Source organism: Leifsonia sp. 10L418 (assembly GCF_056395445.1).
The window spans coordinates 285,948-399,917 of the sequence record NZ_JBFTJN010000003.1 but is presented as its reverse complement, the minus strand read 5'-3'; the positions used below and the strand labels follow the sequence as shown (position 1 = coordinate 399,917).

The 113,970-nt window shown below is 64.6% G+C and carries 113 protein-coding genes (2 of these 113 running past the window's edge); 89 read left to right on the top strand and 24 right to left on the bottom strand.

The window, feature by feature from the left end; all coding sequences use genetic code 11:
- From AC1DCF_RS09830 to AC1DCF_RS09810, 5 genes are all read left to right on the top strand, one after another.
- Window positions 1–326 carry the 3' portion of an NAD(P)H-dependent oxidoreductase gene (locus AC1DCF_RS09830; RefSeq protein WP_477210833.1) on the top strand. It extends 295 nt beyond the left edge of the window, so the window shows 326 of its 621 coding nt (coding positions 296–621); its start codon lies off the left edge, out of view; the stop codon is at window positions 324–326.
- A gap of 31 nt (window positions 327–357) precedes the next feature.
- Entirely contained in the window at window positions 358–990 is a 633-nt protein-coding gene (locus tag AC1DCF_RS09825) for a hypothetical protein (RefSeq protein WP_477210832.1), read from the top strand.
- 115 nt (window positions 991–1,105) lie between these two features.
- A complete protein-coding gene (locus tag AC1DCF_RS09820; protein ID WP_477210831.1) occupies window positions 1,106–2,194 on the top strand; it encodes a LolA family protein in 1,089 nt (362 codons plus the stop codon).
- Window positions 2,195–2,238: 44 nt separating this feature from the next.
- Window positions 2,239–3,285 carry an ABC transporter ATP-binding protein gene (locus AC1DCF_RS09815; protein ID WP_477210924.1) on the top strand — a complete coding sequence of 349 codons (1,047 nt, stop codon included), beginning with the start codon at window positions 2,239–2,241 and terminating at the stop codon, window positions 3,283–3,285.
- Between the two features lie 25 nt (window positions 3,286–3,310).
- Complete coding sequence (locus tag AC1DCF_RS09810) at window positions 3,311–4,177, top strand: ABC transporter permease (RefSeq protein ID WP_441789325.1); 867 nt, start codon at window positions 3,311–3,313, stop codon at window positions 4,175–4,177.
- A 4-nt stretch (window positions 4,178–4,181) separates the two neighbouring features.
- Here the strand turns inward: AC1DCF_RS09810 and AC1DCF_RS09805 are convergent, their stop codons facing one another.
- A complete protein-coding gene (locus AC1DCF_RS09805) occupies window positions 4,182–5,621 on the bottom strand; it encodes an MDR family MFS transporter (RefSeq protein WP_477210830.1) in 1,440 nt (479 codons plus the stop codon).
- Window positions 5,622–5,815: 194 nt separating this feature from the next.
- Here AC1DCF_RS09805 and AC1DCF_RS09800 point away from each other — a divergent pair, with 194 nt between their 5' ends.
- Window positions 5,816–6,289 (top strand): VOC family protein, encoded by a 474-nt coding sequence (locus AC1DCF_RS09800; RefSeq protein ID WP_477210829.1) that lies wholly within the window; start codon window positions 5,816–5,818, stop codon window positions 6,287–6,289.
- A 13-nt stretch (window positions 6,290–6,302) separates the two neighbouring features.
- On the opposite strand, the gene AC1DCF_RS09795 is transcribed toward AC1DCF_RS09800, so the two are convergent.
- Complete coding sequence (locus AC1DCF_RS09795) at window positions 6,303–6,914, bottom strand: TetR/AcrR family transcriptional regulator (RefSeq protein ID WP_477210828.1); 612 nt, start codon at window positions 6,912–6,914, stop codon at window positions 6,303–6,305.
- A gap of 181 nt (window positions 6,915–7,095) precedes the next feature.
- Here AC1DCF_RS09795 and AC1DCF_RS09790 point away from each other — a divergent pair, with 181 nt between their 5' ends.
- Window positions 7,096–8,121 (top strand): NADP-dependent oxidoreductase, encoded by a 1,026-nt coding sequence (locus tag AC1DCF_RS09790; protein ID WP_477210827.1) that lies wholly within the window; start codon window positions 7,096–7,098, stop codon window positions 8,119–8,121.
- A gap of 58 nt (window positions 8,122–8,179) precedes the next feature.
- Here the strand turns inward: AC1DCF_RS09790 and AC1DCF_RS09785 are convergent, their stop codons facing one another.
- Together AC1DCF_RS09785 and AC1DCF_RS09780 are read right to left on the bottom strand one after the other, a co-directional pair.
- The gene (locus AC1DCF_RS09785; RefSeq protein ID WP_477210826.1) at window positions 8,180–8,926 is read right to left on the bottom strand and encodes a DNA alkylation repair protein; all 747 of its coding nucleotides are present in this window, start codon (window positions 8,924–8,926) and stop codon (window positions 8,180–8,182) included.
- Between the two features lie 23 nt (window positions 8,927–8,949).
- Window positions 8,950–10,437 (bottom strand): MDR family MFS transporter, encoded by a 1,488-nt coding sequence (locus tag AC1DCF_RS09780; RefSeq protein ID WP_441789053.1) that lies wholly within the window; start codon window positions 10,435–10,437, stop codon window positions 8,950–8,952.
- A gap of 242 nt (window positions 10,438–10,679) precedes the next feature.
- Between AC1DCF_RS09780 and AC1DCF_RS09775 the strand changes: the two genes are divergently transcribed.
- The 29 genes from AC1DCF_RS09775 (at window position 10,680) to AC1DCF_RS09635 (ending at window position 36,606) form a co-directional block, all read left to right on the top strand.
- A complete protein-coding gene (locus tag AC1DCF_RS09775; protein ID WP_477210825.1) occupies window positions 10,680–12,881 on the top strand; it encodes a transglycosylase domain-containing protein in 2,202 nt (733 codons plus the stop codon).
- 156 nt (window positions 12,882–13,037) lie between these two features.
- Window positions 13,038–13,871 carry a flagellin N-terminal helical domain-containing protein gene (locus AC1DCF_RS09770; protein ID WP_477210824.1) on the top strand — a complete coding sequence of 278 codons (834 nt, stop codon included), beginning with the start codon at window positions 13,038–13,040 and terminating at the stop codon, window positions 13,869–13,871.
- 182 nt (window positions 13,872–14,053) lie between these two features.
- On the top strand, window positions 14,054–15,385 hold the full coding sequence (gene fliD / locus AC1DCF_RS09765) for a flagellar filament capping protein FliD (protein ID WP_477210823.1): 1,332 nt from the start codon (window positions 14,054–14,056) through the stop codon (window positions 15,383–15,385).
- 8 nt (window positions 15,386–15,393) lie between these two features.
- On the top strand, window positions 15,394–15,840 hold the full coding sequence (gene fliS, locus AC1DCF_RS09760; protein ID WP_477210822.1) for a flagellar export chaperone FliS: 447 nt from the start codon (window positions 15,394–15,396) through the stop codon (window positions 15,838–15,840).
- Window positions 15,833–16,156, top strand: coding sequence for a hypothetical protein (locus tag AC1DCF_RS09755; protein WP_477210821.1), 324 nt, complete (start codon window positions 15,833–15,835; stop codon window positions 16,154–16,156). Before fliS ends, AC1DCF_RS09755 begins: the two co-directional genes overlap by 8 nt.
- A 129-nt stretch (window positions 16,157–16,285) precedes the next feature.
- On the top strand, window positions 16,286–16,627 hold the full coding sequence (locus AC1DCF_RS09750; protein ID WP_477210820.1) for a flagellar basal body rod protein FlgB: 342 nt from the start codon (window positions 16,286–16,288) through the stop codon (window positions 16,625–16,627).
- Window positions 16,627–17,019, top strand: a complete 393-nt coding sequence (locus AC1DCF_RS09745) for a flagellar basal body rod protein FlgC (RefSeq protein ID WP_477210819.1) — start codon at window positions 16,627–16,629, stop codon at window positions 17,017–17,019. The genes AC1DCF_RS09750 and AC1DCF_RS09745 overlap by 1 nt, the downstream gene beginning before the upstream one ends.
- On the top strand, window positions 17,019–17,324 hold the full coding sequence (gene fliE / locus AC1DCF_RS09740; protein ID WP_477210818.1) for a flagellar hook-basal body complex protein FliE: 306 nt from the start codon (window positions 17,019–17,021) through the stop codon (window positions 17,322–17,324). The genes AC1DCF_RS09745 and fliE overlap by 1 nt, the downstream gene beginning before the upstream one ends.
- Window positions 17,324–18,907, top strand: a complete 1,584-nt coding sequence (fliF, locus tag AC1DCF_RS09735; RefSeq protein ID WP_477210817.1) for a flagellar basal-body MS-ring/collar protein FliF — start codon at window positions 17,324–17,326, stop codon at window positions 18,905–18,907. The genes fliE and fliF overlap by 1 nt, the downstream gene beginning before the upstream one ends.
- Window positions 18,904–19,920, top strand: coding sequence for a flagellar motor switch protein FliG (gene fliG, locus AC1DCF_RS09730; protein WP_477210816.1), 1,017 nt, complete (start codon window positions 18,904–18,906; stop codon window positions 19,918–19,920). The genes fliF and fliG overlap by 4 nt, the downstream gene beginning before the upstream one ends.
- A complete protein-coding gene (locus tag AC1DCF_RS09725) occupies window positions 19,913–20,527 on the top strand; it encodes a FliH/SctL family protein (RefSeq protein WP_477210815.1) in 615 nt (204 codons plus the stop codon). Before fliG ends, AC1DCF_RS09725 begins: the two co-directional genes overlap by 8 nt.
- Complete coding sequence (locus AC1DCF_RS09720) at window positions 20,527–21,855, top strand: FliI/YscN family ATPase (RefSeq protein WP_477210814.1); 1,329 nt, start codon at window positions 20,527–20,529, stop codon at window positions 21,853–21,855. Before AC1DCF_RS09725 ends, AC1DCF_RS09720 begins: the two co-directional genes overlap by 1 nt.
- A complete protein-coding gene (locus AC1DCF_RS09715; protein ID WP_477210813.1) occupies window positions 21,855–22,280 on the top strand; it encodes a flagellar export protein FliJ in 426 nt (141 codons plus the stop codon). Before AC1DCF_RS09720 ends, AC1DCF_RS09715 begins: the two co-directional genes overlap by 1 nt.
- A gap of 5 nt (window positions 22,281–22,285) precedes the next feature.
- Window positions 22,286–23,026 carry a C40 family peptidase gene (locus tag AC1DCF_RS09710; RefSeq protein ID WP_477210923.1) on the top strand — a complete coding sequence of 247 codons (741 nt, stop codon included), beginning with the start codon at window positions 22,286–22,288 and terminating at the stop codon, window positions 23,024–23,026.
- Window positions 23,023–24,393, top strand: a complete 1,371-nt coding sequence (locus AC1DCF_RS09705) for a flagellar hook-length control protein FliK (RefSeq protein ID WP_477210812.1) — start codon at window positions 23,023–23,025, stop codon at window positions 24,391–24,393. Before AC1DCF_RS09710 ends, AC1DCF_RS09705 begins: the two co-directional genes overlap by 4 nt.
- Window positions 24,394–24,438: 45 nt before the next feature.
- Window positions 24,439–24,906, top strand: a complete 468-nt coding sequence (locus AC1DCF_RS09700) for a flagellar hook capping FlgD N-terminal domain-containing protein (RefSeq protein WP_441789038.1) — start codon at window positions 24,439–24,441, stop codon at window positions 24,904–24,906.
- 2 nt (window positions 24,907–24,908) lie between these two features.
- Window positions 24,909–26,087, top strand: a complete 1,179-nt coding sequence (flgF, locus tag AC1DCF_RS09695) for a flagellar basal-body rod protein FlgF (RefSeq protein WP_477210811.1) — start codon at window positions 24,909–24,911, stop codon at window positions 26,085–26,087.
- 283 nt (window positions 26,088–26,370) lie between these two features.
- Complete coding sequence (locus AC1DCF_RS09690; RefSeq protein WP_441789032.1) at window positions 26,371–26,643, top strand: flagellar FlbD family protein; 273 nt, start codon at window positions 26,371–26,373, stop codon at window positions 26,641–26,643.
- A complete protein-coding gene (locus AC1DCF_RS09685; protein WP_477210810.1) occupies window positions 26,643–27,446 on the top strand; it encodes a motility protein A in 804 nt (267 codons plus the stop codon). The genes AC1DCF_RS09690 and AC1DCF_RS09685 overlap by 1 nt, the downstream gene beginning before the upstream one ends.
- Complete coding sequence (locus AC1DCF_RS09680) at window positions 27,443–28,306, top strand: OmpA/MotB family protein (RefSeq protein ID WP_477210809.1); 864 nt, start codon at window positions 27,443–27,445, stop codon at window positions 28,304–28,306. Before AC1DCF_RS09685 ends, AC1DCF_RS09680 begins: the two co-directional genes overlap by 4 nt.
- Window positions 28,307–28,421: 115 nt before the next feature.
- Complete coding sequence (locus AC1DCF_RS09675; RefSeq protein WP_441789029.1) at window positions 28,422–29,294, top strand: flagellar motor switch protein FliM; 873 nt, start codon at window positions 28,422–28,424, stop codon at window positions 29,292–29,294.
- A gap of 2 nt (window positions 29,295–29,296) precedes the next feature.
- Window positions 29,297–29,995: a flagellar motor switch protein FliN gene (gene fliN, locus AC1DCF_RS09670; RefSeq protein ID WP_441789028.1), complete on the top strand. Its 699-nt coding sequence runs from the start codon at window positions 29,297–29,299 to the stop codon at window positions 29,993–29,995.
- A complete protein-coding gene (gene fliO, locus AC1DCF_RS09665; protein ID WP_477210808.1) occupies window positions 29,995–30,540 on the top strand; it encodes a flagellar biosynthetic protein FliO in 546 nt (181 codons plus the stop codon). The genes fliN and fliO overlap by 1 nt, the downstream gene beginning before the upstream one ends.
- 56 nt (window positions 30,541–30,596) lie before the next feature.
- Window positions 30,597–31,430 carry a flagellar type III secretion system pore protein FliP gene (gene fliP / locus AC1DCF_RS09660; protein WP_477210922.1) on the top strand — a complete coding sequence of 278 codons (834 nt, stop codon included), beginning with the start codon at window positions 30,597–30,599 and terminating at the stop codon, window positions 31,428–31,430.
- Window positions 31,430–31,702 (top strand): flagellar biosynthesis protein FliQ, encoded by a 273-nt coding sequence (gene fliQ, locus AC1DCF_RS09655; protein WP_441789026.1) that lies wholly within the window; start codon window positions 31,430–31,432, stop codon window positions 31,700–31,702. The genes fliP and fliQ overlap by 1 nt, the downstream gene beginning before the upstream one ends.
- 3 nt (window positions 31,703–31,705) lie before the next feature.
- A complete protein-coding gene (gene fliR / locus AC1DCF_RS09650) occupies window positions 31,706–32,464 on the top strand; it encodes a flagellar biosynthetic protein FliR (RefSeq protein WP_477210807.1) in 759 nt (252 codons plus the stop codon).
- A 44-nt stretch (window positions 32,465–32,508) separates the two neighbouring features.
- Window positions 32,509–33,561 carry an EscU/YscU/HrcU family type III secretion system export apparatus switch protein gene (locus AC1DCF_RS09645; protein WP_477210806.1) on the top strand — a complete coding sequence of 351 codons (1,053 nt, stop codon included), beginning with the start codon at window positions 32,509–32,511 and terminating at the stop codon, window positions 33,559–33,561.
- A 56-nt stretch (window positions 33,562–33,617) separates the two neighbouring features.
- Window positions 33,618–35,612: a flagellar biosynthesis protein FlhA gene (locus tag AC1DCF_RS09640; RefSeq protein WP_477210921.1), complete on the top strand. Its 1,995-nt coding sequence runs from the start codon at window positions 33,618–33,620 to the stop codon at window positions 35,610–35,612.
- Window positions 35,590–36,606 (top strand): hypothetical protein, encoded by a 1,017-nt coding sequence (locus AC1DCF_RS09635; protein ID WP_477210805.1) that lies wholly within the window; start codon window positions 35,590–35,592, stop codon window positions 36,604–36,606. Before AC1DCF_RS09640 ends, AC1DCF_RS09635 begins: the two co-directional genes overlap by 23 nt.
- A gap of 168 nt (window positions 36,607–36,774) precedes the next feature.
- On the opposite strand, the gene AC1DCF_RS09630 is transcribed toward AC1DCF_RS09635, so the two are convergent.
- From AC1DCF_RS09630 to AC1DCF_RS09615, 4 genes are read right to left on the bottom strand one after another with little or no spacing between them, the layout of a single operon-like run.
- Entirely contained in the window at window positions 36,775–37,197 is a 423-nt protein-coding gene (locus AC1DCF_RS09630) for a flagellar assembly protein FliW (protein ID WP_477210804.1), read from the bottom strand.
- Window positions 37,194–38,087, bottom strand: coding sequence for a flagellar hook-associated protein FlgL (gene flgL / locus AC1DCF_RS09625; protein ID WP_477210803.1), 894 nt, complete (start codon window positions 38,085–38,087; stop codon window positions 37,194–37,196). Before flgL ends, AC1DCF_RS09630 begins: the two co-directional genes overlap by 4 nt.
- A gap of 3 nt (window positions 38,088–38,090) precedes the next feature.
- Window positions 38,091–39,509, bottom strand: a complete 1,419-nt coding sequence (flgK, locus tag AC1DCF_RS09620) for a flagellar hook-associated protein FlgK (protein ID WP_477210802.1) — start codon at window positions 39,507–39,509, stop codon at window positions 38,091–38,093.
- The gene (locus tag AC1DCF_RS09615) at window positions 39,509–40,000 is read right to left on the bottom strand and encodes a flagellar protein FlgN (protein ID WP_477210801.1); all 492 of its coding nucleotides are present in this window, start codon (window positions 39,998–40,000) and stop codon (window positions 39,509–39,511) included. Before AC1DCF_RS09615 ends, flgK begins: the two co-directional genes overlap by 1 nt.
- A gap of 302 nt (window positions 40,001–40,302) precedes the next feature.
- On the opposite strand from AC1DCF_RS09615, the gene AC1DCF_RS09610 reads away from it, so the two are divergent.
- Together AC1DCF_RS09610 and csrA are read left to right on the top strand one after the other, a co-directional pair.
- Window positions 40,303–41,130 (top strand): sigma-70 family RNA polymerase sigma factor, encoded by an 828-nt coding sequence (locus AC1DCF_RS09610; protein WP_441789018.1) that lies wholly within the window; start codon window positions 40,303–40,305, stop codon window positions 41,128–41,130.
- Between the two features lie 46 nt (window positions 41,131–41,176).
- Window positions 41,177–41,566 (top strand): carbon storage regulator CsrA, encoded by a 390-nt coding sequence (gene csrA, locus AC1DCF_RS09605; protein WP_477210800.1) that lies wholly within the window; start codon window positions 41,177–41,179, stop codon window positions 41,564–41,566.
- A gap of 26 nt (window positions 41,567–41,592) precedes the next feature.
- Here csrA and AC1DCF_RS09600 read toward each other — a convergent pair whose 3' ends face one another.
- Together AC1DCF_RS09600 and clpS are read right to left on the bottom strand one after the other, a co-directional pair.
- The gene (locus tag AC1DCF_RS09600) at window positions 41,593–42,138 is read right to left on the bottom strand and encodes a DUF2017 family protein (protein WP_477210799.1); all 546 of its coding nucleotides are present in this window, start codon (window positions 42,136–42,138) and stop codon (window positions 41,593–41,595) included.
- 31 nt (window positions 42,139–42,169) lie between these two features.
- Window positions 42,170–42,478: an ATP-dependent Clp protease adapter ClpS gene (gene clpS / locus AC1DCF_RS09595; RefSeq protein ID WP_477210798.1), complete on the bottom strand. Its 309-nt coding sequence runs from the start codon at window positions 42,476–42,478 to the stop codon at window positions 42,170–42,172.
- Between the two features lie 271 nt (window positions 42,479–42,749).
- On the opposite strand from clpS, the gene AC1DCF_RS09590 reads away from it, so the two are divergent.
- Both AC1DCF_RS09590 and AC1DCF_RS09585 read left to right on the top strand, forming a co-directional pair.
- Window positions 42,750–44,210, top strand: a complete 1,461-nt coding sequence (locus tag AC1DCF_RS09590; protein ID WP_441789014.1) for a flotillin family protein — start codon at window positions 42,750–42,752, stop codon at window positions 44,208–44,210.
- A 255-nt stretch (window positions 44,211–44,465) separates the two neighbouring features.
- The gene (locus AC1DCF_RS09585) at window positions 44,466–45,923 is read left to right on the top strand and encodes a lipase maturation factor family protein (protein ID WP_477210797.1); all 1,458 of its coding nucleotides are present in this window, start codon (window positions 44,466–44,468) and stop codon (window positions 45,921–45,923) included.
- A 15-nt stretch (window positions 45,924–45,938) separates the two neighbouring features.
- On the opposite strand, the gene AC1DCF_RS09580 is transcribed toward AC1DCF_RS09585, so the two are convergent.
- Window positions 45,939–46,310 carry an RNA-binding S4 domain-containing protein gene (locus AC1DCF_RS09580; RefSeq protein ID WP_477210796.1) on the bottom strand — a complete coding sequence of 124 codons (372 nt, stop codon included), beginning with the start codon at window positions 46,308–46,310 and terminating at the stop codon, window positions 45,939–45,941.
- A gap of 48 nt (window positions 46,311–46,358) precedes the next feature.
- On the opposite strand from AC1DCF_RS09580, the gene AC1DCF_RS09575 reads away from it, so the two are divergent.
- From AC1DCF_RS09575 to AC1DCF_RS09550, 6 genes are all read left to right on the top strand, one after another.
- The gene (locus AC1DCF_RS09575; RefSeq protein ID WP_477210795.1) at window positions 46,359–46,922 is read left to right on the top strand and encodes an adenine phosphoribosyltransferase; all 564 of its coding nucleotides are present in this window, start codon (window positions 46,359–46,361) and stop codon (window positions 46,920–46,922) included.
- Window positions 46,923–46,958: 36 nt separating this feature from the next.
- A complete protein-coding gene (locus tag AC1DCF_RS09570) occupies window positions 46,959–47,408 on the top strand; it encodes an NUDIX domain-containing protein (protein ID WP_477210794.1) in 450 nt (149 codons plus the stop codon).
- A gap of 115 nt (window positions 47,409–47,523) precedes the next feature.
- Window positions 47,524–48,141, top strand: coding sequence for a CDP-alcohol phosphatidyltransferase family protein (locus tag AC1DCF_RS09565; RefSeq protein WP_441789009.1), 618 nt, complete (start codon window positions 47,524–47,526; stop codon window positions 48,139–48,141).
- 49 nt (window positions 48,142–48,190) lie between these two features.
- A complete protein-coding gene (locus AC1DCF_RS09560) occupies window positions 48,191–48,643 on the top strand; it encodes an FHA domain-containing protein (RefSeq protein ID WP_441789321.1) in 453 nt (150 codons plus the stop codon).
- A complete protein-coding gene (gene ftsR, locus AC1DCF_RS09555; protein ID WP_477210793.1) occupies window positions 48,643–49,341 on the top strand; it encodes a transcriptional regulator FtsR in 699 nt (232 codons plus the stop codon). The genes AC1DCF_RS09560 and ftsR overlap by 1 nt, the downstream gene beginning before the upstream one ends.
- A 160-nt stretch (window positions 49,342–49,501) precedes the next feature.
- Window positions 49,502–50,053 carry a MerR family transcriptional regulator gene (locus AC1DCF_RS09550; RefSeq protein WP_441789007.1) on the top strand — a complete coding sequence of 184 codons (552 nt, stop codon included), beginning with the start codon at window positions 49,502–49,504 and terminating at the stop codon, window positions 50,051–50,053.
- Between the two features lie 243 nt (window positions 50,054–50,296).
- On the opposite strand, the gene AC1DCF_RS09545 is transcribed toward AC1DCF_RS09550, so the two are convergent.
- A complete protein-coding gene (locus AC1DCF_RS09545; RefSeq protein WP_345061911.1) occupies window positions 50,297–51,112 on the bottom strand; it encodes a ParA family protein in 816 nt (271 codons plus the stop codon).
- 77 nt (window positions 51,113–51,189) lie between these two features.
- Between AC1DCF_RS09545 and AC1DCF_RS09540 the strand changes: the two genes are divergently transcribed.
- The 3 genes from AC1DCF_RS09540 (at window position 51,190) to def (ending at window position 56,591) form a co-directional block, all read left to right on the top strand.
- Window positions 51,190–54,594, top strand: coding sequence for a pyruvate carboxylase (locus tag AC1DCF_RS09540; protein ID WP_477210792.1), 3,405 nt, complete (start codon window positions 51,190–51,192; stop codon window positions 54,592–54,594).
- Window positions 54,595–54,629: 35 nt separating this feature from the next.
- Window positions 54,630–56,027, top strand: a complete 1,398-nt coding sequence (locus AC1DCF_RS09535) for a MinD/ParA family ATP-binding protein (protein ID WP_477210791.1) — start codon at window positions 54,630–54,632, stop codon at window positions 56,025–56,027.
- A 72-nt stretch (window positions 56,028–56,099) separates the two neighbouring features.
- The gene (def, locus tag AC1DCF_RS09530; RefSeq protein ID WP_477210790.1) at window positions 56,100–56,591 is read left to right on the top strand and encodes a peptide deformylase; all 492 of its coding nucleotides are present in this window, start codon (window positions 56,100–56,102) and stop codon (window positions 56,589–56,591) included.
- 72 nt (window positions 56,592–56,663) lie between these two features.
- Here def and AC1DCF_RS09525 read toward each other — a convergent pair whose 3' ends face one another.
- Entirely contained in the window at window positions 56,664–58,484 is a 1,821-nt protein-coding gene (locus tag AC1DCF_RS09525; protein ID WP_477210920.1) for an AMP-dependent synthetase/ligase, read from the bottom strand.
- Window positions 58,485–58,739: 255 nt separating this feature from the next.
- On the opposite strand from AC1DCF_RS09525, the gene AC1DCF_RS09520 reads away from it, so the two are divergent.
- From AC1DCF_RS09520 to AC1DCF_RS09510, 3 genes are all read left to right on the top strand, one after another.
- A complete protein-coding gene (locus tag AC1DCF_RS09520) occupies window positions 58,740–59,687 on the top strand; it encodes an ROK family glucokinase (protein WP_477210789.1) in 948 nt (315 codons plus the stop codon).
- Window positions 59,688–59,715: 28 nt separating this feature from the next.
- Entirely contained in the window at window positions 59,716–60,405 is a 690-nt protein-coding gene (locus AC1DCF_RS09515; RefSeq protein ID WP_441789002.1) for a lysophospholipid acyltransferase family protein, read from the top strand.
- Between the two features lie 94 nt (window positions 60,406–60,499).
- Window positions 60,500–61,870, top strand: coding sequence for a class II 3-deoxy-7-phosphoheptulonate synthase (locus AC1DCF_RS09510; protein WP_441789001.1), 1,371 nt, complete (start codon window positions 60,500–60,502; stop codon window positions 61,868–61,870).
- A 231-nt stretch (window positions 61,871–62,101) separates the two neighbouring features.
- On the opposite strand, the gene pknB is transcribed toward AC1DCF_RS09510, so the two are convergent.
- The gene (gene pknB, locus AC1DCF_RS09505; protein ID WP_477210919.1) at window positions 62,102–64,075 is read right to left on the bottom strand and encodes a Stk1 family PASTA domain-containing Ser/Thr kinase; all 1,974 of its coding nucleotides are present in this window, start codon (window positions 64,073–64,075) and stop codon (window positions 62,102–62,104) included.
- A 117-nt stretch (window positions 64,076–64,192) separates the two neighbouring features.
- Complete coding sequence (locus AC1DCF_RS09500) at window positions 64,193–65,383, bottom strand: LysM peptidoglycan-binding domain-containing protein (RefSeq protein ID WP_477210788.1); 1,191 nt, start codon at window positions 65,381–65,383, stop codon at window positions 64,193–64,195.
- A gap of 301 nt (window positions 65,384–65,684) precedes the next feature.
- Here AC1DCF_RS09500 and AC1DCF_RS09495 point away from each other — a divergent pair, with 301 nt between their 5' ends.
- Entirely contained in the window at window positions 65,685–66,026 is a 342-nt protein-coding gene (locus AC1DCF_RS09495; RefSeq protein WP_441788999.1) for an Rv2175c family DNA-binding protein, read from the top strand.
- A 242-nt stretch (window positions 66,027–66,268) separates the two neighbouring features.
- Here the strand turns inward: AC1DCF_RS09495 and AC1DCF_RS09490 are convergent, their stop codons facing one another.
- Window positions 66,269–67,354: a polyprenyl synthetase family protein gene (locus AC1DCF_RS09490; RefSeq protein ID WP_477210787.1), complete on the bottom strand. Its 1,086-nt coding sequence runs from the start codon at window positions 67,352–67,354 to the stop codon at window positions 66,269–66,271.
- Between the two features lie 76 nt (window positions 67,355–67,430).
- Here AC1DCF_RS09490 and AC1DCF_RS09485 point away from each other — a divergent pair, with 76 nt between their 5' ends.
- The 21 genes from AC1DCF_RS09485 to dnaE all read left to right on the top strand — a co-directional run bounded on the left by AC1DCF_RS09485 (window position 67,431) and on the right by dnaE (window position 91,516).
- Complete coding sequence (locus AC1DCF_RS09485) at window positions 67,431–67,820, top strand: DUF3040 domain-containing protein (RefSeq protein ID WP_477210786.1); 390 nt, start codon at window positions 67,431–67,433, stop codon at window positions 67,818–67,820.
- A gap of 333 nt (window positions 67,821–68,153) precedes the next feature.
- Window positions 68,154–68,585 carry a division/cell wall cluster transcriptional repressor MraZ gene (gene mraZ, locus AC1DCF_RS09480; RefSeq protein WP_441788996.1) on the top strand — a complete coding sequence of 144 codons (432 nt, stop codon included), beginning with the start codon at window positions 68,154–68,156 and terminating at the stop codon, window positions 68,583–68,585.
- 101 nt (window positions 68,586–68,686) lie between these two features.
- A complete protein-coding gene (gene rsmH, locus AC1DCF_RS09475) occupies window positions 68,687–69,640 on the top strand; it encodes a 16S rRNA (cytosine(1402)-N(4))-methyltransferase RsmH (protein WP_441789318.1) in 954 nt (317 codons plus the stop codon).
- The gene (ftsL, locus tag AC1DCF_RS09470; protein ID WP_441788995.1) at window positions 69,637–70,209 is read left to right on the top strand and encodes a cell division protein FtsL; all 573 of its coding nucleotides are present in this window, start codon (window positions 69,637–69,639) and stop codon (window positions 70,207–70,209) included. Before rsmH ends, ftsL begins: the two co-directional genes overlap by 4 nt.
- Window positions 70,210–70,253: 44 nt before the next feature.
- Window positions 70,254–72,062 carry a peptidoglycan D,D-transpeptidase FtsI family protein gene (locus AC1DCF_RS09465; RefSeq protein ID WP_477210785.1) on the top strand — a complete coding sequence of 603 codons (1,809 nt, stop codon included), beginning with the start codon at window positions 70,254–70,256 and terminating at the stop codon, window positions 72,060–72,062.
- A 12-nt stretch (window positions 72,063–72,074) separates the two neighbouring features.
- Entirely contained in the window at window positions 72,075–73,619 is a 1,545-nt protein-coding gene (locus AC1DCF_RS09460; protein ID WP_477210784.1) for a Mur ligase family protein, read from the top strand.
- Window positions 73,620–75,062, top strand: coding sequence for a UDP-N-acetylmuramoyl-tripeptide--D-alanyl-D-alanine ligase (locus tag AC1DCF_RS09455; protein WP_477210783.1), 1,443 nt, complete (start codon window positions 73,620–73,622; stop codon window positions 75,060–75,062). It abuts the gene before it with no gap.
- Window positions 75,059–76,156, top strand: coding sequence for a phospho-N-acetylmuramoyl-pentapeptide-transferase (gene mraY, locus AC1DCF_RS09450; protein WP_477210782.1), 1,098 nt, complete (start codon window positions 75,059–75,061; stop codon window positions 76,154–76,156). Before AC1DCF_RS09455 ends, mraY begins: the two co-directional genes overlap by 4 nt.
- Entirely contained in the window at window positions 76,153–77,664 is a 1,512-nt protein-coding gene (murD, locus tag AC1DCF_RS09445) for a UDP-N-acetylmuramoyl-L-alanine--D-glutamate ligase (RefSeq protein ID WP_477210781.1), read from the top strand. Before mraY ends, murD begins: the two co-directional genes overlap by 4 nt.
- A complete protein-coding gene (gene ftsW, locus AC1DCF_RS09440; RefSeq protein WP_441788989.1) occupies window positions 77,633–78,886 on the top strand; it encodes a putative lipid II flippase FtsW in 1,254 nt (417 codons plus the stop codon). Before murD ends, ftsW begins: the two co-directional genes overlap by 32 nt.
- The gene (locus tag AC1DCF_RS09435) at window positions 78,883–79,950 is read left to right on the top strand and encodes a UDP-N-acetylglucosamine--N-acetylmuramyl-(pentapeptide) pyrophosphoryl-undecaprenol N-acetylglucosamine transferase (RefSeq protein ID WP_477210780.1); all 1,068 of its coding nucleotides are present in this window, start codon (window positions 78,883–78,885) and stop codon (window positions 79,948–79,950) included. The genes ftsW and AC1DCF_RS09435 overlap by 4 nt, the downstream gene beginning before the upstream one ends.
- Before the next feature lie 123 nt (window positions 79,951–80,073).
- The gene (gene murC / locus AC1DCF_RS09430; protein ID WP_477210779.1) at window positions 80,074–81,471 is read left to right on the top strand and encodes a UDP-N-acetylmuramate--L-alanine ligase; all 1,398 of its coding nucleotides are present in this window, start codon (window positions 80,074–80,076) and stop codon (window positions 81,469–81,471) included.
- 13 nt (window positions 81,472–81,484) lie between these two features.
- Complete coding sequence (locus AC1DCF_RS09425) at window positions 81,485–82,666, top strand: cell division protein FtsQ/DivIB (RefSeq protein WP_477210778.1); 1,182 nt, start codon at window positions 81,485–81,487, stop codon at window positions 82,664–82,666.
- 142 nt (window positions 82,667–82,808) lie between these two features.
- Window positions 82,809–84,002: a cell division protein FtsZ gene (ftsZ, locus tag AC1DCF_RS09420; RefSeq protein WP_477210777.1), complete on the top strand. Its 1,194-nt coding sequence runs from the start codon at window positions 82,809–82,811 to the stop codon at window positions 84,000–84,002.
- A gap of 37 nt (window positions 84,003–84,039) precedes the next feature.
- The gene (locus tag AC1DCF_RS09415) at window positions 84,040–84,750 is read left to right on the top strand and encodes a YggS family pyridoxal phosphate-dependent enzyme (protein ID WP_477210776.1); all 711 of its coding nucleotides are present in this window, start codon (window positions 84,040–84,042) and stop codon (window positions 84,748–84,750) included.
- Between the two features lie 36 nt (window positions 84,751–84,786).
- Entirely contained in the window at window positions 84,787–85,290 is a 504-nt protein-coding gene (locus AC1DCF_RS09410; RefSeq protein WP_441788983.1) for a cell division protein SepF, read from the top strand.
- A 9-nt stretch (window positions 85,291–85,299) separates the two neighbouring features.
- A complete protein-coding gene (locus tag AC1DCF_RS09405; protein WP_441788982.1) occupies window positions 85,300–85,605 on the top strand; it encodes a YggT family protein in 306 nt (101 codons plus the stop codon).
- Between the two features lie 133 nt (window positions 85,606–85,738).
- Window positions 85,739–86,380 (top strand): DivIVA domain-containing protein, encoded by a 642-nt coding sequence (locus AC1DCF_RS09400; RefSeq protein ID WP_441788981.1) that lies wholly within the window; start codon window positions 85,739–85,741, stop codon window positions 86,378–86,380.
- The gene (gene lspA / locus AC1DCF_RS09395; protein ID WP_477210775.1) at window positions 86,370–87,020 is read left to right on the top strand and encodes a signal peptidase II; all 651 of its coding nucleotides are present in this window, start codon (window positions 86,370–86,372) and stop codon (window positions 87,018–87,020) included. The genes AC1DCF_RS09400 and lspA overlap by 11 nt, the downstream gene beginning before the upstream one ends.
- An 8-nt stretch (window positions 87,021–87,028) precedes the next feature.
- Window positions 87,029–87,952, top strand: a complete 924-nt coding sequence (locus AC1DCF_RS09390) for an RluA family pseudouridine synthase (protein WP_441788979.1) — start codon at window positions 87,029–87,031, stop codon at window positions 87,950–87,952.
- A 39-nt stretch (window positions 87,953–87,991) separates the two neighbouring features.
- A complete protein-coding gene (gene dnaE, locus AC1DCF_RS09385) occupies window positions 87,992–91,516 on the top strand; it encodes a DNA polymerase III subunit alpha (protein ID WP_477210774.1) in 3,525 nt (1,174 codons plus the stop codon).
- Between the two features lie 249 nt (window positions 91,517–91,765).
- On the opposite strand, the gene AC1DCF_RS09380 is transcribed toward dnaE, so the two are convergent.
- Both AC1DCF_RS09380 and AC1DCF_RS09375 read right to left on the bottom strand, forming a co-directional pair.
- On the bottom strand, window positions 91,766–93,442 hold the full coding sequence (locus AC1DCF_RS09380) for an HNH endonuclease signature motif containing protein (protein ID WP_477210773.1): 1,677 nt from the start codon (window positions 93,440–93,442) through the stop codon (window positions 91,766–91,768).
- A gap of 123 nt (window positions 93,443–93,565) precedes the next feature.
- Entirely contained in the window at window positions 93,566–94,060 is a 495-nt protein-coding gene (locus tag AC1DCF_RS09375; RefSeq protein ID WP_477210772.1) for a hypothetical protein, read from the bottom strand.
- A 117-nt stretch (window positions 94,061–94,177) separates the two neighbouring features.
- On the opposite strand from AC1DCF_RS09375, the gene AC1DCF_RS09370 reads away from it, so the two are divergent.
- Complete coding sequence (locus AC1DCF_RS09370) at window positions 94,178–94,960, top strand: lysophospholipid acyltransferase family protein (RefSeq protein ID WP_477210771.1); 783 nt, start codon at window positions 94,178–94,180, stop codon at window positions 94,958–94,960.
- Between the two features lie 122 nt (window positions 94,961–95,082).
- Here AC1DCF_RS09370 and AC1DCF_RS09365 read toward each other — a convergent pair whose 3' ends face one another.
- Window positions 95,083–95,646, bottom strand: a complete 564-nt coding sequence (locus tag AC1DCF_RS09365) for a flavin reductase family protein (protein WP_477210770.1) — start codon at window positions 95,644–95,646, stop codon at window positions 95,083–95,085.
- A gap of 71 nt (window positions 95,647–95,717) precedes the next feature.
- Here AC1DCF_RS09365 and hisD point away from each other — a divergent pair, with 71 nt between their 5' ends.
- The 4 genes from hisD to AC1DCF_RS09345 all read left to right on the top strand — a co-directional run bounded on the left by hisD (window position 95,718) and on the right by AC1DCF_RS09345 (window position 99,587).
- Window positions 95,718–97,028: a histidinol dehydrogenase gene (gene hisD, locus AC1DCF_RS09360; RefSeq protein WP_477210769.1), complete on the top strand. Its 1,311-nt coding sequence runs from the start codon at window positions 95,718–95,720 to the stop codon at window positions 97,026–97,028.
- Between the two features lie 103 nt (window positions 97,029–97,131).
- Complete coding sequence (nrdR, locus tag AC1DCF_RS09355) at window positions 97,132–97,617, top strand: transcriptional regulator NrdR (protein ID WP_477210768.1); 486 nt, start codon at window positions 97,132–97,134, stop codon at window positions 97,615–97,617.
- A gap of 55 nt (window positions 97,618–97,672) precedes the next feature.
- Window positions 97,673–98,701, top strand: coding sequence for a quinone-dependent dihydroorotate dehydrogenase (locus tag AC1DCF_RS09350; RefSeq protein WP_477210767.1), 1,029 nt, complete (start codon window positions 97,673–97,675; stop codon window positions 98,699–98,701).
- A 73-nt stretch (window positions 98,702–98,774) separates the two neighbouring features.
- Window positions 98,775–99,587, top strand: coding sequence for an alpha/beta fold hydrolase (locus AC1DCF_RS09345; RefSeq protein WP_477210766.1), 813 nt, complete (start codon window positions 98,775–98,777; stop codon window positions 99,585–99,587).
- On the opposite strand, the gene AC1DCF_RS09340 is transcribed toward AC1DCF_RS09345, so the two are convergent.
- Entirely contained in the window at window positions 99,584–100,060 is a 477-nt protein-coding gene (locus AC1DCF_RS09340; protein WP_477210765.1) for an SRPBCC family protein, read from the bottom strand. The genes AC1DCF_RS09345 and AC1DCF_RS09340 overlap by 4 nt on opposite strands.
- Window positions 100,061–100,097: 37 nt before the next feature.
- Window positions 100,098–100,970 carry an SDR family oxidoreductase gene (locus AC1DCF_RS09335; protein ID WP_477210764.1) on the bottom strand — a complete coding sequence of 291 codons (873 nt, stop codon included), beginning with the start codon at window positions 100,968–100,970 and terminating at the stop codon, window positions 100,098–100,100.
- Window positions 100,971–101,086: 116 nt separating this feature from the next.
- Here AC1DCF_RS09335 and AC1DCF_RS09330 point away from each other — a divergent pair, with 116 nt between their 5' ends.
- Window positions 101,087–101,785 (top strand): pyridoxine/pyridoxamine 5'-phosphate oxidase, encoded by a 699-nt coding sequence (locus AC1DCF_RS09330; RefSeq protein WP_477210763.1) that lies wholly within the window; start codon window positions 101,087–101,089, stop codon window positions 101,783–101,785.
- A 191-nt stretch (window positions 101,786–101,976) separates the two neighbouring features.
- On the opposite strand, the gene AC1DCF_RS09325 is transcribed toward AC1DCF_RS09330, so the two are convergent.
- The gene (locus AC1DCF_RS09325) at window positions 101,977–103,014 is read right to left on the bottom strand and encodes an App1 family protein (RefSeq protein ID WP_441791733.1); all 1,038 of its coding nucleotides are present in this window, start codon (window positions 103,012–103,014) and stop codon (window positions 101,977–101,979) included.
- A gap of 227 nt (window positions 103,015–103,241) precedes the next feature.
- Between AC1DCF_RS09325 and AC1DCF_RS09320 the strand changes: the two genes are divergently transcribed.
- The 5 genes from AC1DCF_RS09320 (at window position 103,242) to AC1DCF_RS09300 (ending at window position 107,281) form a co-directional block, all read left to right on the top strand.
- Window positions 103,242–103,892, top strand: coding sequence for a TetR/AcrR family transcriptional regulator (locus AC1DCF_RS09320; protein ID WP_477210762.1), 651 nt, complete (start codon window positions 103,242–103,244; stop codon window positions 103,890–103,892).
- 101 nt (window positions 103,893–103,993) lie between these two features.
- Entirely contained in the window at window positions 103,994–104,872 is an 879-nt protein-coding gene (locus AC1DCF_RS09315) for an ABC transporter ATP-binding protein (RefSeq protein ID WP_477210918.1), read from the top strand.
- Window positions 104,869–105,618: an ABC transporter permease gene (locus tag AC1DCF_RS09310; protein WP_441791721.1), complete on the top strand. Its 750-nt coding sequence runs from the start codon at window positions 104,869–104,871 to the stop codon at window positions 105,616–105,618. The genes AC1DCF_RS09315 and AC1DCF_RS09310 overlap by 4 nt, the downstream gene beginning before the upstream one ends.
- The gene (locus AC1DCF_RS09305; protein ID WP_441791720.1) at window positions 105,615–106,355 is read left to right on the top strand and encodes an ABC transporter permease; all 741 of its coding nucleotides are present in this window, start codon (window positions 105,615–105,617) and stop codon (window positions 106,353–106,355) included. The genes AC1DCF_RS09310 and AC1DCF_RS09305 overlap by 4 nt, the downstream gene beginning before the upstream one ends.
- Complete coding sequence (locus AC1DCF_RS09300) at window positions 106,355–107,281, top strand: ABC transporter substrate-binding protein (protein ID WP_477210761.1); 927 nt, start codon at window positions 106,355–106,357, stop codon at window positions 107,279–107,281. Before AC1DCF_RS09305 ends, AC1DCF_RS09300 begins: the two co-directional genes overlap by 1 nt.
- Window positions 107,282–107,456: 175 nt before the next feature.
- Here AC1DCF_RS09300 and AC1DCF_RS09295 read toward each other — a convergent pair whose 3' ends face one another.
- Entirely contained in the window at window positions 107,457–108,422 is a 966-nt protein-coding gene (locus AC1DCF_RS09295; RefSeq protein WP_477210760.1) for a M56 family metallopeptidase, read from the bottom strand.
- Between the two features lie 62 nt (window positions 108,423–108,484).
- The gene (locus tag AC1DCF_RS09290; protein WP_477210759.1) at window positions 108,485–108,880 is read right to left on the bottom strand and encodes a BlaI/MecI/CopY family transcriptional regulator; all 396 of its coding nucleotides are present in this window, start codon (window positions 108,878–108,880) and stop codon (window positions 108,485–108,487) included.
- 108 nt (window positions 108,881–108,988) lie between these two features.
- Here AC1DCF_RS09290 and AC1DCF_RS09285 point away from each other — a divergent pair, with 108 nt between their 5' ends.
- The 4 genes in view from AC1DCF_RS09285 to cydC are tightly spaced (at most 9 nt apart) and all read left to right on the top strand, a layout consistent with a single transcriptional unit that may run on beyond the window.
- Window positions 108,989–110,401, top strand: a complete 1,413-nt coding sequence (locus AC1DCF_RS09285; protein ID WP_477210758.1) for a cytochrome ubiquinol oxidase subunit I — start codon at window positions 108,989–108,991, stop codon at window positions 110,399–110,401.
- 9 nt (window positions 110,402–110,410) lie between these two features.
- Window positions 110,411–111,415 (top strand): cytochrome d ubiquinol oxidase subunit II, encoded by a 1,005-nt coding sequence (gene cydB / locus AC1DCF_RS09280; protein WP_477210757.1) that lies wholly within the window; start codon window positions 110,411–110,413, stop codon window positions 111,413–111,415.
- A 3-nt stretch (window positions 111,416–111,418) separates the two neighbouring features.
- Window positions 111,419–113,077 carry a thiol reductant ABC exporter subunit CydD gene (cydD, locus tag AC1DCF_RS09275; protein ID WP_477210756.1) on the top strand — a complete coding sequence of 553 codons (1,659 nt, stop codon included), beginning with the start codon at window positions 111,419–111,421 and terminating at the stop codon, window positions 113,075–113,077.
- On the top strand, window positions 113,070–113,970 hold the 5' portion of the coding sequence (cydC, locus tag AC1DCF_RS09270; protein ID WP_477210755.1) for a thiol reductant ABC exporter subunit CydC. Its footprint extends 863 nt past the window's final position; 901 of the gene's 1,764 nt are visible here — the first part of the coding sequence; the start codon lies at window positions 113,070–113,072; the stop codon falls past the right edge of the window. Before cydD ends, cydC begins: the two co-directional genes overlap by 8 nt.

The following is a 113,970-nucleotide window of genomic DNA, read 5'->3' as shown; positions in this document are numbered from 1 at the left end:
CCATGCCGGCGGCGACGAAAGGGTTTCTCGACCGCGTGCTCACGCGCGGATTCGCTTTCGAAGAACCACGACCGGGCGGAGCCCTCGTACGCACCTTGCACCGTCTGCGCGGAGTGACGGTGATGACGGCGATGACGACTCCCGGCACCCTGTACGGCGTCTGGTTTGGACGACCGGCGCAGCGCATCCTGGCGCAGGGCACATTCCGTCTGATCGGGATCCGCCGGATACGATGGATCGCGATCGACCGTTCCACACAGCGCGGGCCCGCGCGTCGTGAACGGGCGCTGGCCCGCATCACCCGGCAATTCGCCGCACTGCGCTGAGCCGGACCAACACTGGTAACCAAGGAGAAGCGTGACTGAACTTACTGAGCTGACGGTGCCGCGCAAGCGCAACGTCAAAGACCTCACCGTCAGCATTGCTGCCCTCGAATCGGGCGATCAGATCAGCGCGACGTTTTTCACCGAGCGATTCGGCGCTTTCAACCTGAACGGCGAGGCGCGCTTGTCACCCGCGATCGGCACCTTCACCATTGCCGGCCGGGCCATCGAGCAGAGCTTGAAACCAGACAAGGCACTGCAGACTCTGGCGATCGTCCAGTCGGCATCGGGAGCGGACGATGTCGGCGACGTCGATTCAGACGTCGATTCAGACGTCGATGATTCAGACGTCGATGAATCAGACGTCGATGATGCAGGCGCCGTCGATCCGGAACTGCCGGTCGGCGATCTAAGCGCGGTCGGCGAACTCGGCCACGGTGACCTCGTCCGTGCGGTATTCCACGACCCCGCCTACGGAAACTTCACCGTGACCGGGGTGGCCGTGTTCTCCCGGGTGGGAACCATGTACCTCGTCGGGGAGTGGATTCTCGGCATCAACCAGGCGCCCGCGTCCCGCCTGCGCCAGATCGAGATCGTGGCACCGGCCGGAAGCCACCCGCACCCGGTACCCACCACCATCACGAAGCTGGCCGACGACGTCGAGTAGCCTCGCCCGCGTACCGTCACTGCCGTCGAATTGATGGATGCCGATCCGGGCCGACAAGCGTAATGTCGAAAGCGGAAACGTGCTCCGACACGCACGTGCTTCGGAGGTAAGTGTCATGACCCGGAAGTGGCTGCGCTGGTTACCGGCACTCGTGGTGCCGGCGGTGATCGGCGCCGGGATCGTTGTCGTGCCGCTGATGGCCAATGCGGCTGTCTCGCTTCCGGACAAGACCCCGGCCGAGGTGCTGGAGATGGTCGGCGAGAGTTCGGTGACCGCGCTCTCCGGAACGGTGGAGCAGAGCTCACAGCTGGGGCTTCCCGAACTGCCGAAAGGGATGGCATCCGGGATCTCAGGGGACGCAGGCGATGCGAGCGCGGCATCCCTGATCGAACTGCTGACCGGCTCACACACCGCCCGCGTGTACCTGGACGGCCCGACGAAGGCCCGAGTTCAGGTTCTCGACGAGCTCGCCGAACGCGATGCGATCCGCAACGGCAGTGACGTCTGGATCTACGATTCGGCCCAGCAGACCGCGACACATCTGGCACTTCCGGCCGCGTCAGCAACCGAACAGGAGTCCAGCGCCGCTCCGGCACCGGGTGACACTCTGACTCCGGCCCAGGTCGCCCAGAAGCTGCTCAACGCCGTCGAGCCCAGCACGACGGTCACGGTCGGCGCACCGGTCTCGGTCGCCGGTCGCTCTGCCTATTCTCTGGTGCTCACCCCGCACAGCTCGGCGACCCTGGTCGATTCGGTCTCTGTTGCCGTCGATTCGGCCACCGGGTTACCGCTGAAAGTGGATGTCCAGGCGCGCGGGCAGGCTCAGCCGGCCTTCGAGATCGCCTTCACCGAGTTGACGTTGGCGACGCCACCGGCCGAGTTGTTCACCTTCACCCCGCCACCTGGAGTGACCGTGAAGAACGTGACACTTCCCACCCGCCCCACGAATTCCTCGTCAGAGGGGGAGGCCGGTCCCGCACACACCGTCATCGGCAGCGGCTGGGAGTCAATTCTTGAGATGCCCGTTGGCGCACTGCCGGCGTCGGTGACCTCGTCGCCGCTCTTTGGTCTGATGACTCAATCGGTATCCGGCGGACGCAGCGTATCGACCTCATTGGTCACCGCCCTGCTGACCGACGACGGCCGGCTGTTCGTCGGCGCAGTTCCGCTGAGCCAGCTGCAAGCCGCAGCCGCCGCTCAGTGAGCGGGCCTCTGTCGTCGACCGGTGCTCTACCGTCGATCGGGCCTCTGCAGTCGATCGGGCCTCTGGCATCGACCGACCTGGCAATCGAGACTCACTCCCTCACCAAACGGTTCGGCTCTCACGCCGCAGTCGACCAGATCGATCTCGCCGTCCCCCGGGGGGCGGTGTTCGGTTTTCTCGGACCCAACGGGTCGGGCAAGACGACGACCATCCGCATGATGCTTGGATTGGCAGCCGCGACGAGCGGGGAGATCTCCGTACTCGGGCAGACCATGCCGGACTCGGTGCATGCGGTTCTTCCACGGGTGGGCGCCCTCGTCGAGGGACCGGCTTTCTATCCGTTTCTCTCCGGGGCGGCGAACCTACGCCGTCTCGATTCAGCCGACCGGCACGCCCGCCCGCGCAGCAGAACCGCGCGCGTTGAGCACGCACTGGAGCGGGTAGGACTGACCCACGCCGCCGGTAAGAAGGTGCGGGCCTACTCGCTCGGGATGAAGCAACGCCTCGGTATCGCCAATGCGTTGCTCGGCCCGCGCGACCTGCTCGTGCTCGATGAGCCGACAAACGGGCTCGACCCGCAGGGAACGCGCGAGGTGCGGAGCCTCATTCGTTCCCTTGCCGCCGACGGAACAACAGTCTTCGTTTCGAGTCATCTCCTGGCCGAGATCGAGCAGATCTGCACCCACGCCGCCGTGATGAGCGCCGGTCGTCTTGTTGCACAAGGCACGCTCTCGCAACTGCGTCAGGGCGGGCAGAGCCGGGTGCGGGTGAACACTCCGGATGTCGCCGCGGCGCTGGGGGTGTTGGCCGGACTAGGGCTCACCACCGACCCGGTCGCTCCAGCAGCCAGTTCTGCGGGCAGTGTTGCGATGAAGTCTGCAGCGCCGGCCCCCGATTCGGCCGCAGCCGGCGCATCGACCGGTGCGATGGTCAGCGCAATCCTGGATGACGGCAACCCGCTGCTTCCCGAGGCCATCGTCGCCGCCCTCGTGATCGGCGGGGTGCGGGTGCGCGGTTTCAGCATCGACGGCGCCAGCCTCGAAGACCGTTTCGTTGAACTCACGGGGGAAGGATTCGACATTGTCAACTGACGAATCTCTCCGTCCCCCGTCGACTCTGCCCGGCTCACCCGTCGACAGGGACCGCGACAGGCGCAGCCGCCCGACCTGGGGAGGCGCCCTGCTCGCCTCGGAGCTCAGCGTCTTGTTTCGTCGTTGGCGCACCTGGGCGATGCTCGCCGCACTCGCGGCGATCCCCATTCTCATCGCTGTCGCCGTGCGGGCGACCTCCGACTCCCGACCGAGCGGTCGCGGTCCCGCTTTTCTCGACCAGATCACCCAGAACGGACTTTTCGTCGGGGTGACGGCGCTCATCGTGTCGATTCCGCTCTTTCTGCCGTTGACGATCGGTGTCGTCGCGGGCGACACCATCGCCGGAGAGGCCAGCCTCGGAACCCTGCGCTACCTGCTGATCAGCCCGGCCGGGCGCATCCGGCTGCTCGTCGTGAAGTATCTCGGCGCCGCAGCCTTTTGCCTCGTCGCAACTCTGACCGTTGTCGTGGTGGGCACGCTGATCGGAACCGTGCTGTTTCCGGTCGGGCCGGTGACGCTGCTCTCCGGCACGACGGTCGGGGTGGGGGAGTCGCTGCTCCGGCTCGCGCTGATTGCCGGTTTCGTCACGGTGTCGTTGCTCGGACTCTCCGCCATCGGCTTGTTCATTTCGACGCTGACCGACGTTCCGGTGGGCGCGATGGCTGCGACGATCGTGCTTTCGGTCACGTCCCAAGTGCTTGACGCATTGCCCCAACTCGACTGGTTGCACCCCTGGCTGTTCAGTCACTACTGGCTCGGGTTCGCCGATCTGCTCCGCGACCCGATCAGCTGGGTTTCATTCGGCGACAACGCATTGCTGCAGCTCGGCTACCTGGCGGTCTTTGGCACGGCGGCGATCGCTCGGTTCGTGACGAAGGACATCCTCTCGTAGCGTGCTACTCGACGCTTGGCGCGTGAGCTTTCAACTCGATGTCTTCGACCCGGGCGCGCGGCATCGCGAGCGCGGCGAAGAGCGTGAAGAGAGTGCAGATCAGCACCGCGAGAAAGACTGCGGTGCCGGCCTGGGTGACGACATCGGGATCGTGATGCCCGTCGGGTACCGCGGAGAAGATGGAGTTGGCGATCGCACCGAAAATGGCGACACCCAATGCGCTGCCGATCGACCTGGCGAACATGTTGGTGCCGGTGACCACGCCACGCTCGTTCCACCTCACGCTCGATTGAGCGGCGATCAAGGCGGGAGTGGCGACGAGGCCGAGACCCAGCCCGACCACGAAACAGCTCACGGCGACGATGTAAAGCGATGGATGCCGGCCGAACACGGCGAGCGTGAGGGCGCCGACGATCGTGATGCTCATTCCGAGGAGCGCGGTGGTGCGAAAACCGATGCGGAGGTAGAAGCGGCCGGACAGCGTGGCCGAGATCGGCCAGCCGATCGTCAGAGCGGCGAGGGCCAGCCCGGAGACCAGGGGAGTCACTCCGAGAGCGCCTTCCAGATAGGTCGGCACGTAGGAGGTGAGACCGATCAGCACGGCGCCGACGCCGAGACCGACGAGCGTCGTGGTCAACAGGAGTCGGCGGGAGAAGACCCAGAGCGGCAGGATCGGCTCTGCGGCATGACGCTCGACGACAATGAAAGCGGTGAGCAGAACTGCTCCCAGTGAGAAGGCGACGATGCTTTGAATCGAGTCCCACTCCCACGCCTGCCCGCCTTCGAGCACGGCCAGGATGAGCGCGGTGAGGCCGAGAGTGAGGAGCGCTGCCCCGGCGTAGTCGACGCGGTGCGTCCGCCGCTCGATGGTCTCGTGGAAGAAGCGGGTGAGCATCCACCCGGCGAGCAGGCAGAGCGGAACATTGACGAAGAAGATCCACCGCCAGGAGAGAAACTCGGAGAACACGCCACCGAGCGTCGGCCCGACCACGGACGACACCGCCCAGACGCTGGCGAGGTAGCCCTGGACCTTCGCGCGCTCGGCGACGGTGTAGATGTCTCCGGCAATGGTGATCGCCATCGGCTGCACCGCGCCGGCGCCGAGGCCCTGGAGGGCACGAAAGGCGATGAGCGCCGGCATGCTCCAGGCGAATCCACAGAGGATTGAGCCCAGAAGGAAGAGTCCGACACCGATCAGAATGATCGGTTTGCGGCCGACGACGTCGGACAACTTTGCGTAGACCGGCACCGTGACGGCCTGGGCAAGAAGATAGACGGAGAAGAGCCACGGGAATGCGGCGAATCCGCCCAGATCGGCCACGATCGACGGCACGGCCGTGGCCAGAATCGTGGAATCGATCGCGACGAGGCCGGTCGTGACCATGAGCGAGATCAGAATGGGTCCGCGCGCTGACCGAAACCCGACTCCCGTCGCGACAGACATCGATCCCCGTTTCTGACACGCGCTCCATCCGGTGCGCACCGACTCTGAGTTCAACTCTGGCGCATCAGAATCATTCCCGATGACAGGTCCGAACGAGAAATCTCCCTGCGGCCAGGTCTGTTCTGTCTGGTCATGCGCGGTTACTCTGGGCTGGACATCCGCCTGGTGCGCGACGCAACTCAAAGGAGAACCTGATGCAAACGATCACCCCCTATCTTTGGTTCGACACGCAGGCTGAAGAAGCGGCGAACTTCTATGTGTCGGTCTTCAAGAACTCGAAGATCGTCAACGTGTCGCGCTATGGCGAGGGTGCGCCGGTTCCGGCCGGAACCGCGATGGGTGTGAGTTTCGTGCTGGACGGCCTGGAACTCAACGCCTTCAACGGCGGGCCGATGTTCACGTTCAACGAAGCGATTTCGCTTTACGTCAACGCCGAGACGCAGCCGGAGATCGACGAGCTGTGGGAGAAGCTCACCGCCGACGGCGGTGAGCCGAGCCAGTGCGGTTGGTTGAAAGACAGGTACGGTTTGTCGTGGCAGATTGTGCCGCCGGTGTTGCCGCAGCTGCTGAGCGACCCGAATCCCGAGATCGCCGGCCGGGTGATGCAGGCGATGCTGGGCATGGGAAAACTCGACATTGCCGGGTTGCAGGCTGCAGCCGCCGGCTAGCCCGCCTGAACCGCTACGCCGACCGAGCCGCGAGTTCGACGGTGCCCAGCGACTTGATCTGTTCGATCGCCGAGTCGAGAATTGCGACGGCCTCGGCGGGGTTGATGCGCGCCAGGAGTAATGCACTGGTTGACAGCGACGTGAGCAGGCGAGCCTGGATGTCGACCGCCGGGAGTGTGAGCGCAATGGATGGGCGACTGAGCGCGCGCGCGAGCGCCGCGCTGAGTTCCAACCGGTACTGCTCGACGACGATACGGAGCGCGTCATCGCGGCCGGCGAGCCCTGCCGCACTGTTCACCAGGAGGCATCCGCGTTGTGTTGCGCCGTCCTTCAGCGCCACCACGGCGGCACCGAGGCCCGAGAAATATGTGATGAGGGCGGTGCGGCCGTCCGGTTCTGCATCGAGAACCTGCAAGCGCGGGCGGATGACCGTCTCCAGGTAGTCCTGCACCGCCGCATCGAAGAGCCCGCGTTTGCTTTCGAAGGCGTTGTACATGCTCGACCGGTTGAGTCCGGTGGCGCGTTCGAGATCACTGAGTGAGACGCTGTCGTAGCCTTTGTCCCAAAACAGGTCGCGCGCGGCCTGAACGACTGTCGTTGTGTCGAATGCCTGGCTGCGACCCATGGTGTTCCTTCGTTTTGTGTACTGATCGTTTCACTATTATAGTGGAACGATCGGTTCAGAATACTCCATCGGCGTCGCCTGGCACGGCTACTCGAATGAAGCACCGATCCAGCGCCATCATTCACCGTCGAGTGAGGCAGTCACCATGTGATCTCACCCCACTCGAAAGGTTCATCCCGTCATGTCGATTCCCTCCCTTAGCACTCAGATTCAGCTCGTCAATCGCCCGGTCGGATGGCCGGAACACACCGACTTCCGCACCGTGAGCATCGATCTGCCACCGCTGGAAGACGGTCAGGTGCGGGTTGCCAATGAGTTCCTGTCCGTCGATCCCTACATGCGTGGCCGGATGAACGACGTCAAGTCGTACACGCCGCCGTATGCACTCGGCGACACGATGAAGGGCGGTGCTGTCGGCCGCGTCGTCGCGAGTGCCTCCGAGTCAGTGAAGGTCGGCGATGTGGTCGTTCACGATCACGGGTGGCGCGACCTGGTACAGGAGGACGCCGCCGGTTTCCGCGTCGTTCCTGAAATCCCCGGAGTTCCCCTTTCGGCCTCGCTCGGCGTGCTCGGATTGACCGGGTTCACCGCGTACGTCGGTCTGCATGACGTGGCGCAGATCAAGGCGGGCGACACCGTGTTCGTTTCCGGCGCGGCCGGCGCAGTCGGAACCATGGTCGGCCAGATCGCCCGTCTCGCCGGTGCGAAGCGCGTCATCGGTTCAGCCGGCTCGGCCGAGAAGGTCGCGCTGCTCACCTCGAAGTATGGCTATGACGCGGCGTTCAACTACAACGACGGTCCCGTTCTGGAGCAACTCCAGGCCGCGGCACCCGACGGCATTGATGTCTACTTCGACAACGTCGGGGGAGAGCACCTGGAAGCCGCCCTCGCGACATTCAACAATGGCGGACGGGCCGCTCTGTGCGGCGCCATCTCCCAGTACAACAGCACCGAACCGGCGGTCGGGCCCCGCAACATGGTGAACATGATCGCGCGCGGTCTCACCCTGACCGGCTTCACCGTCGGCGGATACGTCCACCGCTTCCCGGCATTCGCAGCCGACATGGCCGGCTGGCTCGGAGCAGGCGAGATCGTCTACGACGAGACGGTCGTCGACGGGATCGAGAACTCAGTAGACGCTTTCCTGGCGCTCATGCGCGGGGCGAACACCGGCAAGATGGTCGTCAAGATGGCGCCGCTTTCCTAATACAGCCTTCCAGAACAGTGAGACAGCCCCGATACGCAGATCGCGTATCGGGGCTGTGTCAGTTGGTCTCGGCCGTCAGGGCGAGGTAGTGTCTGCGGGTCGGCTCGTCGAGGTGCTCGATCGCGAAGCGAAGCGAGACACGGGCCATGGCCGGGGCCTCGTGGTCGAGAAATGCGAGCAGTCGGTCACGATCCTTGTCGCCCGCCGAACGCAGCACCGCACCGATGGGCTTCCGCACCAAGTCTTCTGGGTCGTCGAGGAGCCGTTCGGCGATTGCGTAGGCGTCGTCGAGTTCGCCGCGACGCACGAAGGCTAGCGTCGCGAGCATTGCCGTTCGACGCTGCCAGATCGACTCCGACTCGGCCAGACGGTAGAGCACTGTGCGGGGGTGATCGCGCAGCCAGCTGCCGACAACGTCCCACGCTCCGAGGTCGACGAGATCCCAATTGTTGATGCGCTCGTGTCGCCGCAGGTAGAGCTCATAGAGCTTCCGCCGCGTCTCTTCGTCGGCCTTCCTGGCCCGGTTCGCCATGATGCGGAGCGCGCCGGCCCGTGCCTCGTGGATGTCCTCCTCGAGCAGTGCCTCAATCTCATCGATGGGCAGCGCGGCAAAATCACCGGCGAGGGCGAAAACTCTGCCCATCCGCACGCCGATGAAACGGTCGCCCTCCGCGTCCTCTCCGACGCCGAGCGTGAAGTACCTGCTGTACTTCACGAGTTCGGCGTCGGACTGCTCGCGCCAGAGCGCCGCGACGAAGGCCGAAGCGGTGAGATGCGGCCCGGGTTCGACGCGTTCGTCACCCATGTGCTGCATTCTGCCGCTGAATGCTAGTGCCCGGAAGGAACCATCTCGTGTGCCGGGTCGACGACCGGCTTGGTGATGAAGAACGATGCGACGACGGCAAAGAGCGAGATGATCGCCCCGCACAGGAATGCCGACTGAATGCCGCCGGCCGTCGCGCTCGTCACCGAGAGACCTTCGCCCTGCAACGCCAGCATCTGAGTGGACATGACCGCCACGAACAGTGCGGTTCCGACGGCGCCGGCAAGCTGCTGCACTGTGCCGACGATCGCGCTGCCGTGCGAATACAGTGACGGACGCACCGAGCCGAGGCCCGCAGTGAACAACGGGGTGAACATCAAAGCGAGACCAATGCTCAGAGTGATGTGCGCGACCAGAACCAGAGCGAAAGGAGTGTGCTCAGTCATCAGGGTCATCGACCAAATCACTCCGCTGACGATGATGGAACCCGGAATCAACAGCATCCGCGGCCCCACCCGGTCATACAGGCGGCCAACGATCGGGCCGAGCAGACCCATGACCAGGCCGCCCGGCAGCATGAGCAAACCGGTCACAACGGGCTCGAGGCCCAACACGGTCTGCAGGTAGATCGGCAGCATGATCAGGATGCCGAAGAGCGCCATCATGCTCACGAACATCATCACGATCGACACGGTGAACGTGGTCGACGTGAACGTGCGCAGGTCGAGCAGGGCACGGTCGGTTTTCTGCAGAGAAAGCTGACGGAGTACGAAGGCGATCAATCCAAGGATGCCGACAACGAGAGGGATCCAGCCGGGTACGGCGCCGTCTCCTGCCGGGGCACCCAGGGTGCTCAGGCCGTAGATCAGCCCACCGAAGGCAAACACGGAGAGAATCACGGAGAATACGTCGACGGGTACCTTACGCGGGGTCGTCACGTTCTCAATGCGGGCGGCGCCGAGAATGAGGGCGCCGATCGCGATCGGAAGAACGAGCCAGAACATCCAGCGCCAGTCCAACACGCTGAGGATCAATCCGGAGATGGTCGGACCGATTGCCGGCGCGACCGACATGACGATGGCGATGTTTCCCATGGTGCGACCGCGGGAGGCGGCCGGCACCAGTGTCATCACCGTCGTCATCAGCAGCGGCATCATGATCGCGGTTCCGCCGGCCTGCACGATGCGTCCAAGCAGAAGAACTTCGAAGCCAGGGGCCATCGCCGAGATCAGAGTGCCGAGGCTGAACAGCGTCATAGCTGCGATGAAGATGGGACGGGTGTTGAAACGCTGCAGGAGGTAACCGGTGATCGGAATCACGACCGCCATCGTCAGCATGAATGCAGTGGTGAGCCACTGCGCCGCGGTGGCAGGGATCTGCAGATCGGTCATCAACTTGGGCAACGCGACGCCCATGATCGTCTCATTGAGAATGACCACGAATGCTGAGACGAGAAGCAGCGAAATCACGCGGCTGTTGCGACGGGCCGTCTGCGGGTCTTCGGGGAGATCCGCGATGGGGCGGGGAGGGGCGGGCAGGGTGGCTTCGGTCACGCAAGAGTCCTGTCAAAAACGGTCAAACTGAAAGTAGTGGCCGCGGTGGCGACATTCCAAGCTAACGGTCAGGAAGAGTCCACTATTCCACGACGCCGAAAGCGGCGCTGGTTTTGTGAGAATTCGCCGGGTTGTCGTCAATCCGCTGGACATCTCGTTCGACCTGATGTTGCATTGAAACCACGCGGTCGGAGCCCGCAAACCTGACTCCGCCGGCCGCGCCGCTCAACCTGAACCTGGGGGTGATCGCCATCGTCGACAGCCCCTCGCGCGCATCGGCGGTCACCCCGCGCCGCAGCTTTTTCGGGGTCATCGGCGCGCTGCTGGGCGGGCTTGCGCTCAGCGCGGTCATCGCGCTTCTCGTTGCTGTCGCTGTGGCACCACCGCTCGCGCTGACCGGGGTGGCGGCGGCAAACACCATCAATGACTTCGAGAACCTCCCCGACTATCTGGCGATCGGCCAGCTCTCACAAAAGAGCAACATCTACGCCACTCAGAACAACGGCACTCCGGTTCTCCTTGCCTCGTTCTACGACCAGAACAGGGTTGAAGTGACGACGGCTCAGATCAGTCAGTACGCGAAGGATGCGGCAATTGCCGGAGAAGATCCCCGATTCTACGAACATGGCGGAATCGATATGCAGGGAACGCTTCGGGCGATCGCGAGCACCGTGTCCGGCGGCGAAACCCAAGGCGGGTCGTCAATCACTCAGCAGTATGTCAAGAATGTGCTCGTGCAGAAATGCGAGACACTGTCCGACGAGAAGCAGCGAGACAACTGCTACAACGCGGCCACAGAGACGAGCGCCGATCGCAAGCTCAAAGAGATGCGCCTGGCGATCGGGGTGGAGAAGAAGTTCAGCAAAGACGAAATCTTGCAGGGCTATCTGAACATCACGGGCTTCGGCGGCACTGTCTACGGCATTGAGGCAGCGGCCAACTACTACTTCGGTGTGAGCGCCGCAGCCCTGACGTTGCCGCAAGCGGCAAGCCTGGTCGCGATCGTGAACAACCCGGTCAAGTTCCAACTCGACGAACCCGACAGCGCCAGCAATGGCGCAGCCAACGGCTATGCCGCCAATGCCGCCCGACGCAACTACATTCTCGGCCAGATGCTCAAGTACACGAAGATCACCCCCGCCGAGTACGCCGCGGCGGTCGCCGCCCCGGTCGAACCGTCAATTCACGAGCCGAGCACCGGATGCCAGACGGCCGGGGACCAGGCGTATTTCTGCGACTACGTGGCACATGTTCTGCAGAACGATCCGACATTCGGCGAGGACGCCGACACCCGCATGATGAATTTCCGGCGGGGCGGCTACAACGTCTACACGACTCTCGACCTCGACCTGCAGGGCGCGGCCGTCGCCGCGCTGCGGGCCAACGTTCCGATGACCTATCCGGGTTGGGACGTCGGCGGCGTCGTGACCAGCGTTCAAGTGGGAACCGGGCGTGTGCTCGACATGGCGCAGAACAAGATCTACAGCCAAGACCCTGCGGTGCTCTCGACCGGGGCTGACTACACCAGCATCAACTACAACACCGACTTCGACTACGGCGGATCCAGTGGATTCCAGCCGGGGTCGACCTACAAAATCTTCACCCTGGGGGAGTGGCTGAAAGAGGGCCACTCGCTGAATGAACGCGTCGACTCCCGCGTGAAGGCCAACTGGGGCACGTTCCAGGACAGTTGCCTGGGGCCGCAAAACTATGACAGCGAACACTGGTCTCCGAAGAACGACGACTCATCGGAGACCGGCTCCAACTACACGGCGCTGCAGTCAACGATCAAGTCAATTAACACTGGGTACATCGGGATGGCGAAGAAGCTCGACCTCTGCGGCATCCGCAAGACGGCGGAGTCGTTCGATGTGCACCGGGCTGACGGGGCAGCACTCGACCAGAACGCCTCGGCGGTGATCGGCACCAACGAGATCGCGCCACTCAGCATCGCCGTCGCGTTCGCAGGCATCGCGAACAACGGCATCACCTGCTCGCCGATCGCGATCGACAAGATCGTCGGACCCACCGGCGAAGATGTACCGGTGCCGAAATCGACCTGCACCCAGTCGGTGTCACCGACGGTCGTCGCCGACATGGACTACGCACTGCAGGCGGTCATGTCGAGCGGTACTGCCCAGCAGTCCTGGCAGAACACCACTCCGCGCGTTCCGCTGATCGGCAAGACCGGAACGACCGACGGCAACAAAGACACCTGGATGAGCGGCGCAAGCACGAAGGTCGCCACGGTCGCGGCCGTTGTCAGTGTGTCAGGGGATGCGAACCAAAGGCGGACCTATTTCGACAGCGGGCAAGCTGCGACAGCCCGGCACCGTATGTGGCCGATGGTGATGTCTGTCGCAAACGCAAAATATGGCGGCGAGAGTTTTCCGGTTAGCTCGCAGAGCGCCCCCGACACGTCCGAGAAAAAGGACGGCGGGTAGATTCGCCTCCGTGAGTGATCGAGATCGGGGGGAAGTCGCCCACCGAAAGAATTCTTCTCTCACCACTAACGAATGTCGCCGGGGTGCCGATCGTTGCATGTGAAGGCCCATGGATGGGCCGGTTTTCACATTGACCCACTCACGGAGGAATTTACAATGGGCATGCAGATCAACACCAACATTGCGGCGAACAACTCATACCGCAACCTGTCAAACACGCAGAACGACCTGGGCAAGTCGCTGGAGAAGCTGTCCAGCGGTCTCCGCATCAACCGCGCAGCGGATGACGCAGCAGGCCTGGCAATCTCCGAAGGCCTGCGTTCGCAGGTCGGTGGCCTGACGGTCGCCGCTCGCAACGCCCAGGACGGCATCTCGGTCATCCAGACCGCTGAAGGCGCCCTGACCGAGGTTCACTCGATCCTGCAGCGCGTTCGTGACCTCGCAGTTCAGGCCGGCAACGACTCGAACAACGTTGACTCGCGCACCGCAATCTCGACTGAGGTCGCTGCCCTGGGCAAGGAACTCACCCGCATCAGCGAGTCGACGAACTTCAACGGCATCAAGCTGCTCGACGCAGCGAAGACGCTGACGTTCCAGGTTGGCGCCGGCGGCGTCGCATCCGCCGACCAGATCGCCGTCACCACGGCGGATGTCGCTGCAATCGGCACCGCGGTCTCCGGCCTCACGGCCGCCGGGTTTGGTAGCGCCGCCGCTGTTGGCGCAACGATCATCGCGGTCGACGCTCAGATCACGGCCGTCTCGACCGCTCGCTCGGAGCTTGGTGCAAACCAGAACCGTTTCGAGTCGACGATCAAGAGCCTCAGCGTCTCCAAGGAGAACCTGTCGGCTGCTGAGTCACGCATCCGCGACACGGACATGGCCGAAGAAATGGTCAAGTACACCCGTGCCAACGTTCTGTCACAGGCCGGTACCGCCATGCTCGCGCAGGCGAACCAGTCCAACCAGGGCGTTCTGCAGCTCCTCCGCTAAATCTGAGGCAGCACGCATGACCGTGTGAGAGCGCGGAAAACAACGGCTGGTGGTGGCCGCGGATGAATTCGATTTCAGCTGCGACCGCCATCAGCCATTCGCATCGACGCGGAATGCTTCGAGCGGCATTGATTTCACAGAACAAAACAGATCTCACGGAACGAAACTGAGGAGAATCCCGGATGGCTTCGTCACTTGCGGTAGATGGACTGATCAGCGGCCTGAAGACCACGGATCTGATCAATTCGCTGATGGCGGTCGAGCAGATTCCACAGACTCTCCTCAAGAGCAAGGTCGCGAACTCGCAGGCCTACATCACGGCGTTGCAGTCGTTGAATGCCAAGATCGCGTCGCTCACCGACCTTGCGGGGAAGATGGCGAAGCCCGACTCGCTCTCGCTCAATTTGGCGACAAGCAGTTCGACCAAGGTTGCTGTGACTGCGGCGCCCGGTGTTGCCGCCGGTCAACTCGACCTCACCGTCAATGCACTCGCCCAGGCTCAGAAGTCGGTCACCGGCATCATGCAGCAATGGCCGGAGACGCCGCCCGTCCTGACGATCACCGGCAAAGACGGTGTTCCGCACACGATCACTGCCGATTCAGCGTCGCTCGATGACGTCGTCTCGGCGGTCAATAAGTCTGATGCCGGAGTCACCGCGACGAAGGTCTCGGTGGGTGGCGGAAACTTCCGCATCCAGTTCACGTCGAAGACCGTCGGCGAGGACGGCGCGTTCAGCCTGTCGACCGCCAGCGTGGCGCCCGAGCTGGCACTGACCGACATCCAGAAGGCGAGCGACGCGTCGATCACCATCTGGGCCGGAACTCCTGCCGCCCAGATCATCACGTCAAAGACGAACACGTTCACCGATGTGCTGCCCGGCGTCTCGGTGACCGTGTCTGGGGTCAGCGTCGATCCCGTCACAATCAACATCGCCCGGGACGATGAGGCGAACAGTAAAGCCGCAGGTGCGCTGGTTGCGGCCCTGGCCGAAATCTTCGCTGAAATTGCCGCCAAGGCAGCGATCTCGAAGAAGACCGATGCGTCGGGAAGCACAACGACCACCGATGGCCCGTTCACGGGTGACAGCACGGTGCGTGACGTGAAACAGAAGATCATTTCGGCGGCCACAGCGCCCGTCAACGGCAAGTCGCCCTCGGAATTCGGCATCGTGATCACGAAGAAGGGCACCGTCGAATTCGACGCCGACAAGTTCAAAGCGGCGATGCTGAAGGACCCCGTGGCAACTCAAGCCGCGGCGCAGGAAATTGCGGCGCGCGTTGCCGCAGCGGGAAAGGTCGTCTCTGATAAGTACGACGGCACGCTGAGCACCAAGATCACCGGCCAGGAATCAGAGGTCAAGAGCCTGGGCAATCAGGTCGACAGCTGGGATCGCCGGCTGACCTCGCGGCGGTCAACCCTGGAACGAATCTATTCTTCGCTGGAGGTGCAGCTGAGCAGGCTGAACTCACAGCAGAACTACATCACGTCGCAGCTTGCAAGCCTGAACAACTAATGCTGCGGATGAATAACACGGTCAACGCGCAGCGTTCCCAGTACAACCGCGACGTGATTCTCACGGCCTCACCGGCGCGGTTGCTCACCATGCTCTATGACCGGCTGCTGCTTGACCTCGGTCGTGCCGAGGCCGCGCAACTCACATCGAACTGGGCCGCCTCCACCGAGAACCTGCTTCACGCTCAGGACATCGTCGCCGAACTCAGTTCGTCGCTGGATGTCGACGCCTGGGATGGCGCTGACGGGCTGCTGGCCGTTTACAACTACGTCTCGAACGCACTGATCAGCGCCAACGTCGACCGCGATGTCGAGCGGACGCGCGAGAGTATCGCCCTGCTCGAGCCACTGCGGACCGCCTGGCATGAAGCAGCGATGCAGCTGCCGGCACCGGCGACTGCATCCGCCGTCGCAGCCCACCCAGAGGTCGCCACCGGAAACCTCGGCGTTGGCTGAAATCGCCCCGAATCCGCAGTCGGACCACGGTGCCTGGGTGGCCCTGCTCGACGAACTGGAAGCCAGTTTGGGAGAAGCGGCAGTCGGCGCGTCAGGCGCGGCGGCTGACCCTGTTTCGTCGGCGTGGACGCCGCCGCAGGAACTCGGTCCGATTCCGGGAGACCTCGTCGACCGCGCCAGGGAGATTCTGGGCGGCCAGCGTGAACTCATCTCTGAACTTCTCGGCGAACGCCGAGCAGTCGGAGAGCAGCTCGCCGCGCTGCGCCAGGTTCCCGCACCCCAGTCACAGGCCATCTACCTCGACATCACCGGGTAACTCGCTGGATCTTTTCGGAAGTCTTCCTAACGCATCCTCGAAATCAACCGATAGCAAACTGTGAGCACGGATCGCTCACTTCTTGGCCACGGATCGGCCGCGTTACTTCTTACCTGAGACGGGTATACATTGTTCGATTCCGTGACCGCAGTTGCTTTGGGCAGCGCTCTTGACGGTTTGTCGGCGCGTCAGCGCGCGATTGCCAACAACATCGCGAACGTCAATACGCCGAACTACCACGCTCAGCGGGTGCAGTTCGAGGATGCGCTCGCGCAGTCGGTGAGCCGGGGAGACGGCCGCGTCACCGCCACGACCGCGCGGTCGCTGGAACCGACGCAGCTGAACGGCAACAACGTCAACCTCGACACCGAGACGCTCTCCAACGTCGACACGGTGCTGCGGTTTCAGTTCGCCTCACAGGCGATCAACGGGCAATTCACGTCAATGCGTACGGCGATGCGGAGCAACTGATGACTTTTGATGCGATTGGGATCGCTGGAAGCGCCTTGAGCGTGCACCGCAAATGGCTCGACGCGGTTTCCGACAACCTGGCCAACATCAACACTGCAACCTCAACCGATGGCGCCGCCTTCCAGGCCCGCTACATCGCGGTGCAGGCCGGCGAAGGAACAAGCGGCGTCTACGTGAAGGGCGCCGCCTACGGCGACCCGGAGGGCCGTCTGGCGTATGAGCCGACGAACCCCCTCGCCGACGCCAAGGGGTACGTGCGCTATCCCGACATCGACATGGGGTCGCAGATGAGCCAACTCATTCTTGCCCAGCGCGGTTACCAAGCCAATGCAGCAGTGGTCGACCGGGCCAAAGCCAGCTACGAAGCAGCACTTCAGATCGGACGTTCCTGATGACCATCGATGCCATCTCCGCCGTGACCGGCGTGAGCGGAACCGGATCGCTCTCCTTCGTGAACGAACCGCGTGCCACCGACGGCTCCGGCTTCGCCAACTCACTTGCCGGCGCGATCGACGGCGCACAGGCGCTGCAGGCCGAGTCGAAGACGTTGGCCATTCAGGCCGTCACCGGAAACCTCGATGACATTCACAACGCCACCCTCGCCTCGTCGCGGGCCCAGGTGACGCTTGAGCTGGTCGCCGCCGTGCGCAACAAGGGCGTTGACGCCTTCAACGAGATCATGAGGATGCAGGCCTAGTGCAACAGAAACTCTCCGCGGCTTTCTCGCGCGCACAGGGGGTCGTCGGCGGGTTCACTGCAGCGCAGCGCACCGTGACAATCATCGGAATCGCTGTCTTGGTCTTGGGCGCGATCGCGCTCGGAACCTGGGCGACGAAGCCGCAACTCACACCACTCTTTTCAGGGCTGAGCGCCGCTGACGCCAACACCATCGTCGAGCAGTTGCGCAGCGAAAAGGTGCAGTTCGAACTCACCAACGGGGGTTCGACGATTCTGGTTCCCGAAGCGGATGTCTACACGCAACGGTTGACCGCGGCGGCGGCCGGAATGCCCTCATCGTCGACCGGCGGCTACGCGCTCCTCGATGAGATGGGCGTCACCACCAGCGAATTCCAGCAGTCGGTCACCTACAAGCGCGCGCTCGAAGGAGAGCTTGCCGCGACGATCGGGGCGATGAAGGGCGTGAAGCTCGCCTCGGTCAAACTGGCGATCCCCGAAGAAACCGTTTTTGTTTCGACCAAGCAAGACCCGACGGCATCCGTTTTCGTCGAGACGCAGAACGGGGTGACGCTCTCGACCGATCAGGTCACTGCGATCGTGCACCTGACGAGCGCGTCGATCGAGGGCATGAAAGCGACCGATGTCGCGGTCATCGACGCGAATGGCACGGTGCTTTCTGCCGTCGGTACCGGAGCAACCGGGTCGTCAGACAAGCAGACCGCGGCGTATGAGGGTCGCGTGCAATCGGCCGTGCAGACCATGCTCGATCGCATCGTCGGGGCCGGGAATTCAACCGTTGCCGTGTCGGCGACGATCAGTTCTGAAACCGCTGAGGTGTTGACCGAGACGTTCACGCAGACCCCGGATGTCGCCCCGCTCAGTGAGAAGCGCGACACCGAGACGTACACCGGCGGTGCGGGCCCCACTGCCGGCGTGCTCGGGCCAGACAACATTGCTGTTCCTGGGGGTGCCGGCGGCGATGGGACCTACAACTCTGAGAAGACTGTGCGGGACAACGCGGTGAACAAGGTGTCGGAGACGCGCACGGTTCCGGCCGGCGCCGTCGCCCGCCAGACCGTGTCCGTGGCGCTCAACGAAGCCGCGGCGAAGGGCGTCAACAACGCCGACGTGATTGCCCTCGTCACTGCTGCGGCCGGAATCGACCCGGCTCGGGGGGATGCCGTCACAGTGCAGACCGTCGGCTTCAACACGGAAGCAGCGACCGGAGCCAAGGAGGCCCTCGTCGCGGCGGAAGAGTCGGCCGCGGCCGATCGCACCGCCGAGCTGATCCGCACCGGAATCATTGCCCTGGCCATCGCCATCCCGGTCATCATCGCGCTCATTCTCTTCATGCGCCGATCAAAGCAGCAGCGCAAGCCGATCGAGCTGGCCGAGTTCGACGGTCTCGGCACGGCGACCGAAGTTCTTCCAGAGATTCCCCACCGCGCCATCGAGACCACGCCGCCGCCCGTCCTGTTGCCGGAGCCAGAGCCGAACAGCATGGACTTGAACCGGCGCTCAATTTCGCAGATGGCCAGCCAGAACCCCGAGAAGACCGCTGCGCTCCTGCGCGGTCTGATGGATGAGAGGCACGGCGCATGAGCGAGTCCACGGTGCTGACCGGCACGCAGAAGGTCGCCGTCGTCCTGATGAACCTCGAAGGCAGCGTCGCCGCCTCTGTGATGGCCCAGTTCACCGAGGCCGAGGCAACCGACATCACGGCCGAGATCGTTCGCCTGCGTCGGGTCGACCCCGACGTCGCCGAGAGCACCCTCGCCGAGTTCAACGACATTGTGTCCCATGGGCGCCTTGCCGCACGTGGTGGCACCGATTTCGCCACCGGTCTACTCGAGCTTTCATTCGGGGCGGAGCGTGCCGCCGGCGTCATGAGTCGGGTGGCGTCGAACAWGGCCGGCAAGGCTTTCGAGTTTCTCGACAGCGCGGAGCCCGGCCAGATCGGGAGTCTGCTCGATGGCGAAATGGCGCAGACCATTGCGCTCGTGGTCGCCCACCTGCGCCCGGCGCAGGCGTCTGCGGTGCTGGCTGGTTTGCCCGATGAGTTGCGCACCGATGTCGCGCAATGCATCGCCACCATGACCAGCGCAACGCCAGAGGCCGTGGCGATCGTTGCTACGAGCCTGAAGTCGCGAGCAGCAGCAGTCGTTGCGCCGCAGAACTCGCTGGAGGTCGTCGGCGGAGTCCAACCGCTCGTCGACATCATCAACCGCGCCGACGTGGCCACCGAACGCGCCCTCCTCGAGGGCCTCGACGCGCGCGATCCCGCGCTGGCCGAGGAGATTCGCTCCCGCCTGCTCACCTTCGCCGACATCGTCAAGCTTGAGGCCCGCGACGTTCAGAACGTCTTGCGCGGCTTCGACATGGCCGTGCTCGCCATCGCGATGAAGGGATCGGCCGAAGCGGTGCAGCAGAAGATCAGGGAGAACCTGTCTGAGCGCAACCGCGAGCTGTTGGCCGATGAACTCGAGGCCATGGGCCCGGCACGTCGTTCCCAGATCGAGGAGGCCAGGGCCGATGTCGTGCGCTCCATCCGCGAGCTGGAGCAGAGCGGCACGATTACGATTCACCGCAGTGATGAAGATGCCTTCGTTGAGTAGTTCCGGCTTCACCGCCGTGCGCTTTCCGACCATCCACAATGCGGATGCGGAGCGAGAACAAGCGGCGGCCCGCCACCGGGGGCACGCCGCCGGGTACGCGGAGGGCTTGCGCGCCGCGGAACGCGCGTTCGCCGTGACTGTCGCGGAGCACGAGGCCAGAGTCGCAGACGAACGCGAGCAGCAGGCCGAGCGTCTGCAGAAGGCGTTGGGCGTGCTGGCGGCGGCGACCCAGGCACTGAACAATCGACTTGCACCGGTCATCACCTCGGTTGAGGATTCACTCGCCGCGGCTGGACTGGACTTGGCCGAGGCTATCCTCGGCGCCGAACTGCAGTCGGGGGAGGCCTCGGCGCGAGCCGCGCTTCGTCGCGCTCTCGAACACCCGGACGTCGCCGAAGCCACCGTCATTCGCCTTCACCCGACCGACCACGAGCTCCTCGATGATGCCGGCCTCCTCCACGATGCCGGGCTCCTGGCCGGCGACGTTCAATTCCGCGCCGACCCGAGCCTCACTCAGGGCGATGCGATCGTCGATCTCCCCGTCGGCTTTCTCGATGCGCGCATCTCGACTGCTCTTGCCCGGGTCCGCCAGGAACTGGGCGCCTGATGACAACGACTGCATTCCGCCCGCATCCCGTCCGGTTCGGTGACGCAGTGCGTGCCGCCGCACCGGAGCGGGTGGGAATCGTCACCGCCGTGCTCGGATTGAGTGTGGACGTTGCGGGTCTTCGCTCGGCGGTCGGCGATCTGGTCACAATCGGTGACGAGATGCGCGTCGACGCCGAGGTCGTTGCCACCACGGCCGACGGTGTGCGTTGCATGCCGCTCGGACGTCTCGATGGGATCTACGCCGGTTGCGCGGTGCGATCGACCGGAAAACCGGTCCTCGTGCCCACCGGAGCCGGGCTCTTCGGCCGGGTGCTCGACGGACTCGGGCGTCCGATCGATGGACTCGGCCCCCTCGAAGTCGCCGGCTTCGTCTCGCTCGGCAACGAGTCTCCGTCGGTTATGCTGCGGCGTCGAATCGACACCCCGGTGCAGTTGGGCGTGCGTGTGCTCGACACGCTCACGACGGTCGGGCGCGGCCAGCGGATGGGGCTTTTCGCCGGCTCGGGGGTCGGAAAGTCCTCGCTGCTCTCGATGATTGCCCGTGGCACCGACGCCGAAGTGTCAGTGATCGCTTTGGTGGGGGAGCGCGGGCGCGAGGTACGGGAGTTCCTCGAAGACGACCTCGGCCCGGAGGGTCTTGCCCGGTCGGTCGTGGTTGTCGCGACCTCCGACGAGCCCGCGTTGATGCGCCTCCGAGCGGCCTTCGTGGCAACCCGCATCGCCGAATCCTTTCGCGACGACGGCGCCGACGTCATGTTGATGATGGACTCGGTCACTCGCGTGGCCATGGCACAACGAGAAATCGGACTCTCGGTCGGCGAGCCCCCCGCGACGCGCGGCTATCCGCCGTCGACGTTTTCGGTACTCGCCCAGCTTCTCGAACGCGCCGGCACCTCGGAAAACGGCTCGATCACCGGCATCTACACGGTGCTGGTCGAGGGTGACGATCACAATGAGCCGATCGCGGATGCCGCACGCTCGATCCTCGACGGGCACGTCATTCTCGACCGAGCGCTGGCCGTGATCGGACACTACCCGGCGGTCGACGCGCTGGGCTCGGTGTCGCGCGTCGCATCCAAGGTCATCTCACCGGAACAGGCCAGTCTCGCCAACGCGCTGCGCACGGTGATGGCTGCCCGAAAGAACGCTCAGGACCTGATCGATATCGGAGCGTACCGACCGGGCACCAACCCACTGGTCGATGCGGCGCTGACTCACCAAGACGCCATTGAGGCATTTCTTCGGCAAACCATGAACGACTTCACACCCGCCGACGAAGCCTGGCGTCGTCTGGCCGGACTTGTGTCGAACTGGGGAGGTTCCTGATGGCGTTTTCACTGGCCGGGCTTCTGCGTCTGCGCCACCTTGAAGAGGATGAGGCAGGTCAGACCCTTGCCCGGGCCAATTCGCGTCTGGAAGAGAACTCAGCGCGTGAGGCTCAGATTCGCCGCAAGCTCGGTGGTGGCGATGACGAAGCCGCAAGCGTCGAGGTCTTGCGCGCTGTTGCCGCAGCGCGGGCGTCGTCCCGGTCGATGCTGGCCGAGCTTGAAGCGGTCGCCCGGGTGCAGCGTCAGGAAGCCGACGAAGCGCGCGCGGCTTTTTCTGCCGCCCGCACCAGATCGAAGGGCTTGGAACGTCTCGAAGAGAAGCACAACCTGGCCGTTGCCGTGGGCGAATTGCGCACCGAACAGAACGCGCTCGATGAAATCGCCTCCGGCGCGAGGGCACGAAGCAGAGAAGGAGCGTCCTAGTGGCGATGATTGAGGCTGTATCTCGAATCGCGGAGATCGAGAATCGTGTGCTCGAGCTGACCGGACGATCGATATCGGCTGACCGGGCCGTCAACGCCGCATCCTTCGATGCCGCGCTGGGCGCCGCGGGCGGAACGAAGCGAACGACCGGTGCCGGGACGAACCCCACCGCGACGGGCACCGGGACGGGTGTCAGCGGCGATGCGATCGTCGAGGCGGCCAAGAAGTACCTCGGTGTTCCGTATGTCTTCGGAGGCGAGGACGCCTCGGGCATGGATTGCTCCGGCCTCGTGCAGCGCGTGCTCGCCGACCTCGGCATCGATGCCCCCCGTGTCGTGAGCACCCAGCAGTCGATGGGCACGGAGGTCGGCTCGCTCGCCGACGCGCAGCCCGGTGACCTGATCGTCACTCACAACGCCGACCACATCGTGATCTACGCCGGCAATGGAATGATTATTCACGCCCCCTACGAGGGCCGCACGGTGTCACTGCAGAAGAACTACCTGACCGACGCTGACATTCAGACGATTCGACGAGTGGCCGCTCCCGCCGCCCCCGCGGCTGCGCCGAGCACAGCCTCGGCCGGAACCCGGTCGATCGCAGGGAGCGACACCCGATCTGCTCTCTCACCGGAGACGATGAACAGCCTGATCACCTCGATGGGCGGCACGGCCAGCGCCTCGCCCTCCATCGCCGACCTCATCGCAGCCGCACAGATGTCGATGTTCGCGGGGAGCAAGGCATGACAATGACGCTTCCAACGACGCTTGCCCCTGCGCCTTCTCCGGCTGGTCGCACCAGCTCGTCGACGTCGTCGGGGTCAGCCGCCGGTGCCGACGGCTTCGCTGCAGCGCTTCGCGACACCGCGATCAACGATTCACTCGGTGGTGCGTCAGAGCCCACGCAGGCGCAGGATGCCACAGCCCGCGACGGAGACGACAGCGCGCAGGGCGGCGGCACGGCAGACGACACCGTGGCCGGCACAACGCAGTGTGGCGACCTGTCGCTTCAGGGAGCGTCGGCCGTCTCCGGCTCGGTGGTTTCCGCGCTGCTCGAGGGCATTCTCGGGGGCGGGTCGTTGACGGGTGATCCCGCTCCGGCCACCACCGCAGTTTCGGGTTCCGCCGCGCCCGCGAGTTCTGCCGCACAGGCACTCGCCGATGTGGCTGCCGGCGGACCAACCGGTGTGGGGGCGGGTACCGCGGCCCTGGCGACAACACCAGCGGGCGCAGTTGAGGCCGGCCTGGCCCAGGTGGTCAGCGCGGATGCCGGTGCCGCCGGCGTTCGGACGGCACCGAAAGCGCAGGCCGCAGCTTCTGCTTCCGCCTCTGCCGCGAGCTCACTGTTGACCATCGGATCCTCGGACGGTACGGGCGAAGCACCGGCCGATTTGACCGGGTCAACCACCATCACGTCGCCCGCCCCCGTCGGCAGTGCAGTCGGCACTCCGTCTGCGACTGCCCCGGCCGGTCAGGCTCCTGCGGGCAGCTCAGACACGACGATGGCGCCGGGGACGAACCCCGACTCTTCCGGTGCAGGCGCCGGTGCGGGAACCCCTGACGGGGCGGTCGCCGCGCTCCGGGTCGAATCGACACCACCGACATCCGTAGATTCGACGGTGCAGCCCATCGCGGCGCCGACGGGAAGCGCTCCCACCACCTCAGCGCCCGCAGTCTCTGCGGTGCCTGTCGCGGCTCACGCCGCTCCGGTTCCGCTGACCGAGCAGGTGGCCAAACCGTTGCTCGCCCTGGTCGGTGCCGCCGACGGCGAGCACACGCTCACGATCACCGTGACGCCCGACAATCTGGGGCCGGTCACGGTGCGGGCGCATGTTGCCGGCGAACACATCCGAATCGAGCTGTTCGCGCCGAGCGCCGAAAGTCGCGACGCGCTGAAACAGATCCTCACGGATCTGAGACGCGACCTGGCATCGAACGGGTTCGGCGCGCAGCTCGACCTGTCGGGTAAGAACCAGCCGGACTCCGGCAGTGATGGGGGGACGGGGCGCCAGCTGCCTAACGAATCAGCGTCGCGCGGCCGACAGTTTGAGGTGGAGCAACACGCGCGCCGACCGGTCGGCGGCCCCACATCGATGCTCGATGTCCTTGCCTAACCGATACCCGCCGCGCACGAGCTTGCACAACGCAGAGGAAACCAGATGCCAGTAGAAGCAATCGACAACACCCAACGCTCGAGCATGTACGCCGGAAACATGCCGGCCGCGCCGAAGCAGACCCTCGACGGCGACGTCTTCATGCAGCTGCTCGTCACCCAGCTGCGCAACCAGGACCCGAGCTCGCCGATGGACACCAACGCCATGATCGCCCAGACCACCCAGCTGGCGATGATGGAGCAGATGACGTTGATGACCAAGACCACCGATGAGAATTTCGGGTTGCAGATGCGCACTGCCGCCGCGAATCTGATCGGCAAAGAGGTCAGCTACACGGATGCCGACGGCAAGACGATCACCGGCACGGCCACCGCGGTCTCCTACCTCGGCAGCGTTCCGAAGGTCACAGTCGGTGGAGTCGACGTGGCGCTCGACAAGATTTCCGGCATCACCACTCCGACCCCCACGCCTCCTCCGACCCCTCAACCGACGCAAGTCGAAACCGAAAGGTAATCATGCTTCGTTCGCTCTACTCCGGCATTTCCGGACTTCGCTCGCACCAGACCATGCTCGACGTCACCGGCAACAACATCGCCAACGTCAACACTGTCGGCTTCAAGTCATCGGCCGTGCAGTTTCAGGACACCCTCTCGCAAGTCGTGAAGAACGGCACCGGTGCGCAGGTTGAGGCCGGCGGCACCAACCCCGCCCAGGTCGGACTCGGTGTGCAGGTCGCCGCGATCTCGACGAACTTCGCGCAGGGCTCCGCACAGGCGACCGGCAAGGGCACCGACCTGATGATCTCGGGCGACGGCTTCTTCCTGGTTCAGTCGGGCACCGAAACGCTGTACACCCGCAACGGCGCCTTCAATTTCGACAAGCTGGGCCGTCTCGTCACCGCCGATGGGTCATTCGTGCAGGGTCGCACGGCGGATGCCAACGGCAAGATCCCGGTCGGTGGTGCCGTCGGGAACATCAGCCTTCCGTTGCAGACCACGATCCCCGGCAAGGCGACGACCACGGCAGAACTGGGTGGAAACCTTCCGGCCGAGGTTGCCGCCGGAACCGTCTTGAGCCGTGAGATCACGGTGTACGACGCCGTCGGAAACGAAACGAAGCTGGATGTGACGTTCACCAAGACCGCCGCTGGCTGGAATGTCGGCGATGGCACGGCCGCCGGCGCACAGACACCGATCACGTTCGACGCCGCCGGCAACCTCAGTGCGCCGGTCGGCGGTCTCATCACCCTCGGCGGAGTCCAATTGGACCTCACGAAGGTCACCGGTTTTGCGAAGCTGACCACGATTGCGGTCAACAGCCAAGACGGCAAAAAGCCGGGCACGCTGACCGCCTACACGATCTCCGGCGACGGAACCGTGCTCGGTACGTTCAGCAACGGCGAAACCCGTTCCATCGCACAGATCGCGATGGCCACCTTCGCGAACCCCGGCGGACTGGAGAAAGCCGGCGGCTCGACCTACCGCACCAGCGCGAACTCGGGCGATGCGGTGCTCGGCGCCGCCGGCGGCCCCGGCTTCGGCAAGCTGGCCAGCGGCTACCTCGAGATGTCGAACGTCGACCTCTCGCAGGAGTTCACGAACCTGATCGTCGCCCAGCGTGGGTTCCAGGCCAATGCCCGCATCATCACCACGTCCGACGAGGTGCTGCAGGAGCTGACGAACCTCAAGCGCTAAGCGGGGGAGTCCTTCCGAACAGCTGTGGCCCCGGCGATTCGCCGGGGTCACAGCTGTTCCTGACGTTTCGAGGCTGAGCGCCAGCGCCTGGATTTCGCTCGGAAGAACGCTCTCGTTGGGCGCATGGATGAGCGCGAGGGGTTCCTCCACCCCGAGACGATGGGGCTACAGGAGAGGCGACTCAGCGGATCTCAGCATTCTCGCCACTCACACCTGACGAATCGGGCCGAGCAGCCGACAGTGAATCCGAAGTCATCACATCGCTAGCTAACTCGAGGACAGAATGATCGTAGTCACCCGGCTGAACAACAGTCACTTCGCGGTCAATCCTGACCTCATCGAGCGGATTCACGAGAATCCCGATACGACGCTCGTGCTCGTCGACGGGTCGACCTACATCGTGACTGAATCTATGTCGGAGGTCATCGACAAGATTGCCCGCTACCGGGCCAGAGTGATCGCCCTCGCCAGCCAGGCCCCCGAACCGTCGAACACGGGCATCCGTCATCTCGAGGCGGTTCCCGCCGACGAGCCCAGGGAACCGAGGAGAAGCTAATGGATCCCGCAACAATTATCGGCCTCCTTGTGGCCTTCGGCTCTCTCTACGCCATGATCACCATTGAGGGAGCGCACGTCTCGTCGCTGCTTCTTCCGGCACCGATGGTGCTTGTCTTCGGCGCCACAATCGCCGTCGGTCTGGCCGGCTCAACCTTTGCCGACACCATGGCCGCGTTGAAGGCGCTGCCGCACGCCTTTCGAGGCAAAGTGGAGAAGCCCAAGCAGGTCATCGACCAGATGGTCGGCCTTGCCGACACTGCGCGTAAAAACGGTCTGCTCGCCCTGGAACAGGAGGCGGCAGGTGTCAAGGATCCGTTCCTCCGGAATGCCCTGCAAAACATCGCGGACGGAACCGACGGCGAAGAGCTGCGGCTCCTGCTCGAAGACGAAGTGATCACCACCTCTAAGTCGAATCGCCAGTCGGCGAAGTTCTTCAAGGCTCTCGGCGGCTATGCTCCCACCGTCGGCATCATCGGTACCGTTGTGTCGCTGACTCACGTTCTGGAAAACCTCGACAAGCCGGCCACCCTCGGCCCGTCGATCGCAGCGGCATTCGTCGCGACGTTGTGGGGTCTGCTCTCGGCCAACTTCATCTGGCTCCCGATCGGGGACCGGCTCGGCCGGCTCGCCGAGCTCGAGACCGAACGCATGACATTGATCATGGAAGGCGTGCTCGCAATTCAATCGGGCAGCCAGCCACGACTGCTCGGCGAACGTCTGGCCGCGATGGTGCCGAAGCCGGCCTCCAAATCGAAGCAGAAGGCCTCGAAAGTTGACATGCCCCGTAGCGAGGCAGCGTGAGTTCCTCCCGCCGCCGTCGCCGCGATACCGGGCACGAAGAGGTTCACAATGATGAGCGCTGGATGGCGTCTTACATGGACATGGTGACCGTGCTGTTGTGCATGTTCATCGTCTTGTATGCGATCTCCACCGTGGATTCGGAGAAGTTCGACAAGCTTCAGGCCTCGCTGGCAACAGGATTCGGCACGGAGGCCGGCGAGACCGTCGACACCGCTTCCGGAGTTGTCGTGAAACCCGAGGACATCGGGAAACAGGGCGACCTGTACAAAGCGGCGATTCAAAACAACAATGTCGACCTGGCCAAGAAAGAGATCACCGATCTCAAAGCGATTCGCGACAGCATGTACAACGGCTTGCAGGCCCAGGGTCTGGCCGATGCCGTGCAATTCCAGATCACGGAGCGCGGATTGACGGTCGGACTCATCGGCGCTGAGACTTTCTTCTCGGGTAACAGCGTGGAGATGACCGACAAGGCCCTCGCGATTCTCGGCACCATCGCCCCGGTTCTGGCGGGAATCCCGAACGAAGTCTCGGTTGAAGGCCACGCCGACCCGGTCGGCAGCTCGGGCGTGTACCCCACCGACTGGGAACTCTCCAGCGGACGTGCCACCCAGGTGGTGCGCTACTTCGTCGAGCGGGGCGGGGTCGCCCAGGGGCGGGCAGCAGCCGTCGGGTTCGGCTCGGCTCGCCCGAGCGCCGAGGGAGAAAGCTCACACAATCGCCGCGTCGATGTGGTCGTACTGTCCAAACAACCTGACGCCGTGCGCGCACTGATTCCTGGTCTGCTCGCTGCGGAAGACTCTGCGGCGATCGGAGCGGCGCCGGGCGCCGGAGTCGCTGCCGCTGCGCCCACGAAATAGCGTCGGCGAAGCGGGCCAAAAACGATTGGGCAATCGGTCACCGATTTTCTAACCGAATTCCGATCCGTGCCGATTGTGAACGCTGATGACCACCCGGAGCGAAGTGAAGACACCAATGCCGTCGACGGCTAAGGCCGCGGAGGTCTATGACTTCCGGCGTCCGACCACGCTCGCCAGAGAGCACTCCCGGGTTCTCGAACTCGCGCTGGAGACTTTTGCCCGTCAGTGGGGAACCCAGCTCACCGCCAAGGTGCGCGTGCGATCGCAGGTCACGTTCGAGTACGTGCTCATGCACACCTATGACGAGTACGCCGCGTCGCTTCCGGCGACCACCGCGATGGTGCTGCTGGCCGTTGACGGCCACGAGTCGAAGGCAGTGCTTCAGCTTCCCACCACGGCGGCGCTGTCTTGGTTCAGTCACATGTTGGGCGGCACCGGCGCGCATGACGAGTCAGAACGTAAGTTCACCCAGATCGAGCAGTCGCTGCTGCGGAAGCTCATGGCCGACGCCATCGACGATCTGCGCTACTCATTCGGCCCGCTGCTCGCCAATGACATCGTCGTTGACAGCATCCACCACAACTCCCAGTTCGCTCAGGCCGCGGCGACATCCGAGCTGATGATCGTTGCCAGCTTTACCGTGCAGGTGGGGGAACGCGCGGCGAAGACGACGCTCGCCATTCCCGCCGATATTCTGCTGGGGCAGCTGGGCGCGGCGAACCCGGTCGTTGCCCTCGTCGATGCGTCGGAACTGCTGCTGGCCCAGGTCTCACACGTTCCCGTCGAGGTATCGCTGCAGTTTCCGGAAAAGAGTATTCGCCCGGCAGACATCCTGGCCCTCGCGGTCGGCGATCTGATCAGCCTCGGTCATGCCAGCCACAAGCCGCTCGACATCGCCGTCGACGGACACTCACTCGCGCGGGCCGCTGTCGGAGCCACGGGCACTCGACTCGCATGCGTCATCACTGATATCCAGGAGAAGAACTAATTATGCCGAGCACCACCCTGCATGCCGACGCCGCCGCCGCGCTGGCCGCACTCATCCCGAACGGCGCCGAGTTGCGTGCAGCGCCGCGGAAGACCAACATTCGCTTCGGTTCCGAGGTCTCCGGGGCCGTGCAGGCGACCGTTGTCGGCTCGCTGTCGGCAGACCTGGCCGTGGCATTGGTCGACATTGAGCCGCTTGGCCTGGCGACAAGCGAGGGGGCGACAAGTGTCGCTATCAGCGACATTCTGCGCCCGTCACTCGAGGCGGCTGCAGCGACACTCGGGCACGGCGTGCTCGGTGCCGCCCGCGTCGACGACGCCGCAGACCTGTTCAATGACACCGACACGACCGTCTTCACCCTGCAGGACGGCGACGAAACCGTTGGTTGGTTTGCAATCCGAGTGCGCGAGAACCTGACGGCCAGCCGGGTCGTGTCGACCGAGCCCATCTCGGGAAAGCTCGGACGCATCAACAACGTTGAGATGACCTTGACGGTCGAAATCGGGCGCACCCGGATGTCGGTACGCGACGTGCTCGCTCTCGAGCCCGGTGCCGTCGTCGAACTCGACCGGTCTGCGGGAGCACCGGCAGACATCCTGCTGAACGGCCGACTGATCGCCCACGGCGAGGTTGTCGTCGTCGACCAGGACTACGCCGTGCGCGTGACGAAGATCATGGACGTACCGGACAGCCTCAGTTAGTGGACACCGTCTTCCTGGCGCTGCGGGTCATCGTCTCGCTCGCCGCTGTTCTCGGCGTCATCTGGTACGCGCACAAACGGTTGACGAAATCGTCGCGCGCCGCACAGGTGGCCAACCCGATCAGAGTCGTCTCCCGGCAAGGTCTGTCGCCGAAAAGCTCAGTCGTGATCATCGAGGCTGAGGGCAAGCGGTTCGTGCTCGGCGTCACCGAGCAAAACGTCAACGTGCTCTACGAACGTGACAGCGACCCGATGGTCACCCTGCAGCCTGCCGAGAACTTCGCGCTGGCTCTGTCTTCGGCCACCGACAAGCAACCACTGGGCGATGAGCCACTGGGCACTGAGCCACTGGGCACTGAGCCAGTGGGCACTGAGACACCTGGCGCTCAACCACTCGGCGCTGACCTGCTCGGTGCTGACGGGCAGCCCGGCCGTCGCCGCGACCTTATTCGTACACCCGCAACGCAAGGAATGCTCCGCGGGTCAATTCTTTCGGCAGAGACATGGAAGCTCTCCTTCGCCGCTCTGAGGCAAGGACTGAAATAGTGCCATTCACCAGGGCGCTGGCGCCCAGGTCGAACACTGTGCTTCGGACAGACACCATGCTGCCTGCCGGCCGTGCGCTGCGGACTGACCGCGCGCTGCGCTGGGCAATGTATGCGGCGATTGTGCTGATTGCCGTCTCAGCGATTGTCATGCTGAATGCGGGGCCGAGCTTCGCCGCCCCTGGCGATCCGGGCGAGCCGATCGGTCCGACCACGCCCGGCGGTGCCGGAGGCGTCTCGCTCGAGATCAACGGGCCGGACGGCACTCCCTCGTCGGCGATCGTGACCTTGATCGGGATCACGCTGCTGTCCGTCGCGCCGGCGTTGCTGTTGATGATGACATCCTTCACCAAGATCTTCGTGGTCTTGGCGATGGCACGAAACGCCCTGGCCCTGCCGTCGATCCCCCCGAACCAGGTTCTCGCCGGACTGGCGATGTTTCTCACATTGTTCATCATGTGGCCGGTCCTGACCGAGGTGAACACCCTGGGGGTTCAGCCGTATCTCGCCGGCACCTTGGATTTCGCCGACGCCATCGCCGCCGGTTCAGCACCACTCCGCGAGTGGATGCTGCACTTCACCCGTGAGGAAGACCTGGCGCTGATGTTGCGCGCAGCCGGTGCGGAGAACCCGGACAGCGTCGCGAATGTCGACCTGATCACCTTGGTGCCCGCCTTCATGATCTCGGAGCTCCGCGCCGCGTTCATCATCGGGTTCGTGATCTTCATCCCGTTCCTCGTCATCGACCTCGTCGTCTCCGCAGCGCTGATGTCGATGGGCATGATGATGCTCCCGCCCGTGATGATCTCATTGCCGTTCAAGATCTTGCTGTTCATCCTGGTCGACGGCTGGGCGCTCATCCTCACGTCGTTGATTGAGAGCTATCAATAATGGACAGCAGCGCCGTTCTCGACATCGGCTTGCAGGCACTCATCGTTGCCGGCAAGCTGGCCGCCCCGATGCTCATCACCGCACTCGTGGTTGGCTTCGCAATCTCGCTCTTTCAGTCGATCACCCAGATTCAGGAGGTGACGCTCTCATTCGTGCCGAAGGCGATCGCCGTTTCCATCGCCCTGGTCATCACCGGGCACTGGATGATCGCCGAAATCGTGTCGTTCACCCACGCCATGTTCGACAAGATCCCCGCCTTGCTTGGTGGCTGATGCATGAACATCCCCCTCGACCTGTCGTGGATCGAAGCCGTCATGCTCGCTAGTGTGCGCATGACCGCATTCATCGTGATTGCGCCACCGTTCTCATACCGGGCGATCCCCGCGCGCATCAAAGCGATGCTCGGCCTCGGCCTCGGTGTTGCCGTCGCGCCGCGAGTTGTCCCCGGCTACCAGTCGCTCGACACCGCCGGATTCTTCGGCGCGCTTGTGGTCGAACTTCTGGTCGGGGCGACGCTCGGTTTCTTGGTCTTTCTCGTCTTCAGCGCCGTGCAGTCCGCCGGAAACCTGATCGACATGTTCGGCGGCTTTCAGATGGCGCAGGGTTTCGATCCGGGCAGCCAGATCAACGGCGCTCAATTCAGCCGTCTCTTTCACATGATCGCCCTCGCCCTGTTGTTCACCTCCGGCGGCTACCAGCTCATCATCGGTGGACTCGTGCGCAGCTACGACGCGCTTCCGCTCGGTGGGGGCATGAATCTCGCCGACCCAGCTCAATTGATGGTGACCGGCCTCTCTCAAATGTTCCTCTCAGCGGTGCAGATTGCCGGCCCGCTCATTGTTGTTCTGTTTCTCGCCGACGCGGGTCTCGGATTGCTGACCCGGGTTGCTCCGGCCCTGAACGCCTTCGCCATGGGCTTCCCGCTCAAGGTGCTGTTGACCCTTTCCCTGGGTGGACTCGTCATTGCCGCCCTCCCCGACGTCGTCGGTTCACTCACCGACGATGCCCTCCGCATGATGTCGGGGGTGAAATAGTGTCTGACGCTTCGGAAAGAACGGAGGACGCCACTGAGAAGCGGATGAAGGAAGTCCGCGAGAAGGGCAAACTTCAGAAGTCTCAGGACGTCACGGCATGGCTCGGCGTCGGTGCCGCGGTGATCATGCTGCCCGCCACCATTGCCGCGGGAGCGACAGCAGCCACCCACCAAATGTTCACCGTCGGCGCCGTGGCCAAGGAGCCGGAGATCGCCGGTGTGCTCACCGCACTGAACGACGGGCTGTCGTCGATCATGCCCACCATTGCCCTGATGCTCGCCGCGGTCGTGGTGGCGGTTCTCGTGGGTTCCGTCGCCCAGGGCGGCGTGCACGTGAAGAAGTTCACGGGCAAGTATGAGCAGTTCGATGTGGTGAAGGGCATCGCCCGGGTTTTTGGCACCCAGGCACTGTGGCAGGGACTGAAAACCCTGCTGAAGACCGCCGTGGTCGGTCTCGTTCTGTACGCCGTCATCCAGGGGTTGATGCCGGTCTTGATGACGTCGGGTGGGTTGAGCGTTCAAGCGATCGTCGCCGCAGCGTCCGAGGGCGCCTCCTCCCTGATGATCTCAGCTGTCGTCGCCGGGCTCCTGCTTGCCGCAGCCGACGTCTTCGTCGTGATGAAGCGCAACCGCAAGCAGACCCGGATGACGAAGAAGGAGGTCAAAGACGAGAACAAGAACTCCGACGGTGACCCCTTGGTGAAGTCGCAGCGGCGTTCGCGTCAGCTCGAGATGAGCCGCAACCGGATGATTGCATCCGTTGCCACCGCCGATGTGGTGATCGTGAACCCCACCCACGTTGCCGTGGCACTCAAATACGAGCCAGGCAAGTCGGCGCCGCGCCTGGTGGCCAAAGGGTCAGGGCACAATGCCACCCGCATCCGTGAAGAAGCGGCGGCCGAGAACGTGCCCATGGTTTCCGACATCCCGCTCGCCCGGGCGCTCCACGCGGCCTGCGAGGTCGGGCACGAGATCCCCGTCGAGTTCTACAACGCTGTCGCTCGAGTTCTCACTTTCGTCGCAGCACTGAAACGTCGTGGCGCCGCTTCCGGCGTGCACAGCATGACTGTCCCCACCCTCAGTTCCGGAGGAAAATAGTGAACAACCGCAACCTGTCAAAGATCGCCGTTCCGATCGGTGTGGTCGGCATTTTGATGCTGCTCATTGTTCCGACACCGGCGCCGATTCTCGACGTGCTGATCATCGTGAACATCGTGTTGGCGCTGGTGATCCTGCTGACGACGATGTTCGTGAAGAAGCCGCTCGACTTCTCGGTGTTTCCCTCGCTGCTGCTGGTCGCGACACTCTTCCGGCTGGGCCTGAATGTCGCCTCGACCCGGCTCGTGCTCGGTGACGGCTATGCCGGTCAGGTGATTCAAGCGTTCGGCCATGTCGCCGTCGGCGGGTCGATTATCATCGGGTCTGTCGTCTTCCTGATCCTCGTTGTGATCCAGTTCGTCGTCGTCACCAAGGGTGCCGAGCGAGTCGCCGAGGTCGGCGCGCGCTTCACCCTCGACGCGATGCCCGGCAAGCAGATGGCGATCGACGCCGACCTCAACGCCGGTCTGATCACCGACGTCGAGGCGCGCAAGCGTCGCGCCGACGTCTCGGCCGAGGCCGACTTCTACGGTGCCATGGACGGCGCCTCGAAGTTCGTCAAGGGTGACGCGATTGCCGGAATCATCATCATCATCATCAACGTGATCGGCGGTATCGCCATCGGCATGCTGCAGCGCGGCATGGAGATCGGCGATGCGGTGAACACCTACACATTGCTGACCATCGGTGACGGCCTGGTCACCCAGATCCCCGCATTGCTGATGGCCGTCTCGACCGGCATGATCGTCACCCGGTCGAACGCCGAAGAAGACATGGGCTCGACGGCGTCGAAACAGCTCGGCCAGTCGCGCACCGCGCTTCTGATCGCGGGTGGCGCGGCGATCGTGATGGGCTTCATCCCTGGCATGCCGATCATCCCGTTCATCCTGGTCGGCACCTTTCTGATCATCATGGCTCAACGAATCAGGTCTGCGGAAGCCAAGGCCGGTCGGGATGCCGACGCCACCGCCCGGTTGGAGAGCGCGCCACGGCCTGAGACGACCGAGGACATCATCGACGGGATGCGGGTGCACGCGCTCGAAATTCTTCTCGCGCCCGACCTGGTCGATCTTGTGTCGGGGGCGAGTGACGACCTGCTGGCCCGGGTAAAGGCGCTGCGCAAGAAGATCGCGATGGATATGGGATTCGTGGTGCCCCCGGTGCGCACCCGCGACAACCTGGAGCTTCCGCTCTCGACCTACTCTTTGCGCATCGCGGGGGTGGAGGTCGGTCGCGGAATCGCCCCGCCCGGTAAAGTTCTCGCCCTCGGCGACTTTCTCGACGGTCTTCCGGGTGAGGTGACCGTTGAGCCGGTCTTCGGGCTGGCCGGCAAATGGGTGCCGAGTGAGATGCGTCACGCTGCCGAAATGACCGGAGCGATCGTCATCGACCGGGTGTCGGTCGTCGTCACCCACCTGTCTGCGGTCATCACTGACAACGCGGCGCGGTTGCTCTCCCGTGAGGATGTGCGGGTGCTCACCGACAGCGTCAAGGCGGTGAACCCGTCGGCCGTCGACGAACTGACACCGTCGCCTCTCAGCCTGTCCGAACTGCAGCGGGTGCTGCAGGGCTTGCTCACCGAAAAGGTGCCGATCAACGACCTGGCACGCATCTACGAAGCGCTGTCGTTGCGGGCCAAGGTGTCGGTGGACCCGGAGGGGCTGATCGAAGCCGCACGTCAGGCGCTCGGCCCGGCACTGTCGGCGCAGTACCTCGACGACGGTGTGCTGCGTGTCATCATGATCGACCCGGTGCTGGAACAGTCGCTCGTCGAAGGGCTTCGGCCCACTGAGTTCGGCAGCCAGATTCTGATCGACGCGGACCGGATCGAGACGGTCGTCGGCTCACTCAAGGCGGCACTGGCCGCAATCGAGCCGCAAGGATTCTCGGCTGTTCTGGTCTGCGCCCCGACGCTGCGCCCGGCCTTGCGCCGGCTCGTCTCCGCCCAGGTGAACGGGATCCCGGTCCTCTCCTATCAGGAGGCAACAGTGTCCAATATTCAGATCGAAACTGTGGGGGTGGTGCGCCGTGACGACGCACTTACTGCTTAAGGGCGAGAGCCTGGACGCCTTGAGGGCCCAGGTCGTCGCCGAGCACGGACCTTCTGCGCGCATCATCAAGGCCGAAAGTGTGGTCCAAGGCGGAATCGGTGGGTTTCTGGCCAAGCGCTACTTCGAAGTGACCGTCGAAGTTCCGACGCCACAGGTCATCCGGGTACCGGGGGAGTCGGCCCAACCCGCTCCGGGTGCGGCGACGCCCAACACTGTTCACGGAATGGTGCTGCCGAGTCGGTCGGGGATCGCCGCTCTCCTGGCGGACGCCGATGCGGCGGAAGACCGGCTGGCGGAGCCGATGACGCTCTCGACGAGTTCCGCACGATTCGACCAACTCTTCGACGAGCTGTCGGCGAGGGTCGCCCCCGGCGATGAGCCGGACCTGCGGGGACAACAGCTCAGTTTGACCGCGCTCCCGTCGCCCGCTCTGCATCCCGAGACTTCGTCGTCGCTGGCGTCGATTCAGTTTCCGCCGCCGGCCCTTCAATTCACACCGATTCCGGCACCGGATCAGGCCCAGACCCCTCCGCTCCCGTCGCGGGCGGCAGGCGATCTCGTGCTGCTCGTCGGCCTGCGCACCGACGCGCTGCGCGTCGCCCACTCACTCTCAGGCCGTTTCGGTCTCTCCGCCGTCTGCGTCGGTGGAACGATCACCCTCAAGAGTGCTTTGACGGTCTCTGACCTCAGGTCGGCGGCGCATGCGCGTGCCGACGGGGTGCAGAACGGCTGCAGCGTCTTCGTCGCCTATGGGGTCGAACCGGGCACAGACGTGGCAGCCGCAGTTCGCAGTATTGGGGCCGACCAGATCTGGGTGGTTGTCGATGCAGGGCGAAAGCATGAGGACACCCGTCTGTGGGTGCAGAACCTCGCGTCGATGGTGCACATCCATGCCGTCGCGGCCTTCGGACTGGCAACCACTCTGACGCCGGAGTCGGTAAAGGACTTGGGAGTCCCGGTGGGATGGGCAGACGGACTTCTGCTCGGCGGTTAGTCGACCGAGTCCCGGGCCGCGAGGTCGGTCGGTGGACGAAGCTGGCGTGGGGAATCCCGCCTGGCGTGGGACTTTGCGCACGCCGAGCGGGATTGCGCACGCCCAGTTGCTTTCGTGCGGGCTCGACAGAGACGACCGCCGAGACGGCGGCGTTCACGCGACAGTGCGCTAGCGGGTGACGAGCGACGCCAGAGGAGCCTTGAGCGGCCAGGTCGGATCGTCAAGAATCAGCTGCGCGGCGACACCGGTGTTCTGGTTCACCACGATCGGCGCCATCAGATTCACCGTTGACTCTTCGTCGCTCGGGTTCACCACCACAAAGACAGCCACGTCTTCGACGGCGGTGAGGTCGATTGACGCGCATTGCTCATCAGACAGCAGGGGCTGGTAGTCAGTGAGATGAACCGCTGCATCGAGCAGAAAGAGTCGTGTGTCCGGAAAGCCGTCAGGACGCAGTGAGTAGAGTCCGATGCTGCCCTCGACAGCATCCAGGGTGAAATCGCGAAGCGGTTCAAGCCCGAACGGCGGAGCGACGAACTTCAGAACGGTGGTCGCACCGGCATCGGCTGCGCTCAGTTCAGCCGCGCTCATCGGAGGAAGTCCATCAAGGTCGGCTGCAGGGTCCGGGCGGTCACGGCCAAGGCTGACTGGTAACTGACTTCCTGCATTTTCAGCTCCAGGATGATCTTGTTGATGTCGACATCCTCGAGGCCGGCGCGTGTCGCTTCGAGGTCGACTTTGCTGTCCAGGTTCGAAGACTTCGCATCGAGAATCGTTGCCTGGCGGGATCCGACAGTGGACGTAGCGGTCAAAACCGTGTCGAGACGAGTGTCGAGTGTCGCGATGCGGGCGCCGACGTTGACACCGCTCCGCAGATCGCTGACGATCGCATCAATTTCGCCGAACATCGAAGCCGCTCCGGCTCCGGGTCCGAAGACCTGGGCTCCGTCGACATCGACCCGAACGGTCGATCCGTCGGAAATTCGTCGCTCGACGGTGCCTTGTCCGCCGGTGTAGGCATAGCCGGGGCCGGCCCCGAAAGCCTGGGCGGCATCCGACGTCCCGGCGAAAACACTCCGACCGAGGTAGGTGGAGTTCGCCTTGTCGAGCAGCTCGTCTCTGATCGATTCGAGCTGAACAGCGATTGCTTCTTTGGCGAGCGGCGAGAGGGCGCCGTCGTTGGCTCCTTGCAGGGTCAAGTCTTTCGCCTTCTTCATCAGTTCGGTGACCGACGCGAGCGCAGAGTCCCCCGTGGTCAGCCATCCGTTGCCGTCGTTGATGTTGCGCTCATACTGCTTGTTCGAATTGATTGCCGCGCGCACGGCCAGTGCGTTGGCGGTTGCCGACGGATCGTCAGACGGGCGCGTGATCGCTTTGCGGCTGCCGGCCTGATCTTGCAGACGAGCAAGTTCCGATGACGAAGTTTGCAGGTTGCGCAGCGACGAATTCATCATCGTCTGCGTCGTGACTCGAGTGATCATCGGTTAGCGTCCTACCAGTCCAGTGCGGTTGATCAAGGTATCGAGCATTTCATCGACGGCTGTGAAGACTCGGGCCGAAGCCTGGTACGCGGTCTGGTTGATCACCAGATTGACGTTCTCTTCGTCAATATCCACCGATGCGTTCGAGAGCTGCGCAGACGACGCGGCGCTTGCTGCCAGGTCTGCCAGCTTCGATTGCTGCAAGGAGTTCTTTGTTGCGACGGCGACGGTGGTGACGAATGTCGACCAGGTGGCGTCGGGAGAGCCGGAACCCAGTCGGAGCTGAGCGATCTTGTCGGCGTTTGACCCGTCGGCTGACGGTCCGTTGACACCCGACAGCGCAATCTCATCGCCTTGTGTGGGAACAACCTTCAGGCCGAGCGCAGCCGATGTACCCGGCGTGAAGGCGAAGAAGTCCAGCCCCGTCACGCCGGCAGCGTTGTACCCGGTGCTGTGAACGCTGTTGACCTGTGTAGCCAGTTTCGTCGCCAGGTTGTTGTACTCCGCAGCCGCCTCGGCCAGCGGTCCACCCTTTCCACCGGCAACGGCGGGCGCGAGAACCGAGAGCGAACCGGCGAGTTCACCGCTGCTGAGCGCGACCGGGCGCCCGGGGTGATCCGCCCACTCAAGTGTCACTCCGGCGCCCTCGATTGATGTCGAGCCACCGAACACGACGGCGTTGGCGGTGTCACCTGACACGAGCACGTTGCCACCGACCACGACGTCGACAGTGCCGTCCGGGCGTTCGTTGACCGTGCCGCCCGCCAGGGAAGCGATCGCGGTGGTGTACTGGCTGCGCTGATCGAGAAGTTCATTCACGGAACCACCACGGCTGAGCGTGTCGCGAATGATCACGTTCAGTTCTGCGACCTGGTTTGCGGCGAAGTTGAGCTCTTTGGTCTGGGCATCCGCACTGCCGCGGACCGCGTTCCACTCGGCGGACACCGCGTTGTAGCCGGCGGCGATCTGCGAGACGAGCACGTTGGCCTCTTCGATCACGACGGCGCCGGCCGCTGCTTTGCCCGCATTGTTTGCGAGGTCCTGCCAGGACGACCAGAAGTCGCCGAGCTGCGCGGAAATGCCGTTCGTGCCCGGTTCATTGAGCGACTTCTCGAGGTTGCTCAGCGAGTTGGCCCGAACGTTCGCGAAGCCGGACGAGCCAAACGTGGTGCGCACGCGCGCATCGAGGAAGACATCCCCGATTCGATCGATACCCGTGACGGTGACACCCTGGCCGGCCGCGGCCAGTCGGGTGGAGATGCGGCCGGTCGCCGCGAGGGGATTCATCGCATCCTGGGTGACGCGCTGGCGGGTGTAGCCGGCTGTCTTCGCGTTGGCGATGTTCTGTCCGGTGACTTCGATTCCGGTCCGGGATGCGACGAGGCCGGAATAGGCCGTGTTGAGGCCGCTGAAAGTGCTCACTAGATGTCCTTATCCACGAGGCGGGAAGATTCGGGGCGAGAAGATGCGTTCCCCTGGGCGTCGTACGTGTTGGCCGAGATGACGGTGCCGGCGAGTGTCTCCTGTGTGGAGCGTGACGCCGCGCGCAGAAGCTGTTCGTTGGCGTCGCGCACATCACGGATCTGGTTGGTGAGATCGAGCAGGCCGTCAAGGTGTGACTCGAGAATCTCGGACCAGACACCGTCGGGGGCAACGGCAATCAGTTCACGCAGGGTGGCATCTTCAGCGGTGCCCCACTCCACAGCAACGGAGGCGACCTCGACCGAACGGGCAAGACCCAGGGTACGAAGGCGGCCGGTGACCTGTTCGATTTCGTCAGATGCACGTTGAATCCAGCGGGTCTTTCCGCTGGTGAGCAGAAGTCGTTCGACCTCAAGCTTGAAGACCAGGAGCTCCAACAGCTCGCGTTCTTTCCACAGCACTGCGGAGAGTTCGTGAATGCTCAAGGGCACCTCCTCGGGGGTTGATCGGGGCCTCGGTGGTGGGGCAGTACCACGTCACTTGCTTCCCGTAACAGGCACTATCGGCCGGTGAATGGTCGATGTAAGTGGCAAGTTCAGGATAATCGTGTCCCCCTAAGATAGGACGCTGTCTGCCCCGTAATGGGGGTCAAAATCTCAAGTTTTAAAACCCCTGGCTTGTAGGTTTGAGGAAGGCAGTACACAGCTTTTTTTCAGGTGCACGATGAGGGAGAAACCGAGCGTATCGGCTCGGTTCATACGGTCGTGCCCGCGAGCAAACAGGGGTCAAGGAATTGAATCAGGAACGTCGCAACAAGATGGTCGTGGACAACCTTCCGCTCGTCGGTTACCTCGTTTCTGAGGTCTGGGCAAAAGCCCGTCACCTCTCGAGGGATGACCTCGCCTCGGCAGGCGCGCTCGCTCTGATTACTTCGGCCGATGCATTCAACCCCGAACTCGGCATTCCGTTCGGCGCATTCGCCCGGCGCCGAATCATTGGGGCGTTCGCCGACGAGATGCGCTCGGCAGACTGGGCAACGCGATCGGCACGGCGCCGCATCAAAGAGACCCTTGCCGTTCAGGAAACACTCGCTGCCCACCTCGGACGCACCCCGAACGTCGACGAGATCGCTTCGGCACTCGGTGTAGACCGCAGCGTCGCGGCCGTCGGCCTGGCCGATGCCTCACGCACGCTGTCGGCTCTTGACGATGTCACCGCTGAGTTTCTCGTCGCTGATTCCGCGATGCCCGAAGACACCCTTCTTGCTGCCGAGCGCCTCGCCTACCTCCGTGCCGCGGTCGATTCCCTTCCCGAAAAGATGCGTTTCATTGTCGAGCAGGTCTACTTCGGTGACCGCTCGGTCAAGGATGTCGCCGCCGAGTTGGGCACGACGCACTCGGCGGTGTCCCAGCAACGCGCCGAGGCCATCCGACTGCTTCGTGACGGCCTCGCCACTCACTACGCAGATTCTGAGGCTGAAGAGAACAGCTACGTGCTGCAGTCACGGATCGCTCCGGCCAATCGCAGCGCGTACCTCGCTCGCTTGGCCGACCACGCGCTGTACGGAATCAACCGCATCGCCCAGGCGAGCCTCAGCGCTCCCGGTCAGGCCGTGTCTTGAGGTGCCCGCTCCAATTGAGCTCGAAACGGAGCGTTAGGCTGAACTCATGCTGGTTTTGACACGCAAACTGGGGGAGAAAATCCTCATCGGTGACGACATCGTCGTCACCGTGCTCGACGTGCGCGGCGACAGCATCCGGCTGGGGGTCGACGCTCCGCGTGGAGTGCGAATTCAGCGCGATGAGGTTGTGCGCGCCGTCGCCGAGGCGAACGTTGCCGCGAGCCACACCGACGACTCCGCCGAAGAACGCATCAAGGCAAGCCTGGGTGGCATTCTGGGCACGGCAACGCCGGCCGGTTCCGCGCCGGCGAGCGCAACCGAAGCGACTGCGGATGCCGCGACCGTCGAGGCCGCTGTTCCGGTCGCGGTTCGTCCGCGACCTCGTCCGTCGGCATCCGTGCCGTCGTTGGCCGTGGCTCAGGCGCCGACCGCGTAAGTGCCGCCTGCTCAGTCGACGAACGCTCAGACGTCGATCGCGTAGATGAACGACTCCTGCACCATGCCGAGCCAGTCGTAGAGATCGTTCAAGAACTCGGCCTCCTCGCCATCGAGGTGAATCTCACCATCGGGTGACATCTTCAGCCGTTCGGCCAGGGTGAGACGCAGATCAGTCAACGCGCGCAGCCAGCTCAACACGGCCGTCCCCTCGATGACGACCAACTCGTGTGACTCGATGTTCTCGGTGCGGGTCGACTCGGTGTGGTCGGGCAGCAGATCGTCGACCCCCTGCACGTTCGCGAGCGTGTCACGCACCAGGGTGGCGTTCTCGATTTTCTGATCGAGCAACCCGCTTGCCGTGAAGCGGCGAAATTCCTCGGCCGCTTCCGGGTCGTCGCTGTACGCATCGGGCAGCATCCGCTGGATTGCCGGGTCGGAGTCCAGCGCACCGTCGTCGTCGGCCCCCGAAAGAAGCTCGACCAGCTGGCTTGTTGCCAGGCGCAGCAGCTCCACCTCGACCGGCGCGAACCAGGCGGTGAGGCCGCCGTCGGTGCTCCGCTCGACATTCATGATCGCTCCGCTCTGGCACTGCTCTGTGGCATTACTGTTCCGCCCTGGCCAGTGTTGCCCACAGCCCGAAGCCGTGCATGGCCTCGACATGGCGTTCCATTTCCTCACGGTTGCCCGTGGCGACGACGGCCCGGCCATCGTTGTGCACCTGCAGCATGAGACGTTCGGATTCCGCAGGAGTGAAGCCGAAGTAGCTGCGAAAGACATACGAAACGTACGACATCAGGTTGACCGGATCATTCCAGACGATCGTCACCCAGGGACTCTGCAAGCCGACCGCTTCACGCAGGTCGACGCCCAGATCTTCGCGCACATCAGGATGCGCACTCGTCACCGTCATCTTCTCAGCCTGACAGGTCGACGGCGGGGCGTCCAACCGTCTTCGCGCACATCAGGATGCGCACTCGTCACGGTCATCTTCTCAGCCTGACAGGTCGATGGCGGGGCGTCCAACCCTGACGCGGATGCCGCAGCATCCGTCACGACACGTGCCCGGCCCTGTAGTTTGGGGGAGCGGGGTGGGGGCAGGGGTGCTTTCATCGTGCGACGCGGTCGGAATCGACCCAGCGTGTCACCACAGTCCGTGTCTCTGCGGACCGAAAGGACCACACATGTTCGACTTTCTGTTTGGCCCAGTCGCCGGCATTATCGGGGCGTCCCTCTTTGTCTTTCTGATTGCGCTGATCTACGCGAAGAGCGTTTACAAGAACGCCGGACCTGACGAGGCGCTGGTCATTACCGGCAAGAAGTCCCGCAAGACCGTCGTCGACGGCACGACCACCGAGCACTCGGGTCAGCGCGTCGTGCACGGGCAGGGCGTGTTCATCACCCCGTTCTTCCAGAAGGCCTTCAAGATCAGCCTGCGCAGCCGGGCAATTGAGATCACTGCCGTTGCGCAGGACAAGAACGGAATCACTCTGACCGTTGAAGCCGTTGCGATCGTCAAGGTGGGCGACGATCCGTTGGCGATCCGGGCAGCGGCGCAGCGCTTCTTGGGGCAGGACAAGAACATCGACAACTTCGCCCAGGAAGTGTTGTCGGGGTCGCTCCGTTCATCGATCGGCGCCACCGACGTGATGACGATCATCCAGAAGCGTGACGAGTTGGGTTCCTCGGTTCTCGCGACCGCGCGCGAGTCGCTGGCCAACCAGGGCCTCGATGTCGACTCCTTCGAAATCAAGGGCATCACCGACGAGAATGACTACATCCGCGACATCGGTCGTGCGGAACAGGCCAAGGTGCGTCGTCAGGCAGAGGTCGCCGAGCACCAGGCGAACCGTGAAGCCCAGGAAGCAGCCATCAGCGCGGAGCAGGCCGTCGCCGAGGCGCAGAACACCCTGGCGCTTCGCAAGGCCGCCCTGCAGCTCGACACCGACAAGGCAGCAGCCGAGGCTGCGGCGGCCAAGCCGCTCGCCGAGGCGAAGGCTCAGCAGGCCATCGTGCAGGAGCAGGAACTGACCGCCCAGCGCCGGGCCAATCTGCGCAAAGCCGAGCTCGATTCCGAGGTCAACGCGGTCGCCGACGCCGATGCCTACCGGGTGAGGGTTGCCGCTGCCGCCGCGGCAGAGGCAGCCGTGACCGCGGCCAACGCCGACCGTGACAGCCGTGTCGCCACCGCGGAGGCCATCCGTGCCGAAGGTCAGGCAGAGGCAGACGCCATTCTGGCCAAGGGAACCGCTGAAGCCGAAGCCACTCGGTTGAGCGCCGAGGCACTGGCGCAGCAGTCAGAGGCGTTCTTGCAGTTGCGCATGGTCGAGATGCTTCCGCAGATCGCGCACGAACTTGCCGCGCCGATGGGCAACATCGATCAGCTGACCGTGATCTCCACGGATGGCGCCAGCCAGTTGACCAAGAACGTCGCGTCGGGCTTCACCGAGGTTGACTCGGTTCTCACCTCGACCATGGGCATGGGCATCAAGGATCTGCTCAGCGGGCTCGTCGGCGGATCGCTGTCCGGTCACGCGGCAGGTTCTGCAGCGGCCGCAGCGATGCAGGGCGAGATGCGCGCCGGTCAGGCGCTGCCCGGCCACGAACTGCCGGAGCATGCCGCAGAACCGGTGCTGACCGAGTAATACGCTCGGTGATCGAGCAGAACCGGTGATCGAGCAGAGCCGGTGATCGAGCAGAGCCGGTGATCGAGCAGAACCGGTGATCGAACAGAACCGGTGATCGAGCTTGTCGAGATCCCGTGAGTTGGCCCCTGGACGCTCGTCGCGCTTGAGGGTCGGCCGGCGGGGCCTCGACAGGCTCGACCACCGGTATTTCGGTGTCGAGAGGTTCGGAGCCGGTAGAGACCGCACCCCGCGGAGCCTAACCTGGGCAACACCATGGACTGGTGGAACACCCCCTGGTGGAATGCCGGGGACTACCTCATCGCGCGGGAGATTCTGCAGCGCGGCGTTGCAGCCTGCTTTCTGATCGCCTTCATCTCCGCCTTCAACCAGTTTCCGGCGTTGCTCGGCGATCACGGTCTGTTGCCCGTCGCCCGGTTTGTCAGCCGCATCAGATTTCGCGATTTCCCGAGTCTGTTCCACTGGCGCTATTCCGACCGGATGCTGCGAATACTGGCCGTTGCGGGAGCAGTGGGTGCGGCGACACTCATCGTCGGGCTTCCGCAGCTCGGGCCGCCGTGGCTGCCGCTGCTGATCTTCCTGCTGCTCTGGGCGATCGACCTGTCGATCGTCAACGTCGGCCAGACTTTCTACTCCTTCGGTTGGGAGAGTCTGCTGCTGGAGGCCGGCTTCGTTGTCGCCTTCCTCGGCTCGAACGAGGTGGCGCCGCCGCTGGTCGTGATCCTGTTCCTCAGATGGCTGGTCTTCCGGCTCGAGTTCGGCGCGGGCATGATCAAGATGCGCGGCGGGCCGGAATGGCGCGACCTGACCGCGCTGTACTTTCACCATGAGACGCAGCCGATGCCCAACCCGGTCAGCTGGTACGTGCATCATCTTCCAAAATGGATGCATCGCGGCGAGGTGCTCGGCAACCACTTTGCCCAGCTGATCGTGCCGTTCTTTCTGTTCGCGCCGCAACCGGTCGCCTCGGTCGCGGCCGGCATCATGATCCTCACCCAGCTCTGGCTCGTGTTCACGGGCAACTTCGCCTGGCTGAACTGGATCACCATCGTGCTCGCCTGCTCGGCCGTCGATGACCGCACGTTTCAGACGATCCTTCCCGGCCTGTCCACCGGGCCGGTGGCATCCGTCTCGCCGCTCTGGTTCGCGCTTCTCGTCTCCGCCGTGACGGCGTGGCTCGTCGTGCTCAGCTATCGCCCCCTGCGCAACCTGTTCGCGCACCGTCAGTTGATGAACGCAAGCTTCAACCGCTATCACCTGGTCAACGCCTACGGCGCGTTCGGCACGGTGACCCGGCACCGGTTCGAGGTCGTCGTGGAGGGAAATGCCGACGCCCGGCCGAGTCCCGACGGATGGCGGGAGTACGAGTTTCGGGGCAAGCCGGGTGACCCGAAACGGATGCCGAGGCAGTTCGCGCCCTATCACCTGCGTCTTGACTGGCTGATGTGGTTCTTAGCTCTCGGCACTCCCGACACTCGCTGGTTCGAGATGCTGCTGATGCAACTGCTAGCGGGGGACCGCACCCTGCTACGGATGCTGCGGGTCAACCCGTTCCCCAACGAACCGCCCCGCTGGATTCGGGCACGCGTGTTTCTCTACCGATTCTCGACCGGTGCCGAACGGCGGGCCGAGGGCGTCTGGTGGAGTCGGGTGGAGTTCGGGGAGCTTGTCGAGCCGGTCTCTCTGGAGAACATCGCACGCCGGGCCGGCTGACTTCGCGAGGCCGGCTCAGTGCCCGCGCAACTCCTCGAGTTCCCGCCGCTCACGCTTCGTCGGACGCCCGGTTCCGCGATCGCGAATGGGCAGCAGCGCGACTTCCTCGCGCGGGGGCGGCGGCGGGGTCAGATCGGTGTAGCACTCGACCGCCACCGCGGCACCGACCCGTTTGGCCACCACGCGCGTGACAACCACGATGGTGTCGAATCCCGCCGAGCGCACCCGCACTTCATCGCCGACCTTCACCGACTGTGCAGCCTTCGCCCGGTCGCCGTTGACGCGCACGTGTCCGGCCCGGCATGCGGCCGTGGCCAGTGAACGCGTCTTGAACAGCCGGACCGCCCAGGTCCAGCTGTCGACGCGCACGGTCGAGAGTGGGTCCATGCTTCGACTCTACGGGTCTTCTCATCTGTGAGCGCCTACAGTTAAGTGGTGAATTCACCCGAGACCTCCACTGTTCCCTCCTTCGTCGCCCGCACCGCCGCCGACGAAGTCAACGCGCACCTCGCCAGCTACCCCGACTTCCCCCAAGACGGCATCCTGTTCCAGGATCTCAACCCGGTCTTCGCCAACGCTGCGGCCTTCCGGTCGATCATCGATGCGCTCGTCTCGCGATTCCAGGGTCAGTTCGATGCTGTTGCCGGTATCGAAGCACGCGGCTTTCTGCTCGCAGCGGCGATCGGCTATGCGGCGGATGCCGCGGTTCTGGCCGTGCGCAAGGGCGGCAAGCTTCCGGGCACCGTGCTGACCGAGGAGTACGACCTCGAATACGGTTCGGCCCGTTTGGAGCTTGAGGTCGGTCAGCTTCCGGCCGGCTCTCGCGTGCTGATCGTCGACGACGTGCTCGCCACCGGTGGAACCATCGCGGCCACCGCCCGCCTGGTCGAGCGCGCCGGTTACACGTTGACCGGCGTCGGCGTCGTTCTCGAGCTGGCCGATCTCAACGGGCGCAGCCGACTCGGCGCCGCCGACGTTCACACCATCGTTTCGGTCTGAGTCATTCCCACGCAACGGATGCGGCATGCTTGATCTATGAGCGGCAGCGATGAGGCGTGGGTCTACGGACCGGACGGCCACAAGTACTGGGGTCGCTTCGGAGCGGCAGGATTGCTCGTGTATCACCCGGAGCTCGGTGTGCTGTTGCAGCACCGCGCGCTCTGGAGCCACCACGGTGACACCTGGGGGCTTCCGGGCGGAGCCCGTCATGAGCATGAGACAGCGGTCGAGGCCGCCCTCCGTGAAGCCAACGAGGAAGCCGGCGTTCCCGCCGAACTCGTGCGGGTGAGTTTCACCTCCGTGTTCGACCTCGGCTATTGGTCGTACACGACGGTTGTGGCGGTGGCCACCGACCGCTTCGAACCGGTGATCAGTGATCCGGAGAGCATCGAGCTGCGCTGGGTTTTGCCGCGCGAGGTCGAGCTCCTCCCGCTGCATCCTGGGTTTGAGGCAAGTTGGTCGGCGCTCCGCACTCGGCTCGGCTGACCTCGGCTGAGCTCGATCGAAACCGGCCGCGTCGAGAGCGAATGGTCACCTTGTCTGCCGATTGGTGCCATGGCCTCCCGGGCAGTGTCGGCCTCTCTCACTAGAATCAGGTGGTGTGAGAGCTGTAGGGGACAAGGACGCCGGCTCACGAGTGTGGACACTTCCAAACATTCTGTCGTTCGTTCGGCTGGCCTTGGTTCCGGTCTTCCTCTGGCTGATCGTCGAAGGCGAGGACGTCGCCGCGCTGCTGGTGCTCATCGTGTCCAGTGCGACAGACTTTCTCGACGGCTACCTGGCCCGCCGGATGAACCAGATCACCCGACTCGGCCAGCTTCTCGACCCGGCCGCCGACCGGTTGTACATTTTCGCCGCACTGATCGGTCTGGCCTGGCGAGACCTCGTGCCGTGGTGGATCGTTCTCGTCGTCGTCGGGCGCGACGTTTTTCTGCTCGGTCTCGGTGTCGTCTTGGCCAACTATGGCTTTGGCCCACTGCCGGTACATCAATTGGGCAAAGTCGCCACGTTCTGCCTGTTTTATGCCCTGCCGATGATCATGCTCGGTGAGGCGTTCCCCTCTGTTGCGTGGTGGTCACAACCCGTCGGCTGGGCTTTCGGCCTCTGGGGTGCCTTCCTCTATTGGTGGGCCGGCATCATTTACGCCATTGAAACCGTACGGGTGATTCGCCTGCCGCGCGGCACGGCGCCCGTTCAATCCGATACGCTGGAACACTAGGAGGTCTACGGTGGGAAATTCCGACGAGAAGCACGACACAGAGCGCCAGGTGGCGCCCGACAGCTCGTCGGGGAGCACTGATACGACTCTGAACTTCAGCCAAGAGTTCGCTGCCGCGATGGCCGGCATCGATGCGGATGTCAGTGCCGAAGAGCAGGAAGCGATCGCTGCGCTCCCTTCGGGGTCTGCGCTGCTCGTTGTGCGGCGTGGCCCGAACACGGGTGCGCGTTTCCTCCTCGACGCCGATGTGACGACCGTTGGTCGTCATCCCGAGGCTGACATTTTTCTTGACGACGTCACGGTGTCTCGCCGTCACGCCGAGTTCCTGCGACACGGAACCAAGTTCGAGGTCAAGGACCTGGGTTCCTTGAACGGCACCTATTTCGACGGCGAACGCATCGAATCGGCCGTGCTCACTGACGGCGCAGAGGTGCAGGTCGGAAAGTTCCGACTCACCTTCTACGCATCGAGGCACGACCGCGCGCGTGCGAAGAGCGACTAGTGAGCCCTGTCTCCGCCGCGGCAAAGTCTTCACACGCCGCGCCATTGCTGAGTATTGGGCAGGTACTCGCTCGGTTGACCCCCGAGTTTCCTGACCTGACACCGTCGAAGCTGCGATTTCTCGAGGAGCAGCGGCTGGTCTTCCCTGCACGCACCGAATCGGGTTACCGCAAGTTCGGCGCGAGCGACGTCGAGCGCCTCCGGTTGATTCTGTCGACGCAGCGCGACCACTACCTTCCGCTCAAGGTCATTCGCACCTACCTCGAAGAGTTGGATGCGGGACTGTCGCCGACGCTTCCGGGCGGGGCAACTCTCGGACCGACAATGTTGACCACCACGCGGCGGTTCAGCCGCGAGGAATTGCTGCGCGAGGCCGCTGCGTCAACGACGCTGCTTCACGACGCGATCTCCGCATCGATCATCTTGCCGGCCGATCACTACGGCGATGAGGCCTTGAGCGTGCTCAAAGCCCTGGTCGAGTTGCAGCGGAGTGGCATCGAGCCACGGCATTTGCGCGGCTTCCGCGGAGCGGCAGAACGCGAGCTGGGATTGATCGAAAGCGCCCTTGTGCCGCTGTCCCGGCGCAAAGATGCGTCGAGTCGGGCGAAGGCCAGTGAGATGGCGGTGGAGATCGCCGGGCAGCTCGAAGTCGTGCGCGGCAGCCTGATTCGGTCTGCTCTCGGGCGACTTGTCACCTAAAGACGTACACTGGAAAAGCGCCACCGATCGGCTTGCCCACAAATAGTTGGCTCGACACGCCGAATCCGTCTAACGGATGTGAAGGCCGAACGTCCTTTGCCTCGATAGCGTGGTTACTGCGAGCCGTCAGCGTCGCAGACAAACCCCGAGAGGCAAGCGTATGAGTGAACTCAATTCCCAGAGCGAAGCTTCCCGCTACGGTTTGGACCTGCTGTTCACCGACGGACTTCCGGAGCTCGATGAGCACACCGGTTACCGGGGAGCCGTCGCAGCCCGCGCTGCGGGAATCAGCTACCGCCAGCTCGACTATTGGGCACGCACCGAACTCGTGCAGCCGACCGTTCGCGGCGCAGCCGGATCCGGCTCGCAGCGCCTCTACGGATTCCGCGACATCCTCGTTCTGAAGCTCGTTAAGCGCCTTCTCGACACCGGAATCTCGCTTCAGCAGATTCGCACCGCCGTCAATCAGCTGCGTGAGTCCGGCGTGAGCGATCTCGCCCAGACAACGCTGATGAGCGATGGCGCCAGCGTCTACCTCTGCACGTCGAACGACGAGGTCATCGACCTCGTCAGCCGCGGCCAAGGTGTCTTCGGCATCGCCGTCGGCAAGGTGCTGCGTGAGGTCGAATCAAGCCTCGTCGAGCTCGACGTGCAGGCTGTCGACCAGGCTGACGAACTTGCTCAGCGTCGGACGTCGCGCAAAATCTCTTAATCAACCTCTATCTCGTTGGTCGAGGAGCGCGCGAGCTTGCGAGCGCGCGTCTCTCGAGCGATGTACTGAGCTTGTCGAAGTGACCACGCGAGACGATCTCTGAACGTGGTTGCGTTTGAGCACTCGCTCAGGTGATCTCGACAGGCTCGATCACCGACGGTTGCGTTTGAACAGTGGCTCACGCGGTTTCGAGACGCGGCCGACTCCGTCGGGCGCTCCTCAACCACCGAGGTTGCTAGCCGACTACGCGTCGCGCGGCTTCTCCGCATAGTCGCCGATTCGCGCGGTGCGCAGAACCCGATCGAGCAGCTGGTCGAAGTAGCGCGCCATTTCCTGCGCGCTGTCGCCCGGCCAGATGTGCAACGGCTTTGCGGCACCCTGCGCCTGCTGCAGCGAGGTACGTTCGGGCAGCTGCGGGCTGAGCACGAGCGGGCCGAACATGTCCCGCAGTTCCTTGATGCGGAACTGGTGCTCCAGCGACGCCGTGCGGGCACGGTTGACGATGATGCCGAGCGGCTGCAGACGCGGGCTGAGTCCACGGCGAATCTCTTCGATGGCGCGCAACGCACGGTCGGCGGCGGCCACCGAGAACAGGCCGGGCTCGGTGACAACGGCCACGCGGTCGCTGGCGGCCCAGGCGGTGCGAGTGAGCGCATTGAGCGACGGCGCACAGTCAATGAGCACGAGATCGTACTCGTGCTCAACCGTCGACAATGCTTCTTCAAGTTTCCAAATGTCACGGATGCTGGGGTGCGGTCCGTCGAAATTGATGGCCGACGGGCTTCCGATCAGCACATCGATCGTTCCGGAACGCCCCTTGGTCCAGCCACTCGGGGCGATAGCGGCGCGCACTGTCTTCTCCTTGGGAGAAGCGAGCACATCGGCCACGTTCAGATGGCCGGCCACCTGAATGTCCATGCCGGTGGACACATCCGATTGGGGGTCGAGATCAACGACCAAGGTGCGCACACCGCGGGCGAAGGCAGCAGAAGCAAGACCAAGGGTCACCGTGGTCTTTCCTACGCCTCCTTTGAGGGAGCTGACGCTAAGTACGTGCACAAGTAGCTACGTTACCTTCAGTAGGCTTACAGAACCTAACCGTTAGCTGTGTGCCGCCCCACGCTCGAAAGGTCTGAATGTTTACCAAGATTCTTGTTGCCAACCGTGGTGAAATCGCGATTCGAGCGTTTCGAGCGGCCTATGAACTCGGCGCGAAGACCGTTGCGGTGTTCCCACACGAAGACCGAAACTCGCTGCACCGGCTGAAGGCCGATGAGGCGTATGAGATTGGTGAACCGGGCCACCCGGTGCGCGCCTACCTCACGGTGAGTGAAATCATCCGTGTCGCTCAGGAGTCCGGCGCCGACGCCATCTACCCCGGCTACGGCTTTCTCTCTGAGAACCCCGAACTGGCCGAGGCTGCCGCTGCAGCGGGCATCACCTTCATCGGCCCGGGCAAGAGTGTGCTCGAAATGGCCGGCAACAAGGTCACCGCGAAGGAACACGCGATTGCCGCCGGCGTTCCGGTGCTCAAGTCGACCCCGCCGTCTGAAGACGTCGACCTCCTGATCAGCCAGGCCGACGAGATCGGCTTCCCGATCTTCGCCAAGGCCGTCGCCGGCGGTGGTGGCCGTGGCATGCGCCGCGTGAACACGAAGGCCGAACTGCGTGGCTCGCTCGAAGAAGCGATGCGCGAGGCGAAGAGCGCATTCGGCGACTCGACGATGTTCCTTGAGCAGGCCGTGCTCCGCCCCCGTCACATCGAGGTTCAGATCCTCGCCGACGCCACAGGCGAGACGGTCCACCTGTTCGAGCGTGACTGCTCGGTTCAGCGCCGCCACCAGAAGGTCATCGAGATCGCTCCGGCCCCGAACCTTGACGAAGACGTGCGCCAGCGCATGTACAAAGACGCCATCGCGTTTGCCCGCTCGATCGGGTACGTCAACGCCGGTACCGTCGAGTTCCTGCTCGACACCGAGGGCGAGCGCGCCGGACAGCACGTGTTCATCGAGATGAACCCGCGCATCCAGGTTGAGCACACGGTGACCGAGGAAGTCACGGATGTCGACCTCGTCGTCTCGCAGATCCGCATCGCCGCAGGGGAGTCGCTCGCCGATCTCGGCCTGCTGCAGAAGGACATCAAGCTGCGCGGCGCCGCCCTGCAGTGCCGCATCACCACGGAAGACCCCACGGCCGGGTTCCGACCCGACACCGGCAAGATCACCACGTACCGTTCGCCCGGTGGCGCCGGCATCCGACTCGACGGTGGAACCATCAACCCGGGTGCTCAGATCAGCCCGTACTTCGACTCGATGCTGGCCAAGCTCACCTGCCGTGGGCGCGACTACGCAGCCGCGGTCACGCGCTCGAAGCGTGCGCTGGCCGAGTTCCGCATCCGTGGCGTCTCCACCAACATCCCGTTCCTGCAGGCTGTGCTCGACGACGCCGACTTCGCAGCCGGCAACCTGAGCACCTCCTTCATCGACGAGCGTCCCGAGTTGCTGAAGGGTCGCGCGTCGAAGGACCGCGGCACCAAGATCCTGAACTGGCTGGCCGACGTCACGGTCAACCACCCGCACGGCGTGCCGGCGACCACCCTCCACCCGGCCGAGAAGCTTCCGACCCTCGACCTCTCGGTTCCGGCCCCGGCCGGTTCGCGTCAGCGGCTGCAGGAGCTCGGCCCGCGCGGCTTCGCTCAGGCGCTGCGTGCGCAGACCGCACTGGCGGTGACGGACACGACGTTCCGTGACGCTCACCAGTCGCTGCTGGCCACCCGGGTGCGTACCCGCGACCTCGTCGCCGCCGCACCGTACGTGGCTCGCCTCACCCCGCAGCTGCTCTCTGTCGAGGCCTGGGGCGGTGCAACCTACGACGTGGCGCTGCGCTTCCTCGGCGAAGACCCGTGGGAGCGTCTCGCCGCGCTCCGCGAGGCGCTGCCGAACATCAACATCCAGATGCTGCTGCGCGGCCGCAACACCGTTGGTTACACCCCGTACCCGACCGAGGTGACCGATGCCTTCGTCAAGGAGGCCGCGGCCACCGGTGTCGACATCTTCCGCATCTTCGATGCGCTGAACGACGTCTCGCAGATGCGTCCGGCCATCGACGCCGTTCTGGCAACCGGCACCAGCGTGGCTGAGGTGGCCGTCTGCTACACCGGCGACCTGATGAACCCGGACGAAAAGCTCTACACGCTCGACTACTACTTGCGTCTGGCCGAGCAGATCGTCGACTCCGGCGCGCACATCCTCGCCATCAAGGACATGGCCGGGCTCCTCCGTCCCGCCGCGGCGGCCAAGCTCGTCACGGCCTTCCGTGAGCGTTTCGACCTGCCGGTGCACGTGCACACGCACGACACCCCGGGTGGGCAGCTGGCGACCCTGCTGGCCGCCAGCGCGGCCGGTGCCGACGCCGTCGACGTCGCATCCGCTTCCATGGCCGGCACCACCAGCCAGCCGTCGGCCTCCTCGCTCGTCGCAGCCCTGGCTCACACCGAGCGCGACACCGGCATCCCGCTGCAGAATGTGCTCGACCTGGAGCCGTACTGGGAAGCCGTGCGCATGGTCTACCGACCGTTCGAATCCGGCCTCGCCGGCCCGACCGGCCGTGTCTACAAGCACGAGATCCCGGGCGGTCAGCTGTCAAACCTGCGCACGCAGGCAGTCGCGCTGGGTCTGGCCGACCACTTCGAGCTGATCGAAGACATGTACGCGGCCGCGGATGCGATCCTCGGCCGGGTGCCCAAGGTCACCCCCTCGTCGAAGGTCGTCGGCGACCTCGCCCTCTACCTCGCAGCCGTCAAAGCCGACCCGGCCGACTTCGCCGAGAACCCCGGCAACTACGACGTGCCTGACTCGGTTGTCGGATTCATGGCCGGAGAGCTCGGCGACCTGCCGGGCGGCTGGCCGGAGCCCTTCCGCACGAAGGTGCTCGCCGGACGCAACATCAAGATCGGCGTCACGGAGATCACGGAGTCCGAGCGCAAGGCGTTGAACGCCGACAGCACGTCACGCCGTCAGATGCTCAACCAGTTGCTGTTCCCGGCACCGACGCGTCAGTTCGAGCAGATCCGTGAGCTGTTCGGCGATCTGTCGGCCGTCGACACCGTCGACTACCTCTACGGCCTCAACCAGGGTCGCGAAAGCATCATCGAGATCGAGAAGGGCGTGCGTCTCTACGCGGGCCTTGAAGCGATCGGTGAAGCCGACGACAAGGGCATGCGCACCGTCATGACGATCCTCAACGGCCAGATGCGCCCTGTCTTCGTGCGGGACCGCAGCATCACCGTCGAGACCAAGGTTGCGGAGAAGGCCGACGCCAACCAGCCGGGTCAGGTGGCTGCCCCGTTCTCGGGCGTCGTCACCCTGCAGATCGAAGATGGAGCCAGCGTGGAGGCCGGTCAGACCGTCGCATCCATCGAAGCAATGAAGATGGAAGCGGCGATCACCTCGCCGATCGCCGGCACCATCGAACGGGTGGCAATCCCGAAGACACAGCAGGTCGATGCGGGAGATCTGCTGGTCGTCGTTCGACCACGGTAGGCTTGGCCTCGGTCCACCGAGGGAAAGATTGACTTTTGTCTGAAAAACGCATCGACGATGAGGGTTCCGTTGAACTTGCTTCGACGGAACCCGACGTCGCCCTGATCGCTGAGCCTGGCGACGAGTATCACAGTGAGCTGCCCCCGCACACGATCAAGAACATGGCGGCGGCCCTGCCCGACAGCCTCAGTGTCGCGCTGCCCACCGAGCCGGTGTCTGCCAGGGCACGTGCGCTCGACGACTCGCGTTCGCGGTCCCGCGCGTTCGACAGCAGCCCGCGCTCGTCGGTGACCAGCCGCAGCACTGCCACGGCACCCGCGCAGCCGTCGACTCACACGATTGAGATCAGTACCCCGACGGTCGCCCGTGCCGACCGCTCGGACCGCTCGGCGTCGCTTAGCGCCGGATATTCCGACGGCCACAGCGGCGCCCACACCGAAACCGCGATTTCTCCGGCCCGCCGTTCGGGCACTGGCACGATTGATGCCCCGGAATCTGCGTCGATGCTCACCTCCGACCGTCTGCTCACGGTCAACCGTCGCACCCGTAAGGCTCCGCGCGGTGGCTGGAACCGATTCGTCTACAACGTGACGCTGCACCTGGTGAACCTGGGTGACTCGGCCAAGGTGCGCGCTGCCGATGAACTCGACGCCCGCATCCGCAAGCACTTCGAGGGTGGCGCACGCTTCGTGCCGATCCTCACCCGCAAGGGCGGTGTCGGTAAGACCACGGTCACCGCATTGCTCGGGATGGCCCTGGCCGACGCCCGCGAAGACCGCATCATTGCGATCGACGCCAACCCTGACCGGGGCACGCTGTCGGAGCGGGTCAGCAAGCAGACCCGGTCGACGGTGCGCGACGTCGTCACGAAGGCCGCCTCGATCGGCGGCTTCACCGACTTCTCGGCTCTGGTCTCCCGCGACGAGACCCGTCTCGACATCCTGGCGTCAGACACCGACCCGCTGCTCTCCGAGGCCTTCGACGAGAACGACTACAACGTCGTCGCCGACCTCGCTGCACGGTTCTACTCAATCGTGCTCACCGACTGCGGCACCGGCATCGTTCACTCGGTGATGCGAGCCACGCTGCAGCGTGCCGACTCCATCGTCATCGTCTCCGGCGGCAGCGTCGATGAGGCCCGGCTGGCATCTGAAACGTTGACCTGGCTGGAAGCCAACGGCTACGGCGAGTTGGTGCGCAACTCCATCGTTGCGCTCAATACGGCGACCCAGGGCACGAACCTGGTGAAGCTCGAGGAGATCGAGTCCCACTTCCGCTCGCGCGTGCGCGAGATCGTACGCATTCCCTATGACCCGCAGCTGGCTGCGGGAAGTGTGGTGTCCTACAAAGACCTGCAGCCGATCACGAAGCTCGCGTCACGCACGCTGGCCGCACTCGTGGTCGAGGGACTTCCGGCCACGCGCGCCGTTTAACTCAGCCCACTTCACTTTCGGCGCGGCTCGGACACCCGCGGTGCGCGCCCCATCACGACAGGGAGTCCACCCGTGGCCGAGCGCCCGATTCGTCTTTTCGGAGACCCGGTACTGAAGACCGTTTCCGACCCGATCACCGTCATCGATGAGCGCGTTCGCGGTCTCGTCGCCGATCTGATCGACAGTGTGCGCCTTCCCGGCCGGGCCGGCGTTGCCGCCGCACAGATCGGCGTGAACCTGCGGGCCTTCAGCTACAACGTCGATGGTGAGATTGGGTACATCCTGAACCCGGTCATCGTCGAGTTGACGGGGGAGCCGGAACTCGTCGACGAGGGCTGCCTGTCGGTTCCGGGACTCTGGTACCCGACGATGCGCTACCCGTTCGCGCGGGTCACCGGCATCGACCTCGATTCGAAGCCGATCGAACTCTCCGGAACCGGGCTGATGGCGCAGGCGCTGCAGCACGAGACCGATCACCTCGACGGGATGCTCTACCTCGACCGCCTCGATCGCCCGAGCCGCAAGGCCGCGATGAAGGAAGTGCGCGAGTCGAGCTGGTTCTAACTACCACCAAGGAACGAGAGAGGCGGGCCCGACCACCGAAATGGTCGAACCCGCCTCAGCGTCTGGTGCGAGCTACTCGCGAATGACCGGCTGACTCTCGGTCACGACTGAGTCCGCGTACAGGCTCTCGATCGTCTCGGCGAAGTCGCGCAGGATGATGTTGCGCTTGATGCTGAGTTTCGGTGTCAGGTAGCCGTCGGCTTCAGTCAATTCGCCGGGCAGAACCACGAACTTGCGAATCGACTCAGCCCGCGACACTCGGTCGTTGGCGTGGTCGACCGCGCGCTGCACTTCGGCCAGCACGATCGCGTTGGTGGAGGCCTCGGCGATGGTCATCCCAGCGTCTTCCCCGTTGTTGTTGAGCCAGACGGGGAGCATTTCCGGGTCGAGGGTGATCAACGCGCTGATGAAGGGCTTCTTGTCGCCGACGACAACGACCTGGCCGACCAGCAGGTTGGCGCGAATCGGGTCTTCGAGCGCGGCGGGGGCGACATTCTTGCCACCGGCCGTCACAATGATCTCCTTCTTGCGTCCGGTGATCGTGAGGAAACCGTCATCGTCGATCGCGCCGATGTCGCCGGTCTTGAACCATCCGTCGTTGAACACCTCGGCGGTCGCCTCTGGGTTGTTCCAGTACTCCTTGAAGATGTTGACGCCCTTGAGCGAGATTTCACCGTCGTCGTCGAGGCGCACCGACACTCCGGGCAGCGGGGGGCCGACCGTGCCGATCTTCGACTTTGTGGCGAGGTTCACCGTGGCCGGTGCGGTGCTCTCGGTCAGGCCGTAACCCTCGAGGATCACAATGCCGAGGCTGTGGAAGAAGTGGCCGAGGTGAGCCCCGAGCGGTGCCGATCCCGACACGGCGTACTTGACGTTGCCACCCATCGCCGCGCGCAACTTGCTGTAGACCAGCTTGTCGAACAGGGCGAACTTGATCTTGGTCATCATCGGGATGCTCTGGCCGGCTTCGAGCGCCTCGGAGTGCTCGACGGCAACCGCGGCCGCAGCGCGGAAGATCTTCCCCTTGCCGCCGGCTTCAGCCTTCTGCTCAGCCGAGTTGTAGACCTTCTCGAAGACCCGGGGGACAGCAAGGAGGAAGGTCGGCTTGAAGCTCCCGAGCGACGAAAGAAGCTGCTTGGTGTCCGCTTGGTGTCCGACCCGCACGCCGTTGTCGACGCAGAGCACCGCGATGAAGCGGGCGAAGACGTGGGCGGTGGTGATGAACAGCAGCGTCGATGCGCCGTTCTCGTCTGAGAGCACCTCGTGCAGGGCGACGCCCGCGTTGCGGCTGGTCTCGACAAAGTTCGCGTGGGTGAGCACGCAGCCCTTGGGCTTGCCGGTCGAGCCGGAGGTGTAGATGAGGGTGGCGATATCTGAGCTCACCGCGAGGTTGCGACGGCGCTCGATCTCGTCATCCGTCACGTTCACGCCGCCGGCGACGAGCTTGTCGAGGTCGCCGAGGTCGATCTGCCAGACCGAACCGATCAACGGCAGGTCGGCGTGTACCTCATCGAACTTGGAGAAGTGGTCGGGGGTCTCGATCAGGATCGAGGTGGCGCCCGAATCGCTCATGCTCCACTGGATTTGGCTGGGGGAGCTGGTCTCGTAGATCGGCACGAGCACGGCGCCGGCGAACCAGACGGCGAAGTCGATCAAGGTCCACTCGTAGCGGGTCTTGCAGATCAGACCGATCTTGTCGCCGGGCTCAATACCTGCGGCGACGAAGCCCTTGGCCAGGGCGATGACCTGGGCGTGGAACTCCCTGGTCGTCACCGGCAGCCAGCCATTGTTGCTCGGCAATGAGAACAACACGGAGTCTGGGGTGGCAGCCAACCGGCCGATCAGCAGATCAGTGCAGTTGGCATCGGGGTCGGCGGGGACCACTGCTGGCATGTCAATCTGTTTCACGGCAACTCCTTTGGTACCGGGCGGGCGGTGAATACCGGGTGGCCACACGGCGTCGATGTCTCTTTCGCCCTGCGGCTAGCTGGTTTACTACACTCTAGGGGGTGCTGCTCCCGGTGCTCTGACAGTTCGCTGGCGCGTTCTCCCGCCAGAACACCTGTCTCCCACCCGCACGACACCGCAGTTCACCCACTTGCTCTGTGAGCAGACTCCCCACGACTCCCACGAGGAAAGGTGCAATACGTGCACGCGATCGGCATTGATATCGGCGGAACCAAGATTGCCGGCGCCCTCGTCGACGAGGACGGCGCAATTCTCCGGGCCGAGCGGGTGCCGAGCCCGGCCGGCGACCCGCGCGAGATCGAAGACGCCGTCGTTGCCATGATCGAGAGCCTGTCGGCGGGGGAGAAGGTCATCGGCGCCGGTGTCGCCGCTGCCGGATTCATCGACGCCGCGCAGTCAACCGTGTACTACGCCCCCAACATCAATTGGCGCAACGAACCGTTCCGCGACAAGCTCGAAGCGCGACTCGACCTGCCGGTCATCATCGAGAACGACGCCAACGCCGCAGGATGGGCCGAGTTTCGCTACGGGGCCGGCCGGCTGTACAGCGACATGGTCACGCTCACCATCGGCACCGGCGTCGGCGGCGCCATCGTCGCCAACGATCGCTTGTTCCGCGGTGGCTTCGGAGCCGGCGCCGAGCTCGGCCACCTGCGCCTGATTCCCGACGGACTTCCCTGCGGCTGCGGCGCCCACGGCTGCATCGAACAGTACGGCTCGGGTCGGGCGCTGCTACGCATCGCCAACGAGTTTGCGGATGCCGGCGGCGTCGGCCTCGGTCTCGCCTCGGTGCGTGAGCAGAACGGCGGGCTCACCGGTGACGATGTGGGCCGGCTGATCATCGACGGCGATGGCGGCGCCCTGGCCGCCCTGCGCCAGCTCGGCGCTGCACTCGGGCAAGCCTGCGCGAGCCTCGGGGCCGTGCTTGACCCGCAGGTCTTCGTCTTCGGTGGGGGAGTCGCCGCAGCCGGCGAGTTGCTGCTCGAGCCGATCCGCACCTCCTACCTCGACCACCTGCCGGCCAGGGGCTACCACCCCGAACCCGAGTTCAAGACGGCAGAACTCGTCAACGACGCCGGCGTTGTCGGCGCGGCGGATCTCGCCCGCCTGCACGCCCTGTCGCAGTAGGCTGAAGAGCGGCGGAGGAGAGTCAACGATGTTCTACTGGATCATGAAGAACATTGTCGTCGGACCGATCCTTCTCGGTCTGTTTCGGCCGTGGGTGATCGGCCTGGAAAACATCCCGAAACAGGGTGGCGTCATCCTGGCCAGCAACCATCTCTCGTTCATCGACTCGGTGTTTCTGCCGCTGGTGGTGCCGCGTCGTGTCGCGTTTCTCGCCAAGAGCGAATACTTCACCGGGAAGGGTCTGAAGGGCTGGGCGACCCGCCTGTTCATGACCGCGTCCGGGCAGCTGCCGATCGACCGGTCGGGGGGCAAGGCCTCTGAGGATTCCCTCAACACCGGCCTCCGCGTGCTCGGCTCCGGCGACGTGCTCGGCATCTATCCCGAAGGCACCCGCAGCCCCGATGCGAAGCTGTACCGGGGGCGCACCGGGGTGGCCCGGATGGTGCTCGAATCCGGCGTTCCCATCGTGCCCGTGGCAATGATCGACACCGAGAAGGCGATGCCGACCGGAACCCGCATCCCGAAGATTCGCCGCATCGGCATCGTCATCGGCAAGCCGCTCGACTTCAGCCGGTTCGAGGGAATGGAGGGTGACCGATTCGTGTTGCGCTCTGTGACCGACGAGCTCATGTACGAGCTGCAGCACCTCAGCAAGCAGGAGTATGACGACGTGTATGCGAGCAGCGTCAAAGAGAAGCGTGCCAGCCTTTCGCGATAAGCTTCGACCAGCGCGCTCGCCTGGCGACGCGTACCTTCCATCACCCCGGCCTGCGTGTTTACGCGTGCCACCGAAGAGAAAATAGGGATAGTCAGTGGTAGACCCCACCGAACCGGTCGTATTGGCAGACGAATCTGTGATCGCGGGCCTCGACTATTGGCGCACCCTTCCGATCAAGCAGCAGCCGTCGTGGCCGAACGCCGACGCTGTCGCTGCGGCATCCGCCGAACTCGCCACCCAGCCGCCGCTGGTGTTTGCCGGTGAGGTCGACATTCTGCGCGACCGCCTGGCCGAGGCTGCTCGCGGAGAAGCCTTCCTCTTGCAGGGCGGCGACTGCGCCGAGACCTTCAGCGGAGCGAACGCCGACCAGATCCGCAACCGGGTGAAGACCGTGCTTCAGATGGCCGTCGTGCTCACCTACGGTGCGTCGATGCCGGTCGTCAAAATGGGCCGCATGGCCGGGCAGTTCGCCAAGCCGCGCTCGAGTGACTTCGAAACTCGCGGCGACGTGACCCTGCCGGCCTACCGTGGCGACATCGTGAATGGCTACGACTTCACCCCCGAATCACGTGAAGCCGACCCGGCCCGCCTGATCAAGGGCTACCACACGGCCGCCTCAACCTTGAACCTGATCCGTGCGTTCACACAGGGTGGCTTCGCCGACCTGCGCCAGGTGCACAGCTGGAACCAGGGCTTCGCCAAGAACCCCGCCAACCAGCGCTACGAAAAGATGGCGAAGGAGATCGACCGCGCCATCAAGTTCATGATCGCGTGCGGTGCAGACTTCGAGGCGCTCAAGCGCACCGAGTTCTACACCAGCCACGAGGGTCTGCTGATGGACTACGAGCGCCCGATGACGCGGATCGATTCGCGCACCGGCACTCCGTACAACACCTCGGCGCACTTCATCTGGATCGGAGAGCGCACCCGTGAACTCGACGGCGCACACGTCGACTTCCTGTCGCGCGTGCGCAACCCGATCGGTGTGAAGCTCGGCCCGACCACGACCGCCGATGACATGATGCGCCTCGTCGACCTGCTCGACCCGAACCGCGAACCCGGACGCCTCACGTTCATCACGCGCATGGGTGCCGGCAAGATCCGGGATGCCCTGCCTCCGCTTCTCGAAGCGATCAAGGCAAGCGACGCCCAGCCGCTCTGGGTCACCGACCCGATGCACGGCAACGGCATGACGACCCCGCTCGGCTACAAGACCCGTCGGTTCGACGACGTCGTCGACGAGGTCAAGGGCTTCTTCGAGGCGCACCGCGCCGTCGGAACCCACCCGGGTGGCATCCATGTGGAACTCACCGGCGACGACGTCACCGAGTGCCTCGGCGGTTCGGAGCACCTCGACGAGGCTGCGCTGGCTACTCGCTACGAGTCGCTCTGCGACCCGCGTCTGAACCACATGCAGTCGCTGGAACTGGCGTTCCTTGTCGCTGAGGAACTCGCTCAGCGCTAACAGCACGTGCATACTCTGGCCCGTTGACTCACGTCGGCGGGCCAGGGCTGTTTGTATTCCGAGTGGGGCATGTGTCTAGGGGTGCCGGGGCCTGACGCCGTGCCGCGCCGAGTTTGACCGTTCCGGTCGAGTTGCCCCGCTCCGCCGGTCAAGCTCGACCGAAGGTGTCAAGCTCGGCGAAAGGACAACGCGACCCGTGCAGGCGACAGATGCATGCGCTGGCCGACAGCGCTAGAGGGAGAACGTCACCTTGACGGTTGACCCGCGCGGAACTGATTCGCCGACACCGGGCGTGACGGTGGTCACGGTGACCAGGGCGGGGAACGTGTCGGCAAACGCGTTGTAATCAAGTTTCAGGCCGGCGTTCTCGAGAATCGATTTGGCGTCGGCCCAGGTCTTGCCGATGACATCCGGCACCTCGACGGGCTCGGGGCCGCGCGACACGGTCAGTGAGAACGTGGTTCCCTCGCGAACGGGGCCATCGGTGGTCGGGGCAGCCGAAATCACGAGGCCCTTCGGCACCGAGTCGCTGTATTGCTCCTCGCCGGCCTCGGCCTTCAAATTCTTGTCGCCGAGAGTCGCCGTCGCATCCTCAACCGACTGGCCGGAGACATCCGGCACAGCACCGAGTGAGACGGCCAGGTTGATGGTCTTGCCTTCGAACGACGGCCCGCCCTGGGAGAGGTCGGCGCCGTCACCCTCGCTGCCCGCGGCGAGCACGATTCCGGCCGGAATGGAGTTGTTGAACTGCGGGTCGATCGACCCGACATTCGCCTTGAGATCCGTGATGGCCTTCCTCGCCGCGTCTTCGCTCAACCCTGCAAGAACGGGAATCGTGATCGGCTGCGGGCCCTGCGACACGTTGAGCGTCACAGCGCTGCCCTTGTCCACACGGATGCCCGTGCCCGGCAGGGTGCTCGCGACGAGTCCTTCCGGGACGGTCCCGCTGTACTCAGTGCCGAGCTTGACGGTCAGGCCGAGCTCTTTCAACTGGGCAGTCGCGTCGTCGGGCGACAACGAGAGGAGTTTCGGAACGGCGACCTGTGAACCGGGGCCTGCACCGAAGTACCACCCGGTGCCCCCGGCTATCGCAGCAAGCAGAATGATTGCAGCGAACAGCCAGTAGCCGCGGCGTTTGCGCTTGTGTGCCTTCTCGGCTAGCTCGGCACCGGGCTCATCCGGTGTGTCATCCTCGGCGACCAGCGGGGTCGAGCCGAAGATCTGAGTGTCGGCGTCGGCGATCTCATCGAAACGGCCGGGCATCACCATGGTCGAGGCGGCATTGGCTGCCACGGCGCCGCCTCCAGCGGCAAGCGCGGTCCCGGTCAACACCGTGGTGGCCGCCATCGAGGGGTCGGCGGCGAGCGGAGCGCCGGCTTCCGGCGGGCCGACGACTGCGCCACCGGCCTGCAGATAGTCGAGCAGAACGCGCGCGTCACGCGGGCGGTCTTCCGGATCGCGGGCCGTCGTCCACGCGACGACCTCGTCGAAGGTCGCCGGAATTCCGGGAACCTTGCTGCTCGGCACCGGCACGGTGTCGTTGGCGTGCTGGTAGGCGATCCGCATCGGCGCTTCGCCCTGGTACGGCTGCTCACCGGTGAGCATCTCGTAAGTCAGAATGCCGAGCGCGTAAATGTCGCTGCGGGCATCCGCCACACCACGGGTGACGAGCTCGGGGGAGAGGTAGGCAATCGTGCCGAGCAGAGCCTGGCCGGTCGCTGTGTTGTTGCTTGCCGCCCGGGCAAGACCGAAATCGCCGAGCTTGATGCGGCCGTCGTCTGCCAGCAGAACGTTTTCGGGTTTGACATCGCGGTGAACGATGCCGGCCTTGTGCGCCGCAGCGAGGCCGCTGAGCACGGCGACCAGGATGTCCATCGTCTGCTCAGGGGTGAGCCGACCGTAGTCCTTGATCAGGTCGCGCAGGGTGATTCCCGGCAGATACTCCATCACCAGGTAGGCCATGTCGGCGTCTTGACCTTGGTCGAAGACGTTCACGACATTCGGATGCGCCAGGCGGGCCGCAGAGCGAGCCTCCTGCACGAAGCGGCTCTTGAACGTGTTGTCGTCGGCCAGGTGACCGTGCATGATCTTGATGGCCACACGGCGCTCGAGGCGCAGGTCAGTGGCGAGGTAGACGGTGGCCATGCCGCCACGGGCGATTCGGGAGCGCACCTGATAGCGGCCGTCAATCAGACGGCCGAGCATCGGGTCACTCGGGGTATCGCTCACTCGTCGATTCTAGAGAACGGCGCGGGGTTAGCCCCGATAAAACACCGTGAACGATCCGTTTGGTCGCGAAGTCGTTACCGAATAGGTGTCAGATCAACCGAGTTCGGCCAGCCACGCTCGGGCTGAACTCTCCCACTTGGCGTAGAGGTCGGGGTGGCCCGAAATTTGAACGGCCTGTGCAGCGTCGGTGACCGACATCGATTCCCAGCCTGAAATGTCGAGAAGGCCACGGACTTCGTCGTTCGGGTTGCCCGGACCGCCGAAGAAAGCGCGGGTGGCGCGTTCAGGATCCGTTACCTGCTCCGGAGTGCCCCAACCGGCGCTCGGACGCTGCTGGAACAGCCCCAGCGAATCGCGATCGCCGAACTCAATGTTGCGCAGTCCCGATTCCTGGGCGGCGGCGGCGAGAGCGACCACGATTCCGAAGTCGCTGACGCCCATCGAACGGCCGATCGAGATGATCGTGTCGGCGTTGCGGCGCATCTCATCGGTCAGTGCGACGACGCTCGGGTCGGTGTGGGCGGACGGCGCAGCGGGAGTTTCCTGAGGAGTCACCCACACTGCCGATTCCACGGCGTGTCCGCTCGGGACCGCCAGGTTCTGGCCCGGGTAGATCATGCTCTCCCAGCTCAGGCCGTTGGCATCGAGGATCGCCTGCACCGAGACGCCCAGGGTTGACGCCACGCCACTGATGGTGTCGCCGCTGACGATCGTGTAGGTCGATCCCGATCCTGACGCTGCCGGCTGCACGGAGCTGACGGCCTCGACCGTGGAGCTGGCTCCGGCACCGCTCTCGGGGAGCACGATGACCTGGCCGGGAAAGATCACGCTGCTGGTCGAGAGCCCATTGGCGCGAAGCACAGCGGTCGTGGTCAGCCCGTGAGCCGAAGCCACGCCACTGATGGTGTCGCCGCTCTTGATCGTGTAGCGGGAGATTTCACTGGCCGGACTCGCCGGTTGCTGGATGCTCTGGGTGCCGGTGTTCTGCACGCTCAAGGTCAGTTTCTGACCGGGGAAGATGACGGCTTGCCAGCCCAGCCCGTTCAGGGCGAGCACTGACGCCGTGGACAGACCGAACTTGCCGGCGATCCCACTGACGGTATCGCCCGCCTGCACCACGTAGTCCTGCGGGGCGGCGGTGACCGTCGCCGGAGTCGACGAAGCGGCGACAGTCGCGGCCGTGAGAGTAGGCGGCGTCGTCTTGAACTTGAGTGGCTTCTTCGCGTGAGTCGCGGCATCCGCGGGGGAGACAATGTGCAATGTCATCGCGATGGCGCTGACCATGACAACGGGGATGCTGGCGAGAATTCTGCGCGAACGCCGAGCGCCGCGGGGTTTCGCTGTGCCGTGATTCTGCGGTGCAGAATCCGCCGGATTGTGATGAGCTTCCTGCGCCGGCATGGTGTCCCCTTGGTTCGTGGTGCGTTCCCCACGCTGACATAGATGCATAGGCGAGTCAATCAGCCGTGCCGGTGTGACGAGAGTTCGTTGAAGGAATAGCGTCGAATCGACGATTTCGGCGCAATTTCGGATGCTGGGGTGCGAGATGTTTCCCAACTGCCCTGAATCGTGGGAAGGTTGGACTGTGACAGACACGTACTCTGATCAGCAGTGGCTGACCATTCCTGACCTCGTTGAAATGCTTGGATTGAGCCAGAGCCGCGTGCGGCAGCTCATCGAAGACAAATACCTTCTTGCTGTGCGCCGTGACGGCAAACTTCAGGTTCCCGCCGCCTTCTTGAAAGAAGGAGCGCCGCTCGGCGAATTGCGCGGCACCATCTACGTGCTCGGCGACGACGGCTTCACCGACGAGCAGGCCATGGACTGGCTGCTCAACGTCGACGACAGCTTGGGCGTTCCGCCGATCGAGGCGCTCCGTGCCGGCCGCAAGGCCGAGGTGCGTCGCGTCGCTCAGGCGCTCGCGTAACTCGCACTTCTCGCTGAGGCCCCTGCCTGAGTGGCTCGGTCGCGCCCGGCGACCCTCGACAGGTCGCTGCGCGGGTTGAAAACCGCTGCGCGTGCTGAGTTCAACCAGCGCCGCGGTTTTCAACGCGCGCGCCGCCTGTGAGAAGCGAGCGCCAGCGGGCGTCTCGAAACCGCGCGAGCCGACCTCCAACCACCGAAGTGGTTTCGAGCTGAACTCTTAGGAAGTGGTTTCGAGCTGAACTCTTAGAACGTGCGGCGCGTCACCGTGTCGGTGAGCGCGCCGAGTTCGAGGATCGCGTCGGCGCGCAACGGAGCGGAGGCAAGCACCTCGCGCGCCGTGGCGACGTTCTCGGCGATGAGCGCTTCGACGCGGTCGACGGCTCCGCTGTCATGAATCGCGTTCTGCAATGCCACGATCTGTGACTCGTCAAGCTCAGGATTGCCGAGCAATTCGTCGATCAGGCTGCGCGTTTCGCGGGTGCCGTGGTCGCGGGCGAGGGCGATCAGCACGGTGCGCTTGCCCTCCCGGAGGTCATCACCGCTTGGCTTGCCGGTGACCGCGGAATCGCCGAACACGCCGAGCAGGTCGTCGCGCAGCTGAAAAGCGATTCCGAGCGGCAGTCCGAATTCCCGCAGTGCGCCCAGTTGCTCCGTGCTGGCGCCGGCGAGGGCCGCACCGATCACGAGCGGCGCCTGCACGCTGTACTTGGCCGACTTGTAGACGATCACCCGGTGAGCGCGGTCAAGCAACTCGGCATCGGGCTGGGTGACCCAGGCGCGCTCCTCGAGGATGTCGAGGTACTGGCCGGCGGTGACCTCGGTGCGCATCCGGTTGAACTCGATCCGTGCCCGACGGGCGCTGGCCGCGTCGGTCACCTCAAGCAGGGCGTCATCGAGAAGTTCGTCGCTCCAGCCGAGTATGAGATCGCCGAGCAGAATCGCGGATGCCCGGCCGAACTCGGCATCGTCGCCGGCCCAGCCCGATGCACGGTGCAGACCATCGAACAACTTGTGCGCAGACGCGGCGCCGCGGCGGGTATCTGAGTTGTCGATGATGTCATCGTGCACCAGCGCGGCGGCGTGAAAGATCTCGAGTGCGGATGCCGCCCCGACGATGGGGGAGAGCGGAGAGTCTGGCGCAGAGACGCTCCTCCACCCCCAGTAACAGAAAAGGGCCCTGAATCGCTTGCCACCGCTGAGAAATTGCCGTGAGAAATCAACGAGCGCGATAAGGTCAGGGCTGATCGAGGTCACAATGGACTCACGGCTCGCCACGAAATTCTCGATGCGAGAGTGAACTAAACCGACTAGACGAGTGCTTTCAACCACGTGTCTAGCCTAGCCAACCCTGCGGCGCTAGAATTAAGAGCTAAACCCGCTCGATCCCGTAATTGGAGGGAATGAGATGCCGCTATCAGAACAGGAGCAGCGACTCCTCGAAGAGATGGAGCGCAGCCTCTATCACAACGACGCTGATTTTGTGGCGACGGTTGGAGCAACGCGACTTCGACCTAGCTATCGTTCGATAGCTCTGGGGGTGCTCCTCGTCGTTGCCGGAATCGCACTGCTGATTGCGGGCGTCGCCCTGCATCTGCTGTGGCTCGGGATCATCGGGTTCATTGTCATGTTCGGCGGGGTGCTTCTGGCCATCACGCCCGGGCGCGCCAGTCGCGGCTTCTCGCCCGGCGGGTCCACCGGGCACGGTCGAAGCCACGCCACCTCACGGAAGTCCGACCAGGGCTTCATGGACAAGATGAACGACCGTTGGGATCGCCGCCAAGACGGCAATCACTGACGCAGTCGCACTGAGACAGTTGCTCTGACGCAGTCGCACTGACGACGTTCGCCCTCGCGCGCCGAGAGGTCGCGTCACCAGGCTGAGTAGTAGTAGGCAGAGTCGCAATTCACGGGCCGATCTTCTGATCGGCCCTTTTTTGTGCGCCCGAACGCGCCAGGAATCGCGGTGCTTGATCGGCCTCTCCGTTTCCCTCCACCACGGTGTCCCCTGAGATTTCGGGCATTCGTGGGCGACTTCTGGTCGAATATCGCTCAATTTCCCTCGAAAGTGGTGGGTTGTGGAGTAAAGTGGAGCAACTCCTGACCCTGGCCGGAAGAGAAGAGGTGATGAATGTTCCTTGGGACCTATGCCCCGAAGCTCGATGAGAAAGGGCGCATCATTCTCCCGGCCAAGTTTCGCGATGAGCTGGCCACCGGCGTGGTCATGACGCGGGGCCAGGAAAACTGCATCTACGTGTTCAGCACTGACGAGTTCGAGCAGCTGCACGAGAAGATCAAACAAGCCCCCGTCACCAGCAAACAAGCCCGCGATTACTTGCGGGTTTTTCTTTCTGGAGCCGCAGCAGACACCCCGGACAAGCAGAACCGGGTCATGATTCCGGCCAATCTGCGCAGCTACGCCGGCCTTGACCGTGAACTCACGGTGATCGGCGCGGGCAGCCGCGTCGAGATCTGGGACAGCGCGGCTTGGGACAGCTACCTCACCGAACAAGAAACCGCGTTCGCCAACACTACGGAGGAGGTGATTCCGGGACTCTTCTAGCCCCTGGTGCCTGACTCCCAGCCGTTCACCCCTGACACACTTCCCCGGTGCCAGGTCGAATGGATGGGGATCCGGAATCAGGGTCGTTCCCGGCACTATCTATGGCCATCAACGACATCCACACCCCGGTACTGCTCGAACGCTGCATTGAGCTTCTCGCCCCCGCGCTTCAGAAGCCAGGAGCCGTTCTCGTCGACGGCACTCTCGGAATGGCCGGCCACGCCGAGGCCTTCCTCACCCGGTTTCCCGAGCTGACATTGGTCGGACTCGATCGTGACCTCGAGGCACTCGCGATCGCCGAAGAACGATTGAAGCCGTTTCACGACCGCATTCACCTGGTTCACACCGTGTACGACGGCATCGGCGATGCCCTCGACTCACTCGGCATTCCCGAGGTCGACGGCATCCTCTTCGACCTCGGTGTGTCGTCGTTGCAGCTCGACCAGGTCGACCGTGGTTTCTCCTATTCCAAGGATGCGCCGCTCGACATGCGCATGGACAACACCTCGGAGCTGACCGCCGAACGCATCCTCGCCGACTACAGCGAACAGGACCTGCGCCGTATCTTCCAGGAGTACGGCGAGGAGAAGCTTGCTGCACGGTATGCCAAGGCCATCGTCGAAGCCAGAGAACACACGCCGTTCGTGCGTTCAGCGCAACTTGTTTCAGTGATCACCGCGGTGACCCCCGTCGTGGTGCAGCGTCAAGGGCACCCGGCCAAGCGGGTCTTCCAGGCCCTGCGCATCGAGGTCAACCAGGAACTTGCCGTTCTCGAACGCACGATACCTGCCGCTCTCGAAGCTGTCGCCGTGGGCGGTCGCATCGTCGTCATGTCGTACCAATCGCTGGAAGACCGCATCGTGAAGCGGGCTCTGGCCAAGGCGACAAGTTCCAGCGCTCCCGCCGGCCTGCCGGTGGAGCTGCCGGAGCACAAGCCCCTGTTCACCCTGCTCGTGCGGGGCGCAGAACTCGCAACCGATGAAGAAAAGGCAGAGAACCCGCGTGCAACGCCGGTTCGTCTGCGTGCAGCCGAACGCATCAGGAGAGCCGAATGAGCGACAACCTCGCACGGGTTCTGCGCCCGAGCCAGCTTCCGGAACCCGAACGCGAGCAGACTCCGGCGCGCCGGCCGCTCCAGATCGTCACCACGCGCACCCAGCGCAAGGCCCGCCCGCGCATCATCTATGCGTTCACCGCGGTGACCGGCATCGTGGTCATCATCTTCGCCCAGCTCTTGGTGAGCGTCGGTATCTCCCAGGGCGCATTCGAGATCTCGACGCTGCAGAAAAGCCAGGTTGAGCTCGGCCGCACCGCCGACAGCGTGCGCGAGAACCTCGTGCGGGTGTCGGCACCGCAGGCTCTCGCCGCGAACGCCGAGGCCCTGGGCATGGTGAGCAATTCGAACCCGGTTTTCCTGCGACTTTCCAACAACGCGGTGAGCGGTGTGCCCAGCCCCGCGGCCGGAACCACGGTCAATGCAGCGGCGCTGGTGCCGAACGCACTGCTGACCGGGATTCCCCTGGTCACTCAGCTCCCCGTCGCCGGCGCAGAGATTGCCCCGCCGGTCGGCGCACCCGTGACCATTCCCGCCGACGGTGGGATTCCGACCCCGATGACGCACTAACCGCAGCAGACCGGTAGCACCACAACGGCAGTAAGGAATTAACAGTGTCGACCAGTACAGGACCGACGAACACCGGAACCGTCACCAGTCGATCGACGAAACGGCGCATCGTCTGCACGATCATCCTGCTGTTCGTGATCGTTGCTGTCTTCGTCGTCAAGCTCGTCGACATCCAAGTTGTGAGGGCCGACACGCTCAATTCCGACTCGCTCGGCAACCGCTCGGTCGAAGACGTCGTCTACGGCTCGCGGGGAGACATCCTCTCGGCCGACGGGGTCGTGCTCGCCGGAACCGTCATGCGCTACGACGTCGCCCTGTCGCCGAAGAATGCCGGTCCGGTCGATCGGGAGGTCGACGGCAAGGACACGACGATCCCGCTCGCGCAGACGGCGGCCGAGATCGGAGCGCTCACCGGGCAAAGCGGTGACGCCATCCTCACCATGATCTCTGCGGCCCTGGCGGACAACCCGAAGTCCGACTACGCACTGGTGGCGAAGCAGGTCGACGTGGATGCCTTCCAGGCGTTGGACAAGCTGGACATCCCGTGGTTGACATTCAAGAAGCACCCGGGACGGGTTTACCCGAACGGTGCCGTCGCCGGAAACCTCGTCGGGTTCGTCTCGTCGGAGGGCGAGGCACAGGCCGGTCTCGAACTCGCCCAGGACTCCTGCCTGGCCAGCCAGGACGGCGTTGAGACCTACGAGAAAAGCGGCAAGGGCATTCCGCTGCCCGGCAGCACCGTTGAGGTGAGCAAAGCGAAGAACGGCGGAAGCGTCGTCACGACCATCGACTCTGATCTGCAGTGGTTCGTCGCCCAGGCGCTGGCCGCACAAGCGCAGAAGACCGGAGCGGCCTGGGGCAATGTCGTCGTGCAGGAAGCGAAGACCGGCAAGTTGCTCGCCGTCGCCGATTATCCGTCCGTCGACCCGAACAACGTCAACGGCACGCCCAACCCCGACGACCGCGGTTCCCGCGCCTTCACTGCCTCGTTCGAGCCCGGCTCGACCTTCAAGGCCCTCACCGCGGCCTCAGCGATCGACGCGGGCGTTGCCACGCCCAGCGACAAGGTCGTCGCCCCCTACCGGTACATCCCGGCCAACGGAGCTGACATCAACGACAGCTCGATCCACGGCGACCTGAACTTGACCTTGACCGGCGTTCTGATCGAATCGTCGAACACCGGAATGTCGAAGTTCGGCGAACGCATGAGCTCAGAGCAGCGCTATGACTACATGACCAAGTTCGGTGTCGGCACCGAGACCGAGGCCGGCTTCCTCGCCGAGGACTCGGGCATTTTGCACCCCTGGGAAGACTGGGACAACCAGACCGACTACGCCACCATGTTCGGGCAGGGGCTCACCACCACGGCCGTGCAGAACGCCAGCATCTACCAGACCCTCGCCAACGGCGGGGTGCGGATGCCCGTGCAGCTGGTTGCGGGATGCCGTCAGGCCGACGGAACCGTCACCGAGGTGCCGGCGGCCGAGGGGCGACAGGTCGTTTCAGCAGCCGCGGCCAAAGAAACCTCGGAGATGCTCGAGATGGTTTACCAGCAGGCGTGGCTCAAAGATGTCTGGAACATTCCGGGCTACCGAGTCGCGTCGAAGACCGGAACCGCCCAGGCTGCGGATGGCAACGGCGGGTACTCCAAGGGGTACATCGTGTCGGTCGAGGGCTTCGCGCCGGCCGACGATCCGCAGTTTGTCGTTTCGGTGACTCTGGCAGATCCTGTTAACATGAATACGTCTGCCGCACCGGCTCCGATCTTTCAGGAGGTCATGAGCCAGGTGCTGAAGAAGTATCGGGCAGTTCCCTCAGGTACCCCTGCACCTGCACTCCCTGCCACCTGGTAAGAAAGCGAGCCTGTGACCAACTCGGCGCCCTCGGCTCTTCGTCCACAGCATCCCGTACCCCGGTCGTTGTCAGGACTTGTCGAAGAATTCAACCTCGATCTCCGCGATGACATCGATGGACTCGAAGTGACCGGTGTGAGCCTCGGCTCACACACCGTCCAACCCGGAGACCTCTACGTCGGTGTTCCGGGCCGCAACAGCCACGGCGCCCAGTACGCCGCTCAAGCGGCCGAGGCCGGCGCTGTCGCAATCCTGACCGACGAGGTCGGTGCCGGGTTCGCTGCAGGCAGCGGCCTGCCGGTTCTGGTGACCCCGGATGCCCGTGCGGCACTCGGCGCCGTCGCCGCGTGGATCTACCGCACCGACGAGAACCCGGCAACGCTTTTCGCGGTGACCGGCACGAATGGCAAGACCAGTGTCGTCTACCTGCTCTCCGCCATCTTGAACCAGCTCGGGATCGTCTCGGGGCTCACCTCGACGGCCGAGCGCCGCATCGGTGACATCGCGGTGACCAGCTCACTGACCACCCCGGAAGCGAGCGAGCTTCACGCTCTGCTCGCCCGGATGCGCGAGGCCGAAGTGCGCGCCGTCGGCATCGAGGTCAGCGCCCAGGCGCTCACGCGCCACCGCGTCGACGGTCTCGTCTTCGACGTCGCCGGCTTCACCAACCTCAGCCACGACCACCTCGACGACTACGACGCGATGGAAGACTATTTTCAGGCCAAGCTCGAGCTGTTCCAGCCCGACCGCTCACGCCGCGGCGTCGTCACCGTCGACTCCGAGTGGGGCCGTCGCCTGGTCGACGAATGCCGCATTCCCGTGACCACTCTCACCACGCGCCCCGACATCGACGCCGACTGGCGCATGCGGGTCACGGCCGAGAGCGCGCTGTTCACCGAGTTCGTGCTCGAAGGACCGGAGGGTCGCACGCTCACCACCCGCGTGCCGCTGCTCGGCTGGTACATGGCAGCCAATGCCGCCCTGGCCATCGTCATGCTCGTCGAATCAGGGTTCGACCTCGAGGCGATCGAGCACACGCTCGGTCGTGACGGCGGCATCGACGCCTACATCCCGGGCCGCGCCGAGCGCGTGTCGGGGGAGCAGGGCCCCCTCGTCTACATCGACTACGGCCACAGCCCCGACGCCTTCCTCAACACGCTTGACGCCATTCGCAAGTTCACGCCCGGCCGCGTGATCATGGTCTTCGGCGCCGACGGCGACCGCGACACCACCAAGCGCGCCGAGATGGGTGCGATCGCCGCTCGCGGCGCCGACGCGGTGGTCATCACCGACTTTCATCCCCGGTTCGAAGACCCCGCGGCGATCAGGGCCGCGCTTCTCGACGGCGCCCGGTCCGCTGTGCCTGACGGAGAGTTCTACGAAGTGCCCGACCCGCGTGCGGCATTCCGCACCGCGCTATCGCTGGCCAAAGACGGAGATTCCATCCTCTACGCCGGCCCCGGCCATGAGGACTACCACGAAGTTGCCGGAGTGAAAATCCCTTATTCTGCCCGTGAAGACGCTCGAACCGCACTCCGTGAAGCCGGGTGGTTGTAAATGATCGCCCTGACCCTGGCCGAGATTGCTGCGGCCACGAACGGCGCACTGCACCTCGATGGATGCGACGCCACATCCGAGACCGTCGTCGACGGCTCTGTGCACACCGACTCCCGTGAAATCGTTGCAGGGGCCATCTTTGTGGCCAAGCCCGGCGAAGTCACCGACGGACACCTCTTCGCCCCGATCGCGGCCCGGAAGGGAGCCGTGCTCCTCATCGTCGAGCGCGTGCTCGACCTTCCCGTGGCCCAACTCGTGGTTCCCGACGCCGTCACGGCTCTCGGCGACCTGGCCACCGAGGTCGTCACCCGCGTGCGCGCACTCGGCCGCCTGAAGATCGTGGGAGTCACCGGTTCCAACGGCAAAACCACCACCAAGAACTTGATTCGGGCCGTGCTCGAACGTGTCGGCCCGACCATCGCGGCGCGGGCATCCTTCAACAACGAGGTCGGCGCGCCGCTGACCATGCTCGAGCTGACCGAAGAGACCCAGTTTCTCGTCGCCGAGATGGGCGCCAGCGGCGTCGGCGAAATCGCACGCCTGGTGCGCATGGCGCGACCTGACATCGGCATCGTGCTGAAGGTGGGGTTGGCGCACGCCGGAGAATTCGGCGGCATCGAAGCGACCGTGCGCGCCAAGACGGAGATGGTCACCGACCTGCTTCCGACGGATGTCGCGGTGCTGAACGCCGACGACCCCCGCGTGGCACCGATGGCCGAGCACACCTCCGCCCGGATCACCTGGTTCGGTCTCGACAGCCCGCTGCTCACCGCATCAGGCGAGAATGCGGCCCCGGCCGTGCGCGCCACCGACGTTCACGCGTCGGCGCAGGGCACCCGCTTCACGCTGCATCTGGCCAACGGCGAATCGCGCCAGGTCGCCTTCAAGGTTCTCGGTGAACACCACGTGATGAACGCGTTGGCCGCCGCCGCGACGACCGAGCTGCTCGGTGTGCCGATCGATGACATCGTGTCGGCGCTCGAATCGGTGCAGACCGCAGAACGCTGGCGCATGGAGGTCATGGGCGGTAAAGACGGCGTGACGATCATCAACGACGCCTACAACGCCAGCCCCGACTCGATGGCCGCAGCTCTGAAGACCCTGGCGCAGATCAAAGCTCCCGGGCAGCGCACGATCGCTGTTCTCGGCGAGATGAGTGAACTGGGCGAATTGGCCGGGGAGGAGCACGACCTGATCGGTCTGCTCGCCGTGCGGTTGAACATTTCGCAGATCATCGTCGTGGGCTCCGCGGCCCGCCGCATGCACATCAGCACCATCAACCAGGGCTCCTGGGATGGCGAATCACTCTTCGCCGACACGCCGGAGAGTGCCTTCGAATTGCTGCGCAACACAGTAAAGCCGGGGGATCTGGTGTTGGTTAAATCATCGAACTCCGCAGGCTTACGCTTCCTGGGCGACCGACTGGGAGAATTGTTCTCGTGAGAGCCCTACTGATTGCCGGAGCCCTGTCGCTCGCCTTCACGCTCTTCCTGACCCCGCTGTTCATCCGGCTGTTCCACAAGATCGGCTGGGGACAGTTCATTCGCGACGACGGCCCGCAGAGCCATCACGCCAAGCGGGGAACCGCGACCATGGGTGGAATCATCATCATCCTGGGCGCCGTCATCAGCTATTTCACGGCGATGTGGGTGACCGGATCGCATATCCCCGCCTCCCCACTCCTCGTGCTGTTCATGATGGTCGGCCTCGGCTTCGTCGGGTTCGTCGACGATTTCTTGAAGACCAGAAAGCAGCGCAGCCTCGGGCTGGGCGGCTGGCAGAAGATCATCGGCCAGGTCATTGTGGCCGGCACCTTCGCCTGGTTGTCGTTGCAATTCCCGAACAAGTACGGGGTGACCCCGGCCTCCACACATATCTCGTTTCTGCGCGACCTGCCGATCGACTTCATGGCGCTCGGCGCGATCGCCGGCACCATCCTGTTCGTCATCTGGGTCTGCCTGATCGCCGCCGGCACCTCGAACGCCGTTAATGTGACCGACGGTCTCGACGGTCTCGCAACCGGCGCATCGATCCTCTCGATCGGTTCGTTCATCATCATCGGATTCTGGCAGTCGAATCAGGCACGGTTCGGGGGAGCGGACATCAGCGACCTCTACCGTGCCTACGACGTGCGCGACCCGCTCGACCTGGCCATTGTCTCGGCGGCCATCGTCGGCGGTCTGATCGGGTTTCTCTGGTGGAACACCTCGCCCGCAAAGATCTTTCTCGGTGACACCGGTTCGCTCGCCATCGGTGGCGCCTTGGCTGCTCTCGCGATTCTCAGCCGCACCGAGCTGTTGCTCATCCTGATCGGTGGTCTCTTCGTCATCGAGACCGGCTCGGTCATCGTGCAACGTGCCTACTTCAAGGTCACCCATGGCAAGCGGATTTTCTTGATGAGCCCGATCCACCACCACTTCGAGCTCAAGGGCTGGGCGGAAGTCACCGTCGTCGTGAGATTCTGGATCATCGGTGGCTTGCTCGTGGCCGCCGGCGTCGGAACCTTCTATCTCGAATGGCTGTCGCGCACCCCATGACCCGTCTCGATACTTTGACCAGCTGGCACTCAGACTGGACCGATCTGAAGGTCGCAGTGCTCGGGCTCGGCGTGACGGGCTTCGCCGCGGCCGACACCCTGGCCGAGCTCGGCGCCGATGTTCTCGTCGTGGCCTCCGACATCAGCACCGAACGCGCGCAGTTGATCCCGGTGATCGGTGCGCGCCTGGTGCAAGCCGACTCCGATGAGATCCCGACCGAGCTGGTTGATCTCCGTCCGGAGGTCATCGTCGTCTCGCCCGGCTACCATCCCGATCACACCCTGCTCGAATGGGCACAGGCGAACGAGGTTCCGGTCTGGGGCGACATCGAACTCGCCTGGCGTCTGCGCGACAAGGTCGGGACGCCCGCCGAATGGATTCTGGTCACTGGAACCAACGGCAAGACGACGACCGTGCAGATGGCGGCCACCATGCTGGCCGCCGCCGGGCACCGGGTCGCACCCTGCGGCAACATCGGCATTCCCGTGCTCGACGCGATTCGCGACCCCCAAGGCTGGGACGTGCTCGTCGTCGAGCTCTCGAGCTACCAGCTTCACTATCTGCCGACGAGCGGTCCCGGTGCCCTCGTGCCGTGGGCGAGCGTATGCCTCAACATCGCCGACGACCACATCGACTGGCATGGCTCCGCCGCCGCCTACCGGGCGGCGAAGGCGACCGTCTACGCGAACACGATCACCGCCTGCGTCTACAACAAGGCCGATGAGGCGACCCGCGAGATGGTCGAAGAAGCTGACGTGCAAGAAGGCGCCCGGGCGATCGGGTTCGGCCTCGGCGCTCCCGGCCCCAGTGATTTCGGAATCGTCGACGGCATCCTCTGCGACCGTGCATTCCTCCCCGAACGATTCAACGAGGCACTCGAGTTGACGACGGTCGACGACCTGGCTGCGGCCGGGCTGTCGGCCGCCCACATCGTGTCGAACATCCTCGCCGCAAGTGCGCTCGCGCGATCGTTCGGTGTCACTCCGGCACAGATCCGCCTTGCTCTTGAAACCTTCCGGCTCGATGCGCATCGCATCGAGGTGGTGAGCGTCGTTCGCGACATCCGCTGGGTCGACGATTCGAAGGCGACCAACCCGCATGCGGCGGATGCCTCGCTTCGCGCCTTCGACTCGGTGGTCTGGCTGGTCGGCGGGCTGCTCAAGGGTGTTGACATCGACGACCTCGTCGCCAGCCATGTCTCCCGGTTGCGCGCAGCGATCATCATCGGCGTTGACCGGGTTGCCCTGCGTGAGGCATTCGCCCGGCATGCTCCGTTGCTGCCCGTCATCGAAATCGACACCGAGGTGTTCGACGAGGTCATGCCGGCCGCCGTCGACGCCGCCGGATCACTCGCCCGCGCCGGCGACGTCGTGCTGCTGGCACCCGCCGCCGCCTCAATGGACCAGTTCGCCTCCTACAGCGAACGTGGCACCCGTTTCGCCGAGGCCGTTCACGAGTATCTCGGAGGTGAGGCGGGTGAAGAATCCGCCTCGGACGCGCGCGACTAGGCCGGGGGACGCAGGGGACGCCGGGCTGGAGAACGCCGAGGCCGCCGTGCGGGCATCCGCCTCGTCGGCCCGGATCTCGCTCGGCCGCGTTTTTCGGGCTGAGTCGGCCAACTATTTTCTGCTTCTCGGCACCACGCTGTTTCTCGTCGCCTTCGGGCTGATCATGGTGTGGTCGTCGTCCTCGGTGCTGTCCTACCTCGATGACACCGGGTTCTTCGGCGGGCTCTTGCGTCAGGGAGGTTTCGCCCTTCTCGGCATTCCGATCATGCTCATTGCCAGTCGGATGCCGGCGAAGTTCTGGGCGCGCATCGCCTGGCCGACCCTTCTGGTCGCCTGTTTCCTCCAAGCACTGGTGGTGTTCACCCCGCTCGGTCACACCGTCGCCGGCAACACCAACTGGCTGACCATCGGCAGCGTGCAGTTCCAGCCCTCTGAAGGCATCAAGGTGGCCCTGGTCATCTGGCTGGGCATGATCCTCGCGCAGAAACAGGACAAACTCGACGACTGGCGCCATGTCTTCATCCCGGTCTTCGGAGTCGGTGGCGCCGCCGTCGGTCTCGTGCTGATCGGTGGAGACCTCGGAACCGTCATCATCATGGCCGGCCTGCTGTTCGGCGCGCTCTTCTTTGCCGGCGTCAGACTGAAATTGCTGGCTATCCCGCTCGTCGCCGGGATCATCCTCGCGTTGATCGTCGCGTTCTCCAGTTCCAACCGGTTCACCCGCATTATGAGCTTCATCGGCAAGGGCTGCGACGAAGTGAACGGCTCGATCTCCGATGCCTGCTGGCAGCCGCTCCACGGCACGTGGGCGTTGGCCAATGGGGGAGTGACCGGTGTCGGCCTCGGCAATTCAAAGGCGAAATGGTCGTGGCTTCCGGCCGCAGACAACGACTACATTTTCGCCATCATCGGCGAAGAGCTCGGGCTGATCGGTGCGATCGTCGTACTTCTCATGTTCGTGCTCCTGGCGATCTCGCTGATTCGGATCATGCGTGCAAGCACCTCGGCTCAGGGGCGGATCACCGTTGCCACCGTTCTGGTCTGGATCATCGGCCAGGCGATGGTGAACATTGCGGTGGTGCTCGGCCTCCTCCCCGTTCTCGGGGTTCCGTTGCCGCTGATCTCCTCGGGCGGCACAGCCCTGCTCACGACTCTGCTCGCGATCGGCATCGCGCTGTCGTTCGCCCGCACCGACACTTCGCTGAAGGAGCTCCACCCATGACCACGTATCTTCTCGCCGGTGGGGGGACTGCGGGTCACGTGAATCCCTTGCTCGCCGTGGCCGACGCCATCGTCGCCGCAGAACCCACCTCGACGGTGCTCGTGCTGGGCACAGCCGAAGGCCTCGAGGCCCGACTGGTGCCCGCTCGCGGCTATGAACTGATCGTCATCCCGAAAGTGCCGTTTCCGCGCCGGCCGAATCGCGCGGCGCTTCGGTTTCCCGCACGGTTCAACAGTGCCATCAAGCAGGTCGCCGACGTGATCCGCACCAGATCGGTGGATGTCGTCGTCGGCTTCGGCGGGTACGTTTCGACGCCCGCCTATCTCGGGGCGCGCCGGGCCGGTGTGCCGATCGTGATTCACGAGGCGAACGCCAAACCAGGAATGGCCAACAAGTTGGGCGCGCGGTACAGCACCCACGTGGGCGTTGCATTTCATGGCACACCCCTGCGGCACGCGGAGTTCGTCGGCATGCCGTTGCGTCCCGAGATCGAGAATCTCGACCGGGCCGCAGCTCGCCCGGAGGCGCTCGCGTTCTTCGGGCTTGCCGCCGATCGACCGACCCTCGTGGTGACCGGCGGTTCGCTCGGCGCCCGTCGGCTGAATCAGACACTGGTGTCGTCGGCCGAAGCGATCATCGCCGCCGGCTGGCAGGTGCTGCACATCACCGGTGAGAAGTCAGAGGTGTCCGACCCCGAGCTGGCGCACTACCGGATGATCGCGTATTGCGATCGGATGGACCTCGCGCTCTCGGCCGCGGATGCCGCCGTGTCGCGCGCCGGCGCCGGGACGGTCTGCGAGCTTGCCGCGCTCGGCATTCCCGCCGTGTACATTCCGTACCCGGTCGGCAACGGCGAGCAGCGGTTCAACGCGGCAGACGTTGTGGAAGCCGGCGGTGGAATCCTGGTCGACGACGCAGCCTTCGTGCCGGACTGGGTTCGCGCAGAACTCGTGCCACTGCTTGCCGATCGTCAGAAGATCAGCGCGATGGCCGCTGCGGCGGCATCCGTGGGAGTGCGTGACGGGGCGGAACGTATGCTCGCCCTGATTCACCGCGCGCTGTAACCAATCCCGACTTCCCAGCCGTCGGCGCGTAACGTGGATTGCGGCAGGATTGAGCTGCACGTTTTCAGATCCACCCGACTGTGAATTGCCAGTTTTCGAAAAGCAGAGAAGAGCACCGCACCCGTGATTAAGCCAGACCTCACCCTCACGATTCCCGAGAACCTGGGCGCTGTGCACTTCGTCGGCATCGGCGGAGCCGGCATGAGTGGCATCGCCCGCTTGTTCCTCGCCGCCGGTCACACCGTCACCGGCTCCGACCAGAAGGACTCAGAGAACGTGGAGGCGCTTCGCGCTCTCGGTGCCTCGATCGCCATCGGACATGACGCGAAGAACGTCGGTGACGCCGACACCCTCGTGGTGACCGGTGCCCTCTGGCAGGACAACCCCGAGTATGTTCTCGCGCTGGAGCGTGGCATCCCGGTGCTGCACCGCGCACAGGCGCTGGCCTGGTTGGTCAAGCAGCAGCGCCTCGTGTCCGTGGCCGGAGCGCACGGCAAGACGACGTCGACGGGGATGATCGTGACGGGCCTGCTCGGCCTCGGCCAAGACCCGAGCTTCGTCAACGGTGGCGTGATCGAGACTCTCGGCGTCAGTTCGGCGAGCGGCAGCGACAACCTCTTCGTCGTCGAGGCCGACGAATCAGACGGTTCCTTCTTGCTCTACAACACGGCTGTCGCACTGATCACCAACGTCGACCCCGACCACCTCGATCACTACGGCTCGGTGGAAGCGTTCGAAGCCGCCTTCGTCTCGTTCGCTCAGTCGGCCTCCGAGTTCGTCGTCGTGTCGTCTGACGACTCCGGCGCCGTGGCCGTCACGCAGAAGCTCGTCGACAAGCGCGTGATCACCTTCGGCGAGGACGCCGCAGCCGATGTGCGCGTGCACAGCATCGTGACCGAGGGCCCGGTGCAGTTCAGCGTCGCCTGGAACGGTGCCGACTATTCGGCCACCCTGCGAGTTCCGGGTCGCCACAACGCCATCAATGCGGCAGGAGCCTTCGCTGTGCTCGTCGGACTCGGATTCGAGCCCGCCGCCTCATTGGCGGCGATCTCCGCCTTCGGAGGCACCGGCCGTCGGTTTGAACTGCACGGAACCGTCGGCGGCGTCAGCGTCTACGACGACTACGCGCACCACCCGACCGAGGTGGCCGCCGCTCTGTCCGCGGCCCGCACCGTCGTCGGCACCGGCCGCATCATCGCCGTGCACCAGCCGCACCTCTACAGCCGCACTCGCCTGTTTGCCAAAGAGTTCGCCGACGTGCTCGAGCAGAACGCCGACCACACCATCGTGCTTGACGTCTACGGCGCCCGCGAGGACCCGGAACCCGGCGTGACCGGAGCCCTCGTCTCGGAGAAGTTCGCCGACCCCTCCAAGGTCGCCTTCGTCTCTGACTGGCAGGATGCCGCCGACTACCTCGCCAGCATCGCCCAGGACGGCGACTTCGTCGTGACCCTCGGCTGCGGCGACGTCAACCGCATCGTTCCCCAGCTTCTCGAATCCCTGACCAGGACGCGCGGATGATGCGCCCGGCCGCATGAAGCGGCCACCGAGCCTGGATCGGCCGGCAACTCCGGAACCGGAGGCCCCGCGCGTCGCCACGTCGGTGCCGAAGCCACGTCGAACGCGGAAGACGACGGATGCCGCGGCGTCTGTAGTCCCGGCGGCCCCGACGCCGGTGGCGAGCGACCTCAGCACCGCGACAACCGAACCCATCACGTTGCCGGTGCTTCCGTCGGCGGCAACCCCGGCCGTCGTCACCGTGGCACCGGTTGGGGCACCGGTCGTTGCCGTGCAGCGCCCCGACGAGAAGCCGAAACAGAAGCCGACGCTGTCCTGGCCGAAGACCAAGCGTTCGCGCGCCACAGCGGGCACAGCGGGCACTGCGGGCACGACAGGCGACGTCACGCACACCGGGTCAGAGCTCCAGACCGACGATCCGGCTGCACTCACACCGTCGGCTGCTCGCAAGCAGCTCCGGGCGGCGACGAAGGCACGCAAGCATTACGAGCGTGGCGAGGTTCGCCGGTTCACCTGGCGGTCCCGGCGACGCCGCCGAACCTGGCTCGTCGTCGGGGGAGTCGTTCTGGCCCTCGCGGCGTTCGTCGTCGTCGGCACGTACTCCCCGTTGATGGCGCTGAAGACCATCGAGGTCGTCGGAACCAACCGCATTCCGGCCGCAGACATCCAGGCCGCGCTTTCCTCCCAAGTGGGGGTGCCGCTGCCCATCGTCGATGGTGATCAGATCAAGCGCGAGCTGTCGACGTTCACCCTGATCCAGAGCTATTCCACCGAGAGCCGGCCGCCGAACACCCTGGTGGTTCGTGTCGTCGAACGCGTGCCCGTCGGCCTCCTGGCCACACCGACCGGATTCGACCTGGTCGATGCGGCGGGCGTCGTGCTGCAGTCCGGGGCCGAGCGGGTTCCGGGTTACCCGGTGATCACCGCGACAAACGGTGTCGGCCACCCCGGTTTCACCGCCGCGGCCGCGGTCATTCGCGTGCTGCCGGAGGGCATCCGCACCCAACTCGATTCCGTCACCGCTGCGACGACCGACGATGTGACGCTCACCCTGGCCGGTGGTGCTCGCGTCGTCTGGGGGAGCGCGGAGCGTTCTGAAGACAAAGCGGCAGTGCTCGCGTCGTTGATGGTGTCGTATCCGCCCGGATCGGTCGGAGAATACGACGTCACCTCACCCGATAGCGCAGTGCTGCGTTGAGTTTCGACCACACTTCGCGACACGCGGGCGCGCCTCCCCATTGTGGGCACTCACCCGAATAGCTTCGAAATCAGCAATTGCATACTCAGCATAACTTTAAACTTCGAGTAAAGGTTTAAGGTTTCACCGGAGGACCGGACACGTGTCAACAAACCAGAACTACCTCGCTGTCATCAAGGTTGTCGGAATCGGCGGCGGCGGCGTCAACGCCGTCAACCGCATGATCGAGCTCGGTCTTCGCGGTGTCGAGTTCATTGCAATTAATACGGATGCCCAGGCGCTGCTGATGAGCGACGCCGACGTCAAGCTTGACGTCGGTCGCGATCTCACCCGCGGTCTCGGTGCCGGCGCTGACCCCGAGGTCGGTCGCCGCGCTGCAGAAGACCACGCGGAAGAGATCGAAGAAGCTCTCGCCGGAGCCGACATGGTCTTCGTGACCGCCGGCGAAGGTGGCGGAACGGGAACCGGTGGAGCACCGGTTGTCGCCCGCATCGCCAAATCGATCGGCGCGCTCACCATCGGTGTCGTCACCAAGCCGTTCGGCTTCGAGGGCAAGCGTCGCCAGGCTCAGGCCGAGACCGGTGTCGCCACCCTCAAGAACGAGGTCGACACTCTCATCGTCGTGCCCAACGACCGCCTGCTCGAGATCAGCGACCGCGGCATCAGCATGCTCGAGGCGTTCTCCACCGCCGACCAGGTTCTGCTCGCCGGTGTGCAGGGCATCACCGACCTGATCACGACCCCCGGTCTGATCAACCTCGACTTCGCCGACGTCAAGTCGGTCATGCAGGGCGCCGGTTCGGCCTTGATGGGCATCGGTTCCTCGCGCGGTGCCGACCGCGCCATCAAGGCTGCGGAACTCGCCGTCGCCTCCCCGCTGCTTGAAGCCTCGATCGACGGCGCGCACGGCGTGCTCCTGTCGATCCAGGGCGGCTCGAACCTCGGAATCTTCGAGATCAACGACGCTGCTCGCCTCGTGCAGGAAGCAGTCCACCCCGAGGCGAACATCATCTTCGGTGCGGTCATTGACGACACCCTCGGCGACGAGGTGCGCGTCACGGTCATCGCCGCCGGATTCGACGGCGGAGAGCCCGGCGCCAAGGCTGTCGAGGTGCGCCGCGCCGACCTCGTCGCCGCCGGTGTCTCGTCGTCGGCCGCTACCGGTGCCGCTGTCGCTGATGCGCTGGCCGCCCCGGCCGGCGCCACCGACTCCAGCCAGTTCGACACTGTGTCTCCGGCCTGGATGTCCACTGACTCGCAGGCCGGCGCTCCCGTTGCCGACCCGGCCTTCGAAGAAGAGTCAGACGACATCGACATCCCCGACTTCCTCAAGTAGAGCCGGCTCTCTTCGTCGAAGACATCAGGTACATCACGTGACGGCAACACCTCAGGGCGAATCGGCTCTGTCATCCTTTCCCGGGCTGGCAGAGCGACTCGCTGTGGTGCAGGACAGCGTGGCGGATGCCGTTCGCCAGGCCGGGCGCTCGCCCGGCGAGGTCACCACGATCGTCGTGACCAAGTTTCATCCTGCCGGCCTCATTCGGGCGCTGGCCGAACTCGGCATTCACGACATCGGTGAGAACCGGCACCAAGAGGCACAGGCGAAAGCCCAGGAGCTCGCGGCGCTCGATCTGCGCTGGCATTTCATCGGCCAGGTGCAAGGCAAGAAGGCGCGCCAGGTGCGCGCCTATGCCGACGTCATTCATGCGGTCGACCGGGAATCGTTGGTGACGGCCTTGGCCTCCACCGAATCGGTCGTCGATGCCTTCGTGCAGGTCAACCTCACCGACGACCCGGCCCGTGGCGGCGTGTCTCCCGACGCGTTGCTGCCACTGGTCGAGCGGGTTCTCGAGACTCCGGGGTTGCGTTTGCTCGGCCTGATGGCCGTTGCTCCGCTCGACGCCGCGCCACGTGCAGCGTTTGCTCAGGTGCGGCAGCTCGGCGAGAGGGTGCAGCAGCTTGCACCCGACGCCACGAAGTTGTCGATGGGGATGTCGGCGGACTACGCCGATGCCATCGCCGAAGGTGCGACACACCTGAGAATTGGATCGGCAATCACGGGCAATCGCCCGAGCGAGCGTTAATCTCGAACCACAAGCATTACCAACACGGAGGTTTTGATGTCCAACCCGCTCAAGAAAACCATGGTCTACCTGGGTCTTGCAGACGAAGAGCTGGAGTATGAGGCGCCGGCCAACTCTCAGGTCGCCGCAGCGGGCACTCCTGTCGGTCACGCCCCTGTCGCCGTGCAGGCGCCGAGCGCCGCAGCGACTCCGGGTCGCGCCCCCGTCACGCCATTGCACAAGACTGCAGCGCCGCGCAGCGTTGCCGCGTCAGAGATGAACGAGATCCTGACTGTGCACCCGCGCCAGTACCGCGACGCCCAGGCCATCGCCGAGTCCTTCCGCGACGGCATCCCCGTCATCATCAACCTCTCGCAGATGAGCGATGCAGATGCTCGTCGCCTCATCGACTTCGCCAGTGGCCTCTCGCAGGGCCTCTACGGCAAGATCGAGCGCGTGACCTCGAAGGTGTTCCTGCTGTCGCCGTCGCACGTGGTCGTTTCGGGCGAAAACTCCGATGAAGACGCAGACGCCGAGGCGTCGTTCTTCGCGCAGTCGTAGCATTAGTTCGTGTTCTTCGTCGTTCTTCTAGGAAATCTTCTCTATTTCCTCCTCCTGATCTATTTCTTCGTGCTCTGGGGTCGATTCATCGTCGACCTAGTGCGCGGAATCAACCACTCGTGGCGCCCGCACGGCTTCGGACTCGTGGTTATTGAAGTGGTCTACGCCGTCACTGACCCGCCGATCAAGTTTTTTCGCCGGATCATGCCGGCGTTGTCGGTCGGTCAAATCTCGTTCGACTTCGGCTGGAGCCTCACCATGCTCTGCTGCATCGTCGCCATGTACGTCGTGCCGTTGCTCACGCGACTGGCCTGATCTGAATCACACCGAGTTGACGGTCTGCCGACTCACCGGGGCCGGCTCAGCCAAGTCACATGGTCTATCCATGTATTCTTGACCGGTAATTGTTCTCTTTTGTTCGCAACTCAAGTTCTAAGGGTGGAAAGCCATGGCGCTAACTCCGGAAGATGTAGTCAACAAGCGGTTCCAGTCCACAAAGTTCCGTGAGGGATACGACCAGGACGAGGTTGATGACTTCCTCGACGAGGTCGTTGTCGAACTGCGCCGCCTGACCGCGGAAAACGAAGAGCTGAAGGCTCAGGTCGCCGCAGGCGGCGGCCAGGTAGCCGAGCCGGTTCGTGCCGCAGCCACCGTTGCCGCTCCCGTGGTCGTTGCCGCTCCCGAGCCCGTCGCTGTTCCGGAGCCCGTCAAGGCTCCTGTCGTCGCCGAAGCTGCCGACGAGACCGCCGGTACCACCAACCTGCTTCAGCTGGCACGTCGCCTGCATGAAGAGCACGTCAAGGAAGGCGCTGAGAAGCGCGACGCCTTGATCGCCGAGGGTCACGCCACTGCGGCTCGCGTCGTTGCCGAGGCAGAAGCTCGTCAGCGTGCTCAGATTGCTGCTCTCGACCAGGAGCGTTCGGTTCTCGAAAACAAGATCGATGAACTGCGCACGTTCGAGCGCGAGTACCGCCAGAAGCTGAAGAGCTACATCGAGGGTCAGCTCCAGGAGCTTGACTCCGCATCACCGGTTGGCGCCGGCGCGGACTCCAACGCCCCGAAGTCAAGCTTCTCGGGCTTTGGCGCCTAACACTCGCACGAAGGTCAGCTTCAGCGCTCTCTTCGTTCTCGTCGGTGTAGCGCTGGGCGCATATGCGCTGGATCAAATCAGCAAGGCCATTGTTGTCGCCAACATGACCGAGGGTTCGGTTGTGCCGGTTCTGGGCGGAGTGCTTCAATTGCACTTCGTCCGGAACCCCGGCGCGGCATTCTCTCTCGCCAGTGGAATGACCTGGATCTTCTCGATCCTCGCCGCTGCAGTCGTCATCTTCATCATCTGGTTCGCGGGACGCATCCGCTCGATCGCCTGGGCGCTGGTCTTCGGCCTGCTGCTCGGCGGTGTGCTCGGCAATCTCACCGACCGGCTGCTGCGCCCCCCGGGTTTCGGCGTCGGCCATGTGATCGACTTTCTCTCCACCCCGTGGCTGATTCCCGCCATCTACAACGTGGCAGACATGTGCATCGTCACGAGCATGACGATCTTCATGATCCTCACGATTCGTGGCATCGGGCTCGACGGCGAACGACTGCCCAAGCCGGGCGCTGACACGGGTTCGGCGGCTGCAGTCGAGACTGATTCCGCCGCTCCCGACGGTGAAGCGGATGCCGATGCGTCTGTGGACGGCGGCACCGAAAGCCCCGCAGACCCCCAACCCAGAACTGAGTCTTGATCGCCGGCATGGAATCTCGTTCCCTCTTCCTTCCTGACAGTTTCGAAGGCGTGCGGGTTGACGCCGGCATGGCGAAACTCCTCGGGTTCTCCCGAAACTTCGCGGCAGATGTCGCCGAAGCCGGCGGCGTGCTGCTCGACGGCACCGTCGTCGGCAAGTCTGACCGTCTGCGTGCCGGTGGCTGGCTCGAAGTGAATTGGAAGCCGAAGGAAGAGATCTCCATCGTTCCGATGGCGGTTCCCGATCTCACGATCGTTTACGACGACGACAGCATGGTCGTGGTGAACAAGCCGGCCGGAGTCGCGGCTCACCCGAGCGTCGGCTGGACCGGACCCACGGTGGTCGGCGCCCTCGCCGCCGCTGGATACCGTATTTCCACCTCGGGTGCCGCCGAGCGAGCCGGTGTCGTGCACCGACTCGACGCCGGAACCAGCGGACTGATGGTCGTGGCGAAATCGGAGGCGGCCTACACGGCGCTGAAGCGTGCGTTCCACGACCGTGAGGTGGAGAAGATCTACCACACGGTCGTGCAAGGCCACCCCGATCCTCTCTCCGGCACCATCGACGCGCCGGTCGGCCGTCATCCGCGGTCCGACTGGAAGTTCGCGGTCATCGCCGACGGCAAGCACGCCATCACCCACTACGAGACGCTCGAGGCATTTCCGTTCGCTTCACTTCTCGAAGTGCACCTGGAGACCGGGCGCACCCACCAGATCCGTGTGCACATGGCCGCTCAGCGGCATCCGTGTGTCGGTGACGCCATGTATGGCGCCGACCCGTCGATCTCGGCCAGACTCGGCCTGACCCGCCAGTGGCTGCACGCCAAGCAGTTGGCGTTCAACCACCCGGAGACGGGGGAGTGGGTCACCTTCACCTCCGATTACCCTTCGGATTTGGCCCACGCCCTCCGCGTCTTGCGCGATGAAGGTTAAGCTAGTTCATCACCCATCCTCAGCATTTCGGAGCAGTCCTTGTCATCTCAGAGTGATTCGTTCGTTCACCTCCACGTGCACAGCGAGTACTCGATGCTTGACGGTGCCGCCCGGGTAAAGCCCCTGATCAGCGCGGCCGTCGAGCAGGGGATGCCCGCTGTCGCGGTGACTGACCATGGCAACATGTTCGGAGCGTTCGACTTCTGGCGTACCGCCACCGAGGCGGGCATCAAGCCGATCATCGGCACCGAGGCGTACATCACGCCCGGTACGCACCGCAGCGACAAGACCCGCGTGAAGTGGGGCTCGAACGCTCAGGGCCGCGACGACGTCGGTGGCGCCGGCTCGTACACGCACATGACCCTGCTCTCGGAGACCACAGAGGGCATGCACAACCTGTTTCGGTTGTCATCGCGGGCGTCGCTCGAGGGCTACTACTTCAAGCCGCGCATGGACCGTGAGCTTCTCAGCCAGTACTCGAAGGGTCTGATCGGCACAACCGGATGCGCCGGTGGCGAGGTGCAGACCCGCCTGCGTCTCGGGCAGTACGACGAGGCGAAGAAGGCCGCCGGCGAGCTGCGCGACATCTTCGGTGCAGAGAACTACTTCTGCGAGGTCATGGATCACGGCATCGATGTCGAACGCCGCACGATGAGCGATCTGCTGCGTCTGGCCAAAGAGCTTAACTTGCCGCTCGTTGCCACCAACGACCTGCACTACACGCACGCCCACGACGCCACCGCCCACGCCGCTCTGCTCTGCGTGCAGTCGGCGTCGACGCTCGACGACCCGAACCGGTTCAAGTTCGACTCCGACGAGTTCTACCTGAAGACCGCCGCGCAGATGCGGCACATCTTCCGCGACAACCCGGACGCCTGCGACAACACCCTGCTCATCGCGGAGCGGTGTGAGGTTGAGTTCAACACCAAAGCCAACTACATGCCGCGCTTCCCGACGCCTGACGGGGAGAACGAGGAGAGCTGGTTCATCAAAGAGGTCGAGGTCGGCCTCCTGAAGCGCTACCCGAACGGCATTCCCGACGACGTGCGAAAGCAAGCCGACTATGAGGTCGGGGTCATCACCCAGATGGGCTTCCCCGGCTACTTCCTGGTGGTTGCCGACTTCATCGCCTGGTCGAATCAGCAGGGCATCCGGGTCGGCCCCGGCCGTGGTTCTGGCGCCGGCTCCATGGCGGCATACGCCATGGGTATCACCGGCCTCGACCCGCTGGTTCACGGACTGATCTTCGAGCGGTTCCTGAACCCCGACCGCGTCTCCATGCCCGACTTCGATATCGACTTCGACGAGCGTCGTCGCGGCGAGGTCATCCGCTACGTCACCGAGAAGTACGGCGATGAGCGCGTGGCCCAGATCGTCACCTACGGCACGATCAAGGCCAAGCAGGCGCTCAAGGACTCCTCGCGGGTGCTCGGCTTCCCGTTCGGAATGGGCGACAAGCTCACCAAGGCGATGCCGCCCGCCATCATGGGTAAAGACGTGCCGCTGACCGGCATGTTCGACAAAGACCACCCGCGCTACAAGGAAGCGGTCGACTTCCGCGGGGTGATCGAATCGGACCCCGAAGCTCGAACCGTCTTCGACACGGCCCTCGGACTCGAAAACCTCAAGCGCCAATGGGGCGTGCACGCCGCCGGCGTGATCATGTCGAGCGATCCGTTGATCGACATCATCCCGATCATGAAGCGTGAGGCCGACGGCCAGATCGTCACCCAGTTCGACTACCCGGCCTGTGAGTCGCTCGGGCTGATCAAGATGGACTTCCTGGGGCTCCGCAACCTCACCATCCTTGATGACGCCCTCGACAACATCGAAGAGAACCGCGGGCACCGCCCGATTCTCGAAGACCTCCTGCTCGACGACCCGCTGGCCTACGAGCTGCTCGCCCGCGGCGACACGCTCGGCGTCTTCCAGCTCGACGGCGGGCCGATGCGCGCACTGCTGCGCTCGATGAAGCCTGACAACTTCGAAGACATCTCGGCCGTCATCGCGCTCTATCGTCCGGGCCCCATGGGCGCGAACTCGCACACCAACTATGCGCTGCGAAAGACCGGGCTGCAGGAGATCATTCCGATCCATCCCGAGCTTGAAGAGCCGCTGAAAGACATCATCGGCGGCACCTACGGCCTGATCGTCTATCAGGAGCAGGTCATGTCGATCGCGCAGAAGCTCGCCGGCTTCTCGCTCGGTCAAGCCGACCTGTTGCGCCGCGCGATGGGCAAGAAGAAGAAGTCAGAGCTGGACAAGCAGTTCGAGGGCTTCTCCGCCGGCATGGTCTCCAACGGCTACGGTCCCGAGGCGATCAAGACCATTTGGGACATCCTGCTGCCCTTCTCCGACTACGCCTTCAACAAGGCGCACTCGGCGGCCTACGGCGTGCTCTCCTACTGGACCGCGTACCTCAAGGCGCACTATCCGGCCGAGTTCATGGCCGCGCTGCTGACCAGTGTCGGCGACTCCCGCGACAAGCTTGCGCTCTACCTCAATGAGTGTCGTCGCATGGGCATCCAGGTGATGGCGCCCGATGTCAACGAGTCAATCGGCTACTTCGCCGCCGTCGGCACCGACATCCGTTTCGGCCTCGGCGCCGTGCGCAACGTCGGATTCAACGTGGTGGATGCGATCCGCGAGGCGCGCAAGGAAAAGGGCAGGTTCGAGTCGTTCCACGACTTCCTGGCCAAGGTTCCGATTCAGGTCGCTAACAAACGAACCATCGAATCGCTCGTGAAGGCCGGTGCGTTCGACTCACTCGGGGCGACGCGGCGTGCGATGGTCGAGATTCACGAGTCGGCCGTCGAGTCGGCGGTCAAGATCAAACGTGACGAAGCGCATGGCAACGTGGGTTTCGACTTCGACAGCCTGTTCGACGACGAGACGCAGGCCACCGAGAAGGTGCCCGACCGTCCGGAGTGGAGCAAGAAAGAAAAGCTCGCGTTCGAACGTGACATGCTCGGGCTCTATGTCTCCGACCATCCGCTGGCCGGACTAGAGATTCCGCTCGCCAAGCACGCCAGCACGACGATCGCGGATTTGATGGCTTCTGAGGCGACGCAGGACGGCGACACGGTCACCGTTGCCGGACTGATCACCGGGGTGCAGCACCGGGTGGCCAAGAAGTCGGGCAACCAGTACGGCATGATCGATGTCGAAGACTTCAGCGGTGAGATCACCGCGATGTTCATGGGCAAGGCGTATCAAGAGTTCGCTCCTGACCTGATCAGCGACACCATTGTCGTCGTGCGTGGCCGGGTGAGCATGCGCGATGACGGAATGAACCTGCACGCTTACAGCGTTTTTGCGCCGGAACTCGGTCAGGTCGACGAGGCCGGGCAGCTCTCGATCACCCTGTTTGAAAACCGGGCGACCGAGGTGACGGTGCGGGCATTGGCTGAGGTGTTGCAGAGGCACACCGGCTCGGCTGAGTTGCGGTTGAAGCTGGTGAAGGGTGATGTGGCTCGTGTGTTCGAGTTGCCGTATCGGGTGAAGGTGAGTCCTGACCTGTTCGGTGAGCTGAAGAGTTTGCTCGGTCCGTACTGCCTGACGTGATCTGATCTGGGAACGTTCAGACGCAAACACCGGTTCAAGGATCGGCTCGCGGGATCTCGAGATGCGGCAGACTCCGTTGGCTGCTCTTCGATCAACGGGAGTGACGTCCGCTTCGCGCGGCCTCGTTCCGTTGCTCGAGCTTGTCGAGACCGAGTGCGCCGATCTGTGGCGGTGGGTGCGTTGCGCGAGTCGGCCGGCGGAGGTCACTTCGACAAGCTCAGTACATCGCTCGGCAGGCTCAACCACCGGTCAGCCGGCCCGTCGGGCGGGTGGCGGCGCCGCCTGCTGCGCGGAGTACGCCGCCGGGTGCTGAGCGGGCCGCTGCGTGGGTTGTTCCGGGGGTTGCCGTCGGGGCCGCGTCGCGGGGCGATTCGGCGGGAAGAGTTCCAACATCAGCGGGCTCTTGCTCGGCATCGGGATCGGGGTCTGGTCGGCGTCGAGGGCGACCGGTGGGATGAGCCAGTAGTCGGCTCCGGTGCGCCGGATGTGCCAGCCGTTGTTGTGCAGCAGCAGGTGGTGGGCTTTGCAGAGGAGGATGCCGTCGGCGAGATCGGTTTTGCCGTGTTCGGCTTTCCAGTGGTCGATGTGGTGTGCTTCGTTCCAGGAGGCGGGTTTGTCGCAGCCGGGCCAGCGGCAGCCGCCGTCCCGGGCGGCGAGCCCGGTGCGTTGCCGTGCGGTGAAGAGGCGTTGGTCGCGGCCGACGTTGATGCATTGACCGTCGTCGTCGAACTCGATGCCGGTGAGTCCGGAGCAGAGCAGGCGGTTCACGGTTTCCATCGAGACCGGATCGGGGTGCCCCTCGATCTGCCCGTGCCCGGGAGGGAACGGGATGTCTCCGGGAGGGTCGGTGCAGGTCGCGGTCGGCCCGGCTGGGGATCCGACGGACGTCTGACCGGCGGGCGTCTGACCGACCCGGTTCCGGAAGGCGGGGCCCGGGATCGTGTGAGTGAGGTCGTGTTCGGTGACGAGCACCCGCACGGTCGGCCGGCGGCCGAAGAACACTGTGTTCGGGTCGGCCTCGGCCGCGATCTGCAACAGCGCCAGGATCGTGTCCGCCGCGATCTGCTCGACGCTGCGCTCGTCGTCGCGGAGCGCGTCGGCGCGGGCCTGGGTGCGCGGGTCGACGAAGCGGGGTCCGCCGCGGCGCGGGGACGTGGCGCCGTCGACGATCAACTCGACGAGGCGGCCGTCCTCCGGCGGCAGCAGCGCGGACACCCGGTACATGCCGTCGGGTTGCCGCCAGATCCGGAAACTGCGCGCATCCCGCTGGGTCTTCTCCCGCCGGGCAATTCCCTCCGCATCCAACTGGTCGCGCAAACGCCGGGCCCGGCGGAGCAACTGGTCGGCGTTGAGTGTCCCGGCCTCGCCGAGCAGGAACTCCGCGGCGGCGGCGAGCTTCGCAGCGGGCACGCCCGGGTCGATCTCGCCGAGCCCTTTGCGGATCGCCTCCGCCGCATCCACCGACAGGGTCCCGGCGCGCACCGCCCCCGCGACGACGGCCAGCCAGGGGGCGGCCAGACCGGCCAGTGCGGCCCGCTGCTCGTCGGTCAGGGAGTCCGGGTCGGCCTGCCGCAACTCCTGCTGCAGCTCCTCGGCGGCCTCGGTCTGGGTGAGCAGGGTGCCGACCGCGACCAGTTTCACCGCCTCGGCGCGGGTGCCGCCGGTCGCCGACTGAATCAACTCCACCGGCGAGAGGAACCCGTTCCGTTGCGCCAACCCCGAAAAGCCGAGCTCCCGGGAGGAGCGGCGAGCGATCTCCCCGGCCGCCCACGCCGCATGCGTCTCAAACGACCGCCGGATCAGGCCGAGCTGCGTCTGCGACTCCAGCAAGTCCACATCAGAAAGTGCCGCATACCCGGCCGCACCGTCACCGATTTCAGCGGACGCGAGGGCCGCCTGCCGGAGCTGATCGGTGAGATTTTGCATACTCCCAGACTAGAAAAAGGGGAAGAGCCGAAACCCGGATACCGCAGATCCGTGAGTAACTTCTCGAACAGCCCACCTGTGGAGGAACGTTCCGGTTGCATCCCGATGTTTGACCCGCGGCGGTCAGCGCCGAATCTCGACCATCAGCACCCAGGCATCGAGCATCGATCCGATGATCGTGAGCAGCATGCCGGCCGCGATCCAGCCGAGGCCGACGGGAGCCCCGGCGATCAGCAGCGCGGCGCCAATCAGCAACGGCAGCAGTTGCGCGAGCGTCAGCGGGATGCGTGCGATCCGATTTGCCCGCGAGCTCGCGCCGACCCTGACCACATGCCGCAACGACATCAGATGCAGGGCGGAAGCGACGAGTGTGCCCAGCAGGATCTCGACGCCGAGTGCCGTCGAGGTCTGTCCGGGGATCAGTCCGACGGCGGCAATCACGACGATGAGAACGAGTGACCCTACGGCAGCTCCGGCGCGCGCCGGCAACGTTGGACCGGCGATGATTTCTTTGATGTTGACCGAAATCGCCACCATGACCAGACCGGCTAGTGCCGCAGCGGCTCCGGCCAGCGCCACGTAGAACTCGTGCCACCCGGCGGTGAGCGCATCCGACATGCGGCCAGGCTACTGCTGTCGCGTGCTGTTGCGAAGGGTGTGAGCGGGCAGCATGACCCGAGAACGGGGTGCGGAGGCTCGCCGCCGAACTTCAGCGACCGGGGCTACCCTTGCAGCATGACGAAGCGACGGAGCGAGCCGGTCTACACCCTTGCGATCGGGGTCGGTCGCGCGTTGTTCGGGCTCCTGCGGGTGAAACCCCTGCCCCGCGGTCTTCAGAACCTCCCGGACACCGGCGGGGCAGTTCTTGCGATCACTCATTTCGGCTACCTCGACTTCGCGCTCACCGAATGGATGATGTGGCATCGCAACCGTCGGCGCATCCGTTTCATGGCCAAGGAAGGAGCGTTCAAGCAGCCCATCGTCGGGAAGCTGTTGCGCGGCATGGGACACATCTCGGTCAACATGGAGCATGGTGCCGAGGCCTATGCACAGGCCGTTGCGGCCCTGCGTGCCGGCGAACTGCTCGGCGTGTTTCCCGAGGGGGGAGTGAACGCCTCATTCACGGTACGCGAACTGAAGAGCGGCGCGATCCGGATGGCGGCCGAGTCCGGCGTGCCGGTCATTCCGATCGCCGTCTGGGGCGGTCACCGCCTCATGACGAAGAATCACAAGCCGGCCTTGAGAGAGCGTTTCACCGTTCCCGTCGCTTTTTCGGTGGGAAAGCCGATCAGCGTCGCGCCAGACGCCGACGCTCACCAGCTCACCGCAGAACTGCATGCGACGCTGCAAGATTTGGTCGACGGGCTCCAGCGGGACTACCCCGAAGACGGGACCGGCGCCTGGTGGCAACCGGCACACCTCGGCGGAACCGCGCCGACACCTGAGCAAGCCGCCGTGGCCGAGGCCGAACGCCGCCGCCGTCGCGCCGAGGCGAAGTCGGCCAACGCTCGGAAGTGACGCGCGCGTCAACCGTGCACTCGCGCCGAGCTTGCCCGTTCCGGTCGAGTTTGAGCGGTAGACCAGGGCAACTCGACCGCACGTGTCAAGCTCGGCGAAGGAGACGCGGGGGAACCCGCTGGCTAGACGGCAGCGCCCGGCGTGCGGAAAGTGCGCTCGTGGTAGAGCAGCGCTTCGTCGTCGACGCCCATTCCGCCGCTCTCGATCTGCACCACCACGACCGCGTTGTTGTGCACCGGCACACGCTCGATGATCCGGCCGACCATCCATGACGTGACGCCGTTCAGCAGCGGCAATCCGAACGGTCCCGGATGCCAGTGGTCGCCGATGAAGCGAGCGGCATGTGGTCCGGCCAGCAGCTCTGCCACCGCCCGATTGCGGGCGCCGAGCATGTGGATGATCACCCGGTCGCTCTCAACAATTGCCGGCCAGGTGCTCGCTGAGCGCGCCATGTTGAACGTGGCGAGCGGCGGAACCGCGGAGAGCGAGGCCAACGAGGTGGCGGTGAAGCCGACGGGCGAGCCATCCGGGGCCAGGGCCGTGACCGCTGCGACGCCGGCCGCATGACGACGGAACGCATGCTTGAAGGCGGCGAGGTCGACGGGCTCTGAAGCGTCGAGCGGGGGAGGAGTGGCGTCCGGTCGCGGATCGGCATCCTGTGGCCGGGGTGTGAGGGAACTATTCATTCAGATGCAGCACTCTCTTTCAGATCGAGCCTAATCCCCAGTGCGGAAAGTTCGCGGATAGGCTAGCTGGGATGATCCAGACCATTGACCTCCGCGGAACCCGGCTCAGCCCGGCCGAACTGCTCGCCGCTGTGCCGCGTGCACTGACCGATGTCGCCGTCGCCAGCGACGTCGCGGCCGAACTGATCGCAGATGTGCGAACGCGCGGCGTTGCCGCGCTGCTCGACCAGGCCGAGCGCCTCGACCGAGTGCGCCCCGAGCATGTGCGAGTTCCCGCTGAGCAGATTGCAGAGGCAGTGGCCGCCCTCGATCCGGCGGTGCGCATCGCCATCGAAGAGACGATCAGGCGTGTGCGCCTGGCCAGTGCTGCCCAGGTGCCGCCGCGCGTCACGACCACGATCGCCGACGGCGCCGAAATCACCCAACGCTGGCAGCCGATCCACCGAGTGGGCCTCTACGTTCCCGGCGGCAAGGCCGTCTACCCGTCGAGCGTCGTGATGAATGTCGTTCCGGCCCAGGTCGCCGGGGTCTCCCAGATCGCCCTCGCCTCACCGCCGCAGAGCCACTTCGGCGGCCGCGTGCACCCGACCATCCTTGCCGTCGCCGGGCTCCTCGGCGTCGACGAGATTTACGCCATGGGCGGGGCCGGCGCGGTCGGCGCATTCGCCTACGGCGTGCCAGACCTCGGACTCGACCCCGTGCAGCTCGTCACCGGCCCCGGCAACGTCTACGTCGCTGCGGCGAAGCGCCTCGTGCGTGGGCAGACCGGGATCGACGCCGAAGCCGGGCCGACCGACATCCTCGTGATCGCCGATGACAACGCCGACGCCGCGTTTGTCGCAGCCGACCTGGTCAGCCAGGCCGAGCACGACGAACTCGCCGCCGCGGTGCTGGTGACAAACTCCCCGGCGCTGGCCGCCGCCGTCGAAGCCCGCCTCGACGAGCTTGCCGTGTCGACGACACACAGCGAGCGAGTGACCGCTTCGCTCTCGGGCACGCAGTCGGCGATCGTGCTTGTCGACGATTTGGCCACGGCCGCGGCGTTCAGCAATGCGTTCGGGCCGGAGCACCTCGAAATTCAGACGAGCGAACCGGATGCTGTACTTGAGAACATCGAGAACGCCGGCGCCATTTTCATCGGCCCGCACTCCCCGGTGAGCCTTGGTGATTACGCGGCCGGCTCGAACCACGTGCTGCCGACCGGTGGCCAGTCGCGGTTCTCGTCGGGACTCGGCGCCTACACGTTCTTGCGTCCGCAGCAGGTTGTGCGCTACAGCGAAGATGCCTTGCGCGCCGTCGCGGCCCACATCGGTGCGCTGTCGGATGCCGAGGCGCTTCCCGCCCACGGTGATGCCGTGCGCGTGAGGTTCGCGGGGGAGTAGCTCACGACGGACGCCAGTGTGTGACCCCGAGTGAGCGTGAGAACGCCTGCTCGGGGTGGCGGCATCCGCTTCGTGCGATTCGTCACGGTAAGCTGAATACACAATGTTTTGCCCGTTCTGTCGCCACCCAGACTCCCGAGTCATCGACTCGCGCACGAGCGACGACGGACTGTCAATTCGACGCCGTCGCCAGTGCCCCGAATGCGGTCGCCGTTTCAGCACCACCGAGACAGCGAGCTTGAACATCATCAAGCGCAGCGGTGTCGTCGAACCGTTCAGCCGGGAGAAGATCGTCGCCGGCGTGCGCAAGGCCTGCCAGGGTCGCCCGGTCACGGATTCCGACCTGGCATTGCTGGCTCAGAAGGTCGAAGAGACGATTCGTCAGACCGGAGCCTCGCAGATCGACGCCAATGACATCGGTTTGGCGATTCTGCTGCCGTTGCGGGAGCTCGACGAGGTGGCGTACCTGCGGTTTGCCAGCGTCTACCAGGCGTTCGACTCGCTCGATGACTTCGAAAGTGCGATCACTCAGCTGCGCGCAGAACATCAAGACGGCACACGCGTTCAGCCCCCGACGTCGTCTGTATAAACACCTCGCATCAACCTCGTCCGCAGCAACCTCGACCGAGCGGTAAAACTCCAGAATGTATCGACTTTTCTTCGCCCAGGTGCTGAGCCGTATCGACCCGGAGCGCGCCCACCACCTCGCATTCGTCGTGATTCAGGCATTGCCGACACTCGGCTTCGGCCGCCTCGTGAATCGGTTCACGCGTCCGCGCACCGATCAGAGTGTGACGACCCTCGGACTGCGCTTTGAGTCGCCGTTCGGCCTGGCCGCCGGCTTCGACAAAGACGGCAAAGCCGTCATCGGCCTCGGCCAGCTCGGGTTCGGGCACGTCGAGGTGGGCACGCTCACCGCCGTCGCGCAGCCCGGCAATCCCGCACCGCGGCTGTTTCGCCTGATCAAAGACCGTGCCGTGATCAACCGGATGGGCTTCAACAACGGTGGCGCAGCATCCGCAGTGTCTCGTCTGTTCAAGGTTCGCTCCGTGGCCGGTCGCCCGGTGCTCGGCATCAACATCGGCAAGAGCCGCGTGGTCGAGGTGGAGAACGCCACCGCCGACTATCTGGAGAGCGCCACGGCGCTCGCCCCGCTCGCCGACTACCTCGTCGTCAACGTGAGCTCACCGAACACGCCGGGTCTGCGCGGGCTGCAGGAACTCGACCAGCTGGCCCCCCTGCTCACCGCAGTGAAGACGGCTGCCGGCACGACGCCCCTGCTGGTCAAGATCGCTCCCGACCTCAGCGACGAGGAGGTCACCCGCATCGCCGAACTGACCGTCTCTCTGAAACTCGACGGAATCATCGCGACGAACACGACTCTGTCGCGCGCCAATCTGAAATCGGATGGCGCGGTGGTCGAGGCGGCCGGCGCCGGCGGACTGTCCGGAGCCCCGTTGCACGCCCGGTCCCTCGCGGTGCTCAAGCTGATCCGTGCGTCGGTTCCCGCCGAGCTCTGCGTGATCTCGGTTGGTGGCGTTGAAACGGCGGAGCAGGTTGTCGAGCGTCTCGATGCCGGCGCCACGCTCGTACAGGGTTACACGGCGTTCCTCTATCAGGGTCCGCTCTGGGCGCGCCAGATCAACCGGGGGCTTGACCGCTTGCGCGGGTAACCGGTTGCTCGACACACGCTGACTCACTCCCGCATGGGGTGTTGTGGAGGACATCCACCGCTAATCTGACGGCATGCCCATGGAAAACCGAGAGTTGAGATTAGGCGACATCACCATCGCCTACCGCGACTCCGGCGGCAACGGGAACCCGGTCGTTGTGCTCCATGGGCTCGCGGGAAGTTCAGCCGAATTCATCGCTACGGCAGAGGCGCTGCCCGAGTATCGGGTGTTGCTTGTCGACCAACGCGGGCACGGGCAGAGCACGCGCGTCCCCGCGGACCTTTCGCGTGAAGCATTCGTTGCCGACATCGTGAACCTTATCGAGCGGAGAGTTGGATCACCGGTGGCGCTGGTCGGACAGTCGATGGGTGCTCATACGGCGATGCTCGTGGCAGCAGCTCGCCCTGATCTAATCAAACGGCTCGTTCTCCTCGAAGTCGGTGCCGTCGGCGGAAACGTTGACGCGAACGCAGCGATAGGCGACTATTTCCGATCCTGGCCGGCTCCTTTCGCCGATCGACAAGCCGCGTTGGCTTTTTTCGGTGACGGGCCGCTTGAGCGGGCGTGGGCTACGGATCTTGAGGAGCGCCCTGACGGACTGTGGCCGAGATATGACCCAGACGTCCTGGTCGAAACGATGAATGCCGTGGCGACGCCGCGCTGGGACGAATGGCGGAGCGTAACCGCGCCCACCCTCGTCGTGTATGCCGAGAACGGAATGTTCAGCTCTGACCAGAAGGCCGACTTCGTGGCGGGAAACGTGAACGCACAGCGCGTGGATCTCGATGCCGCGTCGCATGATGCTCACCTGGATGCGCAGCAGGAATGGATTCGGGCACTTCGGGCGTTTCTCCGCTCACCGGTTGAGAGCGGAGCCGCGGGTTAGTTCTGGCTCGAGTCCCGATGCATCCGAGTCGCTGCAACGATCAGGAACTGGTTGCGTTGCTCGATGAGGCGGCGTAGGTAGCGCGCGAGGACGAGCTTCTCTGCGAGGCGGCCGAGTACGCCGAATGGTGCGCTGAACGCGACGTGATCGAACATCGCGGTGCGCCCGTCGTGCTCGACGAAGGTGTGCTCGTGCCGGAATGAACGAAACGGTCCGCGCAGCTGTTCGTCGACGAACGAGTGCGGCACGTCCATCCGACTGATCCGACTCGTCATCCGGAACGGAATCCCGAAGTGTCGTGCGCGCCAGGTGACCTGTTCGCCCTGACCGATCAGACCACTCGTCACTCCAGCGATCGCTCGTTCGTTCGAGTGCGCCATCGAGTCGATGTGCAGGTCAATGCTTCGGGCGAGATCGAAGGACTCCTGCATCGAAGTGGCGAGCTCGGTGCGGCATTCGAAGATCACGGTCATGGTCGAAGTCTGGCAGGTCGGTGAAACGAGGTCGTCGTCATTCCGACTGGTCCAGACCGACCAGCTCCGCGCTCACCTTCCAGAGCCGGGCGGCATCCGCCTGGTTGTAGCTGCGTGGTGACGACCTGGCCTGATTGCCGTTGGCGAAGAAGCGGCCAGTAGTCTCCGCGAGTTCGGGGGAGGACGCGAGCAAGATCGACGTTGCTGCTCCCCGGGCCGGGCTCTTCATGAACGGGCGAGCGAGCGGCACAAACAGCCGCTGGATCGGCGCGGGGTCGTCGGCCCCGAAGCCGGTGTTCACGACGCCGGGATGCAAGGCGTTGACCGTCACCGACGTGCCCTCCAATCTCCTCGCCAACTCATAGGTGAACAGAACATTGGCGAGTTTCGACTGGTTGTAAGCCCGGGAGCCGGAATACGAGCGCTCACCCTGGAGATCGCCGAAATCGATCCGGCCGAGTGCCTGCGCATTCGACGACACTGTGACGATGCGGGACGGAGCGCTCTGCGTAAGCCGGTCACGCAGCAGATTGGTCAACAAGAACGGAGCGAGGTGGTTGAGCGCGAAGGTGTGCTCAAGGCCGTCGACGGTGACGTGCCGGGTGTTCCAGTAACCGCCGACGTTGTTGATGAGCACGTCGAGGCGGGGCAGCTGTTCGAGCACTTCCTCCGCGAGCCTCCGCACCTCCGCTTGGGACGAGAGATCGGCGACGAATGCGTGGACCTCACCGCCACCTACCCGTTCAATCTCCCGCCGCGTGTCGTCGGTGCGTGCCCGGTCTCGCCCGGTGATCGCGACGTGGGCGCCCCTTTCGGCGAGGCCGAGAGCGGTGGCGCGTCCGATGCCCCCGGTTGCCCCGGTGATGAGCACGATCCGGTCGGTCATCGAGCGATCAGCATTCTGATTCATCGCTGCTCCTTCGTTACCGTCGTGAGCGCGCCGACGCTCGAACACGCTGACGCCTTCAGCGTAGAACCAGTCTGGCCCCGCCGTCAGGCCGCGCCGATTTTCGCTACGCTCCTGGGATGACGCCCGAATCCTCGCCGGCCGCCGCGCCGCCAGCCGATCAGGCTGACTCCCTGCGGCAGTGGCTCCGCAGCTTGTCCATGTTTCCCGCCGCGCTACCGCCGCTCGACGTCGCCACGCTTCCGACCACGCCGAACGAGCTCTTTCTCCGTTGGCTGGGCGAAGTCGTCGCGGCCGGTCAACCCGCCGCCCGGGTGATGACGCTGGCCACTCGGGGCGACGACGACATGCCGGCCGCGCGCAATGTCTTGCTGACCACCCTCGACGAGCACGGCTGGCAGTTTGCCACGCACGCGTCGAGCCCGAAGGGGCGGGCCCTCGCGGCGCATCCGTTCGCGGCGGCCACCTTCTTCTGGCCGGCGCTTGGCCGCCAGGTGCGTCTCACCGGCCCGGTTCTTCGTCTCTCAGCGGATGCCGCTGCGCGCGACTTTCGTGAGCGGTCCGAGACCGCGCGGGCATCGATTCTGGTTGGACACCAGAGTGAGGTGCTCGCCGCTCCGGATGCCTACCAGGGCGCCTTCGATCGTGCGCGGAATGCTCTGCACGACGACCCGGCCCTCGTCGATGCTGAGTGGGCCGTCTACGCACTCGCGCCCGAGCGAGTCGAGTTCTGGCAGGGCTCAACCACGGGCCCGCAAACCCGCGTGCTCTATCAGCGTGCGGGCGCCTCGTGGGCGATCTCGACGCTGTATCCCTAGCCGTTCCGTTGCGACTTCCCGCTCCGAAGGAGCGGCCCCAACAATCTCGGCGCGGGCTATCCCCGCGGGCGCGCGTTCTACCCAGCGCCCACGGGGATACACCGCGCCAGAATTCGCAGAGAACAGCTCGGCGGCAGAAGACGGCGCCAGAAGACCGCGCCAGTAGACGGCGCCAGAAAACGCGAGGCTGGTTAGAGCAGGCCGCGCTCGGCGAGCTGATTGGCGAGACTCGAGCCATCCGGGCCGTAGAACCAGGGGGCGTCCGGCGTGCCGTGCATAGCGTCCTTCGAACGGCCACCGGCCAGAACGGCCTGGCTGGGGGACAGCTGACGGATGGCCACCGCGGCCACGTTGTCCGGAAACTCCCGCTGGAATTCGCTGTAGATCGCCTCGTCGTGTTGTCCGTCGTCGCCGACCAGAATCCAGCGCATCTGCGGGAACTCGCCGGCCAAACGGCGCAGGTTGTCGCGCTTGTGCTCGCGGCCGCTGCGGAACCAGCGGTCGTGGGTCGGTCCCCAATCGGTGAGCAGCAGCGCGCCGGCCGGGTACAGATTGCGGGAGAGGAACCGGGTGAGAGTGGGCGCGACGTTCCAGGCGCCGGTCGACAGGTAGATCACGGGCGCCCCGGGCGCCCCGACGGCCAATCGGTCGAGCAGCACGGCCATGCCGGGCGTGGGAACCCGGGCGTGCTCGTCGAGAACAAAGGTGTTCCAGGCCGCAAGAAGCGGCCGGGGGAGCGTGGTCACCATGACCGTGTCGTCGACATCCGAAATGATGCCGGTGGTCACAGTCGGGGCCACGATGAAAACCGGAGATTCGACCGGGGCGGCAGACCCGGGGGTGTGCAGCAGCGCCGTGTGCCACCCCGGAGTGAGCGCGACCGAAACCACCGCGTCGACGACGCCGCCGCGGTCGGCTTGAACCTGGTGTACCGTGCCGTCGATTTCAATGGTCACCAAGGCGTCCTGCACGGGAACGCTGGTGAAACTGCGCCAGCCGCGCAATCCGGCGTCGCGACGCTCGGCTCGCCGACGCAGAAAACTGCGGGTCGGTTCCTTGCGTTTGGGCTGTGCGGGCTTGGTCAGCAGAACACGGCACAGGATGCGTGCCCAGTCGGTTGAACCATAGCCGGTGTACGGGATGACCGTCGGTCGGTGGCCGCGTCGGCGTGCGAACCGATCGCGCACATTGTGCAACGCATCCTCGAAGCGGGCCGCGCCATGCATCATGGTTGCCGGAGCCGTCGCGTTCGATCGTTCGGCGGGAGAATGTTGCACTCACTCAGTCTGGCACGCCCGGCTGGAGATCGGCCGGTGGCAGCGGGGCGACACACGATCGGCGATGTGCAAGTGACGTCGTCGGCTCCTTTAGGATTGAGGTCACTAGTGCAGGAGGATCCGTGGCGTTTGGCGACATGTTCAGTGTGGGATCTGGAGCTGCGAATCAACAGATTCGCGTGGAGCCCATTCAGCAGCGGAGTGCAGCGCGATTGTCGGCACTGCTCGACGCCGCGGCAGAAGTTGTAGATGAGATCGGTTTCGACCGCATCACGACGGCAATGGTCGCCGAGCGTGCCGGCGCCTCGATCGGCACGGTCTACCGTTATTACCCTGACCGCGTCGCTGTTCTGAACGCGCTGCGCGACCGGGCCGATCAGCGGTTCCGTGAGCGGGTCATCCTTGAGCTGGATATCAGCGAACCGGAGACCTGGTGGGACGCCCTCGACTGTGCCATCACGGCCTATGTAGGTCTGCACCGTTCCGAGCCGGGCTTCCGCATCATGAGCTTCGTCGATCGTGAGCGCGCCTCCTTCGGCGAGGACGTCGACGGCGGCTTCTTCGCCACCCGGTTGGCCCGCGTGCTGGCGGAGGAGTTCGGCCTGCCCGGCGGGCCCGACCTCATCTTCCGCCTCGAAGTCGCACTGGAGATGGCCGACGGGATCATCACCCGTGCCTTCTACTCCGATCCGCAAGGGGACGAACGGTTCATCGACGAGAGTCGCCGCGTCGTGCACGACTACCTGGTCGGCTACTACGGGCCGAGCGCTTCGCTCAGCGCCCCGCAGTCCTCCCGGCCCGCAAATCCACTCGCGCTTCTCGCAGACTGATCCCAACTCGTTCCAATCTTTTTTGCCTCTGGCCCCGAAGAATGGTTGTGTTGATACCTGGCACGTGTTGATCCGACTCCATTCGAGGAATGAGCCACCCCATGATCGAGTTTTGTGCAGTCACAAAACAGTTTCCTGACGGCACCGTCGCCGTCAACGATTTCAGCCTGGTCATTCCTTCGCGAAAGACCACCGTGCTGGTGGGCTCCTCCGGTTCCGGTAAGACGACGCTCCTGCGCATGATCAACCGCATGGTCGACCCGACGGCCGGCATGGTGAAGATCGACGACACCGACATCAGCACCCTTCCGCCGGTGAAGCTACGGCGTAGCATCGGCTACGTCATGCAGAACTCCGGTTTGCTGCCGCACCGCACGGTCATCGACAATGTGGCAACGGTTCCCCTCTTGCGCGGGGTGCCCAAAAAGAAAGCGCGTCAGGATGCGCTGAGCCTGCTGGACACGGTCGGCTTGCCCCGGTCGCTGGCCGACCGCTATCCCAGCCAGTTGTCTGGCGGACAGCAACAGCGCGTCGGAGTGGCGCGCGGGCTCGCGGTCGACCCGAACATCCTGCTGATGGACGAGCCGTTCGGCGCCGTCGATCCGATTGTGCGCCGCGAGCTGCAGCAGGAACTCGTGCGGTTGCAGCAGCAACTCGACAAGACCGTGGTCTTCGTGACCCACGACATCGAGGAAGCTTTTCTGCTCGGTGACCAAGTCGTCATCCTGCAGCAGGGCGGTTTCATCGCCCAGGTCGGCTCGCCGAAACAGATCCTGAGCGCCCCCGCGAACGACTTCGTCGCGAGCTTCATCGGAGCAGAGCGCGGCAAGCGCGCACTTCACGTCGAGAGTCATGGCGGCAGTGACGTGCTCGTCGACAGCGAAGGACGCGTAGCCGGCGTTCTTGTCGGCAACAGCAGGCCCGTCGCAGCAGCCCCGACGCCCGGCGGGGAGAGAGAGGCGCAGGGAGAAGTCCGGTGACTTGGATCTGGTCCAACCTCGATCTGCTCGGCGAGCTCACACTCGTCCACCTGTCGCTGTGCCTTCCCGCCATCGTGCTCAGCTTCGTGATCTCGCTCCCACTCGGCTGGTTGGCCAACCGCTACCGGCTCAGCCGCGGACTGCTTCTGACTCTCTGCGGACTGCTCTACGCCATCCCCTCGTTTCCGCTGCTCGTCGCCCTTCCGGCCGTCGTCGGCGTCGAGGTTCGTTCGCCGGCCAACCTGATCATCGCCCTCACTCTCTATGGAGTGGCCTTGATGGTGCGGGTGGTGGCGGATGGCCTCGCCGCGGTCGACGCCGACGTTCGGCAATCTGCCGTCGCCGTCGGATTCTCGGCCTGGAGCGCGTTCTGGAAGGTGGAACTTCCGCTGGCCGGACCGGTGCTGGTGGCGGGCATCCGCGTGGTGACGGTCAGCACGGTCAGCCTGGCCACCGTCGGCGCGATTATTGGAATCCAAAGCCTCGGTAGCTTGTTCACCGACGGATTCCAGCGCAGCATCCAACCGGAGATCATCGCCGGAATCGTGTTGACGGTGGCCGTCGCCCTCGTACTTGACGCTCTCGTCGTCGGGATCGGTCGCCTCATGATGCCGTGGACACGGCGTCAGAAGAAGATGAGCAACGGATCGAACGGGGCGAGCGGTGTCGTGAACGGTTCGCCGAACGAAACAGCGCACAGTGGTCAGGGTGGACCGACTGCCGTGGAGCCGGCGGTGACGGCATGAACTATTTCGCCGAAGCGCTCGCTTGGCTGACGGATCCGGTCAACTATGTCGGACCGAACGGCATCCCGACCCGGCTGGCCCAGCACATTCTGTTCACCGTTGTCACCGTCGTGATCGCCGCGGTGATCGCTATTCCTCTTGGATTCCTCGTCGGGCATACCGGGCGAGGCCGCGGGCTCGCGGTGTCGTTCTCGGGCGGGATCCGAGCGATTCCGACGCTCGGCTTGCTCACACTCGTCGCACTGTGGGTGGGAATCGGGTTGGAGGCGCCCTATGTGGCGCTGGCCGTTCTGGCGATCCCGCCGATCCTTGCCGGTGCCTACAGCAGTTTCGAGGCGGTCGACCGGCGCACGATTGACGCGGCTCGTGCCGTCGGGATGAGCGAGCTGCAGATTGTGCGAAAGGTCGAGATCCCGCTGGGCCTTCCCCTCTTGATCGGCGGCATCCGCTCAGCCACACTGCAGGTGGTCGCGACAGCGACGTTGGCCGCCTATGTCGCAAATTTTGGCCTGGGGCGTCCGATCCTCGAAGGTGTGAAGACACAGAACTATGCAGAAATGCTCGGTGGGTCGATTATTGTCATCCTGTTGGCGTTGGCCTTCGAAGGTGTGTTGGCCCTGACCCAACGGCTTGTTGTTCCACGCGGCGTCGTAGCTGGACGCCCCCGCGATGTCCGCTCGCGACCGACCCGGTCGCCGGCGGTGATGGGAACTCCCATCGAGGAAGGGAAGAACTGATGTTCACAGCACGTAAAGGCCGGCTGGCGCTTGTAGGCGCCGTCGCGGTCGGGGCCATGATCGCCCTGTCAGGGTGTTCAACCGGTAATCCTCTGGGCAGCGGGGACACGGGTTCGGCGAACTCCGAGACCCTCGTGGTCGGTTCGCAGGACTACTACTCCAACGAAATCATCGCCGAGATCTACGCGCAGGCGCTCGAGGCCAAAGGATTTACCGTGCAGCGCGATTTCCGGATCGGGCAGCGTGAGGTCTACTTGCCCGAGATCGAGGCCGGCAAGATCGACGTCTTCCCTGAGTACACGGGTGACCTGTTGCAGGCACTCGACAAGAATGCGGTCAGCGCATCGAGCGAAGATGTCTACACCGCCTTGACGAAGGCGCTGCCCACCGACCTGCGTGCCCTGGATCAGGCCGCGGCCAGTGATGCAAACACGTGGACGGTCACCAAGGCCTTTGCCGAGAAGTACAACCTCACCGACATCGCTTCTCTCACCAATGTCACGGAGCCCATCATCGTCGGCGGCAACTCTGAACTGGAGACACGGCCATACGGTCCCACCGCCCTCAAAGAGAAGTACGGCGTTGTGACCGCGGGATTCACCCCCGTCGAAGACGGCGGCGGACCGCTCACGGTGAAGGCACTGGAAGACAACAGCATCCAGCTGACCAACATCTACACGGCCAGCCCGGCGTGGGCAGACGGCAAGCTCTTCGCGCTGGCCGACCCCGACCACCTGTTCTTCCCGTCGAATGTCGTGCCGATCGTCTCGAAGAAGGTCGACGACAAGGCAGCTGCGGTACTCGACAAGGTCAGTGCTGCGCTCACCGAGGACGACCTCGTCGCGCTGAACGCCGAGAGCGTCAATGAGCAGAAGTCAGCGGATGTCATCGCGGCGGCCTGGTTGAAGCAGGCTGGAATTCTGTAGAAACACCCTTCGGTGGTTGAGGAGCGAGCGCCAGCGAGCGTCTCGAAACCTCGCGGGCCGATCTCTGAACGTTGGTTGCGTTTGAAGATTGGCCGGCGGAGGTCACTTCGACAGGCTCAGTACATCGCTCGAGAGGCGGGCTCGCTGGCGCTCGCACGCTCCTCGACCAGCGGAACTAGCTCAGCAACAGCAGCATCGCCGTCGGCACCGCCAACAGCAGGACGGCGCCGGCGAACACGGCCACGCGGGCCGCGACCGGCAACGGCGGGTACTGACCGGTCAGCCGTCGCACCCGGGGGAGCACCATGTCGAAGGGGTGGTCCGGCTCCGCGGCGGCTGCGGTCTCCGCGTGCGCGGTCTCGGTGAAGGACTCCACTGTCGGATCGAATCGACCGGCTGTTCCAACGAGCGCAATGGCGCGGGCCAGGGTGATGTCGTCGACGACGTGACGCGCTTGGTCATCGGCGAGCATCTCGACGAGCAACGCGACGGCGTTCTCCGAACGGTTCGCGATGGGGAACCACGGAAGGGCGCTGTGCCAGGACTTGAAGGCCAGCAGAACCATGTGGTGTTGCTGCGAGAGGTGCGCCTTCTCGTGGGCGATGACCCCGCGCAGTTCATCGGGCTGCAGCAGCTTGAGCATCCCGGCCGACAGTACCGTGATCGAGCGGGTGGCGCCGGGCAGACAATAGGCCACGGGGGCCGCATGTTCGATCACGCGGGTGCCCGGCCGATCGGGCAACGGCTCACTCAGCAGTTGCACCAGTTGGTGGTGTCGGCGGCGCTGGCGCTCGGTGCGCACGAATGTCGCAACCAGATTCAGGATGAGATGGGTTCCGAGCAGAATCGCACCGGTGAGTGCGATCAAATGGTCGAACCCGGTCTGTGCCGGCAGCGTGCCGTTCAGCAGATGAGTTGCCAATGACGTGAGAGCGCTCGGAAGCGTGTCGCCGAACGGGATGAGCCCCCAGGTGAGCAGAGCCCCGATCATCGACAGCCCGCCGGCCAGTGCGATCGCCTGCCAGAGTGCGAGTGCGGTGCCCGGCGCCCGATTCGGCCAGGTTGCCTTGGCGAGCAGGATCGGAACCGGCCAGGCCAGGGCGACAGTGAGAAACGCGAGAGCGAAGGCAGCGAAAAGCACGTCGGTGTGGGCTGTCGCGGGTGTGGGGGAGTCGGACTATCGGCGGGGTCGGGCCATTGGCCTTAGCGGGCGCCGGCCGGTGAAGTGACCGTGCCGCTCCCGAGCAGCTGACGCAGCGTATCGGCTTCTTGCGGACTCACGTTGCCGATGAAACGGGCCAGCGCGGCCTCGCGGTCGCCGCCGGAACCGAGAACCTCGTGCATGAGTTCGGCCGTGTGCTCTGCCCGCGACGTGACCGCGTGATAGAGGTGCGGGCGGCTCTCGCGATCGCGCGTGACGAAGCCCTTGTTTTCGAGGCGGGAGAGTACCGTGAGCACTGTCGTCGTGGCGAGTTCTCGAGAAGCGGGTGTGGTTCGGTGGTCGGCAAGCCGATCGCGAAGTTCATTCGCAGATAGTGCCTGATTGGTGTCCCACAAGACATCCATCAGCGATCGTTCCAACTCACCCAAACTTGCCATGGCATTAGTTTATCTGCATTTCGATTTGCTTTCTACGCAACGTAGAAGAGTATTGTTCTACTTGTTGTAGAAGTTGCCCAGAATGGCAATCAACTGAGTGGAGAAAACATGAATGAGTGGCTGGACCCGTTACTCCTCTCGAGGTGGCAATTCGGGTTGACAACCGTCTACCACTTCCTCTTCGTTCCACTCACTATCGGGCTCTCACTCACCGTCGCCCTGTTCCAGACGGCGTGGGTGCGCACCGACAAGGTCAAGTACCTGCAGCTCACGCACTTCTTCGGCAAGATCTTCTTGATCAACTTCGCCATGGGCGTCGTCACCGGCATCGTGCAGGAGTTCCAGTTCGGGATGAACTGGTCTGACTACTCGCGGTTCGTCGGCGATGTCTTCGGCGCCCCGCTCGCCTTCGAGGGCATCGTGGCGTTCTTCCTGGAAGCCACCTTCATCGGCCTCTGGATCTTCGGCTGGGACAAACTGCCGCGCAAACTGCACCTGGCCACGATCTGGCTGGTCGTCATCGGAAGCACGGCATCCGCCTACTTCATCATCGCGGCCAATGCATTCATGCAGAACCCGGTGGCGTTCCAGATCAATGAGGCGAAGGGGCGGGCCGAACTCACCAGCATCGGCGAGCTGCTCAGCAACCCGATCGCTCTCGCTGCGTTCCCTCACACGATTTTCGCCTGTTTCATGGTCTCGGCCGGCTTGATCATCTCGGTCGCGGCCTGGCACCTGTACCGCAACCAGCACCTCGACACCATGCGCCCGGCACTCAAACTCGGCCTGTGGATGATGGTCATCGCCGGCATCGGAACCACGCTGATGGGCGACCAGCTCAGCCTGGCCATGGTCGACGCTCAGCCGATGAAGATGGCAGCGGCCGAGGCGCTCTATCACACGGCGAGCGGGGCGAACGCATCCTTCTCGATCTTCACGCTCGGCACGCCAGACGGTGTGCACGAACTGTTCTCGATTCGGATTCCGTACCTGCTCTCGTTGCTGTCGACCCACACGTTCGACGGCACGGTTGAGGGCATCAACAACTTGCAAGAGCAGTACGTGCAGCTCTACGGCCCCGGCGACTACACCCCGATCATCTGGGTCACCTATTGGTCGTTCCGCTGGATGATCGCGCTCGGCATTCTGCACATCCTCGTCGCTGTCGTCGGCCTGTGGCTGACCCGCAAGGGGCGGATGCCGAAGAACAAGTGGGTCTGGAAGGCCGCGATCTGGAGCTTCCCGCTGTCGCTCGCCGCGATGATCGTCGGCTGGGTCTTCACCGAGATGGGCCGGCAACCGTGGCTGGTGTTCGGGCTGTTGAAGACCGAAGACGGAGTCTCACCCGGAGTGAGCGGCGTCGAAGTGCTGATCTCGCTGATCGCCTTCACCCTGATCTACGGCGCCCTCGCGGTCGTCGAGTTCAAACTCATCATCAAGGCGGTGAAGAAGGGGCCGGACGACGCCCCGACTCCGCACCCCGAATCCGGGGAAATCGCCCCCCGCGTCACCGTTTACTAGGAGCTGATGATGGATCTCAACTACCTCTGGTTCTGGATTATCGCCGCGCTGTTCATCGGCTACTTCGTGCTCGACGGCTTCGACTTCGGTGTCGGAATGTCGCTGCCGTTCCTCGGAAAAGACGACACCGATCGCCGGGTGCTGATCAACACGATCGGCCCGGTCTGGGACCTCAACGAAACCTGGCTGATCGTGGCCGGCGCCGCGCTGTTCGCCTCATTCCCGGAGTGGTACGCGACGATGTTCAGCGGCTTCTACCTGCCGCTGCTGATCATTCTGCTGGCGCTGATCGCCCGCGGGGTCTCGTTCGAGTACCGGCACCAGCGCCCCGAAAGCCGCTGGAAGGCCTGGTTCGACGGCATGATCATCGTCGGCTCCGCGGTGCCTGCGCTGCTCTGGGGCGTTGCCTTCGCCAACGTGGTGCGCGGGGTTCCGCTCGATGAGGGGTACAACTACATCGGCTCGTTCTTCGATCTGCTGAACCCGTACGCGCTACTCGGTGGCCTCACCACCCTGCTGCTCTTCTTCACGCACGGAGTCGTCTTCGTGGCGTTGAAGACCGAGGGCGACATCCGGGTGCGTGCCCGCAGCCTGGCCATCCGGGCAGGGGTCGTCACGATTCTGGTCGCGGCGTCCTTCCTGGTCTGGACGACGTTCGCGTATGGCACCGTCGCATCCGCTCTTCTGGCTCTCGGCGCAGCGCTGACTCTGGTGGCCTCGTTCGTGGCCAACGTGCGGGGCAAGGAAGGCTGGGCGTTCGGCCTGATGGCCGCAACGATTGCACTGGCCGTGCTGACCCTGTTCGCCTCGCTGTTTCCCGATGTCATGCCGGCCAGCAACAACCCGGCGAACAGCCTGACCATCGAGAATGCCTCGTCGACGCCGTACACTCTGAGCGTGATGAGCTGGACGGCGCTCATCGCGGCCCCGGTCATCTTCCTCTACCAGGGCTGGACATACTGGATCTTCCGCAAGCGCGTCAGCCGCGCACACATCGAACAGGCAGCCCACTAAGACATGCGCCCCCTCGACCCCCGACTCCTGCGCTACGCCACAGCGGCACGCTGGTTTCTCGCCGGCACCGCCGTGGTCAGCCTGGTGCAGACCTTCGCGGTCATCGCCTTCGCCTGGCTGCTCAGCCAAGCGATCACCGGAGCAGTCGAGGGGCGCCCGCTGTCCGAATTGGCGGGCGGGATCGGGGCGCTGGCCGCCGTGGTCGTGCTGCGCGCGGTGCTGATCTGGCTGCAGGAGCTCTTGGCCCAGCGTGCGTCAGCAGTCGTGAAGACCCAGTTGCGTTCGCAGGTGCTGGATGCCGTGGCGCGGCGCGGGCCGGACTGGCTGGCCGGGCGTCAGAGCGCTCAGGTGTCGACGGTCGTCACCACCGGTCTCGACGCGCTCGACAACTACTTCTCCCGCTACCTGCCGCAGCTACTGCTGACCGCGATCGCAACGCCGATCCTGGTGCTCGTGATGCTCGTGCAGGATGTGCCGAGCGGGATCACGGTGATCATCGCGTTGCCGCTCATCCCGATTTTCATGATTCTGATCGGCCTGGCGACCCGCGGTGTGCAGAAGTCTCAGTGGGAGTCACTGCAGCACCTGTCGAACGGTTTTCTCGACCTGGTCGGGGGCCTCGGAACCCTGAAGATCTTCGGCCGGGACAACCGCCAGACCACACGGCTGCGTGCGATCACCGAGGACTACCGTCAGCGCACGATGGCAGTGTTGAAGGTCTCGTTCCTCAGCGGCTTCGTGCTTGAGCTGGCCGCGAGCCTCTCGGTCGCCCTGGTTGCGGTGGGAGTCGGGCTGCGTTTGGTCGACGGTTCTCTGCTGCTCGGGGTGGGTTTGTTCGTGCTGCTCCTCGCCCCGGAAGCGTTCTTGCCGGTGCGACAGGTCGGCGCCCAGTTCCACGCGGCCGCCGACGGTCTCGCAGCTGCCGAGGAAGTGTTCGCAATTCTGGACGAAGATGAAGGACGAGGTGTCGAACGGGCTGCCCGGTCCGACGCGGCTCCGGCCGGTCTGCCGTTCGGTCGGTCGACGGATGCCACGCTCTGCTTCGACGACGTCACGATCGTGCGGGGAGACTCGCCGGTGATCGACCGATTCACCGCCGAGTTCCGTGCGGGCGAGTTCAGCGTGATCACCGGTCCGAGCGGGGTCGGAAAGTCCACCCTGATCGCGGCGTTGCAGGGATTCATCGACTATGACGGCATGATCACCCTGGACGACGCGCTGCTCCAGCCGAGTTCCTCGCGCGGATGGCTGGCCTGGTCGGGGCAACGGCCCGGATTGTTCGCCGGGACGATTGCCGAGAATGTGACACTGGGGGAGGCATCCGTCGATGTCGGCCTGCTGCGCCGCGCGCTCGCCGATGCCGGCGCGGCCGAGCTCGACCCGGAGACGATGCTGGCGGTCGCCGGCGACGGCCTCTCGGGCGGGCAGGCGCAACGCGTGAGCGTGGCGCGTGCCTTCTACCGGGCGCGGGCCGAGGACTGCGCCGTCGTGGTGCTCGACGAGCCGAGCTCGGCGCTGGATGCTGCTGCTGAGGCGGCGCTCATCCACGGGGTGAAGGCGCTCGCCGCCGAGGGGCGTATCGTGATCGTGATCAGCCACCGGCCGGCCGTCTGCGCCGCCGCCGACGCGATCGTCAGGGTTCAGGAGTCCGCTCATGTCTGAGGCGACTCTGACTGCCACAGCGTCGAATGCTGATGCGGCTTCCACCGAGCTGAAGGCCGAGGCCCGGTCGGTGTTGCGGATGGCGCAGCCGCGACCGCGCTGGTTCCTGCCCGGTCTGTTGGCCGGTGTGGGCAGCGCTCTGTCGGCGGTGGCGCTGCTCGCCTGCTCGGCCTGGCTGATCACGCGGGCGGCCGAACATCCGCCGATCATGTTTCTGTCGATGGCCATTGTCGGGGTGCGTGCGTTCGCGCTCAGCCGCTCGGCGTTTCGCTATCTCGAGCGAGTGGTCAGCCACGACGGCGCGTTCCGCCAGCTCGCCGCGCTCCGTGTCGGCGTGTTTCGCCGGTTGGTGCCGCTCGCGCCGGCCGGTTTGTCGGGCACCGGGCGCGGTGACCTGCTGACGCGACTCGTTCGGGATGTCGACGACCTGCAGGATTTGCCGCTGCGGGTCGTGCAGCCGCTGCTGACCTCACTGATCGTTGCGGTGCTGAGTGTCGTGGGAGTCTGGCTGATTCTTCCGGCGGCCGGAATCGCCCTGGCGGCCTGCCTGATTGTTGGAGGGCTGCTCGGAACCGTGCTGTCGGGGGCTGTCGCCGCGTCGTCAGAACGGGCCATCGCCCCGCTCCGCGGCCGGCTGACCAATGACGTGCTCGAAGTGGTCGAGAACCTCGACGTGCTGCGCTCCTTCGACGCACTCGACGGGCGCCTGGCCACGATCGCCGAGCTTGACGCCCGGCTGCGTCGCGCGACGCTCCGCCGCGCGCTGGGCTCTGGCCTCCAAGCCTCCATCACCTCTCTCGTCGCCGGGGCGGCCACTGTCGCTGCCCTCGTGCTCGGAATCCCGGCTCTCGGTTTGCCCGGTTCCGGGGGCGCACTCGGTGAGTTGAACGGAC

Excerpts from the sequence above, each read along its gene's own strand:
- AC1DCF_RS09705 (WP_477210812.1), top strand. The coding sequence starts at position 23,023 with ATGACAATGACGCTTCCAACGACGCTTGCCCCTGCGCCTTCTCCGGCT.
- AC1DCF_RS09425 (WP_477210778.1), top strand. The coding sequence starts at position 81,485 with ATGAAGCGGCCACCGAGCCTGGATCGGCCGGCAACTCCGGAACCGGAG.
- AC1DCF_RS09715 (WP_477210813.1), top strand. The coding sequence starts at position 21,855 with ATGGCGTTTTCACTGGCCGGGCTTCTGCGTCTGCGCCACCTTGAAGAG.
- AC1DCF_RS09330 (WP_477210763.1), top strand. The coding sequence starts at position 101,087 with ATGACGCCCGAATCCTCGCCGGCCGCCGCGCCGCCAGCCGATCAGGCT.
- AC1DCF_RS09525 (WP_477210920.1), bottom strand. The coding sequence starts at position 58,484 with ATGCCAGCAGTGGTCCCCGCCGACCCCGATGCCAACTGCACTGATCTG.
- AC1DCF_RS09370 (WP_477210771.1), top strand. The coding sequence starts at position 94,178 with ATGACGAAGCGACGGAGCGAGCCGGTCTACACCCTTGCGATCGGGGTC.
- AC1DCF_RS09720 (WP_477210814.1), top strand. The coding sequence starts at position 20,527 with ATGACAACGACTGCATTCCGCCCGCATCCCGTCCGGTTCGGTGACGCA.
- AC1DCF_RS09790 (WP_477210827.1), top strand. The coding sequence starts at position 7,096 with ATGTCGATTCCCTCCCTTAGCACTCAGATTCAGCTCGTCAATCGCCCG.
- AC1DCF_RS09710 (WP_477210923.1), top strand. The coding sequence starts at position 22,286 with ATGATTGAGGCTGTATCTCGAATCGCGGAGATCGAGAATCGTGTGCTC.
- AC1DCF_RS09340 (WP_477210765.1), bottom strand. The coding sequence starts at position 100,060 with ATGACCGTGATCTTCGAATGCCGCACCGAGCTCGCCACTTCGATGCAG.
- AC1DCF_RS09285 (WP_477210758.1), top strand. The coding sequence starts at position 108,989 with ATGAATGAGTGGCTGGACCCGTTACTCCTCTCGAGGTGGCAATTCGGG.
- AC1DCF_RS09305 (WP_441791720.1), top strand. The coding sequence starts at position 105,615 with ATGAACTATTTCGCCGAAGCGCTCGCTTGGCTGACGGATCCGGTCAAC.
- AC1DCF_RS09800 (WP_477210829.1), top strand. The coding sequence starts at position 5,816 with ATGCAAACGATCACCCCCTATCTTTGGTTCGACACGCAGGCTGAAGAA.
- AC1DCF_RS09365 (WP_477210770.1), bottom strand. The coding sequence starts at position 95,646 with ATGAATAGTTCCCTCACACCCCGGCCACAGGATGCCGATCCGCGACCG.
- AC1DCF_RS09345 (WP_477210766.1), top strand. The coding sequence starts at position 98,775 with ATGCCCATGGAAAACCGAGAGTTGAGATTAGGCGACATCACCATCGCC.
- AC1DCF_RS09325 (WP_441791733.1), bottom strand. The coding sequence starts at position 103,014 with ATGATGCATGGCGCGGCCCGCTTCGAGGATGCGTTGCACAATGTGCGC.
- AC1DCF_RS09805 (WP_477210830.1), bottom strand. The coding sequence starts at position 5,621 with ATGTCTGTCGCGACGGGAGTCGGGTTTCGGTCAGCGCGCGGACCCATT.
- AC1DCF_RS09690 (WP_441789032.1), top strand. The coding sequence starts at position 26,371 with ATGATCGTAGTCACCCGGCTGAACAACAGTCACTTCGCGGTCAATCCT.
- AC1DCF_RS09540 (WP_477210792.1), top strand. The coding sequence starts at position 51,190 with ATGTTTACCAAGATTCTTGTTGCCAACCGTGGTGAAATCGCGATTCGA.
- AC1DCF_RS09770 (WP_477210824.1), top strand. The coding sequence starts at position 13,038 with ATGGGCATGCAGATCAACACCAACATTGCGGCGAACAACTCATACCGC.
- fliD (WP_477210823.1), top strand. The coding sequence starts at position 14,054 with ATGGCTTCGTCACTTGCGGTAGATGGACTGATCAGCGGCCTGAAGACC.
- AC1DCF_RS09515 (WP_441789002.1), top strand. The coding sequence starts at position 59,716 with ATGTTCTACTGGATCATGAAGAACATTGTCGTCGGACCGATCCTTCTC.
- AC1DCF_RS09400 (WP_441788981.1), top strand. The coding sequence starts at position 85,739 with ATGGCGCTAACTCCGGAAGATGTAGTCAACAAGCGGTTCCAGTCCACA.
- AC1DCF_RS09685 (WP_477210810.1), top strand. The coding sequence starts at position 26,643 with ATGGATCCCGCAACAATTATCGGCCTCCTTGTGGCCTTCGGCTCTCTC.
- fliQ (WP_441789026.1), top strand. The coding sequence starts at position 31,430 with ATGGACAGCAGCGCCGTTCTCGACATCGGCTTGCAGGCACTCATCGTT.
- AC1DCF_RS09290 (WP_477210759.1), bottom strand. The coding sequence starts at position 108,880 with ATGGCAAGTTTGGGTGAGTTGGAACGATCGCTGATGGATGTCTTGTGG.
- AC1DCF_RS09315 (WP_477210918.1), top strand. The coding sequence starts at position 103,994 with ATGATCGAGTTTTGTGCAGTCACAAAACAGTTTCCTGACGGCACCGTC.
- AC1DCF_RS09335 (WP_477210764.1), bottom strand. The coding sequence starts at position 100,970 with ATGAATCAGAATGCTGATCGCTCGATGACCGACCGGATCGTGCTCATC.
- AC1DCF_RS09645 (WP_477210806.1), top strand. The coding sequence starts at position 32,509 with ATGAAGGAAGTCCGCGAGAAGGGCAAACTTCAGAAGTCTCAGGACGTC.
- rsmH (WP_441789318.1), top strand. The coding sequence starts at position 68,687 with ATGGCCATCAACGACATCCACACCCCGGTACTGCTCGAACGCTGCATT.
- AC1DCF_RS09390 (WP_441788979.1), top strand. The coding sequence starts at position 87,029 with ATGGAATCTCGTTCCCTCTTCCTTCCTGACAGTTTCGAAGGCGTGCGG.
- AC1DCF_RS09455 (WP_477210783.1), top strand. The coding sequence starts at position 73,620 with ATGATCGCCCTGACCCTGGCCGAGATTGCTGCGGCCACGAACGGCGCA.
- AC1DCF_RS09500 (WP_477210788.1), bottom strand. The coding sequence starts at position 65,383 with ATGGTCAGCGCCATCGCGATGACATTGCACATTGTCTCCCCCGCGGAT.
- AC1DCF_RS09485 (WP_477210786.1), top strand. The coding sequence starts at position 67,431 with ATGCCGCTATCAGAACAGGAGCAGCGACTCCTCGAAGAGATGGAGCGC.
- AC1DCF_RS09435 (WP_477210780.1), top strand. The coding sequence starts at position 78,883 with ATGACCACGTATCTTCTCGCCGGTGGGGGGACTGCGGGTCACGTGAAT.
- fliN (WP_441789028.1), top strand. The coding sequence starts at position 29,297 with ATGCCGAGCACCACCCTGCATGCCGACGCCGCCGCCGCGCTGGCCGCA.
- AC1DCF_RS09600 (WP_477210799.1), bottom strand. The coding sequence starts at position 42,138 with ATGAATGTCGAGCGGAGCACCGACGGCGGCCTCACCGCCTGGTTCGCG.
- cydD (WP_477210756.1), top strand. The coding sequence starts at position 111,419 with ATGCGCCCCCTCGACCCCCGACTCCTGCGCTACGCCACAGCGGCACGC.
- hisD (WP_477210769.1), top strand. The coding sequence starts at position 95,718 with ATGATCCAGACCATTGACCTCCGCGGAACCCGGCTCAGCCCGGCCGAA.
- ftsL (WP_441788995.1), top strand. The coding sequence starts at position 69,637 with ATGAGCGACAACCTCGCACGGGTTCTGCGCCCGAGCCAGCTTCCGGAA.
- csrA (WP_477210800.1), top strand. The coding sequence starts at position 41,177 with ATGCTGGTTTTGACACGCAAACTGGGGGAGAAAATCCTCATCGGTGAC.
- AC1DCF_RS09785 (WP_477210826.1), bottom strand. The coding sequence starts at position 8,926 with ATGGGTGACGAACGCGTCGAACCCGGGCCGCATCTCACCGCTTCGGCC.
- pknB (WP_477210919.1), bottom strand. The coding sequence starts at position 64,075 with ATGCTCGGCCGTCTGATTGACGGCCGCTATCAGGTGCGCTCCCGAATC.
- flgF (WP_477210811.1), top strand. The coding sequence starts at position 24,909 with ATGCTTCGTTCGCTCTACTCCGGCATTTCCGGACTTCGCTCGCACCAG.
- AC1DCF_RS09820 (WP_477210831.1), top strand. The coding sequence starts at position 1,106 with ATGACCCGGAAGTGGCTGCGCTGGTTACCGGCACTCGTGGTGCCGGCG.
- AC1DCF_RS09745 (WP_477210819.1), top strand. The coding sequence starts at position 16,627 with ATGACTTTTGATGCGATTGGGATCGCTGGAAGCGCCTTGAGCGTGCAC.
- AC1DCF_RS09350 (WP_477210767.1), top strand. The coding sequence starts at position 97,673 with ATGTATCGACTTTTCTTCGCCCAGGTGCTGAGCCGTATCGACCCGGAG.
- AC1DCF_RS09375 (WP_477210772.1), bottom strand. The coding sequence starts at position 94,060 with ATGTCGGATGCGCTCACCGCCGGGTGGCACGAGTTCTACGTGGCGCTG.
- AC1DCF_RS09640 (WP_477210921.1), top strand. The coding sequence starts at position 33,618 with ATGCTGCTCATTGTTCCGACACCGGCGCCGATTCTCGACGTGCTGATC.
- clpS (WP_477210798.1), bottom strand. The coding sequence starts at position 42,478 with ATGACGGTGACGAGTGCGCATCCTGATGTGCGCGAAGATCTGGGCGTC.
- AC1DCF_RS09580 (WP_477210796.1), bottom strand. The coding sequence starts at position 46,310 with ATGGACCCACTCTCGACCGTGCGCGTCGACAGCTGGACCTGGGCGGTC.
- fliS (WP_477210822.1), top strand. The coding sequence starts at position 15,394 with ATGAATAACACGGTCAACGCGCAGCGTTCCCAGTACAACCGCGACGTG.
- AC1DCF_RS09410 (WP_441788983.1), top strand. The coding sequence starts at position 84,787 with ATGTCCAACCCGCTCAAGAAAACCATGGTCTACCTGGGTCTTGCAGAC.
- cydB (WP_477210757.1), top strand. The coding sequence starts at position 110,411 with ATGGATCTCAACTACCTCTGGTTCTGGATTATCGCCGCGCTGTTCATC.
- AC1DCF_RS09570 (WP_477210794.1), top strand. The coding sequence starts at position 46,959 with ATGAGCGGCAGCGATGAGGCGTGGGTCTACGGACCGGACGGCCACAAG.
- fliP (WP_477210922.1), top strand. The coding sequence starts at position 30,597 with ATGCTGCCTGCCGGCCGTGCGCTGCGGACTGACCGCGCGCTGCGCTGG.
- flgL (WP_477210803.1), bottom strand. The coding sequence starts at position 38,087 with ATGATCACTCGAGTCACGACGCAGACGATGATGAATTCGTCGCTGCGC.
- fliE (WP_477210818.1), top strand. The coding sequence starts at position 17,019 with ATGACCATCGATGCCATCTCCGCCGTGACCGGCGTGAGCGGAACCGGA.
- AC1DCF_RS09630 (WP_477210804.1), bottom strand. The coding sequence starts at position 37,197 with ATGAGCGCGGCTGAACTGAGCGCAGCCGATGCCGGTGCGACCACCGTT.
- AC1DCF_RS09380 (WP_477210773.1), bottom strand. The coding sequence starts at position 93,442 with ATGCAAAATCTCACCGATCAGCTCCGGCAGGCGGCCCTCGCGTCCGCT.
- AC1DCF_RS09550 (WP_441789007.1), top strand. The coding sequence starts at position 49,502 with ATGAGTGAACTCAATTCCCAGAGCGAAGCTTCCCGCTACGGTTTGGAC.
- AC1DCF_RS09700 (WP_441789038.1), top strand. The coding sequence starts at position 24,439 with ATGCCAGTAGAAGCAATCGACAACACCCAACGCTCGAGCATGTACGCC.
- AC1DCF_RS09675 (WP_441789029.1), top strand. The coding sequence starts at position 28,422 with ATGCCGTCGACGGCTAAGGCCGCGGAGGTCTATGACTTCCGGCGTCCG.
- AC1DCF_RS09300 (WP_477210761.1), top strand. The coding sequence starts at position 106,355 with ATGTTCACAGCACGTAAAGGCCGGCTGGCGCTTGTAGGCGCCGTCGCG.
- AC1DCF_RS09585 (WP_477210797.1), top strand. The coding sequence starts at position 44,466 with ATGGACTGGTGGAACACCCCCTGGTGGAATGCCGGGGACTACCTCATC.
- murD (WP_477210781.1), top strand. The coding sequence starts at position 76,153 with ATGACCCGTCTCGATACTTTGACCAGCTGGCACTCAGACTGGACCGAT.
- fliR (WP_477210807.1), top strand. The coding sequence starts at position 31,706 with ATGAACATCCCCCTCGACCTGTCGTGGATCGAAGCCGTCATGCTCGCT.
- nrdR (WP_477210768.1), top strand. The coding sequence starts at position 97,132 with ATGTTTTGCCCGTTCTGTCGCCACCCAGACTCCCGAGTCATCGACTCG.
- AC1DCF_RS09795 (WP_477210828.1), bottom strand. The coding sequence starts at position 6,914 with ATGGGTCGCAGCCAGGCATTCGACACAACGACAGTCGTTCAGGCCGCG.
- AC1DCF_RS09590 (WP_441789014.1), top strand. The coding sequence starts at position 42,750 with ATGTTCGACTTTCTGTTTGGCCCAGTCGCCGGCATTATCGGGGCGTCC.
- mraZ (WP_441788996.1), top strand. The coding sequence starts at position 68,154 with ATGTTCCTTGGGACCTATGCCCCGAAGCTCGATGAGAAAGGGCGCATC.